Here is an 82,265-nt window from a genome sequence, read left to right on the forward strand (position 1 = left end):
GGCTTCCCCGCGCTCGACGGGATCGTGATGAGTCCGCTAGCCCTGACCGCCGACGATGTGCGCGACCGGCCGAGCGTTCCTCCGCTCGTGCTGATCGGAGAGCAGGCCGAAGAGCTCGTGAACCCTTCGGTGCATCACGTCGGCATCGACAACGTCTCGGCGGCGGCAGCAGCCACCACGCAGCTCATCGAGCAGGGGCGACGTCGCATCGCCGCGGTAGGCGTGCAGGAAGCCGGGCCCACTGCCACCTCTCGACTCCGATTCGAGGGGTACCGGCGAGCGCTGGCCGCAGCGGGCATCGCCGACGACCCGGCGCTGTACGCCTCGGTCGATCAGTTCAACCGCGCCGAAGGATCGACGGCAGTCGCACGCCTTCTCGCGAGCGGAACCGATGTCGATGCGTTGTTCTGCTTCAGCGACAGCCTCGCCCTCGGCGCGCTGTACACCCTCGGCACCCACGGCATCTCCGTGCCGGACCGCGTGCAGGTCATGGGCTTCGACGACATCGAAGAGGGGCGCTTCCACATCCCCGCGTTCTCGACCGTCGACCACGGTGTCGAGCAGGCGGCGGCGTCGATCCTCGACATCCTGAGCGACGCGACCACGCAGGCCGGCGTGCACCATCAAGTGCCGTACCGCGTGATCACCCGCTGATCCCCCACCGAGGTCCCACTTCGGCCGGGAATTCCGGCTCGGTAACCGGCCCAACCGGGACCTCGGATGCGAAGGATGCAGGGGGCCCGGCGGATGCAGCGAGGGTCAGGGCGCGGCGGCGAGGATGCGTTGCGCAGCCTTGACCATCGCGATGTCGATGAAGGTGCCGTCGTCGAGCACGAACGCGCCCGTGCCGTCGGCGGCCGCCGTGCGCACCCGCTCGACGATGCGCCGCGCGCGCTCCACCTCGTCGGCGTCGGGGGTGAAGACCCGCCGGATCACCTCGATCTGCCGCGGATGGATGGCCGTCCGCCCCGCGTAGCCGAGCGCACGACCGACCCGGCAGCTCGCCTCCAGGCCCTCGAGGTCGGCGACGTCCGCCCACACCGCCATGAGCGGCAGCGGCAGACCGGCCGCCGCCACGGCGTTCACGACCCGCGCGCGCGACCACGCGAGCCCGGGCTCCCCCTCACGCCCGGCGGGCACGCCGATCTCCGCGCGCAGGTCGGCCTCGCCCACCGCGACCGACGCGACCCCGGCCTGCGTGATCTCGAACGCCCGCTCGATCGCGAGCGCCGACTCGAGCAGGGCATGGATCTCGCGCCCGGGTGCGGCGGCTCGGACCGCCGCGACGTCATCCGCCGACTGCGTCTTCGGAAGGCGGATGCCGAACACCGCGGGCAGATCCGCGACAGCAGCGACGTCCTCGTCGTGCGTCCGTGCGCCCCGAGCGTTCACCCTGACCTGCACTGCCGGCGCGGCAGCCCCTCGCGACGCCCACGCCGCGGTGAAGTCGGCGAGCGCAGCCCGCGCCGATGCCTTGCGCGAGGGTGCCACGGCGTCCTCGAGGTCGACGATGACGGCATCCGCTCCGGCATCCAGCGCCTTCTCGAAGCGCTCGGGGCGGTCGGCGGGCGCATACAACGCGACCACGATCGGGCGGGTCATGCGACCGATCCCTCGGCACGCATGCGGGCGATGTCGTCGTCGGTGTAGCCGAGCGAGGCGAGCACCTCGGCGGTGTCGGCGCCGTGAGCCCGACCGGTGAACGCGATCGTCGACTCGTCGCGCGACATCCGGAACAGCGGTCCCTGCATCGCCATCTCGCCGAGATCGGGGTCGTGGATGCGGTGGACCGTGCCCAACGCCTGGAACTGCGGGTCCGCGACGATGTCGGAGGGGTCGTACACCGGGGCGACGGCGGCCTGCGCCGCTTCGAACGCCCCGATCACCTCGTCGCGCGTGCGCTGCGCGATCCAGCTGCCGACGGCCTCGTCGAGCTCGTCGGCGTGCTGGGCCCGGCTCGACCCGCTGGCGAACCACGGCTCGGCGGCGAGGTCGGGACGGCCGACGAGGGTCACGACCCGTTCGGCGATCGACTGCGCGCTCGTCGACACGGCGACCCACGAACCGTCGGCCGTGCGATACGTATTGCGCGGCGCGTTGTTCGCCGATCGATTGCCGGTGCGGGGCTGCACGGTCGCGAGCTGATCCCAGCGCGTGATCTGCGGGCCGAGCATCGCGAGGATCGGCTCGATGATCGCGACATCCACCTCCTGCCCGCGGCCGTCGCGGTCGCGGGCGTGCAGCGCGGTCATGATCGCGTAGGCGGTCGCGAGTGAAGCGATGCCGTCGGCGAGGCCGAACGGCGGAAGGGTCGGCGGCCCGTCGGGCTCGCCCGTCGCGGCGGCGAACCCGCTCATCGCCTCGGCGAGCGTGCCGAATCCGGGGCGACTGCGGTACGGCCCGATCTGCCCGAATCCGGTGACGCGGGCGAGTACGAGGCCGGGATTCTCGGCAGACAGCTCGTCGTACCCGAGTCCCCAGCGCTCGAGGGTTCCGGGGCGGAAGTTCTCGACGACGACGTCCGCGGTGCGGGCCAGGCGCAGGAACGCCTCGCGCCCGTCGGCGGTGTGCAGGTCGATCGCGACGGTCCGTTTGTTGCGGCCGAGCGTCTTCCACCACAGGTTCTGGCCGTCCTTGCTCGGACCGTGACCACGTGCCGGGTCGGGCTTGGTCGGATGCTCGACCTTGACGACCTCGGCTCCCATGTCGCCGAGGTGCATCGCCGCCATCGGGCCGGCGAAGAGGGTCGAGGCGTCGATGACGCGCAGTCCGTCGAGCGGGGTCACGAGCGGTCCTCCCAGCAGACGCGGAATCCGATCGAGGGCGACGCGTCCTGGCCGAGTCCCGGCAGGAGAAGCTTGGCCGAGAACTCCGGCGTCTGCACGCCGCCGTCGAAGTACCAGTCCGAGCCCTCGCTGCGGTGGGCGCTGCCGCCCTTGAGCATGACGAAGCGGGTGCGGCCGTCGGAGTGCTCCGACTCGGTCCAGTTCCACACCTCCGGCGTGCGCCGCCGGAACGACGGATCGGATGCCGCGAGCTGCCACTCGTCCTCGGTGGGGAGACGTCCGCCGACCCATGCGGCGTACTCCCGGGCCCGCGCGAAGGTCACCCGCGTCGCCGGACGCTCGGGGTCACGGGCCTCCGCGTCTTCGCCGATCGCGTCGAGGAACCGCGCGTACTCGGCCTCGGTCACCTCGGCCGCCCCGACGCGCACGGGATGCCGCACCTCGACGATGCGTTCGAGCGTCCGCTGATCGTGCAGGCGGGGCGGCAGCGGCTTCCACTCGTCGACGTAGGGTGCGCCCTCGTACATCCCGGTCTCGCGCGCACGGAACCGCACCGTGAGCAGGTGCGTTCCGGGCGTCACGGTCACTGTCTGGACCTCATCCCGCACGCCGGTGTCGCGCATCGGCCCGGCCCACGCCGGAGCGGTGAGGCGCCGAGCTCGGCGGTGCGGGAACGACCCGTCCGCCACCGGCGGCTCATCGCGCAGCGCGGCCTTTACCTCCGCGACGACCGGCGGCACGTCGGCGTCCGCCGTGTCCGCGGCATCCCCGGCCATTCGGACTGCGGCGGCGACGCCACCGGCCGGCACCGTCACCGACGACACCCGATCGCCGGGCTCGTGCAGCGGCACCCACCGGCCCCCCGACTCGAGCTCGAACTCGACGTCGGCGCCCGACGTGTTGACGAGGCACAGCAGCGTCACCCCGTCGAGCTCGAACGCCGACCCGAATACCGGCGCGTCGTGCACGGCAAGAGGCGTCCACTCCCCCTCGACCAGCCAGCGGTGCATGCCGCGCTGCACGGGCAGCATCCGTCGAAGGGTCGCGGCGTCGCGGTCGCTCCACCCGACCCAGACGCCGAAGACGACCTCCCACACCATCACGCCGACGCCGTTGAGCCATGCCGAGCGCAGCTCTTCTGCGTGGTCGCGGTGCCACCGGCGGATGTGGTGCTGCATGTGTCGGCGCTCGAACCACCGGGCGCGCAGCACGCCGGGCACCTCCGAGTCGGCGAACCACTGCGCCCACGACAGGGTGTGGTCGGCGATGCGCTCGGTCGCGAGCTTCGACTCGCCCTCCAAGCCGATGCCCGGGCGCGCAGCGTCCAGGGCCGCGACGAGATCGGGGTCGGCCTTCCGCAGCGTGTCGAGGAAGACGCCGTCTGCGCCGAGGCGCCGCACCGTCGCGGCGAGCTCCGCGGCGTCGCCTCCCGAGCGCCGCGTGCCGACGTCCCACGGGTTGTAGTCGACGAACACGGCCACACCGGCAGCGCGCAGCGCCTCGGCGGCTTCGACGAGCCCCGGCACGGCGTAGAAGTCCCACTGGTTGCGGTCGTCGATGCCGATGACGGGGTAGGCGTGCCACAGCACGATCCCGTCGAGACCGCCGAACCGGCGCTGCGCGTCGGCGATGAAGCGTTCCGGCGTGAAGCGCTGCTCGTCGAAGTCGAAGAACAGCTCGTCCCAGAGCCAGACCTGGGCGACCGTGAAGCACCGGCTCGCCCACGCGGACTCGGGCTGTTCGTAGCGGGTCGGCACGCCGTGCCGTTCGCGAGCGCCTTCGCGCCACGTCGTCAGCTGGGCACGCCATGCACCGAGGTCGGCCGGATCCGTCGGCGCGACGAAGATCTTCGCGTCGTCGAGCACGACCGCGGCGTCGCCCGAGCGCACGTCGGCATCGAGCGGCACCGGCGTCGGGCGGTCGATCTCGCGCGGGACCAGGGGATCGAATCCACCGCTCACGGTCGGTTCTCCTTCCGGAAGGCGGCGACCTCGTCGGCTGTGGGCACCGCGTCCTGCGCACCGGGGCGCGTGACGGCAAGGGCGGATGCCGCAGCACCGGCGCGCGCGGCATCCGCGAGCAGACGGAGATCGACGGCGTCGGGGCGGCGTCCGGAGGCGGCGAGCGCGGCGGCCAGCACACCGCAGAAGGTGTCGCCGGCGCCCGTCGTGTCGACCGGCGTCACGACATGGGCCGGCACCTCGGTGCGCTCGTCACCGCAGACGACCAGGCAGCCGCGAGAACCGAGCGTGACGACGAGTCCGCGCACCGTGCGGGCGAGGTCGGCGATGGCCTCGTCGAGGTCTCCGACGCCCGCCGCCTCGAGGGCCTCGTGCTCGTTCACGACCAGCACGTCGGTGGCCGCGAGCAGTTCGTCGCGGCGGGCGGCGAAGGGTGCGGACGGCGCAGCGTTCAGCACGTGCCAGGCTCCCTCGCCCCGGGTCGCTGCGGCGTCGCGTACCAGAGCCACCGGAATCTCGAGCTGCGTGAGCAGAACCGAGGCTGAGGCGACGACGGCGCGTTGCGCGTCGCTCAGGGAATCGCGCGCGGCGTTGGCGCCGGCGGCGACGACGATGGCGTTCTCGCCCGATGCATCGACCGAGATGAGCGCTGTTCCGGTCACCTCGTCGACCTGCACCACTCCCGAGACGTCGATGCCGTCGGCCTCGAGCGCCGTGCGCAGCGCCTCGCCCACGGCATCCGTTCCCACCGCGCCCACGAAGGCGACCTCCGCTCCCCCGGCACGCCGGGCGGCGACGGCCTGGTTCGCACCCTTCCCCCCGCCGGTCCGGACGAGCGACGATGCGAGCAGCGTCTCGCCGGGAGCGGGGATGCGGGCGACGCGGGCGACGACGTCCTGGTTGATGCTGCCGACGACGACGACGCTCACGAGGTTCCCTCCGCGAGCGCGACCGTCCGCTCGGCGAGCTCGCGGATCGATCGCTGCGGTCCGCCGGGCATCGAGGTCGCGATGCTGTCGTTCAGCGGCGCGGTCCAGGCAGGCCCGACGCCGTCCGCTCCGAGCAGGCCGCCGAGCACCGAGCCGACCGTGGCGCCGACCGAGTCGGTGTCCCAGCCGCCGGCGACGGCGAGCGCGACGGCGGCACCGAAGTCGCGATCGTGGGCCTGCAGCGCACAGGCGGTGAGCGCGGCGTTGTTCAGCGTGTGCACCCAGTGCATCCCGGCGAACTCGCCGTGCAGGGCGTCGAGCGCACCCGCCGTCGTGAGCTCGCGCGTGGCGAGCGCTCGGCCGGTCTCGCGTCCGAACCGTACGGCCGCGGCCAGGCGGGAGGCGGGCGGCACGACGGTGTCGGCGGCATCCAGCACGGCATCCGTCGAGTCGGCGACGAGGGATGCCGCGCAGAGAGCGGCCGCCCACATGGCGCCGTACAGGCCGTTGCGGGTGTGGCTGAGCCGCGCATCGATCCACGCCGAGTGGGCCGCGGCCCGGACATCGCCGGGGTGCGCCCACCCGTGCACGTCGGCGCGGATGAGGGCGCCGATCCACTCGCGGAACGGGTTGCGGTGGGTCGCGGTCTCGGGCACCGGCCGGGCGTCGAGGATGTTGCGGTACGCAGCGCGTTCGGCGGTGAACACCCGCCCCGCCGGCAGGGCCGCGAGCCAGGCCTCGGCGACATCATCGGTCGTCAGCGCGGAGCCGTGCCGCTCGAGCAGGTCGAGGGCGAGGAGCGGGAAGTTCAGGTCATCGTCCTCGGGCATCCCGGCGATGTTCTCGACGAGCGAGGTCGGGGCGGAGCGGCGGTTCCAGGGCCAGCGCTCCGCGACATCGGCGGGCAGGCCGCGCGCGGTGAAGTAGCCGCTGATCGGCCAGTTCCCCGTGGCACGCGCGATCTGCTCGATGCCTTCGCGCGGGATCTTCTCGACCGGCTTGCCGAGCAGGCACCCCGCCGATCGGCCCAGCCACGCGCCGTGTACGCGGTCGAACGCAGCGCCGCGGTCAGCGCTCGGCTCGGGTTGTGCGGGAAGCAGTGCTTCGATCGCTTCCCACTCATCGGGTTCGTCAGCGCTCGGGCGCTGCAGTGCCTGCAACTCATCGAGCACGCGACGCGCCGCCGCGCGCAGTTCGGCGGATGCCGGTGTCGCGCTGGCTCCGGAGGGAGCGAGGACCGTCGCTCCGCCGGCATCCGCCCAGCGCCGTTCGATCGCCGACAGCTCGTCGTCGGGCACCCCCTGCTCGCGCAGCGCCGCGAGTTCCGCCGGCACCAGGTCTTCGGGCTGAGCCCACGTCAGTCTCACGCCTCTGCCCCCACCGACAGCAAAGACGTCAGCGACTCTGCACGCGCGGCAGCCCGCTCGGCATCGGCACGGGCGACGTCGCGCACGACCTCGACCATCGTGGTGACGACGCCATCGAGGTCGAGGCGGCTCGCGGTCACGACCTCGCGCACCCACTCCTCGGGAACGGCGGCGCTGCCGTGGAGCCCACCGCAGATCGCGCCCGCCATCGTGGCGATCGAGTCGGCGTCGCGGCCGTAGTTCACCGCGTCCAGCACGGCGGCACGCAGGTCGCCGTCGTGGGCGACGACGAAGCCGAGCGCGACGGGGAGCTCCTCGATGGCCTTCGTCCGCGAGGGAAGACGCGCGTCCATGGCCGGTGACCGGTAGGCCTCGCCCACGGTGTCGAAGGGCCGCACCGCGTCGCGGATGATGCGACCGAGCTCACGCGGATCGTCGGATCCGCCGGCGGCGCGGAAGGCGTCGACGGCCTCGAACACGGCGCGGATGGCGGCGGCGGTGCCGTCGTGCGCGACATCCATCACCGCCCGTCGAACATCGTCGACCGTTGCTCCCGGAGTGGCGGATGCGGCGACGGCGGCCGCGAACACGCCAGCGGCCTCGCGACCGTACGACCATTGGTGCGCGCCGGTGATGTCGACGGCCTCGGCATACGCGCCGCGCGGGTCGCCGATGTGCACGAGGCCGACGGGGGCCATGTACATCGTCGCGCCGCAGTTGACGACGTTGCCGACGCCCGCCTCACGGGGGTCGGCGTGGCCGTAGTGCAGCTTCATGACGAGCCACTTCTCGGCGAGGAACACGCGCTGCAGGATGAGCGCTTCGTCTTCGAGCTCAGGGATCCAGCGGCGCTCGCCCATCATGAGGGGCACGAGGTCGCTCGCGACGTCGTACGCGTCGAGGTGCCGGCGCTGCTTGGCGTACACCTCGATGAGCGCGTGGGTCATGAGGGTGTCGTCTGTGACGTGTCCGTCGCCCTTGTGGTACGGCGCGATGGGGCGAGCCGTGCGCCAGTCGGGCAGGAAGGGACCGACGATCCCCTCGACACGTCCGCCGTGCCGCTCCTCGATCTGCTCCGGGGTCCAGCCCTCCGTCGCACCGCCGAGCGCATCGCCCACGGCGGCTCCCGCCAGTACTGCTGCCACCCGATCGTGCAACACGTCCATTACGTCCCTCTCTTCGTTCGAGCGTGTGAGGCGGGGGCGGATCGGATCGACCCGCCCCCGCGGATCGTCAACCGGCGACGTCGGTCCAGCCGTCGCTGAGCTGCGCGGCGAGCTGGTCGCGGTCGATCTGGTTCGCCAGGTACTGCTGGAACGCCGGCGTCGCGATCGTGTCCTTCCACTCGGTGTACTTCGACACCTTCAGGAACGGCGGACCTTCCAGGCCCTCGCCCGACGCCAGCACCTGCTTCCAGGCAGCGTCGTCGCCGGCGAGCTCGGCGACCTGCGTGCGCGCGGCACCCGACGAGGGGATGAGCGCATCGGCGTAGGCGATCTTCGCGAGGTTCTCGCCGTCCATGAAGAAGTTCAGGAACTCCGCCGACTCCTCCACGTGCTCCGAGTCGATGTTCACCGAGTACGTCTGCGGGTTCGCGGCCTGGATGGCACCGGCCGATCCTTCGAGCGGCGGAAGCGCGACCCAGTTGAGGCCCTCGGGAGCGTCCGCTGCGATGTTGGTCGCCTGGAACGAGCCCTGCACCGTCAACGCGACCTTGCCGCCGTAGAACGACGGGAGCACGTCCGAACCCGACTGCGTGAGCGAGGTCGGGTCGATCGACCGGTCGGTGTAGGCCATCTCGTGGATGCGCTCGGGCACGGCGAGCTCGTCGTCGCCGACCTCGATCGTCACGTCGTCGCCCTCGCCGTCGAAGTAGCCGCCGTCGAAGCCCATCGACAGGCTCATCATCGTCGCGGTGGGCGAACCGAGACCCCAGCCGAGGCCGTAGTGGTCTGCCGTCGTCGTCGCCTTCGCGATCTCCTGGAGCTGATCCCAGGTCATCGTGTCGCCCGTGGGTACCTCGACCCCGGCCTCGGCCAGCAGGTCGGCGTTCGCGAACGCCATGTACGACTGGAGCGTCGAGGGGTACGCGACGATCTGACCGTCGTGGGTCACCGACTCCCAGATGCCGTCGGAGATGTCCGACTTCAGCTCGGGGTCGATGAGGTCGGTCAGGTCGGCGAGGTAGCCGTCGGCCGCGAACGACACGATCGAGCTCGCCTCGAAGTGGATGATGTCGGGCGCGGTGCCGCCCGAGAACTGGGTGATCAGCTTGTCGTAGGTGCCGTCCCAGCCGGCCTGGATGATCTTGACCTGGACGTCGTCGTGCTCGGCGTTCCAGGCGTCGACGATCTCGCTGATGGCTGCCTGAGTCGCGGGCTGGTCCGAGAGCGACTGGAACTGGAGGGTGACGACGTCGCCGTCTCCCCCGCTGTCGTTCGCGCTGCCCTGCTGGCATCCTGCGAGCGCGACGGCTGCGATGCCCACGAATGCGACGGCGCCGATGCCGCGGATTCTTCTCATGGTGTGGCCTTTCTGGTTTTCGGGTTTCGTCGTCACGGGGAGGTCAGCCCTTGACGGCACCGGCGAGCATGCCGCCGGTGAGCTTCTTCTGCAGGATCCCGAAGATGATGAGCGACGGGATCGTGGCGAGGATGGCGCCGGCGGCCAGCGGCCCCAGCTGGGTCTGCCCCTCGGCGCCGAGGAACGAGCGCAGCGCGATGGGCAGCGTGTACAGCTCCGGGCTCTGGATGAGTACGAGCGCGAGGAAGAACTCGTTCCAGGCCGAGACGAAGGTGAACATAGCCGTGGCGACCAGGCCCGGCATCAGCAGAGGCAGGATCACGGTGCGAAGGATCGTGAACCGGCCGGCGCCGTCCATCTCGGCCGCTTCCTCGAGCTCCGGTGGGATCGCCGCGACGTACCCCTGCAGCATCCAGAGCGTGAACGGCATCGTGAAGGTGACGTAGACGAGGATGAGGCCGAAGAGGGTGTCGTTCAGCTGCAGGCTCCGCAGCACGAGGAACAGCGGGATGATGATGAGGATCGTCGGGAACACCTGGCTCACGAGGATCCACACCGTGCCGGCCGCGCGCAGCCGGCCCTTCAGCCGGGCGAGCGCGTAGGCCATCGGCATCGACAGCAGCACCGCGACGATCATCGTGACGATCGAGACGAGCACCGAGTTGCCGGCCGCGGTGATGAGGTTCTGCCGCTCGAGCGCGGCGATGTAGTTGCCGAAGTCCCACTGCTGCGGGATGAGGTTCACCGCGAGCGAGTTCAGCTCGCGTGTCGACTTGAACGACGCCGACAGCAGCCACAGCAGCGGAAAGCCCAGGAAGATCAGGTAGCCCGCGAGCGCCAGGTACATCAGGACGGTCGCGTACAGGGGGCGCTTGGTGGTCACTTGCGGGCCCCCTTGTTCTGCCGGAACTGGTTGATCAGGTACAGCGAGAGGATCACCAGGATCGCGACGACGAGGACGTTGCCCATCGCCGACGCGTACCCGATCTCGCGGTTGCGGAACGCCTCGAGGTAGGTGAACAGCGGCGGGATCATCGTGCGGCCGCCCGGGCCGCCCTCGGTCAGCACGTAGATCAGCCCGAACGAGTTGAACTGCCAGATGAAGTCGAGCGCGGTGACCGCGATGATGACGGGCCGCAAGGCGGGCAGCGTGACGTGCCAGAACCGGCGGACGACTCCCGCGCCATCGACGGCCGCAGCCTCGTGCTGCTCGGGGGCGATCGACTGCATGCCCGCGAGGAGCAGCACGGTCGTCTGCGGGATGCCTGCCCAGACGCCGACGACGATCACGGCCGGGAGAGCGGTCGAGAAGTCGCCGAGCCAGTTCACTCCCGGGATGCCGAGCCAGCCGAGCACGCCGTTGAGCGGGCCCGAGTTGGGGTTGTAGATCATCCGCCAGACGATCGCGATGACTACCGGCGGCATCGCCCAGGGGATGAGTGCGAGAACGCGGGTCAGGCCCTTCAGCCGCAGGTTGCTGTTGAGCAGCAGAGCAAGGCCCATCGCGCTCACCAGGGTGAGGAGGGCGACCGACCCCGCCCACACGATGCCGATGCCGAACGACTGCCAGAACCGACGGTCGCCGGCGAGCTCGATGAAGTTGTCGAGCCCGATGAACGAGATCTCGGCGTTGCGCGCGAGCGTGGCATCCGTGAATCCGAGGAGCACTCCGCTGACGAGCGGGATGACCGAGAAGATGATGATCGGCAGGAGCGCGGGGGCGACGAGGGCGATCGCCTCTTTGCGCTGCGCGCGGGCGCGCGGTCCGATCTGCCGGACGCGGGGTGGGCGCGAGGACGTCTTCGTCTCTGCGAGCGCGGTCATCCGTGTGCCCTCTCCTCATCGATGGGCTCGGGGCGCTGGAGCGCCGCGGGGACGGACGCCGACGTCGACCCGCGCACGACCAGCGCGGGCGGAACCGTGACGGTGCGGGCCGGCCGGGTGTCGTCGGCGATCCGGGCGAGGAGCATCTCGGCAGCGGCGCGACCGCGCTCCTTGGCGCCGAGGTCGACGCTCGTGAGCCCGGGGCGGACGACCTCGGCGAGCTCGGTGTTGTCGAGGCCGGTGACGGCGAGATCGGCCGGGACCCGCAGGCCGAGGTCTTCGGCGGCACGCAGGACTCCGACGCCGATCAGGTCGTTCGCCGCGACCACCGCTGTCGGCCGGTCGGGCCGGTCGAGAAGCGGGAGCGCCCCGTCGTAGCCCGCGGCGATCGTGAAGTCGGCGGCGTCGACGTGCCGCGTCCGCAGGTCGTCGTACCGGTCCACCGCCGCGATGAAACCGTCGCGGCGCATGACGCCCGGGGTGGTGTCGGTCGGGCCGTTGATGAACGCGATGTCGCGACGCCCGTGGGCGACGAGGTGGTCGACGACGAGCCGCATCGCCGTCGGAGAGTCGGCGCGCACGGTGTCGAAGTCGGCCGAGGCGGGCAGCCGGCCGAGGACGACGAACGGGATCGGAGCGGCGGCGAGTGCGGTGAGCAGCTGATCGGTGACGCGCAGGGGCGACAGGATCAGCCCGTCGACATAGCCGCGACCGAGGTCGCGGACGACATCCACCGAAGACGACGACGTGCCGGTCGACGACAGCAGCAGGCGGTATCCGGATGCGGAGACCACCTGTTCAACCGCGGCCATCATCTCGACGTAGACCGGGTTGCCGATGTCGGCGACGGCGAAGCCCAGCTGCAACGTGCGGCCCCGCTTCAGCGATTGCGCCGTGGCATCGGCGACGTAGCCGAGTTCACGCGCAGCATCCCGGACCTTCGCCGCGGTCTCGGGACTCGCGACGAGTCCGTTCAGCGCTCGCGACGCACTCGCGACGGAGACGCCGGCGCGGGCGGCGACCTGCGTGATCGTGACGCGGACCATGGCTCTCCCTCGAGCGGTTGTAAACGTTTCCAACGCTGGACGTTGTAAACGTTCTCACCCCCGACCCTCGCCTGTCAAGCATTCGGACCATCAGACCCTGGATCCGAGCCTGAGGTCGCGGCCGGCTCGCGCCGCGGGAGAGAACGCTGGCACGGGGATGGGAACAGCCCGGAGATCTATAGCCCTGGGGGGGTATACGGGGACCACGACGACGCGTCCTACGTAACCCGAGGGGCACGCGACGCCCGCTCGCACTGACCGCGGCCCGAATGACGCGAACGCTGGGGCGCATCCGGCCAGGCGGTTCCGATAGGACAGCGCGACGAACACAGCCATCACGCCGCGGACGAGACCACGGCGATGCGCTCACCACGGCACATGACCACGCGACGATGAGCCACGATCACGTCGGACACGGCGATCATGTGGGCCAGTTCCGGCAGTCGTTCCGGATCATACTGATCCTCGCGGGGATGTCGTGGTGGTGCGCCCCGGCGGACGCGTTCCCGCGGATGGGCGCATCGTGCAGGGCTCGGCCAGCATGGACGAGTCGATGATCACCGGGCAGGCCCGATCGGTGCGTCGCAGCGACGGCGACCCGCCGATCGCCGGCACCTCCGACCGAACCCAGGCCACCGTGGGTGACCTGATGCTCGTCGACCGCCGTCGTTACCTGAGCGCGAGGCTCACCCGCAGAGGCAAAGACACCCGATGTGGTGTTCGTCGACGAGTTCGCCCAGCCCACATCGACGAACAGCGACTCCGGCGATATCGCCGCATCGATGTCCGAAACTGCCCGGTCGGCGGGCCTCGGACTATGACTTGCCACTCAGTCCGTCGCCGGCTCGCAAGCGGCGCTGCCCTGATCGTGGGCCGTTCAAAGCCCCCGAGGACATTGTGACCTTCGCCGGCACGGCGATGCGGCGCGAGTCGTCGGGCGCGGCCACCGGCGAGGAGCTGCGATCGGCGCGAGCTCAACGCACCTACGGCATCCCACCCGACGACGTACGTCGCGCAGCCGTGGGCAATTCTATAGATCGTCCAGGGCGGCGCAATTGCACCATTCCGGAATTAGCGACCCTGTGTTGCGGCGGTGTCGTTTCAGGGCACCGCCGCAACCTCGTCTATGTCACCATGAAGCGCGAACAATACGTATTGCGTCGTCCAACGAAATATCGCTTCTTTTGCTTGCCGCGATGAGGTTACGAGCTGCTTTGACTACCACGATCGGCGGTGCGGGTGCGGCTTCAGAGACACGAGTCCCCGAACCGACACGGGTTTCGATGAGCCCCTCTCCCTCTAGAGTGCGATAGGCCTTCGCGACTGTGGCTGGTGATACAGCAAGGTCGCGTGCCAGCTGACGGACCGTGGGCAGTGATTCTCCGGCTGCAAGCTGGCCTGAGACGATGAGGCCACGGATCTGACTTCGAATCTGCTCGGACGGCGATCCTTCGCCTGAGGTGATCCCGATTCTCATGGCTGCGCGGCCGGTCGGCTCGTAACTAACATGCCCCTTACGGCCACGTACATCCAGCAAGCTAGCCCGGCTGTGGTAGCTGCCAGCCCCATGAACGCGAGAGCTTCGGCCAGCGCAGCGAACGTAGTCCCCGTCGAGAGGTTGGTATCCCCCTCAATTTCGACCCGTACAGATGAAGTGGCGCTAAGCGACTGGAAGACGAAACCAAGATGTAGCAGCAGGGCGCCGCTGGCGATAAGAACGGCGTTCCGACCCCGACCGAATCTAGCGGTTTGATCTGCGTCTCGGTCAGATCCCCAGGCTGGTCGAGCGATGCGGCGCATGTAGACATATAGTCCGGCGACCATGAAAAGAGCAAGGGCAAGCGCTGGCACCGAGTAGTGCCAACCGTAGATCTCAACCCGCGTCGTCGCCTCGCCGAACGACACATTGAAAACGCGGTACGCGCCCGCCTCATCGGGCTCCGAGACACCGCCGGCGGTAAGGGCAAGCACGACCATCAGCGTGAGAGCTGCGCCAAGACCGATGAACGCACTACGTGGGGCGAAGGTCCACACATGCCTCGGAGTGAGGTCGACGGTTGCACCAGGTGAGGCGCCTCGGTAGGAGACAAGCAAGACGACTACGGCGACGACTCCGCACATGATCGGATAGCCGAATCGTGCTTCCCATAGTGCGTCCGACAATCCGCGATGCGCGGCCATCGCGCCCATCCACAGCGCAACCAGTGCCAACGCCGCCACTGCGATGACGCTATCTACGCGTGACGCCGCCGTGGGCTTGTGTGGTCCAGATCGACGGGATCCGGCTACGAGCACGCTCACCAGCAGGGCCGCCAGGATCCAGGGGAGCCAGAGCCGGATGAAGATGAGCCAATCCATGGCTTCAGTGTACTAGGCATGCCGTACAAAGTGTACTAGCTGCTTAGAACAATAACTCCGGCGAGCTTCAGACTCGAGATTGATCGGCTGTCGCGGTCGAGCTGTCGGCACACCCGTCGACGCGCTGCCGCCGCCGCACAAGAATCTTGATCGTCAGACCGTGCCGGCATCCATTCTCTGAGGCCCTTCGTGAGGAGCGAGAGGATGGGCTGCATGGCGGTGGGCGACTTCGATCTGACGGTGGACGAGCTGCGAGCGGTTGTTGGATTCGCAGCTGCGTGCGCTACGCGCGTTTTACCGGAGTTTGCAGCAGCCGCGCCTGATGACTCTCGTCCGCAGGAAGCTCTGGACGCGGCGCACGTGTTCATTGCGGGCAGCCCGCGGTCGAACCTGCAACGGGTCTCGGCTTTCGCAGCGCACCGGGCCGCGAAAGAAGTCGAAGGCGAGGCGGCACAGCTCGCCGCGCTCGCCTGCGGCGATGCCGCCGCGTATCTTCACCCCATCGCGACGGCAACCCAGGTCGGCCACATCCTTCGAGCTGCCGCGTGCGCCGCACGAGTTTCCGAGTTGCGAACCGGCGCAGCCGACATCGGCTCTTTGGCTGGTGTGGTCAGCGAGCCGGTGCCGGCTATCCTCCGCCGGTACCCGGCGGCTCCAAGCGGGTCTTCCCGGCTCTCGCGGCTCATGGCCGAGCTCGACGTCGCGATCCGAGGCCAGGCCTGAGGCGCAATCACCGCCCTACGACGACGGCGATGCCGGCGCCAGCCCGAACGCCACCAGCTCGGCGTGGTCGAGCATGCGGGAGCGGATGATGAACCGCATCCCGGTCGGCCCTTCCACGCTGAAACCGGCACCGCGACCCGGCACCGCGTCGATCGTGATGTGCGTGTACTTCCAGTACTCGAACTGCGCGAGCGAGATGAACACCTCGATCGGGTCGTCGAGGCCGACATCCAGCTCACCGAGCTTCACATCGGCGGGGCCGGTCAGGAACATCCCGACCGGATAGCACATGGGGGCGGAGCCGTCGCAGCATCCGCCCGACTGATGGAACATCAGCGGCCCGTGCTGGGCGGTGAGGTCGCGCAGCAGGGCCGCGGCGGCGTCGGTCACCGCGACCCTGCTGTACGTGTCGTTCGACATGTCGATGAGTGGATGCGGCTCAGAAGAAGCCCATCGCGCCTTCGGCGTACGACACGAGGAGGTTCTTCGTCTGCTGGTAGTGGTCGAGCATCTTGAGGTGGTTCTCGCGACCGATGCCCGACTGCTTGTACCCGCCGAAAGCGGCGTGCGCGGGGTACTGGTGGTAGGTGTTCGTCCACACGCGCCCCGCCTCGATCGCCCGGCCGGCCCGGTAGGCGGTGTCGCCCGAGCGGCTCCAGACGCCGGCGCCGAGTCCGTAGAGGGTGTCGTTCGCGATGCCGATCGCGTCGTCGAAGTCGTCGAAGCTCGTCACCGAGACGACCGGGCCGAAGATCTCCTCCTGGAAGATGCGCATGTCGTTCGTGCCCTCGAAGACCGTCGGGGCGACGTAGTACCCGCCGCTCAGCTCGCCGCCGAGGTCGACCCGATCGCCGCCGGCGAGCAGCTTCGCTCCCCCGGCCTTGCCGATGTCGATGTACGACAGGATCTTCTCGAGCTGATCATTGGATGCCTGCGCACCGATCATCGTCGCCGGGTCGAGCGGGTTGCCCTGCACGATCTTGCCGACGCGGTCGAGGCCGTCGCCGAGGAACGAGTCGTACACCGACCGCTGGATGAGCGCCCGCGACGGGCACGTGCACACCTCGCCCTGGTTGAGCGCGAAGAACGTGAACCCCTCGAGGGCCTTGTCGTAGTAGTCGTCGCGCTCGCGCGCGACATCCTCGAAGAACACGTTGGCGCTCTTGCCGCCGAGTTCGAGCGTGACGGGGATGAGGTTCTGCGAGGCGTACTGCATGATCAATCGCCCCGTCGTCGTCTCGCCCGTGAACGCGACCTTGCGGATGCGGCGGTGCTGCGCGAGCGGCGCGCCCGCCTCGATGCCGAAACCGTTGACGATGTTCACGACGCCGGCGGGCAGCAGGTCGCCGATCAGTTCGAAGAGGAACAGGATCGACGCGGGCGTCTGCTCGGCGGGCTTCAGCACGACGCAGTTGCCGGCGGCGAGCGCGGGCGCGAGCTTCCACGTCGCCATGAGGATCGGGAAGTTCCACGGGATGATCTGCCCCACCACGCCGAGCGGCTCGTGGAAGTGATAGGCGACGGTGTCTTCGTCGATCTGGCTGAGCGAGCCCTCCTGGGCGCGCAGAACCCCCGCGAAGTAGCGGAAGTGGTCGATCGCGAGGGGGATGTCGGCGGCGAGCGTCTCGCGGACGGGCTTGCCGTTCTCCCATGTCTCGGCCACCGCGATCTTCTCGAGGTGCTGCTCCATGCGGTCGGCGATCTTGTTCAGGATGACGGCGCGCTCGGCCGGCGTGGTCTTCTTCCACGACGCGAACGCCTGCCAGGCGACATCGACGGCGCGGTCGATGTCTTCGACGGTGCCGCGACCCACCTCGCAGAACGGTTTTCCGGTGACGGGCGTGATGTTCTCGAAGTACTGCCCCTTGACGGGTTCGACGAACTCGCCGCCGATGTAGTGCCCGTAGCGGGCTCGATACTCTGCGACGGCTCCACGCTGACCGGGAGCGGCGTAGACGCTCGAGACGCCCTCTTCGACGATGGTCATGTCATCTCCTCGACTCCCCGCAGCGCCGGTGCTGCGGTGGTGTCGGGCACGCTACGCCGCGCCACGTTGCAACGCGTTGCACGGCTCGTCCGGCAACGGCGAGGAGGCGCATCCGCACGGTTCTGGGGGGTCAACACCCTGCAGATGCGCGTCCTCGGCGTCGGCAGGGCCGGATGCCGCGCACTGGCGCTGCGGCAATTGTGAGCGCTAACATTTCAGCGTCGTCAGAGCTGACGGCCGTGCAACGTCGCATACGAGAGGTTCCCCCGTGCCCGCATCCACTCGCCCGGCGCCCTGGCGCCGACACCATCCCTGGACGCTCGCTGTCCCGCTCGTCGCTGCACTCGTGGCCGCGCCGCTCGTCGTTCCCGCCGCAGCTCAGGCTGCCGGACCACTTCAGCATTCCGGGCAGGTCGCGCTCGTCGATACCCCCGACGATCAGGTCGCGCAGGCCGCCCTCGACGCCCTCACCGTCACGAACATCGACGACGTGCGCGGCAACCTCACGCTGCCGACGACGTCGCGGGGACTCGACGTGACCTGGTCGTCGGCCGACACGAGTGTCATCACCGCTGACGGCATCGTCACGCGTCCCGGGGAAGACACCACCGTCGCGCTGACGGCATCCGTGACGAAGGGCGCGTCGACGCTCACCCGCTCCTTCCCGGCCGCGGTGCGCAAGGCCGCGAACATCGGAGCCTTCGAGGGCTACACCTTCGCCTACTTCACGGGAAACTCCGTGGCGGGCGAGAACATCTACTTCGCCGCCAGCAACGGCAACGACGCGCTGTCGTGGACCGAGCTCAACGGTGGCCAGCCGACGCTCACCTCCACGGAGGGCGAGCGGGGCCTGCGCGACCCGTTCCTCATCCGCTCGCCCGAGGGCGACACGTTCTACCTCATCGCCACCGACCTCTCCATCGGGCGGAACGGCGACTGGGGCCGAGCGCAGACGCAGGGTTCGAAGTACCTCGAGGTGTGGGAGTCGCACGACCTCGTCACCTGGAGCGAGCAGCGCCACGTCCGCGTCGCCCCCGACAACGCGGGCAACACCTGGGCGCCCGAGGCGTACTACGACGAGGCACTCGGCGAGTACGTCGTGTTCTGGGCATCGTCGCTCTTCGGCGAGGACGACCCGAACCACACGGGCAGCTTCTACCAGACCATGATGTTCGCGACCACGCGCGACTTCACGACGTTCAGCGAGCCGAAGGTCTGGCAGGACTTCGGAGCATCGCGCATCGACTCCACGGTGCTCGAGGACAACGGCACGTACTACCGGTTCACGAAGGATGAAGCCAGCACGACCGGATGCCGCGACATCATCCAGGAGTCCTCGTCCAGCCTGACCGCCGTCGACGATCGCAACGCTCCCGGCTGGAACGCCGCCGACCCCGCCTGGAAGCTGATCGACAGCTGCATCGGTCGCGATGCCGGCCTCGGCGCCGTCGAAGGTCCCACCATCTTCGCGGCGAACCCCGGCGACACGTCGGGCTCTAACTACTACCTCTTCGTCGACGAGTACGGCGGACGCGGCTACATCCCGCTGGGAACGGACGACCTCGACGCGCCGGACTGGCAGGTGCCGGCGAGCTACCGCCTTCCGGCGAGCCCGCGCCACGGCACGGTCATGCCCGTGACCGCCGCCGAGCTCGAGGCGCTGCGTGCCGACCTGCCGCAGCCCCTCGCGGCCAACGAGAAGGGCGAGCTGCTGCGCTACGACTTCACGGATGCCGCAGGCACCGTGCTGCACGACCGTTCCGGCGCCGGGCGTGACGCTCAGGTGCGCGGCGGAGCGACGTTCGCCGACGGCGCGCTCGCCTTCGACGGCACCGACGACTACGTCGACCTGCCCGACAACGTCCTCGTCGGCGTCGACGACATCACGGTCGAGGCGGAACTGCGGATCGACCCGGCCCAGCGCACTCCGTACTTCCTCTACGGCTTCGGCAACACCGGCGGCGACGGTGCCGGCAACGGCTACCTGTTCTCGACGGGCGACCAGTACCGCGCGGCACTGACCACCGGCAACTGGAGCGGCGAGCAGAACGTCACGTCAGGCGCGGCCCTTCCGCGCGACCGCTGGGTGCACCTCACCTACACGCTGAGCGGGAACACGGCACGGCTGTACCTCGACGGTCAGCCGGTCGCCGAGAAGACCGACGTGACGGTGCGCCCCGGGGACATCGGCGGCGGCAGCACGCTCGCGAACTACCTGGGCAAGTCGGTCTACGACGCCGACAACCTCTTCCGCGGGCAGATGCGCGAGTTCGCGCTGTACAACCGCGCTCTGAGCGCCGAAGAGATCGTGCAGAACTCCGGCAACACCTCAGCGCTCGGGGCCGTCAGCCTGCAGGATGCCGGTGCCCTCAAGGTCGCACCGCTGGTCGACACCGACGCCCGCACGGTCATGTTCCCGGTAAACCGCGGCACGGATCTCACGCAGCTGCGCCCCGTGTTCACCACAGCATCCGGCACCACCGCCACACCCGCGTCGGGCACCGTGCACGACCTGAGCACACCCGCCACGGTCACGCTCACCACACCGGGACAGCCCGACGTCGTCTGGACGCTCGAGGCTGTGGAGATGAAGAGCCCGGTGCTGCCGGGGCTGTACGCCGATCCGAACATCGCCGTGTTCGCTGACACCTATTACATCTACGCGACCACCGACGGCACCCCTGGGTGGGGCGGCAACACGTTCTACGTCTGGACGTCGAAGAACCTGATCGACTGGACACGGTCGGCCGAGCCCATCCTGACGCTCGACGGCGCGAACGGGAACGTGCCGTGGGCCACGGGAAACGCCTGGGCTCCGACGATCATCGAGAAGGGCGGGAAGTGCTACTTCTACTTCAGCGGGCATGAGCCGAACGCGAACCGCAAGATGATCGGCGTCGCCGTCGCCGACAGTCCCGAAGGACCGTTCACCGCGCAGCCGGAGCCGATGATCACCAACGCCGAGGCCGTCAACAGCGGTCAGGCGATCGATCCGGCCGCGTTCACCGACCCCGAGACCGGCAAGTCGTACCTCCTCTGGGGCAACGGACGACCCGTCTACGGCGAGCTGTCAGACGACATGCTGAGCGTCGAGGAGGGGACGATCCGGCCCATCGACGGATTGCCCGACTTCCGCGAGGGACTCTTCCTGAACTACCGCGACGGGACGTACCACCTGACGTACTCGATCGACGACACCGGTTCGGAGAACTACCGCGTCGGCTACGCGACGTCGACGAGCATCGACGGGCCGTGGACCTACCGCGGCATCCTCTTGCAGAAGGACCCGTCGCAGGGCATCCTCGGCACCGGCCACAGCTCGATCGTCAACGTCCCGGGAACGGACGAGTGGTACATCGCCTACCACCGGTTCGCGATCCCCGGCGGCAACGGCACCAACCGCGAGACGACGATCGATCGCCTCGAGATCGGTGAGGACGGACTGTTCCAGACGGTGACGCCGACGCTCGCGAGCGTCGACCCCCGCGAGGTGCCCGGCACGACCGAGCCCAACCCGACCGAGCCCAACCCGACCGAGCCCAACCCGACCGAGCCCGGCACCACGGCGCCGGTCGTCTCGGTCTCGGCGACGACGGTCGAGCGCGGGCAGTCCGTGCGGGTGACGGTGACCGGACTCGACTCCGGCGAACAGGTGGCCGCTGAACTGCGGAGCGACCCGATCCGGGTCACCGGCATCCCCACCGCCGATGCGAACGGGCGCGTCGCGTTCGACGTCCGCATCCCTGCCGATCTGGCTACGGGCAGTCACACGATCGTGGTCTTCGGCGCCGACGGTCAGGTGATCGGCAGCGTGCCGATCACCGTGACCGCCTCCGGACAGCTGGCCGTCACCGGCGCTCAGGCGCCGCTCGGCGCCGCGTTGCTGGCTGCGCTCCTGCTCGTCGCGGGAGGCGTCCTGTGGTCGATCCGACCCGCACGCCGGGCCGGCATCGCCTGACACCGGCGCACGCCGTCGTGAACGGGCGGCGGCCTTCTCTCCCGAAGGTCGCCGCCCGTTTCACCAGCGCTCAGCGCCGGCTGCGTCGCGTGACGAAGCCCTCCGCCTGCTTCGACTCGTGAGCCACGCGCACGCCGTAGCGGTAGGCGAGCTTGCCGCCGAGCCATCCCGACGCGCTGAGGATCAGCAGGCTCACGGCGCTGAAGATCACCCCGGCGATGGGGATGTCGTCGGTGGAGGTCCGCAGGAAGAGCTGGAACAGATACGCACCGCACACCACGAAGTTGAGTCCCATGTGGATCGTGGCGGTGCTCGACGAGCGCGTCCGATCGGGGATGCGGAGGTAGTCGAAGATGCCGAGCACGATGGCGACGAGGCTGCCGACGAGACCGATCCCGATGAGGACGCGCGAACCCACGGCGTACGGGGTGGGGTCGGCGACGATGAGGCCGATGATGTCGAAGACGAAGCTCGCGATCCACGCCCCGATCGGAATCGTGACGGCGATCGGGTGGAACGGGTGTCCGTAGGGACCTGCCAGGGGGTTCGCAGGCCGCTTGTCGGGACGGGTGTCCAGGTCGGTCATCATCTCTCCTCGGTCAGGGCAGCGGTTCCAGGCCCTCGGCCTGGGTCGTCTCGGTCGCGACGCGGACGCCGAAGGTGTGGGCGAGCTTGCCGCCGAGCCACCCCGACACCGACAGCAGGGCGAGTCCGGCGAAGCTCGCGATCATCGCGAGGGTCGGAACCGTCTCTTCGTCGACGCGCAGGGCGAGGCTGCCGGCGAACACCGCCATCGCGATGAGGTTCAGGATCATGTGGGTCAGCCCCGTGGCCCGCGCGGGGGTGTCTCTGGGGATGCTGCTCCAGTCGATCAGCCCCAGCACAGCGGCCACGACGGCACCCAGAAGACCGATCGCGATGAGGATGCGGGCGCCGAGGGCGAAGACGGCGGCATCCGGACTCGCGACGGCGATGACGTCGAAGACGGATGCCGACACCCAGGCGCCGATCGGCAGGATGATCGCGATCGCATGGAACGGGTGCCCGTAGGGCCCCGCGATGAGCGACCGCGGGTACTTCGCCCGCGTGAGGGGTGCGGTGTCGACCATGGCGTCTCCTCTCGTTCGACGCCCTGACCGTACGGGCGATGCCCGGTGTCGCACGTACCGGGTTGACAAGCCCGGCGCACGACCTCTACGAGACGGAGCGCAGCGCCCGCTCCACGGCGTCGACCAACGAGCGATATCGCGGAAGCGACGCGAGCTCGTCGAGCATCACCGCCCGCCCGGCAGCATCCGCCAATGGCACCTGCCAGTTGGGATACTCGTCGTCGGTTCCCGGCTGATTCTGCACGCGCTTCTCGCCGACGGCGTCGACGAGCGAGACGCCGAGCAGCCGCGAGGGCGATGCGGCGAGGAAGACGTGGAGCGCCTCGACGACCTCCTGCTCGCTCGCGCCATCGGAGATCAGTCCGCGCGAGCGCAGCTCCGCCAGCATCCGGTCGCGCTCGCGCTCGAAATCCGCGAGCTCGTCGTCGACCGACCGCGTGAGCAGACCGAGCCGTGCGCGCAGCGCGACATGTTCGCCGTCGAGATATCCGGCCGTGGGCGGCAGATCATGCGTGTTGACGGTGGCGAGCACGTCGGTGCGGTACCGCTCGGGAGCGAGTGGCCCGCCGTCGTCATCGGTCTCGAACCACAGGACCGACGTTCCGAGGATGCCGCGCTCCGCGAGATAGTCGCGCACCCACGGCTCCACGAGACCGAGGTCCTCGCCGATGACGAGTGCTCCGGCCCGGTGCGCTTCGAGAGCGAGAACGCCGATCATCGCCTCGTGGTCGTATCGGACGTAGGTGCCCTCCCCCGGGCCGAGCCCCTCGGGGATCCACCACAGGCGGAAGAAGCCGAGGATGTGGTCGATGCGCAGGGCGCCCGCATGGCGCAGAAGCGACCGGAGCATGTCGCGCAGGGGCGCGTAGGCGTGCTCGCCGAGGGCTTGCGGCAGCCACGGCGGCTGATTCCAGTTCTGACCCTGCTGGTTGTACATGTCGGGGGGTGCGCCCACGACGACGCCCGGGGCGTAGAGGTCGCGCAGCGACCATGCGTCGGACCCGGCCGTCGAGACGCCCACCGCGAGGTCGTGCATGATCCCGATCCGCATTCCGGATGCTGATGCCGCCGCGGCGGCATCCGAGAGCTGCTCGTCGACGACCCATTGCAGCCACACGTGGAACGCGATGCGGTCCGACAGTCTGTCACGCAGCTCCAGCACCGCGGGATCGTCGATCGCGATGCCCTCCGGCAGCCGGTCGCCGGTCGCCGCCTCGTGCTCGCGGACCGCGCACCACAGCGCGAAGTCGGCGAGGGCGGCGCCCTGGGAGCGAGCGAAAGCATCGTGTCGAGCGCGTCGCGCCGGCGAGAGGGGTACGTCATGGATGAGCCCGAGCGCCTCGCGCTTGGCGGTCCAGACGAGGTCGCGGTCGATGCGCTCGGGATCTCCGTCGGTCGAGCTGGCGGTCCGGTTCAGCTGCATGAACCGTTCCCGTGCCCGATTCGAGAGGTATGCCGATTCGGGAATGAGCTCGGGGCGGATGTAGAGCGGAGCGAGGAACCGCCGCGACGACGGCAGGTACGGTGACGGCTCGATCGGTGTGGTCACCTCCGCGGCGTGCACCGGGTTGATCAGGAGGTAGTCGGCACCGGATTCCCCCGCGATAGCGGCGAGGTCGGCCAGGTCGGCGAAGTCCCCCATCCCCCACGACCGATGCGAACGCACCGAGTAGAGCTGAGCCATCAGGCCCCACGAGCGGCGTCCCGACTCGGCCGGGGGCGGTGTCAATCGCGGTGGCGTGACGATGAGCGTGCCGCTCGCGAGGAGCTCATCTGCTCCGCCGTACTGCCGCGCCTGCACCGTGTGCCACCCCAGCGGGACGTCGGCGGGCACGGCGACCCGCACCCGCCAGCGCGTCCGGCCGTCGACGCTGCGGGCGACCGGTTGCTGCTCGGCTATCGGCAGGGGACGGATCGAACCGTCCTCCAGCACGAGCACGACCTCGACGTCGGAGCCGTCGGCGACGTGCAGCTCGATCGACCCGGTGCCCTGACGCACGACCGTCGACGCCGCCACGAGTCGTCGCCATGGTTCCGCCGCGCGCTCGGCGAGGGCGCGCTCGACGGCCTCGTCGTCGTCCGCCACGACGCCCATCGCGGCGAGCACCGCGCGCAGGGTCGTGCCGGGCACGTGGACCTGCTCGCCGGAGAACGACCAGTACTCCGTCGCGATCCCGTAGGCCTCGGCCAGTGAGACGAGCGCCTCGCCGGGGGCGTCGTCGGCAGTGGGCGCGTCGCTCATCGTCATGTCCTCGTCTCCTCGCTCTGTGCGGCTCTCACGAACCCGTCACCCGCTCGAACAGGCCGGGGTAGCTGAGCACGAATCCGTCCGCGTCGACAGTGAGCGTGCGTCGGAACTCGCGGTCGCGAGACTCGAAGCAGTATGCGCGCGGGCCGACGCGGGTGTAGCGCTGCCGCCCGAGCCGCACCTCGAGCGACGGAACCTGCACCCAGGCCACCTCGATGTCGGCGCGGCTCCCGACGGCGAGTCCGAGGCGCCGGATCGGGAGCGCATTGGTGGCGGGGGTCGCGGTGATGTCGACGTCGGTCGCGCCGGCGAGGTCGGGTCGCTCCTCACCGTCGACCGTCCAAGCGCCGTCGACATGCTCGATCTGCGTCGTGCGGTCGCCCGATGCGATCGTCGCGTGGCGGAGGGTGCCGTCGGGCGCGAGACTGACGGCATACCGACACGGCTCGTCGCCGCCGTCGACCTCTCCGATGATGCGGATGCCGTCATCGGAATATTCCGTGGTGCATCGCTCGATCGTCTCGACGGACCCGATGCCGGTCCATGAGATCCGTGTCGTTCTCACGCGTGCCTCCTCCCGATGTTTCACGTGCAACATCGCGTCGCCATCCTGTCAGCGGCTCGGCGGCGACGGAACGGTCACTCGTCGGGGTTGCCGAGCGCGGTCAGCCGTGCGACGATGCCCGCCCGCTTCGGCGACCGCGCCGGCAGCAGTCGCAGGCATAGCTGCAGAATCTCCGCGTCGTCGGTGGCCTCGTCCGTCTCGAGGTATGCCAGGAGAACGTCCACCGATGCTTCGGCCATCAGCGCTTCGCGGAGCGACGCCCGGAGGCGGTTGCGCACCTCCTCGGTTCCGGGAGCGCACGAGTCGGGCAGGACGGGGCCCGGATACGCCGCGAGCGCGACGCGGTGCGCACCACGGTCGAGCAGCGACGCCACCTGCTGCGCATCGGTCTCGAGGTCAGCGGGCAGACGGTAGGGCCGCGACAGCGGTACGAGATGCGGCGCAGCTCGTTCGAGCACCCGCCGCAGCCGCACCATCTCAGGGCGGAGGGTGTCGGTGGCGTCGGGACCGTAGACGAGCTCGGCGAGCCGCTCCGCCGACAGGCCCTGCCGGTGCGTCGCGAGCATGAGCAGGATGTCGGCGTGCCGGGACGACACCTCGACGGCCCGCTCACCGCCGACGCCGGCGATCTCGAGGAGCGCACGGTCCCTGCCGAGAACGCGGAGAGTCGACGCCGTCGGCACCGAACCCACGCGACTCCGGGATCGCGTGAAGCCGCGCGGACGCTCTGCACGAGAGCGCAGCCGGGCGACGAGAACCTCGCTCTCGATCGCACGTGCCGTCGCGTCGACGAGCAGCCGTGCCTGCGGACTCGCGGCCTCTGCACGGCCGGTCACGTCGATGACCCCGAGCAGTCGGCGGGTCTCCGGGTCGTGCACGGGAGCGGCCGTGCAGGACCAGGGCTGCACGAGACGGTTGAAGTGCTCGGCGCCCCGGATCTGCACCGATCGGTCGAGCTGCAGGGCCGTCCCCGGTGCCGAGGTGCCCACGGCGGACTCCGACCAGTTGGCCCCCGCGACGAAGCCCATGTCGCCCGTCAGGGTTCGGACGCTCGTATCGCCCTCGACCCAGAGCAGTCGGCCGGCGGCATCCCCGACGGCGACGACGACCCCGGAGTCCGGGCTCGGGACGAGCAGCGCACGGACCATGTCCATGACACCGGCGAGCGGGTGGGCGCTGCGGTAGGCGGCGAGGGCGCGCTCGTCGAACTCGAGCGGGGGCAGCGCCTCGGCACCGACGAGGTTCGCCATCGACCGGCGCCACGAATCGCGGACGAGCGACCGCACGTCCTGCAGACGGCGCTCGGCATCGGTTCCGGCCAACAGCTCGTCGTGCGCGCGCTCGATCAGCAGACGGGACGACTCGGGTGCGACATCCCACTGCGCGGACCACGACGAGGACACGGGCGACTCCGATCGGCGGTGAAGGAGCGCCCTCAGCCTAAGCCGGACGGGCTCGTCGCGGTAGGGCTCGTCGACTCGTCACGCGTCGGAGCGCACGGTCCACCACTCCCGCAGGCGACGCTCCGCGGCATCCTCACCGATCATGCCCTCGTCGAGCCGGATGTCGAGCAGGAACCGGTACGCCTCGCCCACCTCGCGGCCGGGGCCGATGCCGAGGATCGCCTGGATGCGGTTGCCGTCGAGTTCCGGGCGCATGGCGCCGAGCTCTTCCGCGGCCGCCAGCTCGTCGATGCGTCGCTCGATGTCGTCGTACGCCGACTTCAGGCGAGCGGCCTTGCGCTTGTTCCGCGTCGTGACGTCGGCGCGCGTGAGGATGTGCAGTCGCTCGAGTTCGTCACCCGCGTCTCGGACGTAGCGCCTGACGGCCGAATCCGTCCAGGCGCCTTCCGAGTAACCGAAGAACCGCAGGTGCAGTTCGACGAGGCGACTCACCGACGAGATCGTGTCGGAGTCGAAGCGCAGGGCCTGCAGGCGCTTGCGCGCCATCCGGGACCCCTTGATGTCGTGGTGGTGGAAGCTCACTCCCCCGCCGGGCTCGAGCTTGCGCGTCGCGGGCTTGCCGATGTCGTGGAGGAGCGCCGCGAGGCGCAGCACCACGTCGGGCTCCGCGCCGGGGTTACGCTCGTGCTCGAGCTCGATCGCCTGGCGCAGCACCGTCAGCGAGTGCTCGTAGACGTCCTTGTGGTGATGGTGCTCGTCGATCTCGAGGCGCAGCGCCGGCACCTCGGGCAGCACGAGCTGCATGAGGCCGGTGTCGACGAGCAGCCGGATGCCGCGTGCGGGGTCGTCGGTGCGCAGCAGCTTCACCAGCTCGCCCTGCACCCGCTCGGGGCTCACGATCGAGAGCGTCTCACGCAGCTCGGTCATCGCCTGCTCTGTGGCGGGATCGAGCGAGAAGCCGAGCTGAGAAGCGAAGCGGGCGGCACGCAGCATCCGCAGCGGGTCGTCGCCGAAGCTCACGGCGGGATCGCTCGGCGTCCGCAGCGTCGTCGCGACGAGATCCTCGACCCCGCCCGTCGGGTCGACGAGCGAGGGTCCCGGAACACGCAGCGCCATGGCGTTGACGGTGAAATCCCGGCGCGCGAGATCCTGCTCGAGCGTGTCACCGAACTCGACGGTCGGCTTTCGGGTCACGCCGTCGTAGCTGTCCGCTCGGTAGGTCGTGATCTCGATCTGCTCGCCGCGCACCTTCGCACCGATCGTGCCGAAGGCGCGGCCGATGTCCCACGTCGCGGTCGCCAGGGGCTCGACGATGCGCAGGATGTCGTCGGGTCGGGCGTTCGTCGTGAAGTCGAGGTCGTTGGTCGCGCGCCCCAGCAACGCATCTCGTACGGGACCGCCGACGATCGCCAGCTCGAAGCCCGCACGCTCGAAAGCGCCGGCGAGTGTTGAGACGACCGGAGATGCTGCCAGGGCGCCCAGGCGCGCGACACCCTCGGCCATGTTCAGCATGCGTCCGAGCCTACCGGGCTCGTCCGCCCCTCCCCCAGCCCGGGATCAGCCGGCGAAGTGCAGGAAGCCCGTGAACAGCAGCTCGCGCACGCGCGGCAGCAGGTCGGCGCGGAGCGCTGCCGCATCCACCTCGAGCAGGTCGGCGATCGCGGCGACGAGCACGCCGACGGGCAGGTCGCCGTCACTGGCCCCGACGAGCGCGGCGAGGGCCGGATCGACATCGAGCACGCGCCCGAATCCCGCGCCCTGACGCAGCTCGATGACCTGGGGGTCCTCCACGCCCGGAGTGTGATGGCGTGCCTCGGTCACATCGGGGGCGACCCGCAGCACCGCGGCATCCAGGTCGGCGTCGGTCATGCTCGAGAGGCGCTGCCAGGCGTCGAGCGACTCGCCGATGTGGGGGCCGAGGCCGCCGGGAATGCTTCCGACGATGCGTTCGTAGCGGGCGAGCGTCGGGATGACGGCCGGGCGGTGCAGCGTGATGTAGCCGAATCCGACCGCGGTGACCCCGCGAGCGGCGAAGTCGTCGAGCCACGCCTGCACGAGCGGCGCGTAGGCGGGCGAGCCGGGCGCGGTGCCGCCGTCGCGGACCCACAGCTCGGCGTAGGCGAGCGGATCGAGCTGCTCGCGCTCCACGACCCACGCATCGAGGGCGACGGACGACTCCGATACCCACGAGCGCACCCGGTCCAGCCCGTCCTCGCCGGCGCGGTACTCCCAGTTGCCGAGCAGCTGGGCGACGCCGCCCGGAGCCAGCACCGAGCCGACCTCGCGCACGAAGGCGGCGACGAGGTCGTCGCCCGACATGCCACCGTCGCGGTATTCGTATGCCGGTACGCCCTGGACCCGGGGAGTGATCACGAACGGCGGGTTGGACACGACCCGCTCGAACTGCTCGCCGGCGACCGGCTCGAACAGGCTGCCGAACCGTGTCTCGATTCCATCGACGTCGTTGAGAAGGGCATTCAGGCGCGTGAAAGCGAGGGCGCGTTCCGAGACGTCCGTCGCCACGACGCGGTCCCCCGCGCGCCGCGCACGGAGAGCCTGGATGCCGCATCCCGTGCCGATGTCGAGAACGCGTCCCACCTGCGACGTCAACTGCAGCCCCGCGAGCGTCAGCGACGCGCCGCCGACCCCCAGGACATGCCCTGTGGGCAGTGGTCCGCCCACCGCGGCCTCGTCGAGGTCGCTCGCGATCCACCAGTGGCCCTCGCCTGCGGCATCCGAGATGTCCTGCGGTCGCACGAGGGCGTCGGGCACGACGAGGTCGCCGTCGAGGTGGGCCAGCCCCAGCTCCGTGAGGCCCGCAGCGCCGAGCGAGGGAAGCGCGGCGTCCACCGAGGCGCGGGGAGCCGGCCCTCCCAGGAACAGCAGGCCCGCCAGCACGGCCAGCGCGTCGGTGCGTCCGGCCAGCACGCGCCGCGCGGGTTCGATGAGGCCGTGACCCACCGCGGTGTCGACCATCCCGCCCCAGAGCGCACGCACGGCGTCGGCGCGGTAGCCCGCGGCATCCAGATCGGTACGGAGCGCCGCGCAGCGGCCGGCGTCGGGATGCAGGGTCACTCCCCCATTCAACCGTGCGGGCCACCGAATAGCCGCATGGCCCGGCCCGCCTCGGATGACGCACAGCGGGCCCGCCCTAGACTCTGTGCGACCCTGCGGTCGGGTATCGCAGCGGGTCGAGAACCGCCATGACCGACATTTCCCCTGCCACCGCCCGCGCCCGTCGCGGCCGTCGCGGTGCCCGCGTGCTGAGCTGGCTCGCGGCCGCAGCGATCGTCGTGGCACCGCTGGCGTCTCCCGCGTCCGCTCTCGCCGAGACGTCGCCGAGCTCCAGCTCGACGCCGGACGTCAGCCCGACGCCGGGGACCCCGGGGATCGCCTCGCTCATCGCCGCGCCGGCCAACGGCGGAACCGTCGCGACCGGCACCGACGCGCTCATCTCGGTGGATCAGCGGAACGGGTCGCCGCGCCCCCTTCCCGCCGGCACCGTCTCGGTCTCGCTGTCACGGTCAGCCCTGGCGTCGCAGCAGGCGGTCGTCGACTGGCTCCGCCCCGGCGACGACGCGGAAGAGGCGCTTCCGGTCTTCGAGGAGGTCGCGCGCGCCGATGTCGCCGAGCTCGCGGCAGGTGACGAACGCGCCACGAACGTGTCGATCTCCGCGACGGAGAAGGACCTCGTCGGCCTCGCCCCCGGGGTCTACCCGGTCGCCGTGTCCGGTCCGGGTGGTTCATCGCGGACGGTCATCACGGTGCCCCGTACCGACGCCCCGCCGCGCTCGACCACCGTCATCGTCCCGATCACCGCGGGAGCCCGCACCTCGGGACTGCTCACGGCGACGGAGCTCACGGAGCTCACGGCCGAGAACGGAGCCCTCAGCGCGACGCTCAACGCTGTCACGGGCACCCCGGCGGTGCTCGCGGTCGACCCCGCGATCGTCGCCTCGATCCGCGTCCTGGGCTCGAGCGCACCGGCCACCGCCACGGGCTGGCTCGCGAGCCTCATGGCTCTGCCCAATGAGCGCTTCGCCCTGCAGTTCGGCGACGCCGACCTCGCGACGCAGGTGCACGCCGGTCTGATGGCGCCGCTCGAGCCCACGACCCTCGCCCCGTACGCCGATCCGGCGAACTTCAGCGCCGCCGGTTCCACCACTGCCGAGGGCGTACCCGATCTGCGGCAGCTGCTGGCCGTGGGCACGGCGGCGAACACCGTCCGCGACATCTTCTGGCCCGCCGGCGGCACCGCGGGACCCGACGTCGTCGCGGCCATCGACGCGCAGGCCGGGGCGGACGCCGATGCGCTCACCCTCGTCCCGTCCGACACCGTCTCCGGCGGTGACGGCGGCGTCCGCGCCGCCACGGGCGACGCGGATCTCCTCGTGTACGACGACCTGGTCTCCGCCGAGCTCGCACGCGTTGCGGCCGCCTCCGACGACGCGCCGGTCCGCAGCGCGGAACTCGCCGCCGCCACGGCGCAGGTCGCCCTGAGCGGCGAGGGCCCCCTCGTCGCAACGATCGATCGTCCCGCGACGACCTCGCGCGCCGGTGTGAGGACGGCCATCACCGCGATCACGGGCGCTGCGGGCGCCGCGCCGACGTCGCTGCAGGATCTGCGTGCCGCCGCGCCCGGGCAGGTCGCCGTCGCCGACATCCCCGCCGATGCCGACCGCGTCGCGGCCCTGCAGCGTTTCCTCGCCGACGAAGAGCGCCTGGCGACCTTCGCGACCGCCCTGGTCGAACCCACCCAGCTGACGGCACGCGAACGCACCGCCATCCTGCAGCTGATCGGCGACGCGTGGCTGACCGAGCCGACCGCGTGGGCAGCTGCCGTCGCGCAGCACGAGGAGAACACCGAGAGCACGCTGGATGCCGTCGGCATCGCGAACCCCGGCACCATCAACTTCCTCGCCACGAGCGCCCCGATTCCCGTCACGGTCCGCAACGACCTGCCCTGGCCGGTCTCCCTCGTGCTGTTCGCCGAGACCGGGGACCCCCGCCTGATCGTGCAGAAGGCGACGGTCGTCGAAGCGGGCGCGCAGCAGAACACGCGTGTCGACGTGCCGGTCGAGGCACGCGTCGGAAGCGGCGAGACGACACTCAGCCTGCAGCTGCGGAGCACCTCGGCAGTGCCGATCGGCGCACCCGAGGCCATCGGCCTCACGGTGCGCGCGGAGTGGGAGTCGGTCGGGATCACAGCGATCATCGTGATCGTCGTCGTCCTCATCGCGGGCGGCGTGATCCGAACGATTCTGAAGCTGCGGCGTCGGCGGAGCGAGACCGCCTCCGAACAGAACGACATCCCCGAACAGCAGGAGAGCATCGAGTGAGCGGAATCGGCCGGGCAGGAGCGGTCGTCGCCGCGGGAACACTCGTCTCCCGGGTCACGGGCCTCGTGCGCAACATCGTGCTCGCGGCGGCACTGGGTACCGTGGGCGCCGGCGCGGCGGACGCCTTCACGCTCGCCACGCAGCTGCCCAACAACATCTATGCGATCATCTCCTCCGGCCTCCTGGCCGGCGTGATCGTCCCCCAGATCATCCAGGCGGCCAAGCACCGCGACGGCGGCAGTGCCTTCGTGTCCAAGCTGCTGACCCTCGGGGTGATCGCCTTGGCGGTGACGACGGCGCTGGCGGTCATCGCCGCCCCGTTGCTCGTGGTCGCGTACGGCGACAAACTCGCGCCCGAGACGCAGGCGCTGGCGCTGGCATTCGCCTACTGGTGTCTCCCCCAGCTGCTCTTCTACGGCTTGTACGCGCTGCTCGGCGAGATCCTGAACGCCCGTCGGGTCTTCGGGCCGTTCGCGTGGTCACCGATCATCAACAACGTCGTCTCGATCGTGGGCTTCCTGGTGTTCATCTGGATGTTCGGCGTCCGTGAGGATGCCGCGGGCTGGACCCCGACGATGGTCGCGATCATGGGTGGCACCGCGACGCTCGGCATCGTGTTCCAGGCCCTCGTCCTGCTGCTCTTCTGGCGTCGTGCCGGACTGCGCGTTCGGCCGGACTTCCAGTGGCGCGGCATCGGACTCCGGCACATAGGACGATTGGCCGGATGGACGTTCCTCATGGTCGTCGTCGGTCAGATCGCGGGGCTCATCCAGACCAACATCGTCGGCTCGGCGTCATCGAGCGGTCCGTCGATCGCCGTCCTGTCATACGCCTGGCTCGTCTTCATGCTCCCCTTCTCGGTGATCGTGCTGTCGATCGGCACGCCATACTTCACGCGCCTCAGCGAACACGTCTCCGCGAACCGGCCTGACGCACTGCGGGCCGACCTGGATTCGGCGACCCGCACCATCGGGATCTTCATGGTCGGTGCCCTCGCGGCAATCGTGGCCGCGATCGTTCCGATCTCCCGCGTCTTCACGAAGACCCCGGATGCCGCCCAGGCGTTCGCCTGGGTGCTCGCGGCGTACCTGGTGGCCCTCCTGCCCCTGTCGTTCCAGTTCGTGCTCCAGCGGACGTTCTACGCCCACCAGGACACCCGCACCCCGTTCTTCTTCACCCTCGCCCAAGCGGTGCTCGTCGTCGTCACCGCCCTCATCGCCGCCGCGATGCTGCCCCTCGAGCACCTCGCTGTCGGCATCGCCCTCGGTCAGTCGCTCGCGAACGTCGTGCAGCTCGCTCTCGCCGTCATCCTGCTGCGACGCAAGATCGGCCCACTCGGCCTCGGCGGAGCCGTCCGCGCGGTCGTCCGCTTCATCGTCGCCGGCATCCCGGCCGCCGCCGTCGGCTGGCTCGTCTTCGCCCTTCTCGGCGGCAGTGCGGGCTGGGTCACCGGCGGCTACCTCGGAGCCCTGTTCGGCGGCGCCGTCATCGGCCTGGCGACCCTCGCCGTCTACGTCATCCTCCTCGCGCTCCTCCGCGCGCCGGAGCTCGGCACAGCCGTTCGCACGGTGCGCCGCATCCTCGGCCGCTGACACCTCTCCCTCACGGCCGCCGGGGAATGCCCCGCGGCTACCATGGGTTGGACGTGTCGGGGTATCCGCGACGCGGATTCCAGACCCCAGAAAGGGATGTCGACGTGCGACAGGTCATCATCATCGGATCCGGCCCGGCCGGCTACACGGCTGCGATCTACGCGGCACGCGCGAACCTGAAGCCGCTGCTGATCGCGAGCTCGGTCGAAGCGGGCGGCGAGCTGATGAACACCACCGAGGTCGAGAACTTCCCCGGCTTCCCCGAGGGCATCATGGGGCCCGACCTCATGACCAAGATGCAGGAGCAGGCCGAGAAGTTCGGCACCGAGGTCCTCTACGACGACGTCGTCGAGCTCGACATCGACGGCCCCGTCAAGAAGGTCACCCTCGGCAGCGGCGCCACCCACGAGGCCGACAGTCTCGTCTTCGCGACCGGTTCGGCCCCGCGCAAGATCGGCATCGAGGGCGAGAGCCGCCTCTCCGGACGCGGGGTGTCGTACTGCGCCACCTGCGACGGCTTCTTCTTCCGCGAGCGCACGATCGCCGTCGTCGGCGGTGGCGACTCGGCCATGGAGGAGGCGACCTTCCTGACGAAGTTCGCCTCGAAGGTGTATGTCATCCACCGCCGGGACGAGCTGCGCGCCTCGAAGATCATGCAGAACCGCGCGATGAACAACGACAAGATCGAGTTCATCTGGAACAGCGAGGTCGCCGACATTCTGGGTGAGGATGCCGTCACGGGCGTCGTCCTCCGCGACACGGTCGACGGCTCGACCCGCGAGCTCGCGCTCGACGGCATCTTCGTCGCCATCGGGTACGACCCGCGCACGCACCTCGTGCACGGTTCGCTCGACCTGACCGAGCACGGCACCGTGTGGGTCGACGGTCGTTCGTCGCGCACGTCGGTCCCCGGTGTCTTCGCGGCCGGCGACGTCATCGACCCGACCTACCGTCAGGCGGTCACCGCTGCCGGAAGCGGCACGGTCGCAGCCCTCGACGTCGAGCACTACCTCGCCGCCCTGGGTGAGGCATCCGAGCCCGCCGCTGACAGCTCGCCGCTGCGCGGCCGCCCCGACGAAGGACTCGAGTCGCTCGTCGCCGAGACCGAGACGGCCTGACGGAACAATTCCCACGCCCGCGTCGTTGACGTAGGCGACACCCTTTCGAAGGAGATCACCATGACCGCCAAGGCCACGACCGAGAGCACCTGGCAGCAGGACGTCCTCGACGCCGATGGACCCGTCCTCGTCGACTTCTGGGCCGCGTGGTGCGGTCCCTGCCGCATGGTCGGACCCATCCTCGACGAGATCGCTACCGAGCACCCCGAGAAGATCACCGTGCTCAAGCTGAACGTCGACGAGAACCCCAACCTTGCCATGCAGTACCAGATCACCTCCATCCCCGCGATGAAGGTCTTCAACAAGGGCGAGGTCGAGAAGACGATCATCGGTGCCAAGCCGAAGTTCGCTCTCGAGCAGGACCTCGCTTCGTACATCGGCTGACATCCAGACGAAACAAGCCCCGGTCAGATCATTGATCTGACCGGGGCTTTTTCTATCAGCGCAAGTTCGCTGTGCGGCTCAGGATGCGTCGGCTGTCGTCGCAGCATCCCACCGGCGGTGCGGTTCGCTGCCGAGCAGACGCCACACGGCACGGGTCAACTCGGGGTGATCCATCGCGATCTGTCGCAGCACGCGGTAGTTGCGAGCCGCGCTGGGACGCCCACCGCCGTAGGCGGCGATGTTCTCGGCCCGCAGCATGAGGACGACGAGCTCGTCGACCGACGGCAGCTCCTCCATGAACTCCCACGGGTCTTCACCCGCACGAAGACGCTCCTCGACGAGCACCGACAACTCGTCGGCGGCCTCAGCGCGCAGCAGCTCGACGCTGGCTCGCTTGGGGTTCTGCTCGTCGTTCACCGAACAAGCCTACGTCGCGCCACCGACACCGGCGTCAGCGTGCGCCGTACGCGTTCTCGCCCAGCTCCGCGAGGATCCGGTTCAGGTCCTGGATCGTCGCGAAGTCGACGACGATCTGGCCCTTCCGCGCACCGAGCGAGATCTTCACCTTGGTGTCGAGACGATCGCCGAGGCGTCCCGCCACTTCGTCGAGGTGCGCCCGAACTCCCCCCGCCTTGGGGGTGGGGCGTCGGGTGCCGGCTGCCTCGATGGTCTTGGCGGCGGCCTCGGCGGCCCGAACCGAGAGGTCTTCGTTGACGATCTTGTCCGCCAGGCGCTGCATCGCATCGGCGCCGTCGACAGAGAGGATCGCGCGGGCGTGACCCGCACTGAGAACACCCGCCGCGACACGTTGCTGAACCGGCACCGGCAGCCGCAGCAGGCGAATGGTGTTGCTGATCTGCGGGCGCGACCGTCCGATCCGGGTCGCGAGCTCCTCCTGCGTGATCCCGAAGTCCTCGAGCAGCTGCTGGTACGCGGATGCCTCTTCCAGCGGGTTCAGCTGGGAGCGGTGCAGGTTCTCGAGCAGCGCGTCGCGGAGGAGATTCTCGTCCGACGTGTCGCGCAGGACGGCCGGGATCGCCGTCAGACCGGCCTCGCGAGCGGCGCGGGTGCGGCGCTCACCCATGATCAGCTCGTACTTGCCGTCCTCGTTCGTGCGGACGACGACCGGCTGGAGGACGCCGAACTCTCGCACACTGTGGACCAGTTCGGCGAGGTCGTCACTGTCGAAGTGGGTGCGCGGCTGCCGCGGGTTGGGCACGATCTCGTTCGGATCGACCTGGATGAGGGCGGTTCCGGGGATCGAGACGAGCTCGGGAGCATCGTCTTTCGCCGCGTCAGGGGATGCCGGGGGCTCGACGGTGGTCGTCGCACCCTTGGCACCGGGGAAGAAGACGTCGACGGGGCGCGCCTCCGTCGCCTCCGACGTGGGGATGAGTGCGCCGATTCCTCGGCCCAATCCGGTGCGCTTGGCCATCAGGCTTCTCCCTTGTTTCCTCGTGCTGCGGCAGTCGCTCGCTGAGCGATCTCGACGGCTGCCTCGCGATACGCCACCGCGCCGGCCGACTGCCCATCGTAAGCGATCACGGTCTGACCGAAGCTCGGTGCTTCCGAGACACGCACCGATCGCGGGATCACCGTACGAAGCACCTCCTTCGGGAAGTGCGAGCGCACCTCCTCCGCCACCTGCTGCGCCAGACGCGTGCGCCCGTCGTACATCGTCAGGAGGATCGTCGAGAGGTGAAGCCGGCTGTTCAGATGCTTCTGAATCATCGAGACACTGCCGAGGAGCTGGCTCAGGCCTTCCAGCGCGTAGTACTCGCACTGGATCGGGATCAGCAGTTCGTGCGCGGCGGTGAAAGCGTTGATAGTCAGAAGCCCGAGAGAAGGCGGGCAGTCGATGATGACGAAGTCGATGCGCTCCTCGGTAGACGCGAGATAGTCCTCGACGGCCGTGCGGAGGCGATGCTCCCGCGCAACCTGCGAGACCAGTTCGATCTCGGCGCCGGCCAGATGGATCGTGCTCGGCGCGCAGAGGAGATTGGGTGACTCCGGACTCACCTGGACGATGTCCGACAGGGGGAACTGATCGATCAACACGTCATACACGCTGGGGATATCGGCACTGTGCGGGACCCCGAGTGCCGTCGAAGCATTCCCCTGGGGATCGAGATCGATAACGAGGACGCGAGCGCCGAGCGAAGCGAGAGAAGCCGAGAGATTGACTGCCGTCGTCGTCTTGCCCACGCCACCCTTCTGATTCGACACGGTGATGACACGCGTATCGCCGGAAAAATCGATCGATACGGCATCCAACGCGCGCCGGCGCGACGACAGATCGGCCAGTTCACGCGCCAGGGGAGAATCGAACGTCAGCGACGCGCGGCCCGATTCCGGTTCTGCCATTCGTTCAACTCCTCAGTTCCTGATCTCACTCTACGGATGCCCTGCGACGTTTCACGTGAAACGGGGCGGCGACGTTTCAGGTGAAACGCGGGTGGTGATGTTTCACGTGAAACGTGGGAGGGTCTGGCCGACGTTTCACGTGAAACATCACCTCACGGTCGCGCGAATGACGCGCGTGGGTTCCGTGAGTACCGACTCCCCCACGGTCTCGACGCGAACATCCTGGAGCCGGAACCGACGAATCGCCTTCTCGGCGGCAGCAATCTCCGCCTCGGCATTGGCACCCTTCAACAGGATGAGCTCGCCACCGTCACGCACAAGCGGAGCGGTGATCGGAACGAGCGTGCGCAGCGCACTGACCGCGCGCGCGGTCACAGCGTCCAGGGCGCCGGCGTCGCTCCATTCCTCGGCTCGCGTGCGAACGATCTCAACGTTCTTCAGTCCGAGGGCGGAAACCTGCTCCGTAAGCCACGCGACGCGACGCTCCATGGTCTCGATGAGAACCCATTCGACGTCCGGTCTTGCGATGGCCAGGACGAGGCCCGGAAGACCGGCGCCCGAGCCGACATCTCCGACGCGTCCGCTGAAGAGGGGCGCTGCGGCCGCGCAGTTCAGAACGTGCCGCGTCCAAAGTCGCGGGAGCTCGAGTGGACCGATGAGCCCGCGTTCCTCACCGTGCTCCGCAAGAGATGCGGTGTAGCGCCGCGCGAGGTCGGCGTGCGACCCGAAGAGCACCTCGACCGCAGCGGTGGGCTCTTGCTCGATCACGGGTGTTTCACGTGAAACGTCAGCCATGACGGATGACGGTGTGGCGATCCGCGCCCTCGCCGTACGACTCGGAGACGACCCCACGCTCGGAGGCGATGTCGTGCACCAGCTTGCGCTCGTAGCTCGACATCGCGGGCAGCGACGCCTGCGATGCGCCATCGTTGAGACGCTCGACCGCACGGTCGACCAGACGCTCGAGTTCGCGCCGGCGGGCGTCGCGCGACCCTCCGATATCGAGGATGAGGCGCGAGAAGCGTCCTGTCTTCGTCTGAACGGCGATCCGAGTCAGCTCCTGCACCGCTTGCACGACATCCGGATCCGACAGCACGCGGAGCGAGTTCGGGTCGTCGGCTTCCACCGACACGTAGGCACGGCCGGCTCGCACATCGAGATCGAGGTCACCATCGATGTCGGCGATGTCGAGCAGACCCTCGAGGTAGTCAGCAGCGATGTCGCCTTCGCGCTCGAGCTCTTCGACCGTGGCGTCGGGGCGTTCGGTCGTCGGGGACTCGGTGGGGTTCGTCATGATTCCTCGCGTGGTTGGATCTGTGCGATGCGGATGCCGGCAGGGTCAGCCCTGCGAGCCGTCCTTGTTCGACTGCTTCTTCGCGCGCTGCTTGCTCAGCGGCTGCTGACGCTTCGGCTGAGCCGCGCGGGCACGCTCGGCCTCTTCGAGGAGCCGCTGCTGCTCGGCTTCGTACTTCTCCATCGACACGACGCGGCCCTTGGAATCGAGGGCCTTGCCCTTGCGCGCGAGCCGCTCCTCGCGGGCCTTCGCCGCCTCCGAACCGGGGGTCGGAAGGTTGCGGATGACGATGAACTGCTGGGCCATGGTCCAGATGTTCGAGGTGAACCAGTACATGACGACGCCGAGCGGGAAGAAGACGCCCGAGAAGATGAACGCCAGCGGAAGGACGTAGAGCATGATCTTCTGCATCTGGTACGCCTGACCGGTCTTGGCCTCGGGCGACAGGTTCTTCGAGATGATCTGCAGCTGGGTGATGAACTGCGACGCGATCATCAGCACGACCAGGATCACGAGGATCGTCACGGTGGCCGTCTGCCCGAGGTTGATCGCCTCGATCATGTTCGTGTGAAGCGGCGCCACATCGAACAGCTGCGCATCGTAGAACTGCTTCGTCAGGTCGACGTTGAGCAGACCCACGCCGCCCACGCCCCACTCCGCGTGCTTCTTGACGTCGCTGAGCGTGTAGAACATGCCCAGGAGGATGGGCATCTGCACGAGGAGCGGCAGACAGCTCGACACCGGCGTCGTTCCGTGCTTCTTGTACAGCGCCATCGTCTCGCGGCTCATGGCCTCTCGAGACAGCTGGTCGCGCTTGCCGCGGTACTTCTCCTGGATCTTGCGCATCTCGGGCGCGAGCTCCATCATCTTCCGCTGGCTCTTGATCTGCCGCACGAACAGCGGGATCAGCGCCGAGCGCACGACGATGACCAGGCCGATGATCGACATGACCCAGGTGGCGCCTGCCGCGGCCGGCATCCCGAGAGCCGTCAGGACCCAGTGCCAGAACACCAGGATCGCCTCGACCAGGAACTTGAACGGCCACATGATCGTGCTGAAGAAGTCAGCACCGCCGGGAGGAGGAGTCGTCGGGGTCGGCACGACGGGAGTCGGCGTGGCGAGGAAGAGATCCAGCACGGGATCAGTCCTTTCTCGGCGGCACGACGAAGCCGTGCCTGGTCAGGGTGTGGCGGAAGTCCCGGTGGGTGGGAACGTCGTCGACGCCCCCCGCTGCCCACGGGTGGCATCGGGCGAGCCGAGCGGCGGCGAGGGCGGAGCCCTTCGCGAGACCGTGCTGCTGCACGGCTCCCACCGCATACGCGGAACAGCTCGGGTAGTACTTGCAGACGTCGCCGTACAGCGGCGATACGACGGACCGGTATGCGTGGAGCAGCGCGATCCCCGCGTTGCGAGGAGCGAGGGGGATGGCGCGGAGAACGGATGCCGCGGTCAGGTGTCCATCGCCGACGGAGGCCGTCGGGAGCGTCGACCAGCTCATACCGCCGCACGTCGTCGCAGACACCGCTCCACCTCGTCTCTCAGATCCGCGAAATCCGAGCGCGCCGCAGAGGGGAGCGCTCGGATGACGATGTCGGCGCCCTCGCGGACGTCGGGAAGGGCCTGCGCGCAAACGGCCTTCAGCCGTCGGCGCACTGTATTGCGCACGACGGCTGATCCGACTTGCTTGCTGACGATGAAACCGAAGCGGGGAGCTCGGCTCGCACCGGTGGACACCACGTAGGTCACGGTGTGCGCACCGGCACAGCGAGCACCCCCGCGGACGACGGCCTTGTAATCCGCCCCGCGCGTGATCCGGTTTCCGCGCGCCAGCACAGAAGAGGCTGTGTCAGGCCGACAGCTCGGTGCGGCCCTTGCCGCGGCGAGCCGACAGGATGGCGCGACCGGCGCGGGTGCGCATGCGGGCGCGGAAGCCGTGCTTCTTGGCGCGGCGGCGGTTGTTGGGCTGGAACGTGCGCTTGCTCATAGGGATCACTCCGGATCGGCGGTCACCGGAACGCTTCAGACCGGGGACACGGGGGTACAGGACTGCCCTCGCGGGCATAAGTCAACCGACTAAGGGTACGTCGCGTTCTCCTGTAACTCAAACCGGAGCGATGGGAACCCGCAATTATCCACCGCTGTGCACAGGCCCTGGCGGCGACACGCGGGCCGGAACTACAGTGGATTTGGCGCTCCCGACACCGCATGACTAGCGTGTCACGGGCAGTTATCCACAGCTATCCCCAGTTTGGCGCGTAGCTGTGTGGACAAGCATCGATCATCCGCGGGGGAACTCTTGGCTCAGCACGATCTCCCGGACGTCCCGGTGTGGAACGCGGTCCTCGACCTGCTCGCCGACGATGACCGGGTGACCCCCCAGATGCAGGGGTTCCTGAGTCTCGCCGTCGCACAGGGTGTCATGGGAGGAACGCTCTACCTCGACGTTCCGAACGACCTCACCGCCGCTCAGCTCAACAAGCGACTGCGTCAGCCCATCATGGAGGCCCTCGCGCACGTGCACGTCGAGCCGGGCGCCTCGAGCTACCGCGTCGTCGTGAATCCCGAGCTCGCCGACGCCCACCTGACGGCCCCGATCCCGGTCCAGTCCGCGGCCGCGCCCGCGCCGCTGCGGCCGGCCGGCGAAGAGTACGTCGAGGCCCCCGTCTCGACCTCCCGCCACGACACCCGGCTCAACCCGAAGTACACGTTCGACAACTTCGTCATCGGCCAGTCCAACCGCTTCGCCCACGCGGCCGCCGTCGCCGTCGCCGAGGCTCCGGCCAAGGCGTACAACCCGCTGTTCATCTACGGCGACTCGGGGCTCGGCAAGACGCACCTGCTCCACGCGATCGGCGACTACGCGCTCAACCTGTACACCGGCATCCGCGTGCGGTACGTCTCGAGCGAAGAGTTCACCAACGACTTCATCAACTCGATCGCCAACAACCGCGGATCGGCCTTCCAGGCGCGCTACCGCGAGGTCGACATCCTGCTCATTGACGACATCCAGTTCCTGCAGGGTCGCGCCGAGACCCAGGAAGCATTCTTCCACACCTTCAACACGCTCCACGACCACGACAAGCAGGTCGTGATCACGAGCGACGTGCCCCCTCGCCACCTGACCGGCTTCGAAGACCGCATGCGCAGCCGCTTCGAGTGGGGCCTGATCACCGATGTCCAGGCGCCCGACCTCGAGACCCGTATCGCGATCCTGCGGAAGAAGGCGCAGTCCGAGCGTCTCCTCGTCCCCGACGACGTCCTGGAATACATCGCCACGAAGGTCTCGTCGAACATCCGCGAGCTCGAGGGCGCCCTCATCCGGGTGTCGGCGTTCGCGAGCCTCAACCGCTCGAACCTCGACATCTCCCTCGCGCAGACCGTGCTGCGCGACATCGTGGATCAGGATGACGCGAACGTCATCTCCCCCACCGACATCATCAACGCGACCGCGCAGTACTTCCGCCTTTCCGTCGACGACCTCTACGGCTCGAGCCGATCGCAGGCCGTGGCGACCGCCCGGCAGATCGCGATGTACCTCTGCCGCGAGCGCACGAGCCTGTCGCTGCCGAAGATCGGTCAGCTCTTCGGCAACCGCGACCACACGACCGTGATGTACGCCTACAAGAAGATCAGCGAGCTCATGAAGGAGCGCCGCTCGATATACAACCAGGTCTCCGAGATCACCTCGCAGCTCGGCCGTCGCTGAGCTCAGCTTGACAGGGGTCGCACGACGGCCCATCATGCGGTTCTGCACAGTGTGGAAAACCTGTGGATAACTTCGATTCGTCGTCGAAGAGTTGTGAACGAATCACACATCTCCTGTGGATCGCCGCTCGAGCCGCATCCGTCGGCGCTCGACGTCATCCCACGCTCATCCGCAGCCGGCTCACAAGTTACAAACGTGTGGTTCCCCTCTCTCGACTGGGATCGAGCGAGTTGTCCACAGTTTCCACAGCGGAGATGAAGAAGACAGTTACATCTAGAGATTTTGCGATTCGATCACCTCGACGGCGGTGAGGCCGGTCGCAACGGTGCTTCAGGAACCGCTCGGGATGGGCACTAGCATGGGAGAGCTTTCATCCACGACAAGGGAGCGCCAGTGAAGTTCCAGGTCAATCGCGACGTCTTCAGCGAGGCTGTGTCGTTCGTCGTGAAGCTCCTCCCCCAGCGCAACCCGCAGCCGATCCTCGCGGGTGTGCTCATCGAAGCCACCGACACCGGTCTCTCGCTGTCGGCTTTCGACTACGAGGCGTCCGCACGCACGACCATCGAGGCCACGGTCGACGAACCCGGCACGATCCTCGTGCACGGCCGTCTGCTGTCGGAGATCGCCAGCCGTCTGCCGAACGCGCCGATCCAGATCGCCGTCGACGACGACGGGATCCTGCTCACATGCGGCTCGGCGCGCTTCACGCTCGCGTCGATGCCGGTGCAGGAATATCCCGCGATCCCCGAGGTCTCGGGCGAATCCGGTGTCGTGCCCGCCGAGGACTTCGCCACGGCGATCTCGCAGGTCGCCTTCGCGGCATCGCGCGACGACGTGACTCCCGTTCTGACCGGTGTCCAGCTCGAGGTGACCGGAACGCAGCTCAGCCTCGTCGCCACCGACCGCTACCGCGTCGCGCTCCGCGACATCCCGTTCGACAGCGGGATCGTCGCCGACGAGAACACGACCACGGCTCTCGTCCCGGCGCGCACCCTGACCGAGGTGGGCAAGACGTTCGCCCACTCGGGTGACATCACCGTCTCGTTCTCGGGATCGGGAGACCGCGAGATCATCGCCTTCACGGCCGGCAACAAGACGGTCACGTCGCTGCTGATCAAGGGCAACTTCCCGCCGGTTCGGCGCCTGTTCCCCGAGGCGACCGATCACCACGCGGTCGTCAACACGGGTGAGCTCATCGAGGCCGTGCGCCGCGTGGCCCTGGTGCTCGATCGCTCCGCTCCGCTGCGTTTCACGTTCGGTGCCGACGGGGTATCGATGGATGCATCCGGTACCGAGCAGGCGCGCGCGACCGAATCGGTCGACGCGACGCTGACCGGCGAGGAGGTCGTGATCGGCCTCAACCCGCAGTACCTGCTCGAGGCGCTCGCGGCGGTCAAGAGCGAGTTCACGCGTGTCACGTTCACGTCGAGCGAGAACGCGAACAAGCTCAGCCCGATCCTCATCACGCCCCAGACGTCGGGCGGCGTCGAGTCGTTCAAGTACCTCCTGCAGCCCAACCTGCTCCTGCGCTGATCGTCCGGGGCAGGGCCCACCGCGGTGGGCTGTCGGAGACGCGAACTAGGGTGATCTGATGATCGTGGAGCAGTTGAGCCTGGTGGACTTCCGCAACTACGCGGCCGCCGAGCTCTCTCTCGCTCCCGGGGCGAACGTGTTCGTCGGCCGTAACGGTCAGGGCAAGACCAACCTCGCCGAGGCGATCGGGTATTTCGCGACGCTCGGTTCGCACCGGGTCTCGCAGGACGCGCCGATGGTGCGCGACGGCGCGGATGCCGCCTTCGTCCGGGCCCGGCTCGCCCACGGACAGCGTCGGGTGCAGCTCGAAGCGCAGCTCAATCGCGCCGGGTCGAACAAGGCCCGCGTCAACGGATCACCGGTGCGCACCGCTGAGCTCCCCCGATACGCGCAGGTCGTGCTCTTCGCGCCCGAAGACCTGCAGATCGTCCGAGGCGATCCCTCGGCTCGTCGTCGCTTCGCCGATCAGCTCCTCATCCAGCGCGCACCGCGTCTGGCGGGTGTGCTCGCCGACTACGACCGGGTCCTGAAACAGCGCAACGCACTGCTGAAGTCGGCCCGCGCGCGCGGCATCCGGGGCGACGGCCTCTCGACGCTCGAGGTGTGGGACGACAAGCTCGTCACCCTCGGCACCGACGTCATCCGCGCCCGCCTGCGGCTGGCGGCCGAACTCACCGGCCCCGTCGCTCGCGCCTACGCCGCCATCGCCGGTGCCGATCACCGCCCCCAGCTGCAGTGGGCACTGTCGGTGGGCGGCGCCGACCCGGAAGAGGACGACTCCCCCGCCGAATCCGGTGTCGCCGACGCCGCGGCGATCGAGCAGCTCTTCCGTGCCGCCCTCGCCGATCGTCGCAGCACCGAGCTCGAGCGCGGCATCACGCTCGTCGGCCCGCATCGCGACGATCTGATCCTGCGCATCCGCGATCTGCCGGTGAAGGGCTACGCGTCACACGGCGAATCGTGGTCCGTCGCGCTGTCGCTGCGGCTCGCATCGGCCGAGCTGCTGCGCGCCGAGTCCACGCTGGGTGATCCGATCGTCATCCTCGACGACGTCTTCGCCGAGCTCGACGCCGATCGTCGCTCGCGGCTGGCGGGCATCGTGGCCGACTACGAGCAGGTCATCGTCACGGCGGCGGTCGCCGAAGACGTTCCCCTCGGTCTGCGGGCCCGCACCGTCCGGGTCGAGGCGGGCACGCTGCATGAGGATTCCGATGCTGCCGTCTGACGAGGCTCCCGAGACCATCTCCACCTATCTCCGCCTCCGCGGGCTCGAACCGTCGGGGCGGTGGAAGAAACGCAGGCGGCAGCGGACCGACGACGACGAGAACCAGCCCTTCACCTCCGGGCGCGATCCGAAGGGGCTCGGTGACGTGATCGCCGACCTCACTCGTCAGGCCGGATGGGACGCGCAGCTCTCGCGCGAAGACCTCGTGCTGCGGTGGGCGGAGGTCGCCGGCGAGGAGACCGCGCGGCACGCCTCGCCGGTTGCGCTCTCCGACGGCGTTCTGACCGTGCAGTGCGACTCGACGGCGTGGGCGAAGAACCTTCACCTCATGCGGACCGTCATCACGACGCAGCTCGTGAAAGCGTTCCCACAGTCGGGCGTGCAGTCGGTGCGTTTCGTAGGCCCGGACGTCCCCTCCTGGAAATGGGGCCCCAGAGCCGTTCCAGGCCGTGGCCCTCGCGATACCTACGGTTGAGCCACGTCCCCAGTCGTCGAATCCGACTTTCGTTCGCCATACGGGCGCTGAGCGCCGCGTGAGAGCGCCTGAAAGGGTAGACTGGACGGGACTGACCGAACCGATGTGGAGCGCTCGAAACCTATGACGTCTCAGAATCCCGACAGCGTTCCCGAAGACCCCGAAACCCCCGACGCGGCCGAGGCGACCTCGGCCAAGGTCCCGAACGAGTACGGCGCTGACGCGATCCAGGTGCTCGAGGGCCTCGAGGCGGTCCGGAAGCGTCCGGGAATGTACATCGGATCCACCGGTGAGCGTGGCCTGCACCACCTCGTCTACGAGATCGTCGACAACGCCGTCGATGAGGCGCTGGCCGGCTACTGCGACACGATCCACGTGACGATCCTCGAAGACGGTGGTCTTCGCGTCGTCGACAACGGCCGCGGCATCCCGGTCGATCCGCACGCCTCCGACCCGACGAAGTCGACCGTCGAGGTCGTGCTGACCGTGCTGCACGCCGGTGGAAAGTTCGGCGGCGGCGGGTACGCCGTCTCCGGTGGGCTCCACGGCGTCGGATCGTCGGTCGTCAACGCGCTTTCGACGCGCTTCGAGGTCGAGATCAAGCGTCAGGGCTCGGTGTGGCGTCAGACCTTCGCCGACGGCGGCAAGCCGCAGGCTCCCCTCGCCAAGGGCGAGGACAGCGAAGAGACCGGAACGACGGTCACCTTCTGGCCCGACGGTGACATCTTCGAGACGATCGCCTTCGACTACGACACGCTTCGCACGCGCTTCCAGCAGACGGCGTTCCTGAACAAGGGGCTGCGCATCACGCTGACCGACGAGCGCCCCGAGGCGGCCGTCGTCGTCGACCTCGAGGAAGGCGGATCCGAGTCGCAGCAGCGTCACGACGACTTCCACTACGAGCGGGGCCTCGTCGACTACGTCGAGTACCTCAACAAGCTGCGCAAGAGCGAGGTCGTCAACGACGAGATCATCGAGATCGAGTCCGAGGACACGGTGCGTCACATCTCGCTCGAGCTCGCGATGCAGTGGACCACGAGCTACACCGAGAACGTGTTCACCTTTGCGAACACGATCAACACCCACGAGGGCGGCACGCACGAAGAGGGTTTCCGGGCCGCGCTGACCACGCGCGTCAACGCCTACGCCCGCGAGAAGGGCCTGCTCAAGGAGAAGGACGACAACCTCACGGGTGACGACATCCGCGAGGGTCTGACCGCCGTCATCTCCGTCAAGCTCTCCGAGCCGCAGTTCGAGGGCCAGACCAAGACGAAGCTCGGCAACACCGAGGCGAAGGCATTCGTCCAGAAGATCGTCGGCGACCAGCTCACCGACTGGCTCGACCGGAACCCCGCTCAGGCCAAGCGCGTCATCATGAAGGCCGTGGATGCCGCGACCGCGCGCCTCGCGGCTCGCAAGGCGCGTGAGACCGCCCGCCGCAAGAGCGTCTTCGAGTCGGCGTCGATGCCCGACAAGCTCAAGGACTGCACGAGCAAGGACCCGTCGATCTCCGAGATCTTCCTCGTCGAGGGCGACTCGGCCGGCGGTTCGGCCGTGCGCGGCCGCGATCCCGAGACCCAGGCGATCCTCTCGCTCCGCGGCAAGGTGCTCAACGTCGAGAAGGCGCGGCTCGACCGCGCCCTCGGCAACAACGAGATCCAGGCGATCATCTCGGCGTTCGGCACCGGCATCGGCGAGGACTTCGCCGTCGAGAAGGCGCGCTATCACAAGATCGTGCTGATGGCCGATGCCGACGTCGACGGGCAGCACATCACGACGCTGCTCCTGACGCTCCTGTTCCGTTACATGCGCGGGCTCATCGAAGCGGGCTACGTCTACCTCGCGATGCCGCCGCTGTACCGGCTCAAGTGGACCAACGCCGATCACGAGTACGTGTTCAGCGACAAGGAGCGCGACGCGCTCCTGGCCGACGGGCTCGCCAACGGCAAGCGCATCCCGAAGGAGTCGGGCATCCAGCGCTACAAGGGTCTCGGCGAGATGAACCCGAAGGAGCTGTGGGAGACCACGATGGACCACAGCACGCGCACCCTGCGCCAGGTGACGATCGACGACGCGGCTGCCGCCGACGAGATCTTCTCGGTGCTCATGGGCGAGGACGTCGAGTCCCGCCGCACCTTCATCCAGCGCAACGCCAAGGACGTCCGCTTCCTCGACATCTGATCGAGCCGAGCGACATCGAGAAACTGAGAACGTATGTCTGACGAAGAACGTCCCGACCTCACTCCTGCCCACAACCACGGCAACATCGACCAGGTCGACCTCCAGGTCGAGATGCAGCGGAGCTACCTCGACTACGCGATGAGCGTCATCGTGGGACGAGCGCTCCCCCGCGTCGAGGACGGCCTCAAGCCCGTGCACCGACGTGTCATCTACGGCATGTACGACGGCGGATACCGCCCCGACAAGAGCTACTCGAAGTGCGCCCGCGTCGTCGGCGAGGTCATGGGTCAGTACCACCCGCACGGCGACAGCGCGATCTACGACGCGCTCGTCCGCCTCGTGCAGCCGTGGTCGCTGCGCTACCCGCTTGCAGACGGGCAGGGCAACTTCGGGTCGCCGGGCAACCAGGGCGCCGCGGCCCCCCGGTACACCGAGACCAAGATGGCGGCTCTCGCCATGGAGATGGTCCGCGACATCGACGAGGACACCGTCGACTTCGAGGACAACTACGACGGCAAGACGCAGGAGCCTGTCGTCCTGCCCTCGCGCTTCCCGAACCTGCTCGTCAACGGTTCGGTCGGTATCGCCGTCGGCATGGCCACGAACATCCCGCCCCACAACCTGCGCGAGGTCGCCGAGGGCGCGCTGTGGTCGCTCGAGAACCCGGACGCGTCGCGTGAGGAGCTCCTCGAAGCGCTGATGTCGCGGATCCACGGTCCCGACTTCCCCACCGGGGCACAGATCCTCGGCACGAAGGGGATCCGCGAGGCGTACCGGACCGGTCGAGGCTCGATCACGATGCGCGCCGTCATCGAGGTCGAAGAGATCCAGGGTCGCACGTGCCTCGTGATCACCGAGCTGCCGTACCAGGTGAACCCCGACAACGTCGCGCTGAAGATCCGCGACCTCGCGCGTGACGGGAAGATCACCGGCATCGCCGACATCCGCGACGAGACCAGCGACCGCACGGGCCAGCGTCTCGTGGTCGTGCTCAAGCGCGACGCCGTCGCGAAGGTCGTGCTCAACAACCTGTACAAGCACACGCAGCTGCAGGAGAACTTCGGCGCCAACATGCTGGCGATCGTCGACGGCGTGCCCCGCACCCTCCCGCTCGACGGCTTCATCTCCCACTGGATCACCCACCAGATCGAGGTCATCGTCCGTCGCACGCGCTACCGCCTCAACGAGGCCGAGAAGCGCATGCACATCCTGCGCGGATACCTCAAGGCGCTCGACGCACTCGACGAGGTCATCGCGCTCATCCGCCGCTCCCCCACGGTCGAGGAGGCGCGAGAGGGACTGAAGACCCTTCTCGACATCGACGACCTGCAGGCCGACGCGATCCTGTCGATGCAGCTGCGCCGCCTCGCCGCGCTCGAGCGTCAGAAGATCATCGACGAGGCGACCGAGCTCGAGCTGAAGATCGCCGACCTCAACGACATCCTCGCCACCCCCGCACGCCAGCGCTCGATCATCGGCGAGGAGCTGACCGCGATCGTCGACAAGTACGGCGACGAGCGGCGCACGCACATCCTCCACGGGTTCGACGGCGACATGTCGATGGAAGACCTCATCCCCGAAGAGGAGATGGTGGTCACGGTGACACGTGACGGCTACATCAAGCGCACGCGGAGCGACAACTACCGTTCGCAGCACCGCGGCGGCAAGGGCGTCAAGGGTGCCCAGCTGCGCGCGGATGACGTCGTCGAGCACTTCTTCGTCACGACGACGCACCACTGGCTGCTGTTCTTCACGACGAAGGGCCGCGTCTATCGCACCAAGGCGTACGAGCTTCCCGAGGCCGGTCGCGATGCGAAGGGCCAGCATGTCGCGAACCTCCTCGCCCTCCAGCCCGGTGAGGAGATCGCGCAGATCCTCGACATCCGCGACTACGCCGCTGCGCAGTACCTGGTGCTCGCGACCCGTGACGGCAAGGTCAAGAAGACCGCGCTGACCGAGTACGACACCAACCGCCAGGGCGGTGTCATCGCGATCCGCCTGCGCGGTCAGGACGACGAGACCGGCGGCGACGAGCTCGTCAGCGCTCTGCTCGTCGACGAAGGCGACGACATCCTGCTCATCACACGCAAGGGGATGTCGCTGCGCTTCGCGGCCACTGACGACGCGCTGCGTCCGATGGGCCGATCGACCGAGGGTGTGAAGGGCATCTCGTTCCGCGAGGACGACAGCCTGCTGTCGGCATCGGTCGTGCGCGACGAGGGCTACGTGTTCGTCGTCACCGACGGTGGCTATGCCAAGCGCACCTCGGTCGACCAGTACCGCACCCAGAGCCGAGGCGGCCTGGGCATCAAGGTGGCCAAGCTGAACGACGATCGAGGCGTGCTGGCGGGCGGTCTCATCGTGTCGGAGACCGACGAGGTCCTCGTGGTTCTTGCCAGCGGCAAGGTGGTACGCTCCTCCGTGGCCGAGGTCCCGGCCAAGGGTCGCGACACCATGGGCGTCGTCTTCGCCCGGTTCGGTGACGACGACCGCATCCTCGCCATCGCCCGGAACGGCGAGCGTGGACTGACCGAAGACGCGGCATCCGAGGATGCCACCGCCCCGGATGCACCCCCGTCCGCGGATACCGAAGAGAGTGGTTCTGACGCATGAGCACGGTCGCCGACAAACTCGCCAAGAAATCCACGAGCAAGACCAGCGCCAAGCAGGTCCGCCTGCGCCTCGTCTACGTCGATTTCTGGTCTGCCGTGAAGCTGTCGTTCCTGGCGGCCGTGGCCCTGGCGATCGTCACGGTCGTCGCGACCTTCCTCGTCTTCATGGTGCTCAGCACCACCGGTCTCATCGACCGGGTGGACGAGCTCTTCGTGGCGTTCTCGAACGGCGACTTCTCGATCAAGCAGTTCCTGAACCTGCCGCAGGTCATGGCGTTCGCGGCGGTCGTGGCCATCCTCAACCTCATCGTCATCACCGTGCTCGGCGCTGTCGTCGCGGGCATCTACAACGTGATGGTCAAGGTCACCGGCGGCCTGCTCGTCGGCTTCACCTCCAATTAGTAGATTCCCGGATCATCGGGTAAAGTCTTGGAGGTTGCCGGCGCGTGAAGCGCGTCGGTACGGGGCTATAGCTCAGGCGGTTAGAGCGCTTCACTGATAATGAAGAGGTCCCAGGTTCAAGTCCTGGTAGCCCCACCCCGAACCCCCTCGGGGCCTTAGCTCAGCTGGTAGAGCGCCTGCTTTGCAAGCAGGATGTCAGGAGTTCGAATCTCCTAGGCTCCACAGATAAGACGCCGGGTATCCGTTCCAACGGATACCCGGCGTCACTGTTTCGCCGGCGCGTACGTCAGCGCGTGAGCAGCCTCAGACCGTACGCCTGCAGGATCTCGTTCACCGGCTGGAAGTACGTCGTGCCGCCGGTGCTGCAGTTGCCCGATCCACCGGAGGTGACGCCCTGCGCCTGGTTCCCGGCGAGCAGCGAACCGCCGGAGTCTCCGCGCTCGGCGCAGACCGACGTGCGGATGAGGCCCGAGACGATGCCCTCCGCGTAGCGGACGCTGCTGTTGTAGGCCTGCACCTGACCGCAGTGCCAGCCGGTCGTGGATCCGGAGCGGCATACGGTCGCGCCGACGGCTGCGGGCGTCGATCCGGCGACGGCGACGGCGCCGCCCGCGTAGTCGGAGACGGTCGCGACGGGGGTGTGCGACGGCGTCGCGACCCAGGCGTAGTCATCGCCCGGGAAGCTCGAGCCGCGGAACGTCCCGTAGTTCGTCGACGCCCCCGCCCGGCCGCAGTGGCCGGCGGTCACGAACCCGCCCTCGACGGCGAAGCCGACCGAGCAGCGCGAGGTGCCGTTGATCGTGTAGGCGATCCCGCCCTGGATGGTCGCGAACGTCTCGGGCGCCTCGGCCGTGGTCTCCACGCGCACCGCGTCCGCGGGGGCTCCGATCTGCGACGCGACCTCGGATGCCGCCGCATCCCCGAGAGTCTCGACGACCACCTGATTGGTGGTCACGTCGATCCACCACGACGTCACGTCGCCGACGGGTCCGCCTTCTGACAGGCGGGCGGAGATCGCTTCGAGATCGTCGATCGAGTATGTGACCTCGACGGGGACGGCGCCCGCATTCTCGGCTGCCTGCCGCGCGTCAGCGGTCGTCACCGCCGTATAGACGGTGCGGGTCGACTCGTCGAGCCACGAGCCCGCATACGCGGCCCCCGTCTCATCGGCGAGTGTGGCGGTCGTTGCGTTCGCGGTGTCCTGAAACGCGAGGACGTCGAGGGCGCCGGCGGTGTCCGTGCCGAGTTCTTCTGCCATCGCGGAGAGCAGGCCAGGATCGACGCCGCCAGAACCATCGTCGGGCCCGGGTGTCTGAGCCGACGCCGGAGCCGTCATGATGCTCGTGAATGCCAGGCTCAGGGCGGCGATGCCCAGAGCCGAACGGGTCGTTGATTTCACGGGATGTCCTTCCATCGGGGGGAATGAATGGTGGGTACCCACTGGCATCAAAGCATCCTGAGAGCGTTTTGCGAAGGGCCTGCTCGGAAACTTGGACGGAATGTAACAACCCGCGCAACAATCGCGGAAAGTCAGGAGTGCGCGTGGTTCTCCGCGCCCGTGCTGAGGGCGATCCCGTCCATGACCACGGCCACCACCTCTTCGGCCAGCGTCGGCGTCACCGGCAGGTGCCCGAACAGCATCCGGTAGTAGACGGGCGCGGCGAGCATGTCGAGGATCAGCGGGATGTCGACATCGGGGCGGATGTCGCCGCGCTCGATGCCTCGTCGCAGCGCCGCTTCGCTGGAGGCGCGGCGGGGATGGAACAGTCGGTCGAAGAACTGCGTCTCGAGCTCCGGGTCGTGCGCGAGGTCCGCTACGAGCGCCGGAAGGACCGAGCGACCCATCTCCGCGTCGAAGGACGGGCTGAGAGAGCCGATTCCCTCGATGAGGTCGCACCGGGTGCATCCCGTGTCGGGTGTCGGTGCCGCGCCCAGCCGGTCCAAGAGCGCGCTGACGATGAGGTGCTGTCGCGATCGCCACCGGCGGCGAAGCGCCGGGGTGTTCGTCCCCGCCCGCGCGGCGACGTCTTCGAGCGTCAGGCCGCTGTAACCGCGCTCGGCGAGAACCTCGAGCGTCGCACGCCGGATCGCCTCGTCGATGCGCGGATCTCGAGGCCGGCCGCGGCTGGGGCGGACGTCGCGAGCATCGGAAGCGGAGGAAGCCACGGTCACACGATAGTCGTTTATATTGTGTTCTGACATTAAACATAAATCGGTCGAGGGGTTCAGAGATGCCGGAACATCGGGGAAGCGCGTCGTCGCCGTCGTCCACTGCGCGGAGCGGGGTCTTCGATGCCCGCCACCGCGGGCTCACCGCGGGCATCCTGCTCTCCGTGGGGATGGTCGCTTTCGAGTCGCTCGGTGTCGCGACCGTGCTGCCCGTGATCGCCCGCGACCTCGACGGGCTCGGCGCCTACGGGTGGGGGCTGTCGGCGCTGATGCTCGCGAACATCGTGGGAACCGTGACCGCGGGCCACATGGCCGATCGGCGGGGAGCGGCGCGTCCGCTGGCGCTCGGCATGCTGGTCTTCCTGACGGGGTGCATGATCGCCGGTGTCTCGGGCTCGTGGTCGCTCTTCCTGCTCGGGCGGGTGGTCCAGGGAATCGGCGTCGGGGCGGTGATGGCTGCGAGCTACACCGCGATCGGGCGCGCATATCCGGAGTCGCTCCGAGCGCAGATGTTCGCGTTGCTGTCGTCGGCGTGGACCATTCCCTCACTCGTCGGGCCGCTCCTGGCGGGGATAGCCGCCGACCTCGTGGGCTGGCGGTGGGTGTTCGTCGCGATGGTCCCGTTGATCATCGCGGCCATGGCGCTCACGCTCCCGCGACTGCGCCGGGTGGCGGACGCCGGCCCGGCTCACGCGCAGAAGACGACCGCCCGTGGAGCGCGGTGGTGGCGTGGGCCCCTCGCCAGCTCGCTCCTGCTCACCCTCGGAACGGCGCTGCTGCTCCAGGCTCTGCTGCTCGCAGACCTCGTGCTGATGGCGGTCGGTGCGATCCTGGGGCTCGGCGTCGCGCTCGTCGCGTTCCGCCGGGTGACGCCGGAGGGAACGCTGTCCGCCCGCGCCGGTCTCGGAGCCGGCGTGATCGTTCGCCTGCTCCTCAGTGGCGCCTACTTCGGCAGCGAGGCGTTCCTCCCGCTCGCGTTCCAGGAACTGCGCGGGCAGACTCCGGCAGCGGCGGGCCTGGCGCTCTCAGCGGGCGCCCTGACCTGGGTGGCCGGTTCGCTGCTCCAGGCCCGGTGGGACCGTCGCCATCACGGGCGCCGTTCGCGCGCGGTTGCCGGGGGAGCGGCTGTTCTCCTCCTCGGCACAGTCGCTATCGCCGTCACCGCTCTGGTGGACGCGGTTCCCGGGTGGTGCGCGATCGGTGGCTGGGCCATCGGGGGACTGGGCATGGGCATCGCCTTCAATGCGTCGACCACGGACACGATGGAACAGGCCCCCGACGGACAGCAGGGCCAGGTCAGCAGTGCGCTGCAACTGGCTCAGACGCTCGCCACCGCTGTCATCGCGGGCGTGGGCGGAGCGATCGTCGCGTCAGCGGCCGGCGCGGCCGAGAGCCTTCACGCAGCGATCGCGACCGTCTTCGCCGTGACCGCCGCGCTCGCTGCACTCGCGCTCGCACTGTCGGGGCGACTGCGATCTGCGGCGGGGCGATCCGACACAGTCAGCGCGAACGCTGCTCGGTGATGTCGGCGACAGTCGCGCCGTAGGCGGCGATGAGAGCATCGGCGTCGACGAACAGGCTGTACCCGTGCGCGCCGGCACCCATCGCGATGCGTCGGCCCGCGATGGACGAATCGGCGAAGACCGGCCAGTCGTGAGTGCTGCCGATGGGCACGATCGTGCCGCGTTCGTAACCCGTGGCCGCCAGGGCGAGCTCAGGCTCGGGCAGGCGCAGCTTGTTGACTCCCACGAGCGCCCGGAGCTTCGGCCAAGAGATCACCCGGTCGCCCGGGACGAGCGCGAACAGGTAGGTGTCGTCGCTGCGCTTGACCACGAGAGTCTTCACGATGTCGTCGGGCTCGAGTCCGAGGAGCGCTGCGGCCTCATCGAGGCTGGAAGCGTCCGGACGCGGTCGCACGACGACATCGAGCCCACGCTCGGCCGCAGCGAGGCGGACCCGAGACGTGGGCTCGATGTCGTCGGTCATCCGATTCAGGCGTCGGGAGCGCGCAGCGGGTCGTCGGCAACCCACAGCTCGTCGTCGGCGCGGAGCGTCTGCCATGCGGCGTAGAGCACGCCGGCGGCGGCAGCGACACCGAGGACCAGGGCGATGACGCCACCGGCGCCACGCTTCTTCTTCGGCTCGGGCAGTGCGGCACGCGACTGGAACTTCTTCGTCGCCTTCTTGCCGTACTTGGCGGCCTTCTTCTTGACCGACGTCAGGTCGAGGTCGACGCCGCGGCCGTGGGCGAGGCGCTCACGCGTGTCGTTCGCGGCATCCCACACCGAGAGGGCGCCGCCCACGACGGCACCAGCGGCGGGGATGAGGGCGCCGTTGTACACCTTGCGGGTGGCGCGGACGCTCTTGTCGACGTACGGCGCCGCGTACTGCTCGTAGGTGTTCTGAACGGCGGGCTTGACGTGCTCGCGGTTGTAGTTGCCCAGCTGGTGGCCGGCGTCGCGTGCGACTTTGGCGGCCTCTCCCATCAGGACCTGCTGCGACTCCCACAGGGTGTTCGCCTGCTTCTGGAGCTTGCGGAGTTGCTTCTTGCGCTTGCGGCTGAGGCTCACGTGGGCCCTCCCTGCATCGTGGGACGTTTTCCCTCATCTTGCCAGAGAGCGCTCCAGCCAGCAGGGCATTGACAGGTGCGAGAATGGCACACATGCCTCAGCACACCGCAGTAGCGACGATCCACACCAACCACGGCGACATCGTCGTCAACCTTTTCGGCGACCAGGCCCCCCGTACGGTGAAGAACTTCATCGGCCTCGCCGACGGTTCGCAGGAGTGGACCGACCCCGCCACGGGCAAGCCCGGCGAGGGCGCGCTCTACACCGACGTCATCTTCCACCGCATCATCCCGAACTTCATGATCCAGGGCGGCGACCCGCTCGGCCAGGGCATCGGCGGCCCCGGCTACAACTTCGACGATGAGATCAGCCCCGAGCTGGACTTCCAGAAGCCCTACATCCTCGCCATGGCCAACGCCGGACTGCGCCGCAACGCGATCACCGGCAAGGCCGAGGGCACGAACGGCTCGCAGTTCTTCATCACCACCGACCCGACCCCCTGGCTGCAGGGCAAGCACACCATCTTCGGCGAGGTCGCGGATGACGCGTCGCGTCAGGTCGTCGACACGATCGCCTCGGTGAAGACCGGCGCGCAGGACCGTCCGGTCGACCCGGTGGTCATCTCGTCGATCGACGTCGTCACGGTCTGAGGCGGTACGTGAGCGCGTCCGAGCTGCGGAGCAACCCCGACAACTTCTGTTACCGGCATCCCGATCGACAGAGCTTCGTGCTCTGCCAGCGGTGCCTGCGCACCATCTGCGCGGAATGCCAGACGCAGATGCCCGTCGGTGTGATCTGCCCCGAATGTCTGCGTGATCAGCAGAAGAGCTCGGGCGCGCCGCGTCCCCGCCGTGCACCGCGCATCCTGCGTGCGGTGCGCTCCGACGATTCCCGGCCGTTGGTCACGTACGGGATCATCGGCGTGACGTTCTTCGCCTTCGTCGTGGGACTCATTCCCGGCGCGGGCGCGGCGGTGCAGTCGCTTCTGGCGCTGTACCCGCCGCTGCTCTACCCGCAGTTCAGCGGGACCTTCCAGCCATGGCGGCTGTTCACGGTGCTGTTCGTGCACAGCGGCTTCTGGCACGTCGGGCTCAACATGCTCGCGCTGTGGATGCTGGGGCGCAGCCTCGAACCGATGCTCGGACGCAGTCGTTTCCTGTGGCTCTACGTGCTCAGTGGCCTCGGGGGATCCGTCGCGGTCGTCCTGTTCGGCTTCACGTCCGCGGTCGTCGGAGCATCGGGCGCGATCTTCGGACTCTTCGGCGCCTTGCTCGTGATCGGCCGTCACATCGGCGCGAACATCACAGGCATCGCCGTCGTCCTCGGGATCAACCTCGTCATCACGTTCCTGCCCCTGCTCACGAGCGGGCTCGGCGGCGGGGGCGGCGTCCAGATCTCGTGGCAGGCGCATGTGGGCGGACTGGCTGCGGGCGCTCTGGTCGGACTGATCTACGCGCGCACCCGGACGATCCGGCGCCGGAAGCTCCAGATCTGGTTGCTCGGCGCCACCGCGGCGGCCTTGGTCGCCCTGCTCGCCGTGCCCCTCGCGCTGTACTGACGAAAGTTATCCACAGGTCTATCCCCAGGTGGGGATGGAATCACACCGGTGTGATTCACCCGATGTGGAGAACTGGTCAGCGCCACCGCGTGGTCATGAGGAAGCCCACGAAGGCGATTCCGAAACCGATCACCAGGTTCCAGCCGCCGATGCCGGGAACGGGGAGGGTGGAGTTGCTCAGGTAGAAGACGAGCACCCACACGAGTCCGATGAGCATCAGTCCCAGCATGATCGGCTTGAACCAGACCGGGTTAGGTGCGTCATCTGCGGGGCGTCGCTCCACGGTCGGGTCGTCGTGGTCGCTCGAAGATGCCATGGGAGAATCCTAGCCGTCGGACCTCGAAGCGCCCGGGCTCACCCGTCAGGACTCCCACAGGCCCGCCGTGAGAAAGTAGGGGAGTGCTCCGCCTCGGTGACGGCATGCCGAATCGAGAGGGGCCGATATGCCCGCATGGTGGGAACAGATCGTCCACGCAGTAACCGGTCGCGTCAGCCGGCACGATGACCTGCCGGATCTTCGGCAACTGCCGTCGCGGGCGGTGAGACTGGAACGTACCCACTATCTGGTCAACGACCGCGAGCGACAGAGCCGTCATCCGCGTGCCTATGTCCTGCGTACCGAGGTGGACGCATCCCGGGGCAGCGGCAACGTCGCCGCCTTCTCGAACGGCCGTGGCGTCGGATACCTGCCGCAGTCGATCGCGGCCGAAATGCATCCGCTGCTCGATGACCTCGGAGGAGCCGCCGTCGTGAACGGCGCAGGTGCCAGAACCGGCAGCATCCGGCTCTGGATCGACGTGCCGACGCCCGGTTCGGTCCGTGGGCTCGTCGCCACAGTGAGATCTTCCAGGGCCGAGGGATAAACTCTGCGACTGTGCAGAGCACCCGTACGCCGACCCTACGCTCACGTCGGTCGCAGGTGCGTCCGCGGCGACGCGCGAGTGTGATCAGCGTGTTCGGCGAGCTCCTCCTCACCGCCGGTGTCGTGATGCTGCTCTTCGTGAGCTGGCAGATGTGGTTCGGCGACATGATCATCGGATCGCAGAAGCAAGCCGAGGCCGCCGCGCTGGCGCAGCAGTGGCAGACGCAGGCGCAAGAGGCTCCGACGCCCACCGGAGAATCCGGGCCGGCAGACCCTGCGGCGATTCCCGTGATGGCCGAGCCCGAACCGGGCGCCGAGTTCGGCATCATGTATGTCCCGCGCTTCGGTCCCGACTGGCAGTTCACGATCGCCAACGGCACGGGCAAGAAGGCGATCCTCGACCAGGGGCGCATCGGTCACTACGAGGGATCGGCGATGCCGGGCGCCGACGGCAACATGGCGGTCGCCGCGCACCGCTGGACTTCCGGTGCGCCCTTCGACCCGGTCGACCGGCTCGTCGTCGGCGACGCGATCGTCATTCAGACCCAGGACGGCTGGTACACCTACCGCTTCCGGAACGTCGAGTACGTGCAGGACACCGCCATCGAGGTGCTCAACCCGGTTCCGCAGCAGGTGGATGTCAGTGCCAACGGCAAGTACCTCACCCTCACGAGCTGCGCGCCGAAGCTCAACATGCTCGAGCGCATCATCTCGTATGCGGTCTTCGAAGAGTTCACCCCGACCTCGGCGGGACCGCCGGCGTCGCTGACAGAGGGAGTCTCCGCCTGATGTACGGAGCGCTGTGGCGAGTTCTCCCCGGGCCGTGGTGGCTCCGGGTGGTCTTCCTGCTCATCCTCGCGGCCGCGGCCGTCTACGCACTCTTCTTCTGGGTGTTCCCCGCCGTCGCGCCGTTCTTCGCCCCCGGCGAGGAGTCGACGGTAGGGTGACCGCCGTCCTCGTGATCGACAATCACGACAGCTTCATCCACACCCTCGTCGGCTATCTGCGTGAACTCGGCGCCGAGACCGAGATGGTGGAGTCGGATGCCGTCCTCGACCCCTCACGCGTCCTGACAGGCTACGACGGCGTCCTCGTCTCGCCCGGGCCCGGGACTCCCGAGGACGCGGGTGCATCGATCGCCGTCGTACGGGCGGCCGCGGCATCCGCGGTTCCCCTGCTCGGGGTGTGTCTCGGTCATCAGGCGATCGCCGTCGCCTTCGGTGCCACCGTGGGCGAGGCGCCGGAGCTCATGCACGGGATGACCTCGGACGTGCGGCACGACGGGTCGTTCCTCTTCGACGGACTGCCCGACACCTTCACGGCGGGCAGGTACCACTCCCTCGCCGTCGACCCAGCGACGCTGCCGGCCGAGCTGCGGGTGACCGCGCTGGCCCCGGGCGGCACCGTCATGGCGATCGCCCACCGAGTCGCACCCATCGTCGGCGTCCAGTTCCACCCTGAGTCCGTGCTGACTCAGGGCGGATACCGGATGCTGGGAAACTGGCTGGGCTCGCTCGGGCTGATCACCGCGCGGGAGCGTGGCGCCCGGCTGCATCCGCATCGACGGGATGTCGGCGCTGCCTGATCGGACGAGGCGCTGCTCTCAGCTGCCGGTGCAGACCCGGAGGGTGACCGTCGATCCGATCGGCACCTCGCCCGGTGCAAGCGACTGCGACGAGACCGTGCGTCCGCCGGCATCCGCGGCACAGCCCGGATCCTCGACCACCTCGGGGATCAGCTGACGCGACTCCTGCTGGAGCTCGCGCTCGGCTGCCTCGACGGTGTACCCGGTGAGGTCGACCAGGGTCACGGTGCCGCTCGCGACCACGAGGTTCACCGACGATCCCATCGCGAGCGCTGAGCCCTCGGGAGCGGAGGCCTCGATGACCGTGCCGGCGGGCAGGGTCGGATCGTTGCGGGATCGCACGGTTCCCAGTTGCAGTCCGGCGCGCTGCAGCGCCTCGGTCGCTTCGGTGCGTGAGAGGTTCTGCAGCGTCGGGACGGTGGCCATCTCCTGGCCGGTCGAGACGTAGACGGTGACGCGCTGTCCGGGGGACAGGGTGATACCCGCGGCCGGTTCGGTGCCGATGACGTCGCCTGCCGGCACCGCGTCGTCGCTGCGGTCGGAGCGGACGGGATCGAGCTCCGCCTCTTCGATCAGGTTCTCCGCGAGGTCCCAGGACTTCCCGGAGACCTCGGGGACGGTGCGCGAGGTGCTGGGAACGGTCGTCCCGGTGTCGCGGAAGGCGAGCACCCAGATGAGCACCGCGATCAGCAGCGCCGCCAGTACTGCAACGCCGGCCCAGATCCAGCTCACGGGCGGGCCGGACTGCGTACGGCGCATGGTGTTGTCGGTGCTGAGCTGACGCAGCGACCGCGCCGTCTCGGCCGCGTGACGCGGATCCGGTCCGTACAGCTCGCTCGCAAGAGCGCCCATCTGACGCTTCGTCGGCTGCTTGCCGCCGACCGCCTGGTCGAGCGCGGCCCGGAACTCCGTGGCGTCCTGGAATCGCTGGAACGGACTCTTCGCGAGGGCACGCAGCACGACCGCATCGAGCGCCCGCGGTACCTCGTCGACGATCTCCGACGGCGGCAGCGGCGCCTCGCTGACGTGCTGGTAGGCGACCGCCACCGGCGTCTCGCCCCGGAAGGGCGCGCGGCCGGTGAGCAGCTCGTAGAGCACGACACCCGTCGAGTAGAGGTCGGCGCGCGCGTCGACGGGCTCGCCCTTGGCCTGCTCGGGGGAGAAGTAGGCGGCCGTGCCGATGATCGCGGTCGTCTCGGCGACCGTGGACGACGAGTCCGAAACTGCACGGGCGATGCCGAAGTCCATCACCTTGACGTTCCCGGCGTCGGTGATCATGACGTTCCCGGGCTTGATGTCGCGGTGCACGACCCCGGCGCGGTGCGAGTACTCGAGGGCCTCGAGGATGCCGTCGACGTAGCGCACGGCATCCTCCTCGGAGAGCGGTCCGGCTTCGACCATGTCCTTGAGCAGGCGGCCCGTCACGAGCTCCATGACGATGTACGGCACGGAGTGCTCGCTGCCGTCGGGGTCGATCTCGGTATCCTCCCCGGCGTCGAACACGCGCACGATCGACGGGTGGGCCATCCGCGATGCCGCTTGGGCCTCCAGACGGAACCGCATGCGGAAACCGGGGTCGTCCGCGAGCTCGCGCTTGAGCACCTTGATGGCCACGTCGCGCCCGAGGGTCACGTCGTATCCCCGATACACGCTCGCCATTCCGCCGCGCCCGATGGGCTCGTCGATGCGGTAGCGCCCTGACAGCACACGTTGCTCTGCCGACACGTCACTCCCTGCGTTCGACTCGTACTCGGATGTGGGACTCATGGTCGAACCGGGTCAGTCGTCGTTTCCGCCGTTGCCGTTTCCGCCACCGTTGTTGCCGCCGTTGCCGTTCTGGCTGGGGGTCGGAGAAGGCGCCGTTTGAATCGTGGCGGCCGCCTCGGGGGAGGCGGGCGACGTGCGGTCGCCGCTCTCACCCGCACAGGTCACGGTGTAGGTGACGGAGAGCGCGCCGGAGTCTCCGACCGTGACCGGCGCGGGACGCTGGTTCAGGCTGAAGCTCGAGGTGGTCTGGCCGTTGCCGAACGTGCCGCCCGAGACCGTGAAGCGGTACTCCGAAGGCGTGAGACCTGCCGGGCAGGAGTAGCTCGACCACATCACCTGCACGGTGGAGCCGGCGGTGACGCTGGTGGCGGTCTGACCGTTGGACTGGATCGTCGGAGCGGAGGGTGCGCCGAGCGGGCTCTGCTCCGCGTAAGAGGTCAGGGTCACCGAATCGGTGGCCTTGACGTTGCCGAGCGGGACGACGTCGTAGACCTGTCCGACCTGGTCCTCGCTCGGAGCGGGGTTCCCGGGTGCGCAGGTGACGTTCTCGAGGCCCGCGCGAGCGGCGACCGCGAGGGCGTCCTCGCACGAACGCCCCGTCAGCCCCAGCCCGTCGACGTTGATCGTCGTTGCCGCGCTCGGACTCGCCGGGGTCGACGGCGTGTTGGCCGGGGTCGAGGGCGCCGACTCGGTCGGCGTCGTGGGAGCGGGCTCGGGGTCGCCGTTGCCGGACAGCAGGGCGAACAGGGTGCCGCCGAGCACGATGACGAGCAGGGCGATGAGAGCGACGAGGGGCCACGTCCACCGGCTGCGCTTGCGCTTGGGGGTCTCGGTCAGGTTGTCGTCCACGGCGGCCGCTTCGGACGCGGCGCCCGCCGAACCCGCGGCCGCGAGCCCGGCACCGGCCGCGGCGGCCCCGGCCGGGAGCAGCAGCGTCGCGGTGTCGCCTCCTTCGGCGGGGAGCAGCTGCGTGACATCGCTCGTGCCGGCACCGGCCACGATCGCCGGGACAGCGGCGTGGGCGGCGGCCAGATCGCCGCGGCGGAGAGCGGATGCCGCGCGCGCGACGGCCGACGCGGAGGCCGGACGGTCGTCGGGCTTCTTGGCGATCATCGCGAGGATGAGCCTCTGCACCGGGTCGGAGACGGTGGCGGGAAGCGGCGGGGGCTGCTCGTTGATCTGCGCCATGGCGATCGCGACCTGCGACTCGCCCGTGAACGGGCGCTTGCCCGCGACGGACTCGTACGCGACGATGCCGAGCGAGTAGATGTCGGTCGCCGGGGATGCTGGGTGCCCCGAGGCCTGCTCGGGGGAGAGGTACTGCACCGTGCCCATGACCTGACCGGTCGCAGTCAGCGGCACCTGGTCGGCGATGCGCGCGATGCCGAAGTCGGTGATCTTCACGCGACCGTCGGGCGTGATGAGCAGGTTGCCCGGCTTGATATCGCGGTGCACGAGGCCCGCCGCGTGAGCGGCCTGCAGGGCCGACGCGGTCTGGGCGACGATGTCGAGCGTCTTGTCCGACGACAGCGAGCCTTCACGCTCGAGGATCGTGGACAGTGCCTCACCGGGAACGAGCTCCATCACGAGGAACGCGCTGCCGTTCTCCTCGCCGTAGTCGAAGACGCTCGCGATGCCCTCGTGGTTCACGAGTGCGGCGTGGCGGGCCTCGGCGCGGAAGCGCTCGAGGAACCCGGGGTCGCCCATGTACTCGTCTTTGAGGATCTTGATCGCGACGGTGCGGCCGATGACGTGGTCAGTGGCTTCCCACACCTCGCCCATACCGCCGATCGCGATCCGCGAATCCAGTTCGTAACGCCCGCCGAAGCTCACGCCTTGCATGGGTCTCATCTGTTCAGCACCGCCTCGATAACCTTCTTCGCAATGGGGGCTGCGATCCCGCTGCTCGTCCCGGCCTGCCCCTGGCCGCCCCCGTTCTCGACCATCACTGTGACGGCCACCTGGGGGTTGTCCGCCGGCGCGAAGCCGGTGAACCACAACGTGTACGGATCGCCTGGACCGTGCTCCGCAGTGCCCGTTTTTCCGGCGACATCGACGCCGTCTATTCTTGCACCGCTCGCCGCACCGTCACGGACATTGGCGACCATGAGCGTGCGCATCTGCTCCGCGACATCCGTGCTGAGAGCGCGTTGGAACTCGCTCGGCTCGAACTTCTCCTGCACGGTCAGATCGGGTGCGACGACGGAGTCGAGCAACTGCGGCTTCATCACCATCCCGCCGTTCGCGATGCCTGCCGAGACCTGGTTGATCTGCAGCGGTGTCGCGGTGACGTCGCCCTGCCCGAAGCCGGAGAGCGCCGTGCGGGCGTCGTTCAGTCCGCGGGGGTACTCGGATGCGGCGGCCGGGAGCGGGATCTCCATCTCGCTGTTGAAGCCGAACTTCTCGGCCTCTTCGCGGATGGCGTCGTCTCCGAGCTCGACGGCGAGCTCGGCCATCGGGATGTTGCAGCTGAGCCGCAGCGCGGTTGCGAGCGTCACGGTCTCGCCCGGACCGCACGTGCCCAGGTCGAAGTTGTGGAGCGTGTTGCTCGTTCCCGGAATGGTCCAGGTTGCGGGATTCGGGAACGTCGACTCGGGCGTGTACTTGCCCGAAGAGAGTGCAGCCGAGGTCACCACCAGCTTGAAGGTCGATCCCGGCGGATTGAGGTCGCCGCCGATCGCGCGGTTGAACAGCGGCTTCAGCGGGTCCGCCGCGAGCTCGTCGTACGCGGCGTTGACGCCGGCCGAGTCGTGCGACGCGAGAAGGTTGGTGTCGAAGCTCGGGCTCGTCACCATCGCGAGGATGCGTCCGGTGGACGGGTCGCTCGCGATGACGGCGCCTTCGTACCCCTGCAGGGCGTCGAACGCGGCCTGCTGGATCTGGGGGTCGATCGTGAGCAGCACGTTCGACCCGCGCGCGGGTGCACCCGAGATGATCTGCTCGAGGCGGGCGAGGAACTGCGTGTCATCGGTGCCCGAGAGCGACTGGTTCATGATCTGCTCGATCCCTGATGCAGGTGAGCCGAGCACGGGGTTGATCCAGCCCGTGATCGGCGCCCACATGGCGGCATCCGTGTACTGGCGCTGCCATGAGTAGATATCGCCGCTCGGCACGGATGCCGCCACGACCGAGCCGCCCGCGATGATCGACCCGCGCTGCACCTCGAAAGAGTCGTACAGCGTTCGCCGGTTGCCCGGGTTCTCGTTCAGCGCCTGGGCCTGGATCACCTGGATCCAGCTGGTCGAGATGAACAGCGCGAGGAACATCGCCAGCATCACGAAGCTGAGTCGCCGCAGTTCCTTGGTCATCCGATCACCACCCGGGGTCGAGAGCGAACCGCATCCGAGATGCGGAGGAGGAGGGCCACGATGATCCAGTTCGCCACGAGCGACGATCCGCCGGCAGCCAGGAACGGCGTCGTCAGCCCCGTGAGCGGGATGACGCGGGTGACGCCGCCGACCATGATGAAGACCTGCAGCGCGATCGTGAACGACAGGCCGGTCGCGAGGAGCTTGCCGAAGTCGTCCTGACCGGCCAGGCCGATGCGGACGCCGCGGCTCGTGAAGACCATGTAGAGGCACAGCAGGGCGAAGAGGCCGATGAGGCCCAGCTCCTCACCGAGGCTGGGGAAGATGTAGTCGCTCTGCGAGAGTGGCGTCATCCACGGGCGGCCCTGGCCGAGTCCCGTGCCGATGAAGCCGCCCTTCGCGAGACCGTAGAGGCCGTTCACGAGCTGGAAGCTACCGCCGGCCGCGTCGATGTTCGCCGGGTCGAACGGGTTCAGCCAGTTCTGGAATCGCCCCTTGACGTAGGGGAGCACCTGCGAGGCGATCGCACCGCCGGCCACCACGAGGCTCAGGCCGATCATCACCCAGCTCGTCTTGCCGGTCGCGACGTAGAGCATCGCGATGAACATGCCGAAGATCAGGGTTCCGGTACCGAGGTCGCGCTGGAGCACGATGATCCCGAGGGAGATCACCCAGATGACCAGCACCGGGCCGAGCTCGCGAGCGCGCGGCCACGTGATACCGAGGAAACGGGTGCCGACCGATGTGAGCGATTCGCGCGTGCGCACGAGGTAACCCGCGAAGAAGATCGCCAGGGCGATCTTCGCCAGCTCTCCCGGCTGGAACGAGACGATTCCGCCGATGGACACCCAGACGTCGGCGCCGGCCTCGACACCCAGGCCGGGGATGAACGGCAGGAGCAGCAGGGCGATGCCGGCGAACCCGAAGACGTAGGTGTACCGGAACAGCACGCGGTAGTTGCGCAGGGCGATGACCACGATGAGAGCGGCCACCAGGGCGATCGCGCACCAGACGATCTGGCGCACGGCAAGCATGTCCCAGCCCGCGGAGGTGCCCTCGAGGTCGATCCGGTAGATCATGGCGATGCCGATGCCCGACAGCAGCGTCGCGATCGGAACGACGAAGGGATCTGCGTCGCGTGCGCGCAGGCGCAGCACCACGTGGATCGCCAGCGCGACCGCGTCGAGCACGGCGCAGTAGATCAGGAACGAGGAGTCGATCGCGTCGTTCTTGCCGAGCTGCACGAGGGCGAGCGCGGCGGCGTTGATGACGAACGCGAAGAGCAGCAAGCCGAGCTCGCGGTTGCGCTGCGTCTGCGGCATCCGCAGTTTGCGCAGCGCCTTGATGACCGAGGTGTCGGCCGAGACGGCGGTGCCGGTCACGATGATCCTCCGTCCACGCGCAGGTTCTCGACGATGGCTCGTGCATCCGCGAGGGAGTCGGCCGTGATCGTCTGCTTGACCAGGTCCAACTGGTACGGAGCCAGGTCGGCGAGGGCGATCCCGGTGTCCTCTTCGGGCGAGGAGAGCGAGATCGGTCCGATGCTCGGCGGGATGCCGCGGTAGATCACGACCGTGTCCTCGTCGACGCCCACGAAGAAGCGGGTCTGCGTCCAGCTGTAGGCGCCGAACAGCACGACGCCGATCGCCGCGAGGATGACGATGAAGCCCGCGAACCAGGTGAGCCGGCGCCGGCGTGCGCGGCGGCGGTCCTCCTCGATCAGTTCCTCGAGGAACTCGGCGGCCGGTTCGAAGTGCGTGGGCTCGTTCGCGGCCTGCCGGGCAGGATGCAGCCAGCTGCTGCGCTGCGGACGCGCTGCGGGCACCTCGATGCCGAGCGGGTGCGACGCCGAGCCGACGACGGTCGGCGGTCCGCTGAAGAGGGGGTGCTGACCTCCGACGTCGACGATGACGATCGTGACGTTATCGGGCGCTCCGCCGTCGAGGGCCTGCTTGAGGAGGCTGTCGGCGGTGCGACCGGGGGCCCAGCCCTGCCCGAGCGCCTTCGCGGTGTGCGCGTCGTCGACGACGCCCGACAGTCCGTCGGAGCACAGCAGCCATCGGTCGCCGGGCTGCGTGGGCATGATGAACGTGTCGATCTCGGGATCGGGGTCCATGTCGCCGAGCACGCGCATCAGCACCGAACGGCGCGGGTGATACCGGGCCTCCTCCGGGGTGATGCGACCCGAGTCGACCAGGCGCTGCACGAAGGTGTGGTCCGTCGTGATCTGGGTGAGCGTCCCGTCGCGGAAGAGGTAGAGGCGCGAATCGCCGATGTGGGCGATCACGGCGTATTCGTCGACCATGACGAGCGCGCTGACGGTGGTTCCCATGCCGGCGAGCTCGGGGCGCACCTTGACGGTGCTGATCAGCTCCGCGGCCGTGTCGGCCAGCGCCTCGCGCAGCGCGGCCTCTGCCTCGGTCGTCGACGAGAAGGCGTGGTCGAGACTCTCGAGCCGTCGGACCGCCAGGCTCGACGCGACGTCACCGCCGGCGTGCCCGCCCATGCCGTCGGCGACGACGAACAGGTTCGAGCCGCAGAAGCCCGAGTCCTGGTTGTTCGAGCGCACCTTCCCGGTATGCGAGATGGCGGCGCTGGAGCCCTGGAAAACCATGCGTGCGGGCTACTTCCGCAGTTCGAACGTCGTCGCGCCGACCTTGATCGGCGCTCCCACGACGACCGGAACCGGAGAAGCGACGCGCTCGCCGTCGTGCCACGTGCCGTTGGTCGAATCGAGGTCCTGGATCATCCACTGGTTGCCCCACAGCACCAGGCGCGCGTGGTGGCTCGACGTGTAGTCGTCGCGGATGACGAGACCCGACTCGCTCGAGCGGCCGATGGTCAGCGGCTCGGAGCCGAGCGGAAGCTCGAGGCCCGCCTTGGGGCCGCTCGTGATGACGATGCGCGACACGGCGTCGGTCGTCGCCTTTCCGCCCTTGCCCGCCGGCGCGGGCGTGCCGACGGCGCCGACTGCGGCGGTCGCGGCATCCGGAGACGACGTGGGCGGACGGGTGACCGCGGGGCTCGCCGCGGGCGCGGCACCGGCGGCGGCCGGCTCGGGGAGCTTGCGCACCTTGACGCCGAACAGGTCGGCGCGCAGCGAGTACACGACGGCGAAGACGAAGAACCACAGCAGTACCAGGAAGCCGATCTGCAGCAGCAGGAGGGTCAGCGGACTCATCGGACGTCACCTCGGGTGTCGTACATGCGGGTCGCGTCGGCCGCCGACATCCGCGGACGTGCGGGAGCCTGAGCCTGCGGGACGACGCGGAAGACGATGTCGGTGCGACCGATCCGCACGACGCCGTCCGACGGCAGAGCGGCCTCGCTGACGCGCGAGCCGTTGAGCTGGGTGCCGTTGGTGGAACCGAGGTCGCGCACCATGGCGCGCTCGCCGTCCCAGAGGATCTCGACGTGCTTCCGGCTGGTTCCGGCATCCGGAATGGTGATGTCGGCGTCGCTGCCGCGCCCGATGACGGTGCGGGCCGCGACGATCGGATGCCGCGTCCCGTCGATGTCGAGCACGGCCTGCCACGACACGCGGGCGCCCGCGTCCGAGTTGGAGTCGACGCGGACGGTGCCGGTCGACAGCTGCGGGTCGGCCTGGAGCGTCACGGTCACGGCGCCCGAGAACGAGTAGCCCTGCGCCTTCGCGTGCTTCTCGACCATTCCGCGCAGCTCGTCGAGAAGAGCGGGCCCGATGGCGTTCATGCGCTCGGCGTCGTTGTCGGAGAGGCGCACCGTGAAGGCGTTCGGAACGAGGATGCGGTCGCGGCTGACGACCGCGGCCTTCTTGTCGAGTTCGCTGCGGAGGGCCGAGGCGATCTCCACCGGCTGGACGCCGCTGCGGAAGGTCTTGGCGAAGGCGCCGTTGACGGCACGCTCGAGACCCTTCTCGAAGCTGTCAAGTAGTCCCACTGGGCTCCTCAGGCAGGCGGATGGTTGCTTCATCGTAGTCAGCGAGGCTGAACGGACCATGCATTGGGCCTCGGATCGCGGCTCAGGAGCCGCCGTCGGCGTGATATCCTCGGGAAGTTGAGTTCGTGGAAACACGTTCTCGCGCGAGTGGCGGAATAGGTAGACGCGCTAGCTTGAGGTGCTAGTGCCCGCAAGGGCGTGGGGGTTCAAGTCCCCCCTCGCGCACAGTGAGACGAAGGCCTCCGACCGGGAAACCGGCGGAGGCCTTCGGCGTTCGTATGGGTCTGGCGGGCTTGACCGGACTCGATGTCGATGAGCCCGCTCGATGCGGGGGAGGGCGACCGAGGGCTCGTAGCATCACCCCATGGGCATGCAGAGGACGATCGTCGATCCGCAGACGTGGCTGGAAGTCATCGTGCCCGACTTCGCGACCGATCAGGAAGCTCTCGATCGCTCGCGTCGCCGAGAAGCTGGCGGGGTACCGGCGGTCAAATGGAGCCCGACTACGGCTGTATCTTGTCGCTCTGGCCGGAGAGCAGCGGTGCCGTGGAAGACATCGCTCGTCGCCTCCCCGAGGACGTGGTCCGAGACCTCATGCTTTGGCAGGAACGGTTCGAGGTGGGTTACGTCTTCCCGACAGCGTGGCGTTCCGACGAGCACCGCAGCGAGTGGCTGGAGCAGGGCGAGCGACTGTTCACAGTCGTAGAGAAGGCCCTCTGGTCAGACTTCGACGTCATCCCGAGCTTTCGGCGAGCGACGGGGGAGAGCGATCGCATATAGACACGGGTCGTCTGATCCGCATGCCCGGGACTGCGCGCCGTCAGGACGCCGGGGCCTCCAGGGCGACCTTCGGCTTAGCCCAGGAGCGACCGCGCGTGTCCTTGAGGATGTCGTACTCGACGTCGACGTGCGGTTCGATCGCGCTGTACTTGTCGTTCGGCGCGCCGATCACGAGCTGGAAGCCGAGTCCGCGCCATGCTCCGATCGCACGCTTGGTGAAGTGCGCATCGGCCTTGATGAGGGCTTCGTCCATGAACACGGGCGCGTAGCGAGGTCGTTCGGCGCTGGCGTCGCCGAGCTGGTAGCGCAGGGCCGCGCCGACGATGAACGCGATGAGCTCCTGCGACTCGCCGCCGGACTTCTCGCCGATGTGGTCGTACAGCGCGACGTGCTCCTTCGTCACGGCATCCACCCGCTCGGCGCTCACGCGAACGTGGTTGCGGACGTCGATGAGGTCGCCGAAATCGGGTGCCGACCGCCGCATGTGCCCGATGAGGCGCGACATCCGGCGGTAGGCGTGCTCGCGCTCATCATCCGTCGTGGCGTTCTCGATCAGCCCGCGCACCTCGCGCAGCTCGCGCCGGAAGCGCCGGCGAGGCTCGGACTGGTTCTCGCGCGTGGTGATCTGCAGGCGGTGGTCGTCGTCGTAGAACGGGAGGTCCTGCATGATGCGGTTGATCGGGTCGATGCGATCACGGATCTCGCGGATCGACCGGCTGAGCGTCGAGTCGAGGTTCGTGAGGTCGTTGCCCGATAGCTTGAGCAGGCTGTCGCGCCACTCCGCCTCCAGCTCATGCAGCCCACTGGTCTCGAGGGCCTGGAGAGCGCGTTCGAAGTCGTCGATCGAGGTGTCGGGGTCGGGCAGCAGGTTCGGATTCGGCCACCGCTCGAGGAAGCTCGCCATGATGCGTCGCAGGCCCTCACGGCTCTCGTCGAGGGCATCGACGGCCGCCCGCCGGTCCTCTGCGAGGCGCTGCGCAGCCGTCGCGAGGGCGGCGGAGAAGCGGTTCAGCGCCTCGGACGGGCTGGCGTCCGAGGTCGGCCCATCGAGATGGAATCGCTCGTCGAGGAACGCGGACTGTGCGGCGGTGAGAGTGCGCTCCGCCCGCTCGGCGTCGTCGAGCACGGACTGATCCGAATCGACGTCGTCGATCACCTCGGCCCACTGCGCCTCGATCTGATCACGCTCGATCGACACGCGGGCGATCTCGTCGCGCAGGTGTGAGATCCGGTCCTTGATGTCGGAGATCCGTCGCTGCACATCGGCGATCTCGGGGTTGGCGGCCGTGACGTCGCTCTGCACGCCGATCCAGCGCTCTCGTTCCGCGGTGACCGCCTCGACGTCGACCTCTTCCCAGGTCAGGTCAGTGATCTTGGCGTACACAGCAAGGCGCGAGTCGACCGTGTCGAGCTCGGTCTCGGCGACCTTCCGCTCCCGCAGGGCGTCGTCGAGACGGCGGCGAGCGTCGTCGATGAGACGCGCCACGTCGTGCCGGCGTCGCTCGTTCGAGAACCCGAGGACGTTCTCGCGACCGTGGCCACCGTGCGCGCCGCGGTTGCCCTGCGCGACCTGTCCGGTGATCGTGAGCGCCATGCGATGCTTCGGCAGCTCGGCGCTGGAATCGACGCAGACGTATCCGTGACGGGTTTCGAGCCGCTCCTGCAGCCAACCGGTGAACGGCGAGCTCTGGTAGTCGAGGCGCCCGGGCAGGGTCTGCGGGTCGAGGTTGGCGACCGGCTCCATGCCTGCGTGCACGCCCTCGAAGCGCAACCGCACGGGGGTGTGGACCGATTCGATCGCCGCCCGGAAGCGCCCCAGGTGAGCGGTGTCGATCAGCACCGTGGTCGCGAAGCCGCCGAGCGCGAGGTTGAACGCCTCTCGCCACGGCTCGAACTCGGTGCGCACTTCGACGAGCTCGCCGACGAAGGGAAGGTCGGCTGTCGTGAGCCCGGCGGCCTCCGCGAGCCGCTCGCGCGACTCGTGCAGAGCGGGTGGGATGTTGCCGTGGCGAGAGGCCACGCGCTGAGCCTCCGCCTCCAGTTCTGCGACGTCGATCCGCGCGGCTTTCGCCGCCGACGCGGCTTCAGCGAAGGCGGAGCGAGCACGCGCTTTCGCATCGGAGTCGGCGAGTTCGGCCCGCGCGCGGGAGATGAACGCTGTGAACTCGTCGCGGTTCGAGATCTCGACGCCCAGACCGCGGAGGGCGGCGTCGAGCACCTCGCGGTGTCGCCGGACGTCGGTGAGGCGCCGCTCCACCTCGCGCAGTTCGCGCTGCGCCGTGGCCAGCCGATCCCCGCCGGAGAGCCGGAGCACGTCGATCAGGCCATCGCGCTCCGCCTCGGCGCCATCTGCGAGGGCACGCTTCTCGCGCAGCGTGACCTCGGCCGCGGTCTTGCGCTCGCGCAGCTCGGTCTCGACGTCGCGCAGCATCCCGAGGCGTCTGTCCGCTCGCCAGAGCGTGGCGAGCGACCCGGCATCCGAGAAGGAGCCGACCTCGTCGATCAGGTTCACCCGCTCGGCGGCGGCGGCCATCTTGGCGCGCAGCTGCGGGATAGGCGTGAGCGCGGTGACCTGCTGCCGAGCCGTCAGCATGCGCATGCGCGTGCTCTCGAGTCCGTCGAAGTGCGCGACGACGGCGTCGGCGGTCTCCATCGTCTCGGGCTCTTCGAGCACGAGACGCTTGTAGAGGTCGTCGACGGTCGTGATCTGCTGGCCCGCCTGGATGCGCGCGAGCAGGCTCATCGCCTTGGCCCCGGCCCCTGCTGCCCCGATGCCCAGGACGGCGTGCAGGCGGGCCGAGAACTCGCGGTCCGTTCCGACGGGCTCCAGACCGGCGTCGCGCACGGCGGAATCGGAAAGCCGCTGCGCGGCGGCCGGTTCGAGCGAGCGGAGGTCGAAGGCCCGATCGGTCGTCGCCCGCACGCGCACGGTGTCTTCGAGCACGCGCGCGCTGGCCGGGATGTACCAGGCTCGCACCGCTGTGAACTGCGACCCGTCGTGATCGATCCACGTCATCGAGACGGCGGTCCAGGTGTCTTCGCCGTCGCCTCGGAGGACGGTCATCTTCGTGCCGTCCTCGGTGCGCGACTCGTCGATCTTGCCGCGACCGTAGGAGAGGATGTTGCGCTGCTCGGAGCCGCGAGGACGCCCGGTGACGCCACCGTTCGAGGCGCCGTTGAAGGGAGTGGTGTGGGGCATCATGAGCGCGATGTAGGCGTCCATCAGCGTCGACTTGCCCGACCCCGAGCCGCCGCACAGAAGAGTGGCACCGAGGGAGAAGCGCACGCGATGGGCGCCCTCGTAGCCGCCCCAGTTGATGAGCTGAAGGTCTTCGGCGAGCCACTGCTGGCCGCGGGATGCCGCCGGGATGAGCCCGAACAGCGTCTCGAGCATCGTCACAGCTCCTCCTCCTGAGGCTCGTCGTCGCCTTCTTCGTCTTCGTCTTCGCCGGCCGCGATGCCACCCGTGTCGTCCGCCCCCGACCGGTCGCGTAGCCAATCGCGCAGTTCCCGCAGCTTCTCGGCGCTGAGGACGATCTCGACGAGCGGACTGATGCGGAAGCGGCCTGTCGTCTCCTCGTCGACGATGCCGTCGCGGGCGAGCCGGTCCATCGCTTTGCGGATGAGGCGCTGCCGCTTCGCGGTGTCGCCGTCGGCATCCGCGAAGTAGCTCATCACGGTCTGCTCGACGTCTTCGATGTCGACCCGGGCAGCCGGCTCACCGGCCGCCGATTCCCGCTGGTACACCGTGCGCAGGTGCACGAGGACGAGGGTCTCGGAGCGCGTGTATGCGGCATCCCGAAGCAGGATCGGAACATCGAGCTCGTCCGAGCGCACCTGCTGCTTGTACGCGACCCCGCGGTCGTGGTCGATCACGAGCCGCACGAAAAGGTCGTTGAGGCGCGATTCGACGAGCTGCTGATTGTCGAGGAGGGCTGTCCACTCCTCGCGGTTGCGGTCGGCGAGCACGAACCGCCGCTGCAGCAGGTGGACGAGCACGCGGCGCACCGCGGGATCGAGAACTCCGCGATCGCCGGGGAAGAGCTCGCCGAGATCGTCCTCCATCGCGGCGGGCTCGACGAATGCGCCGTCGCCCGGGGCCTCGTCTTGGGCTGCGCCGAGGGTGGCGGTGTCAGTCATCGTCGGACTCCTTCGAGGTGCGGGCGGTCACGGATCCGAAGGCGAAGCGCCGGGTGGTTCCGTCGGGGCGACGCGCCTCGACCACCGAAAGGTCTTCGCCCTGGCGCATGCCGTTGCGGTGGGCGATCTCGAGAAGGCCCACCAGGTCGACCGGGCGGCGGACGTCGTCGTCCGCGGCGAGGAAGGCCTCACCCAAGTCGAACTCCTCGCCGAGTCCGGCGACGAGAGCCTCGAGCTCCGCATAGCGCGGACCGCCCCAGGCCCGCGTATCGGCATCCAGCATCTCCGGGTCTTCGTCGGATGCCGTCAGCGGTGCCGGCGCACGCGGCGGGCGGATGTCGGTCGTCGACTGCCGCAGGTGGCGGATGTCGGCCGTCGGCAGGCTGCGGATCATCTCGACGGTTGCCTCGGATGACGTGCTGTGCGTCCAGGCCTGGAGGCCGGCCATGACATCGCGCAACAGATCGTCGACGTGGCGATCGCGGATGGGGTCGTGCGTGCGCACCTGCGCGGTGATGACCCGCGACGCACGGCGCTGCGCGGTCAGCACCTCTTCGACGCCGAGCTCCACGCGCCTCGAGATCGCATCGAGCTCGGCGCGCTGCTCGGCGTCCATCAGGCGCGCGAAGGGCTGCGCGACCAGGGCGTGCAGCTGATCGGTGAGGCTGTCGATCCGCTCGGGGTCGCCGATCAGCCGCAGCGCGCCGGCGAACGCCCGGCCCTCGGGGGTCGACTGCATGACGTGCTGCCCGCGCTGCAGGTACTCGCGCAGCACCTCTCCGGTGGGCCGAACATCGCGCCGGAGGTCGGCGACGACATCGCGCTGCATGGCCTTGATCGACTCCGCGACGCGCGTGAAGTCGGCGGGCAGCTCACGCGCCAGGTGCAGCACGTTCTCGGCCTCTTCGAGGAGCTGCTCGTCATCGATCGGCTCGGACTCACCGACCTGGAGGCGCGCGATCTCGGCGTCGAGCGCGTCGCGTTCGCGGATGAGGCGAGCCAACCGCACCTCCGGGTCGGTCTCGGCGTGGTCGGAGAGTCGTTCGACCGCTTCGAGGAGGGTGCGGACACGCGAGTTGGAGACCCGGGTGCGTCCGCCGGTGGTGCGTCCGGTGATCTCAAGCGCGCCCACCGCGTGGGCCGTCAGCCGGTAGACCTCGACGTCGCCGTCGATCTGGGGGACGAGCCATCCCACCCGCACCCAGTAGCGACAGATCTCACGGGCTGTGCCGGCCGGGAGCGCGCGGTCGTCCTCGTCGTATCCGGCCCCCCGCAGCTCGTCGAGGATCTCGGCGACCTCGGCATGCGCGTCCGAGATCTCGACCGACGGCCGGTCGACGGAGAAGACGAGCGAGAGCGTCGCGACCACGAACGGCGCATAGCGGCCGTGGAGCAGATCGAGCGTGGGGGTACGGAACGCCGACAACGCACGCAGATATGCGGCCTCAGCCCGAGTACTTCCCATCCATGCAACAGTATCCGGCGCGCCGACACCGAACTGTCGCGTCAGATCCCGTCGAGCGCCGGTGAATCTCGCCATCCGCGCGTTCGGCGACCGGACGCAAAACACCGGTGGGTGCCCGAGCCTACGTGCCGGCTGGGGCGTTGTCGTATCGGAGTATGTCGCCGGGCTGGCAGCCTAGCGCCTCACAGAGCGCAGAGAGCGTGGAGAAGCGGACGGCCTTCGCACGACCGTTCTTGAGCACGGCAAGGTTCGCTGGCGTGATTCCTATCGCCGCGGACAACTCAGCGACGGTCATGCCGCGTTCGTCCATGAGCCGGTCGATGTCGACGACGATCGGCATCAGATGACCTCCGCAAGGTCGTATCGCATGGAGGCGGACTGCCGAAGCAGCGTGAACAGCACGGCCAGGATCAATGTCGCCGCGGCACTGACTCCGATCGCGGACAGCATGCCGAGCATGAGCGCCGGCGGCGTGACGTGCGCGGCGTTGAGCACCACGAACATCGCGAGGGTGCTGAGCCCAATCGCGGCGGGGCACCACGTCAGCGCGCGCACCCACGTGAAGGCGTCGGTCGTGAAGATGCTGTCGTCGCGCACAAGATCGAGCAAGCGCCACGTGACGACGACCGCTGCCTGACCGCAGGCGATGACGAAGGCTCCCCACCCGATGATGACGGGCTCGATGCTGGCGACCTCCGCGTAGTCGCTGGCGAGGCCGGCGACGTTCGCGGGGATGATGAAGAGCTGGAGCGCGAGCCCGATGAGGGCAAGTACGGCGAAGACGATCTTGGCGGTGGCGATCAGGGTCCGGTTCATATCGCGCTCCTTCACTAGGTATCGAGAAACGATCGATTGTTTCTCGATAGGCGTCTACCCCCTGGACGCGTAGCGGCCGGGATGCCGGCCGGGTCAGCGGGCTCCACAGCGCGAACCAAGTACCTGGCGATGGCCGGCCATAAACGATCGTTTCCGGTGGGCTCGTCGGCATCGATGAGCAGCTGCGCGATACGCCGAGGCTCGATCTCATCGAAGAAGCGATCCTCGCGCCCTGGGGCCATGGACCCGCAGTCCCCGGCGGTCATCGTCCAGATGAATGAAGAAGCCCGAACTCCTGAGCTGCAGTTAGTAGCTCGCGACGGCGGCACCGCCTTGAGGGGGGGTTTCGGTGGAACCCGGCTGATGGCAGAGTCCTATGCGGCAGGGGGGCTCCACCTAAAGAACGGACAGAAAATGCGGAACGCGAAAATGCTCGGCCTCGTCGTCGCGTCGGCGCTTGCCATGATGCTGGCGGTCCCGGGGGCTGCTAGCGCGGCGCAGGTTGAACCGGCACCACCGGCTGATGTGGCGGCTCAGATCGCGAGCGATCCCGAGCTGCGGTACGTCACGGTAGCGGAAGCGGAAGCACTTTATGGTTTCGACGCTGATGCTGAAGATGTCCCGGAGCCAGCCGCAACCGAGCCCGTCGTCACCCCTCTGTGGTCTTGGTGGGGCTGCGACTGGCGCGGAAAAGCCGATTACCCGCACGTGACGAAAAACGAAGCCTCTGTACATGGGTACTGGGTCAAGGATGGTGGCGACTGCCCAGCGACGGGAACGGTCACTGTTGAACTGCAAGCTCTGGGCTGCAGCCAGTTCGGTTGTACATGGATCACCCAGGCGACAGACGTCGCCCCGGGTGTGAAGCCAGGATCGGGAACGGGGCGGTGGGCCACTCCGCACAAGGCGTGCGCGAACAACAACCTCACCGGTTGGCGCGGCCGTGTCGACACGGCGCTCACTGATTTCTACGATCCGTTTGGTTGGGACGATGGGCCGGCCAAGGATCTGAGCTGCTCGCCGGCATGAGTGAGGACGACGAGCAGATCCGGTACGTCCCTCTGCGCCCAGCCGACGAGTACCATCGCGCACCTCAACGCCGAGCCTTCGTGTTGTCAGAGCTTTCTGTCACGCGACTGGTCATCATCTGCGAACTCGACCAGCCCCTTACCGGTAGATCTCGGCCCACCATGAGCATGAAGATCACGCAGTACTTGCGGATGTCGGACGACTCGATGGTGCGCCTCGACATGGATCGCGGGGTGAGCTCGTTCAAACACGGGTGGGAGAGGCCCGTGAGCTGGAAGAGCGCCGCGCAGGACGTGATCGATGAAGTTCTCGACCTCGTTCGGGCTGACGGAGTGGACGGCGAGTCATTTCCGTGGGAGGAGTACGCGGAAGCCGCGCGAGTGCGCGGTATCGAGGTGGGTCCAGACGAACTGAAGGACCTCCCCCACACCGTGCTCATATCGGACGAGCTGACGAAGGTCTTCGAGTTCTGACTTCCGGGACCCGTATCACTTGTGGCCCCGGCGTGAGTATCACCCGGGGCCACAAGTATTGCCCGCACGGTTCGCCTTCGTGGTCTCATCCGCGCCGTTCTTGCTCAGGCGGTTCTGGATGGCGCATCAGCCGACGAGATAGCCGAGACTGCAGGCCTCCTACAAGCGCAGGCCAACGAGATCATGTCGGGTCACACAAGCTTCTCGAAGCTGCTCTTCGAAGCTGCCGCCGCCGACTCGCTGCCCACAACACGAGAGCAGCAGGCGAGAACTTCAGCGTCCTTCTCGAAGTCCAGCCGGGCTGGTGGCCTGTAGCGAAGTTCGGTCAGATCCCGTCGAGCGTGGGCGGGAGGGCGAACACGAGTTCGTCGATCTCGGCGCCACGCGCGGGGGCGTAGGCGCGCTGCCGCCGGATCTCGCTGAAGCCGTTCTTGGTGAGGACGGCGATGGATGCCGCGTTGTCGGCGGCGACCCGCGCGTAGAGCGGACGCTCGGCCTCGCGGGCGACAAGAAGTCGCAGCGCGGCGGAGGCGACACCGCGGCCCTGCGCATGGCGGGTGATCCAGAAGGTGACCTCGCGGTCTCCGTCCACGGTGAAGGCCGCGGCGGTGCCGGCGAAGCCGCCGTCATCGGTCACGACGAACATCGAGACCCGGTCGTCGGCGCGGTGGCGCTCGAGCCAGGCGTCGAACGCTGCCCGGTCGGAGGGGTCGTCGGCGGTGAACGCGGCCTGGGCGACGGCATCCGGGTCGCGCATCATCTCGAAGACGGCATCCGCGTCGTCATCGTCGAAGGGGCGGAGATCCACATGAGTCACACCGGCACGCTACGCGGATGAAATCCGTCTCATTTATGGGTATCGGTGCGCGGCGAAGATCAGTACGCTTATCCCGTCACGCATCGCGTGACGTATCCGGGGGGATCCGTCGACGCCCGGGCGCTGCATTTCTGGCACGCAGCCCGGGCGTCGAATGGGGGAGTGCCCCGACGCTCAGCCGGCAGGGAGCAGCTGCGTACGCAGCTCGTCGATGTCGGCCGCCACGGCGATCGCGCCGTTCGCCTCGTCGGGGGTGCTGAAGCCCCACGACACGAAGATGACGGGCACGTCGTTCGCGGCGCCGCCCTCGACGTCGTGGTGGCGATCTCCGATGAGAACGGGTCGCGACACGTCGATGCCGTCGGCCGCCAGGCGTCGGAGAGCCTCCGCCACGATGTCCGACTTCGAGCTGAGCGTCTTCTCGTCGCTCGTGGCCCCGACGATCTCGCGCAGCCGCGGAGCGAGGCCGAAGTGCTCCATGAGCGCCCGCACCTGGATCTCGGGCTTCGAGCTCGCCGTCGACTGCGGCACGCCGGCCTCATCCAGCTCGACCATGAGGTCGGCGACGCCGGGATAGAGGCGAGCACCGGTCGTGTAACCGTCGGCCTTGCCGAGCACGCGGTAGAACGACACCGCCTCGGTCGCCTTCTCGGGCGTCATCCCGAGGTTCGTCTGGAACGACTCGTGCATCGGCGGACCGATCCAGTGGATGAGCTCCTCACGCGTCGGCGCGGGGTGGCCGAAGTGCTCGAGCGTGATGGTGAGGCGGCGGAGGATGCCTTCGGACGCATCGACGACTGTGCCGTCGATGTCCCACAGCACGCAGGAGAACGGCGATCGGGTCATAGGTCCCACCCTATGTGCGCGATGACACGGAGTACGGCGTGAGGGCGCCGTCGGCCATCTCCAGCACGCGGTCGCAGTGTCTTGCCGACAGGCTGTCACCTACGAGGGACAAGTTCACATGCGCCGTGCACGCCTCCATCGAGAACCCCGATGACGCCAGCGATCACGTCGTCGGCGTCGACCCCGTGCTCCACGAGCTGCATGCCGGCGGTGATGACGCCCTGAACGAGGGCCGCACGGGTTGCGGCATCCGGGATTCCCAGCTCCTCGAGGAGGTGACGCAACGGCGCCGTGAGTGCGTCGTGCATCGCCATGATCGCCTCGACGTTCTTCGGCGAGATATCGGTCTGCTGGAGCCCCGTTGCGAGCGTGTGCTTGCCGTCGGCCGTCATCCGGATCGTCGCGGTGACGTAGGCGTGCAAGCGATCACGCCCCGGCCCGGCGGCATCCATCGCGGCCTCGAGCTCCGCCCCCCACTCCTCGAACGCCTGCATCGCGATCGCGGCGAGGAGGTCGTCCTTGGAGGGGAAGTACTCGTAGAAGCTCGACCGGGACAGGCCTGCTCTCTCGCAGACCGAACGCGGGGTGATGGCGGCGACGCCGGCCTCGGCGATGATCGCCTTCGCCGAGGCGAGGAGGGCTCCGTGTTGAGCGACGCGGTGTTCTGCGACGGTCGCAGCGGTGATCTTCGGCACCGCCCCATTATGGGTCTCGCTCATGAGGCCCGGCGGGGTGGCTATGCGGGTGGCGGGAATGTCTCGCGGCTCCCGCGCGCTGACATCCTCATGACGACATCCAGCACGTCCTCAGCCCACGCTTCCGGCACCTTCCGCATCGGCGGCGACCTCGAGGTCAACCGCCTCGGCTACGGCACGATGCAGCTCACCGGCCCCGGCGTCTGGGGTCCGCCGAAGGATCACGACGAGGCGATCCGCGTGCTCAAGCGCGCCGTCGAGCTCGGCGTGAACTTCTTCGACACCGCCGACTCGTACGGACCCTACGTCGCCGAGGAGCTCCTCAAGGAGGCGCTGCACCCCTACGGCGACGACGTCGTGATCGCGACGAAGGCCGGACTCACGCGCACTGGGCCCAACGAGTGGCCGCCGCTCGGGCGCCCCGAGTACCTGCGCCAGGAGGCCGAGATGAGCCTCCGCCGCCTCGGACTCGACCGCATCGACCTCTTCCAGCTGCACCGCATCGACCCGCAGGTTCCCCTCGAGGACCAGGTCGGCGAGCTGAAGAAGCTGCAGGACGAGGGCAAGATCCGCCACATCGGACTCTCCGAGGTCACCGTCGACGAGGTCAAGGCCGCCCAGCAGATCGCGACGATCGTGTCGGTGCAGAACCTCTACAACCTTCAGAAGCGGGATGCCGAGGAGCTGCTCGACTGGTCGACGGAGCAGGGCATCGGCTTCATCCCGTGGTTCCCGCTCGCGACCGGCGGCCTGACCGGTGCCGACTCGCCGCTCAGCGAGCTCGCTGAGCGCAAGCAGGCATCCCCCGCCCAGATCGCGCTCGCGTGGCTGCTCAAGCGCTCGCCGGTCATGCTGCCGATCCCGGGCACCTCGAGCGTCGCGCACCTCGAGGACAACCTCCGCGGCGCCGAGATCGAGCTGACCGACGACGAGTTCGAGGAGCTGTCGAAGCTCGGTTCCTGACGGGTTCGTGGTCGCGGGCGCGCCGCGTCAGAACAGGCGCGGTGCGCCCGACTCGATGCCCTTCATGGCGTCGTAGTCGAGCGTGACACAGCGGATGCCGCGGTCTGTAGCGAGCACTTTCGCCTGCGGCTTGATCTCCTGTGCGGCGAACACACCCGACACGGGCGCGAGGTGCGGGTCACGGCCGAGCAGCTCGAGGTAGCGCGTGAGCTGCTCGACGCCGTCGATGTCGCCGCGGCGCTTGACCTCGACGGCGATCGTGCCGCCCGCGGGATCGCGCAGCAGCAAGTCGACCGGGCCGATCGCGGTCGGGAACTCGCGTCGGACGAGCGTCAGGTCCTCGCCGATGACCTCGACCTGCTCGGCCAGCAGCCGCTGCAAGTCGGCCTCGACGCCGTCCTTGATGAGACCGGGGTCGACGCCGAGCTCGTGCGACGAGTCGTGGATCATCTCGTAGATGCGCACGACGAGGGTGTCGCCCGACTTCGCGTGGGTCACCCGCCACTGCTCGACGACCTGCTCCTCGACATCCGGGTCGTCCTCGGGCGTCTCGACCGTGAGCGTGCACGGCGGACTCATCCAGTTGAGTGGCTTGTACGACCCGCCGTCGGAGTGCACGAGCAAACTTCCGTCGCCTTTGTGCACCAGCAGCCGAGTAGCCAGCGGAAGGTGAGCATTGAGGCGCCCCGTGTACTGAACGGAGCAGCGGGCGATGACCAGACGCACCCGTCGAGCCTAAGCGCTATCGCTGGGCGGCGTCGGTGTCGGTGTCGGTGTCGGCATCGGCGTCGGTGTCGGCATCGGCGACGGAGAGCTCGTAGATGATCTCCCGGCCGTCCTCGTCATCCCACTGCTCGCCGCGCTCGACGAACCCGTAACCGTCGATGAGCGCTCGTGACGCGACGTTGTCAGGGCTGATCGTCGCGCGCACCGTGCGCACATCGGGGTGGGTGCGGGCGACGTCCAGGAGTATCTCGAGAGCCTGCCGCGCATATCCGCGGCGTCGCAGCTCGGGGTCTACGCGGTAGCCGACCTCGACCATTCCGCCCTCATCAGGCGGGCCGTGGAAGCCGGCCACTCCGACGGCGACGTCGCGCTGGGGATCGATGATGAGCCGGGTGATCCACGGAGCGTCACCAGGCGCGTTCCCGACCTGTGCGCTGCGGTGCCGCCAGAGCCAGTCACATTCCGGGCCTGTGAGGAACGGATTGGCGTAGATCGGGTCGAGGTTCGCCGTGTCACCTGCCCCGAGGGCATGGAGAACCTGCTCGGGGATCATGTCGAGGTGGACGCCGGTGTCGGATGCCGGGAGATGCCAGGGCTGTGTGGAGATCGTCATCGCGGATGATCCTGGCAGAGTGTCGGCGCGGGCGCGCGCCCGCGTGTTCAGCCGATATGCGCGGCGACGGTCGGGATGAGGATGGGTGCGTTCACGGCTGCGTGGAGCACCATGCAGGCGACGAGGCTACGGCGCCAGAGGTACAGCACGTAG

Annotated in this window: 77 protein-coding genes, 3 tRNA genes and 1 pseudogene (1 of these 81 cut by a window edge); 29 read left to right on the top strand and 52 right to left on the bottom strand. The window is 68.6% G+C overall.

What is annotated here, in order from left to right:
- Window positions 1–654, top strand: partial view of a LacI family DNA-binding transcriptional regulator gene (locus CBF90_RS17370; RefSeq protein ID WP_071918861.1) — the 3' portion only. It extends 339 nt beyond the left edge of the window; the window shows 654 of its 993 coding nt (coding positions 340–993); its start codon lies off the left edge, out of view; the stop codon is at window positions 652–654.
- 105 nt (window positions 655–759) lie between these two features.
- Here the strand turns inward: CBF90_RS17370 and CBF90_RS17375 are convergent, their stop codons facing one another.
- The 10 genes from CBF90_RS17375 to CBF90_RS17420 form a co-directional block, all read right to left on the bottom strand.
- A complete protein-coding gene (locus CBF90_RS17375) occupies window positions 760–1,602 on the bottom strand; it encodes a CoA ester lyase (RefSeq protein ID WP_088379756.1) in 843 nt (280 codons plus the stop codon).
- A complete protein-coding gene (locus tag CBF90_RS17380; protein WP_172407766.1) occupies window positions 1,599–2,786 on the bottom strand; it encodes a CaiB/BaiF CoA-transferase family protein in 1,188 nt (395 codons plus the stop codon). The genes CBF90_RS17375 and CBF90_RS17380 overlap by 4 nt, the downstream gene beginning before the upstream one ends.
- Window positions 2,783–4,747: an SUMF1/EgtB/PvdO family nonheme iron enzyme gene (locus tag CBF90_RS17385; RefSeq protein ID WP_088379755.1), complete on the bottom strand. Its 1,965-nt coding sequence runs from the start codon at window positions 4,745–4,747 to the stop codon at window positions 2,783–2,785. Before CBF90_RS17385 ends, CBF90_RS17380 begins: the two co-directional genes overlap by 4 nt.
- A complete protein-coding gene (locus tag CBF90_RS17390; protein WP_088379754.1) occupies window positions 4,744–5,676 on the bottom strand; it encodes a ribokinase in 933 nt (310 codons plus the stop codon). The genes CBF90_RS17385 and CBF90_RS17390 overlap by 4 nt, the downstream gene beginning before the upstream one ends.
- Complete coding sequence (locus CBF90_RS17395; RefSeq protein ID WP_088379753.1) at window positions 5,673–7,043, bottom strand: ADP-ribosylglycohydrolase family protein; 1,371 nt, start codon at window positions 7,041–7,043, stop codon at window positions 5,673–5,675. The genes CBF90_RS17390 and CBF90_RS17395 overlap by 4 nt, the downstream gene beginning before the upstream one ends.
- A complete protein-coding gene (locus tag CBF90_RS17400; protein WP_088379752.1) occupies window positions 7,040–8,209 on the bottom strand; it encodes an ADP-ribosylglycohydrolase family protein in 1,170 nt (389 codons plus the stop codon). Before CBF90_RS17400 ends, CBF90_RS17395 begins: the two co-directional genes overlap by 4 nt.
- A gap of 67 nt (window positions 8,210–8,276) precedes the next feature.
- The gene (locus CBF90_RS17405; protein ID WP_088379751.1) at window positions 8,277–9,566 is read right to left on the bottom strand and encodes an ABC transporter substrate-binding protein; all 1,290 of its coding nucleotides are present in this window, start codon (window positions 9,564–9,566) and stop codon (window positions 8,277–8,279) included.
- A 43-nt stretch (window positions 9,567–9,609) separates the two neighbouring features.
- The gene (locus CBF90_RS17410) at window positions 9,610–10,413 is read right to left on the bottom strand and encodes a carbohydrate ABC transporter permease (RefSeq protein WP_036305458.1); all 804 of its coding nucleotides are present in this window, start codon (window positions 10,411–10,413) and stop codon (window positions 9,610–9,612) included.
- Between the two features lie 32 nt (window positions 10,414–10,445).
- Window positions 10,446–11,390, bottom strand: a complete 945-nt coding sequence (locus CBF90_RS17415; protein WP_088379750.1) for a carbohydrate ABC transporter permease — start codon at window positions 11,388–11,390, stop codon at window positions 10,446–10,448.
- Window positions 11,387–12,436, bottom strand: coding sequence for a LacI family DNA-binding transcriptional regulator (locus CBF90_RS17420; protein WP_088379749.1), 1,050 nt, complete (start codon window positions 12,434–12,436; stop codon window positions 11,387–11,389). The genes CBF90_RS17415 and CBF90_RS17420 overlap by 4 nt, the downstream gene beginning before the upstream one ends.
- Window positions 12,437–12,905: 469 nt before the next feature.
- On the opposite strand from CBF90_RS17420, the pseudogene CBF90_RS17425 reads away from it, so the two are divergent.
- A pseudogene (locus CBF90_RS17425) lies at window positions 12,906–13,052 on the top strand (hypothetical protein); the annotation flags it as partial.
- Between the two features lie 513 nt (window positions 13,053–13,565).
- Here the strand turns inward: CBF90_RS17425 and CBF90_RS17435 are convergent.
- Both CBF90_RS17435 and CBF90_RS18320 read right to left on the bottom strand, forming a co-directional pair.
- Window positions 13,566–13,913: a GntR family transcriptional regulator gene (locus CBF90_RS17435; protein WP_083990461.1), complete on the bottom strand. Its 348-nt coding sequence runs from the start codon at window positions 13,911–13,913 to the stop codon at window positions 13,566–13,568.
- Window positions 13,910–14,794, bottom strand: coding sequence for a hypothetical protein (locus tag CBF90_RS18320; RefSeq protein ID WP_141097113.1), 885 nt, complete (start codon window positions 14,792–14,794; stop codon window positions 13,910–13,912). The genes CBF90_RS17435 and CBF90_RS18320 overlap by 4 nt, the downstream gene beginning before the upstream one ends.
- A gap of 213 nt (window positions 14,795–15,007) precedes the next feature.
- On the opposite strand from CBF90_RS18320, the gene CBF90_RS17440 reads away from it, so the two are divergent.
- A complete protein-coding gene (locus tag CBF90_RS17440; RefSeq protein ID WP_088379889.1) occupies window positions 15,008–15,517 on the top strand; it encodes a putative immunity protein in 510 nt (169 codons plus the stop codon).
- Window positions 15,518–15,532: 15 nt separating this feature from the next.
- Here CBF90_RS17440 and CBF90_RS17445 read toward each other — a convergent pair whose 3' ends face one another.
- Window positions 15,533–15,937, bottom strand: coding sequence for a DUF779 domain-containing protein (locus tag CBF90_RS17445; protein WP_088379748.1), 405 nt, complete (start codon window positions 15,935–15,937; stop codon window positions 15,533–15,535).
- A 19-nt stretch (window positions 15,938–15,956) separates the two neighbouring features.
- Window positions 15,957–17,504 carry an aldehyde dehydrogenase family protein gene (locus CBF90_RS17450; RefSeq protein WP_023953468.1) on the bottom strand — a complete coding sequence of 516 codons (1,548 nt, stop codon included), beginning with the start codon at window positions 17,502–17,504 and terminating at the stop codon, window positions 15,957–15,959.
- A 268-nt stretch (window positions 17,505–17,772) separates the two neighbouring features.
- Between CBF90_RS17450 and CBF90_RS17455 the strand changes: the two genes are divergently transcribed.
- On the top strand, window positions 17,773–21,462 hold the full coding sequence (locus tag CBF90_RS17455) for a family 43 glycosylhydrolase (protein WP_088379747.1): 3,690 nt from the start codon (window positions 17,773–17,775) through the stop codon (window positions 21,460–21,462).
- 70 nt (window positions 21,463–21,532) lie between these two features.
- On the opposite strand, the gene CBF90_RS17460 is transcribed toward CBF90_RS17455, so the two are convergent.
- The 7 genes from CBF90_RS17460 to CBF90_RS17490 form a co-directional block, all read right to left on the bottom strand.
- Window positions 21,533–22,048: a DUF2231 domain-containing protein gene (locus tag CBF90_RS17460; protein WP_023953464.1), complete on the bottom strand. Its 516-nt coding sequence runs from the start codon at window positions 22,046–22,048 to the stop codon at window positions 21,533–21,535.
- A gap of 13 nt (window positions 22,049–22,061) precedes the next feature.
- Complete coding sequence (locus tag CBF90_RS17465; RefSeq protein ID WP_023953462.1) at window positions 22,062–22,571, bottom strand: DUF2231 domain-containing protein; 510 nt, start codon at window positions 22,569–22,571, stop codon at window positions 22,062–22,064.
- Window positions 22,572–22,656: 85 nt separating this feature from the next.
- Window positions 22,657–24,813 carry a 4-alpha-glucanotransferase gene (malQ, locus tag CBF90_RS17470; RefSeq protein WP_088379888.1) on the bottom strand — a complete coding sequence of 719 codons (2,157 nt, stop codon included), beginning with the start codon at window positions 24,811–24,813 and terminating at the stop codon, window positions 22,657–22,659.
- Between the two features lie 34 nt (window positions 24,814–24,847).
- Window positions 24,848–25,384: a putative glycolipid-binding domain-containing protein gene (locus CBF90_RS17475; protein ID WP_197690551.1), complete on the bottom strand. Its 537-nt coding sequence runs from the start codon at window positions 25,382–25,384 to the stop codon at window positions 24,848–24,850.
- Between the two features lie 74 nt (window positions 25,385–25,458).
- On the bottom strand, window positions 25,459–26,787 hold the full coding sequence (locus CBF90_RS17480; RefSeq protein ID WP_088379744.1) for a GAF domain-containing protein: 1,329 nt from the start codon (window positions 26,785–26,787) through the stop codon (window positions 25,459–25,461).
- A 78-nt stretch (window positions 26,788–26,865) separates the two neighbouring features.
- On the bottom strand, window positions 26,866–28,299 hold the full coding sequence (locus tag CBF90_RS17485; RefSeq protein ID WP_088379743.1) for a CCA tRNA nucleotidyltransferase: 1,434 nt from the start codon (window positions 28,297–28,299) through the stop codon (window positions 26,866–26,868).
- Window positions 28,300–28,344: 45 nt separating this feature from the next.
- The gene (locus tag CBF90_RS17490) at window positions 28,345–29,862 is read right to left on the bottom strand and encodes a methyltransferase (RefSeq protein WP_242435564.1); all 1,518 of its coding nucleotides are present in this window, start codon (window positions 29,860–29,862) and stop codon (window positions 28,345–28,347) included.
- Window positions 29,863–29,990: 128 nt separating this feature from the next.
- Here CBF90_RS17490 and CBF90_RS17495 point away from each other — a divergent pair, with 128 nt between their 5' ends.
- The 4 genes from CBF90_RS17495 to trxA all read left to right on the top strand — a co-directional run bounded on the left by CBF90_RS17495 (window position 29,991) and on the right by trxA (window position 35,220).
- Window positions 29,991–32,126 (top strand): DUF6049 family protein, encoded by a 2,136-nt coding sequence (locus CBF90_RS17495; protein ID WP_088379742.1) that lies wholly within the window; start codon window positions 29,991–29,993, stop codon window positions 32,124–32,126.
- Window positions 32,123–33,718: a murein biosynthesis integral membrane protein MurJ gene (murJ, locus tag CBF90_RS17500; RefSeq protein ID WP_088379741.1), complete on the top strand. Its 1,596-nt coding sequence runs from the start codon at window positions 32,123–32,125 to the stop codon at window positions 33,716–33,718. The genes CBF90_RS17495 and murJ overlap by 4 nt, the downstream gene beginning before the upstream one ends.
- A 104-nt stretch (window positions 33,719–33,822) precedes the next feature.
- Window positions 33,823–34,836: a thioredoxin-disulfide reductase gene (gene trxB / locus CBF90_RS17505; RefSeq protein ID WP_064955292.1), complete on the top strand. Its 1,014-nt coding sequence runs from the start codon at window positions 33,823–33,825 to the stop codon at window positions 34,834–34,836.
- Window positions 34,837–34,896: 60 nt separating this feature from the next.
- On the top strand, window positions 34,897–35,220 hold the full coding sequence (gene trxA, locus CBF90_RS17510; protein ID WP_023953450.1) for a thioredoxin: 324 nt from the start codon (window positions 34,897–34,899) through the stop codon (window positions 35,218–35,220).
- A gap of 78 nt (window positions 35,221–35,298) precedes the next feature.
- On the opposite strand, the gene CBF90_RS17515 is transcribed toward trxA, so the two are convergent.
- The 9 genes from CBF90_RS17515 to rpmH all read right to left on the bottom strand — a co-directional run bounded on the left by CBF90_RS17515 (window position 35,299) and on the right by rpmH (window position 40,862).
- Window positions 35,299–35,637 carry a hypothetical protein gene (locus CBF90_RS17515; RefSeq protein ID WP_023953449.1) on the bottom strand — a complete coding sequence of 113 codons (339 nt, stop codon included), beginning with the start codon at window positions 35,635–35,637 and terminating at the stop codon, window positions 35,299–35,301.
- 34 nt (window positions 35,638–35,671) lie between these two features.
- Window positions 35,672–36,655, bottom strand: coding sequence for a ParB/RepB/Spo0J family partition protein (locus CBF90_RS17520; protein WP_071918842.1), 984 nt, complete (start codon window positions 36,653–36,655; stop codon window positions 35,672–35,674).
- On the bottom strand, window positions 36,655–37,584 hold the full coding sequence (locus tag CBF90_RS17525; RefSeq protein ID WP_023953447.1) for a ParA family protein: 930 nt from the start codon (window positions 37,582–37,584) through the stop codon (window positions 36,655–36,657). The genes CBF90_RS17520 and CBF90_RS17525 overlap by 1 nt, the downstream gene beginning before the upstream one ends.
- A gap of 147 nt (window positions 37,585–37,731) precedes the next feature.
- Window positions 37,732–38,379 carry a 16S rRNA (guanine(527)-N(7))-methyltransferase RsmG gene (rsmG, locus tag CBF90_RS17530; RefSeq protein ID WP_088379740.1) on the bottom strand — a complete coding sequence of 216 codons (648 nt, stop codon included), beginning with the start codon at window positions 38,377–38,379 and terminating at the stop codon, window positions 37,732–37,734.
- Complete coding sequence (locus CBF90_RS17535) at window positions 38,372–38,878, bottom strand: R3H domain-containing nucleic acid-binding protein (protein ID WP_023953444.1); 507 nt, start codon at window positions 38,876–38,878, stop codon at window positions 38,372–38,374. The genes rsmG and CBF90_RS17535 overlap by 8 nt, the downstream gene beginning before the upstream one ends.
- Before the next feature lie 45 nt (window positions 38,879–38,923).
- A complete protein-coding gene (gene yidC / locus CBF90_RS17540) occupies window positions 38,924–40,012 on the bottom strand; it encodes a membrane protein insertase YidC (RefSeq protein WP_036305434.1) in 1,089 nt (362 codons plus the stop codon).
- Between the two features lie 7 nt (window positions 40,013–40,019).
- A complete protein-coding gene (gene yidD / locus CBF90_RS17545; protein WP_023953440.1) occupies window positions 40,020–40,376 on the bottom strand; it encodes a membrane protein insertion efficiency factor YidD in 357 nt (118 codons plus the stop codon).
- Window positions 40,373–40,711 carry a ribonuclease P protein component gene (gene rnpA / locus CBF90_RS17550; RefSeq protein WP_023953438.1) on the bottom strand — a complete coding sequence of 113 codons (339 nt, stop codon included), beginning with the start codon at window positions 40,709–40,711 and terminating at the stop codon, window positions 40,373–40,375. The genes yidD and rnpA overlap by 4 nt, the downstream gene beginning before the upstream one ends.
- Before the next feature lie 13 nt (window positions 40,712–40,724).
- Window positions 40,725–40,862 carry a 50S ribosomal protein L34 gene (gene rpmH / locus CBF90_RS17555; protein WP_036304730.1) on the bottom strand — a complete coding sequence of 46 codons (138 nt, stop codon included), beginning with the start codon at window positions 40,860–40,862 and terminating at the stop codon, window positions 40,725–40,727.
- A 342-nt stretch (window positions 40,863–41,204) separates the two neighbouring features.
- Between rpmH and dnaA the strand changes: the two genes are divergently transcribed.
- From dnaA to CBF90_RS17600, 9 genes are all read left to right on the top strand, one after another.
- Entirely contained in the window at window positions 41,205–42,584 is a 1,380-nt protein-coding gene (gene dnaA / locus CBF90_RS17560; protein WP_023953434.1) for a chromosomal replication initiator protein DnaA, read from the top strand.
- Between the two features lie 393 nt (window positions 42,585–42,977).
- A complete protein-coding gene (gene dnaN / locus CBF90_RS17565; protein ID WP_023953432.1) occupies window positions 42,978–44,117 on the top strand; it encodes a DNA polymerase III subunit beta in 1,140 nt (379 codons plus the stop codon).
- A gap of 58 nt (window positions 44,118–44,175) precedes the next feature.
- Window positions 44,176–45,342 (top strand): DNA replication/repair protein RecF, encoded by a 1,167-nt coding sequence (recF, locus tag CBF90_RS17570; RefSeq protein WP_023953431.1) that lies wholly within the window; start codon window positions 44,176–44,178, stop codon window positions 45,340–45,342.
- Window positions 45,329–45,817 carry a DUF721 domain-containing protein gene (locus CBF90_RS17575; RefSeq protein ID WP_023953430.1) on the top strand — a complete coding sequence of 163 codons (489 nt, stop codon included), beginning with the start codon at window positions 45,329–45,331 and terminating at the stop codon, window positions 45,815–45,817. Before recF ends, CBF90_RS17575 begins: the two co-directional genes overlap by 14 nt.
- A gap of 123 nt (window positions 45,818–45,940) precedes the next feature.
- Window positions 45,941–47,998 (top strand): DNA topoisomerase (ATP-hydrolyzing) subunit B, encoded by a 2,058-nt coding sequence (gene gyrB / locus CBF90_RS17580; RefSeq protein ID WP_023953429.1) that lies wholly within the window; start codon window positions 45,941–45,943, stop codon window positions 47,996–47,998.
- 33 nt (window positions 47,999–48,031) lie between these two features.
- Window positions 48,032–50,611, top strand: a complete 2,580-nt coding sequence (gene gyrA / locus CBF90_RS17585; protein ID WP_023953428.1) for a DNA gyrase subunit A — start codon at window positions 48,032–48,034, stop codon at window positions 50,609–50,611.
- Window positions 50,608–51,012: a DUF3566 domain-containing protein gene (locus tag CBF90_RS17590; RefSeq protein WP_023953427.1), complete on the top strand. Its 405-nt coding sequence runs from the start codon at window positions 50,608–50,610 to the stop codon at window positions 51,010–51,012. Before gyrA ends, CBF90_RS17590 begins: the two co-directional genes overlap by 4 nt.
- A 61-nt stretch (window positions 51,013–51,073) precedes the next feature.
- Window positions 51,074–51,147, top strand: a tRNA-Ile gene (locus tag CBF90_RS17595).
- A 14-nt stretch (window positions 51,148–51,161) separates the two neighbouring features.
- Window positions 51,162–51,234, top strand: a tRNA-Ala gene (locus CBF90_RS17600).
- Window positions 51,235–51,298: 64 nt separating this feature from the next.
- On the opposite strand, the gene CBF90_RS17605 is transcribed toward CBF90_RS17600, so the two are convergent.
- The gene (locus CBF90_RS17605) at window positions 51,299–52,411 is read right to left on the bottom strand and encodes a S1 family peptidase (RefSeq protein WP_242435563.1); all 1,113 of its coding nucleotides are present in this window, start codon (window positions 52,409–52,411) and stop codon (window positions 51,299–51,301) included.
- A 131-nt stretch (window positions 52,412–52,542) separates the two neighbouring features.
- A complete protein-coding gene (locus tag CBF90_RS17610; RefSeq protein ID WP_197690550.1) occupies window positions 52,543–53,178 on the bottom strand; it encodes a TetR/AcrR family transcriptional regulator in 636 nt (211 codons plus the stop codon).
- A gap of 65 nt (window positions 53,179–53,243) precedes the next feature.
- Between CBF90_RS17610 and CBF90_RS17615 the strand changes: the two genes are divergently transcribed.
- On the top strand, window positions 53,244–54,704 hold the full coding sequence (locus CBF90_RS17615; RefSeq protein ID WP_088379738.1) for an MFS transporter: 1,461 nt from the start codon (window positions 53,244–53,246) through the stop codon (window positions 54,702–54,704).
- Here the strand turns inward: CBF90_RS17615 and CBF90_RS17620 are convergent.
- Window positions 54,682–55,167, bottom strand: coding sequence for an aminoacyl-tRNA deacylase (locus CBF90_RS17620; RefSeq protein ID WP_023953421.1), 486 nt, complete (start codon window positions 55,165–55,167; stop codon window positions 54,682–54,684). The genes CBF90_RS17615 and CBF90_RS17620 overlap by 23 nt on opposite strands.
- Window positions 55,168–55,172: 5 nt before the next feature.
- A complete protein-coding gene (locus CBF90_RS17625; protein WP_023953420.1) occupies window positions 55,173–55,751 on the bottom strand; it encodes a hypothetical protein in 579 nt (192 codons plus the stop codon).
- A 92-nt stretch (window positions 55,752–55,843) separates the two neighbouring features.
- On the opposite strand from CBF90_RS17625, the gene CBF90_RS17630 reads away from it, so the two are divergent.
- Entirely contained in the window at window positions 55,844–56,401 is a 558-nt protein-coding gene (locus CBF90_RS17630) for a peptidylprolyl isomerase (protein ID WP_036304728.1), read from the top strand.
- A gap of 8 nt (window positions 56,402–56,409) precedes the next feature.
- On the top strand, window positions 56,410–57,309 hold the full coding sequence (locus CBF90_RS17635; RefSeq protein WP_023953416.1) for a rhomboid family intramembrane serine protease: 900 nt from the start codon (window positions 56,410–56,412) through the stop codon (window positions 57,307–57,309).
- A 76-nt stretch (window positions 57,310–57,385) separates the two neighbouring features.
- On the opposite strand, the gene CBF90_RS17640 is transcribed toward CBF90_RS17635, so the two are convergent.
- Complete coding sequence (locus CBF90_RS17640; protein ID WP_023953414.1) at window positions 57,386–57,625, bottom strand: cell division protein CrgA; 240 nt, start codon at window positions 57,623–57,625, stop codon at window positions 57,386–57,388.
- A 127-nt stretch (window positions 57,626–57,752) separates the two neighbouring features.
- Between CBF90_RS17640 and CBF90_RS17645 the strand changes: the two genes are divergently transcribed.
- The 4 genes from CBF90_RS17645 (at window position 57,753) to CBF90_RS17655 (ending at window position 59,756) form a co-directional block, all read left to right on the top strand.
- Window positions 57,753–58,172, top strand: coding sequence for a hypothetical protein (locus tag CBF90_RS17645; RefSeq protein WP_088379737.1), 420 nt, complete (start codon window positions 57,753–57,755; stop codon window positions 58,170–58,172).
- Between the two features lie 80 nt (window positions 58,173–58,252).
- Complete coding sequence (locus tag CBF90_RS17650; RefSeq protein WP_306460392.1) at window positions 58,253–58,960, top strand: class E sortase; 708 nt, start codon at window positions 58,253–58,255, stop codon at window positions 58,958–58,960.
- Window positions 58,960–59,118, top strand: a complete 159-nt coding sequence (locus tag CBF90_RS18325; RefSeq protein WP_023953408.1) for a hypothetical protein — start codon at window positions 58,960–58,962, stop codon at window positions 59,116–59,118. Before CBF90_RS17650 ends, CBF90_RS18325 begins: the two co-directional genes overlap by 1 nt.
- Window positions 59,115–59,756 (top strand): aminodeoxychorismate/anthranilate synthase component II, encoded by a 642-nt coding sequence (locus CBF90_RS17655; protein WP_023953406.1) that lies wholly within the window; start codon window positions 59,115–59,117, stop codon window positions 59,754–59,756. Before CBF90_RS18325 ends, CBF90_RS17655 begins: the two co-directional genes overlap by 4 nt.
- Window positions 59,757–59,774: 18 nt before the next feature.
- On the opposite strand, the gene pknB is transcribed toward CBF90_RS17655, so the two are convergent.
- Genes pknB through CBF90_RS17690 form a run of 7 tightly spaced genes read right to left on the bottom strand, consistent with a single transcriptional unit; the run spans window position 59,775 to window position 68,749 of the window.
- On the bottom strand, window positions 59,775–61,523 hold the full coding sequence (pknB, locus tag CBF90_RS17660) for a Stk1 family PASTA domain-containing Ser/Thr kinase (protein ID WP_172407765.1): 1,749 nt from the start codon (window positions 61,521–61,523) through the stop codon (window positions 59,775–59,777).
- 12 nt (window positions 61,524–61,535) lie between these two features.
- Entirely contained in the window at window positions 61,536–63,374 is a 1,839-nt protein-coding gene (locus CBF90_RS17665; protein ID WP_071918825.1) for a serine/threonine-protein kinase, read from the bottom strand.
- On the bottom strand, window positions 63,371–64,831 hold the full coding sequence (locus CBF90_RS17670; RefSeq protein WP_088379736.1) for a penicillin-binding protein 2: 1,461 nt from the start codon (window positions 64,829–64,831) through the stop codon (window positions 63,371–63,373). The genes CBF90_RS17665 and CBF90_RS17670 overlap by 4 nt, the downstream gene beginning before the upstream one ends.
- Window positions 64,828–66,153, bottom strand: a complete 1,326-nt coding sequence (locus tag CBF90_RS17675) for an FtsW/RodA/SpoVE family cell cycle protein (RefSeq protein ID WP_088379883.1) — start codon at window positions 66,151–66,153, stop codon at window positions 64,828–64,830. Before CBF90_RS17675 ends, CBF90_RS17670 begins: the two co-directional genes overlap by 4 nt.
- 56 nt (window positions 66,154–66,209) lie before the next feature.
- A complete protein-coding gene (locus CBF90_RS17680; RefSeq protein ID WP_088379735.1) occupies window positions 66,210–67,445 on the bottom strand; it encodes a PP2C family serine/threonine-protein phosphatase in 1,236 nt (411 codons plus the stop codon).
- A gap of 9 nt (window positions 67,446–67,454) precedes the next feature.
- Window positions 67,455–68,012 (bottom strand): FHA domain-containing protein, encoded by a 558-nt coding sequence (locus CBF90_RS17685; protein ID WP_064955281.1) that lies wholly within the window; start codon window positions 68,010–68,012, stop codon window positions 67,455–67,457.
- On the bottom strand, window positions 68,009–68,749 hold the full coding sequence (locus CBF90_RS17690; protein WP_088379734.1) for a DUF3662 and FHA domain-containing protein: 741 nt from the start codon (window positions 68,747–68,749) through the stop codon (window positions 68,009–68,011). Before CBF90_RS17690 ends, CBF90_RS17685 begins: the two co-directional genes overlap by 4 nt.
- Before the next feature lie 141 nt (window positions 68,750–68,890).
- Here CBF90_RS17690 and CBF90_RS17695 point away from each other — a divergent pair.
- Together CBF90_RS17695 and CBF90_RS17700 are read left to right on the top strand one after the other, a co-directional pair.
- A tRNA-Leu gene (locus tag CBF90_RS17695) sits at window positions 68,891–68,974 on the top strand.
- A gap of 267 nt (window positions 68,975–69,241) precedes the next feature.
- Entirely contained in the window at window positions 69,242–69,529 is a 288-nt protein-coding gene (locus CBF90_RS17700; protein ID WP_088379733.1) for a hypothetical protein, read from the top strand.
- A gap of 40 nt (window positions 69,530–69,569) precedes the next feature.
- Here CBF90_RS17700 and CBF90_RS17705 read toward each other — a convergent pair whose 3' ends face one another.
- The 5 genes from CBF90_RS17705 to CBF90_RS17725 form a co-directional block, all read right to left on the bottom strand.
- Complete coding sequence (locus CBF90_RS17705; RefSeq protein ID WP_088379732.1) at window positions 69,570–72,929, bottom strand: ATP-binding protein; 3,360 nt, start codon at window positions 72,927–72,929, stop codon at window positions 69,570–69,572.
- Window positions 72,926–73,669, bottom strand: coding sequence for a DUF4194 domain-containing protein (locus CBF90_RS17710; RefSeq protein ID WP_023953396.1), 744 nt, complete (start codon window positions 73,667–73,669; stop codon window positions 72,926–72,928). Before CBF90_RS17710 ends, CBF90_RS17705 begins: the two co-directional genes overlap by 4 nt.
- Window positions 73,662–75,134: a DUF3375 domain-containing protein gene (locus CBF90_RS17715; RefSeq protein WP_088379731.1), complete on the bottom strand. Its 1,473-nt coding sequence runs from the start codon at window positions 75,132–75,134 to the stop codon at window positions 73,662–73,664. The genes CBF90_RS17710 and CBF90_RS17715 overlap by 8 nt, the downstream gene beginning before the upstream one ends.
- A 121-nt stretch (window positions 75,135–75,255) precedes the next feature.
- Window positions 75,256–75,474, bottom strand: coding sequence for a helix-turn-helix transcriptional regulator (locus CBF90_RS17720; protein ID WP_071918818.1), 219 nt, complete (start codon window positions 75,472–75,474; stop codon window positions 75,256–75,258).
- Entirely contained in the window at window positions 75,474–75,950 is a 477-nt protein-coding gene (locus CBF90_RS17725; protein ID WP_141097111.1) for a DUF2975 domain-containing protein, read from the bottom strand. The genes CBF90_RS17720 and CBF90_RS17725 overlap by 1 nt, the downstream gene beginning before the upstream one ends.
- 240 nt (window positions 75,951–76,190) lie before the next feature.
- Between CBF90_RS17725 and CBF90_RS18330 the strand changes: the two genes are divergently transcribed.
- Window positions 76,191–76,979 (top strand): hypothetical protein, encoded by a 789-nt coding sequence (locus CBF90_RS18330; protein ID WP_137749715.1) that lies wholly within the window; start codon window positions 76,191–76,193, stop codon window positions 76,977–76,979.
- A complete protein-coding gene (locus tag CBF90_RS17730; RefSeq protein ID WP_023953388.1) occupies window positions 76,976–77,452 on the top strand; it encodes a peptide ABC transporter permease in 477 nt (158 codons plus the stop codon). The genes CBF90_RS18330 and CBF90_RS17730 overlap by 4 nt, the downstream gene beginning before the upstream one ends.
- Before the next feature lie 325 nt (window positions 77,453–77,777).
- Here the strand turns inward: CBF90_RS17730 and CBF90_RS17735 are convergent, their stop codons facing one another.
- The 3 genes from CBF90_RS17735 to CBF90_RS17745 form a co-directional block, all read right to left on the bottom strand.
- Window positions 77,778–78,269 (bottom strand): GNAT family N-acetyltransferase, encoded by a 492-nt coding sequence (locus CBF90_RS17735; RefSeq protein WP_083990456.1) that lies wholly within the window; start codon window positions 78,267–78,269, stop codon window positions 77,778–77,780.
- 174 nt (window positions 78,270–78,443) lie between these two features.
- Complete coding sequence (locus tag CBF90_RS17740; RefSeq protein ID WP_064955275.1) at window positions 78,444–79,115, bottom strand: HAD hydrolase-like protein; 672 nt, start codon at window positions 79,113–79,115, stop codon at window positions 78,444–78,446.
- Between the two features lie 95 nt (window positions 79,116–79,210).
- Window positions 79,211–79,810 carry a TetR/AcrR family transcriptional regulator gene (locus tag CBF90_RS17745; RefSeq protein ID WP_064955274.1) on the bottom strand — a complete coding sequence of 200 codons (600 nt, stop codon included), beginning with the start codon at window positions 79,808–79,810 and terminating at the stop codon, window positions 79,211–79,213.
- 90 nt (window positions 79,811–79,900) lie between these two features.
- Between CBF90_RS17745 and CBF90_RS17750 the strand changes: the two genes are divergently transcribed.
- Complete coding sequence (locus CBF90_RS17750; RefSeq protein ID WP_023953381.1) at window positions 79,901–80,773, top strand: aldo/keto reductase; 873 nt, start codon at window positions 79,901–79,903, stop codon at window positions 80,771–80,773.
- Window positions 80,774–80,800: 27 nt separating this feature from the next.
- Here the strand turns inward: CBF90_RS17750 and nucS are convergent, their stop codons facing one another.
- Together nucS and CBF90_RS17760 are read right to left on the bottom strand one after the other, a co-directional pair.
- A complete protein-coding gene (gene nucS, locus CBF90_RS17755; RefSeq protein ID WP_064955272.1) occupies window positions 80,801–81,499 on the bottom strand; it encodes an endonuclease NucS in 699 nt (232 codons plus the stop codon).
- 16 nt (window positions 81,500–81,515) lie between these two features.
- A complete protein-coding gene (locus CBF90_RS17760; protein WP_088379730.1) occupies window positions 81,516–82,112 on the bottom strand; it encodes a GNAT family N-acetyltransferase in 597 nt (198 codons plus the stop codon).
- Window positions 82,113–82,265: the final 153 nt, after the last annotated feature.

The sequence above is a fragment of the Microbacterium sp. AISO3 genome (assembly GCF_002204305.1).
Classification (GTDB): domain Bacteria; phylum Actinomycetota; class Actinomycetes; order Actinomycetales; family Microbacteriaceae; genus Microbacterium; species Microbacterium arborescens.

What these genes read in the sequence shown, in the direction of transcription:
- CBF90_RS17375 (WP_088379756.1), bottom strand. Translation starts at nt 1,602, where the DNA reads ATGACCCGCCCGATCGTGGTCGCGTTGTATGCGCCCGCCGACCGCCCC.
- CBF90_RS17400 (WP_088379752.1), bottom strand. Translation starts at nt 8,209, where the DNA reads ATGGACGTGTTGCACGATCGGGTGGCAGCAGTACTGGCGGGAGCCGCC.
- CBF90_RS17405 (WP_088379751.1), bottom strand. Translation starts at nt 9,566, where the DNA reads ATGAGAAGAATCCGCGGCATCGGCGCCGTCGCATTCGTGGGCATCGCA.
- CBF90_RS17410 (WP_036305458.1), bottom strand. Translation starts at nt 10,413, where the DNA reads ATGTACCTGGCGCTCGCGGGCTACCTGATCTTCCTGGGCTTTCCGCTG.
- CBF90_RS17415 (WP_088379750.1), bottom strand. Translation starts at nt 11,390, where the DNA reads ATGACCGCGCTCGCAGAGACGAAGACGTCCTCGCGCCCACCCCGCGTC.
- CBF90_RS17420 (WP_088379749.1), bottom strand. Translation starts at nt 12,436, where the DNA reads ATGGTCCGCGTCACGATCACGCAGGTCGCCGCCCGCGCCGGCGTCTCC.
- CBF90_RS17435 (WP_083990461.1), bottom strand. Translation starts at nt 13,913, where the DNA reads ATGAGAATCGGGATCACCTCAGGCGAAGGATCGCCGTCCGAGCAGATT.
- CBF90_RS18320 (WP_141097113.1), bottom strand. Translation starts at nt 14,794, where the DNA reads ATGGATTGGCTCATCTTCATCCGGCTCTGGCTCCCCTGGATCCTGGCG.
- CBF90_RS17440 (WP_088379889.1), top strand. Translation starts at nt 15,008, where the DNA reads ATGGCGGTGGGCGACTTCGATCTGACGGTGGACGAGCTGCGAGCGGTT.
- CBF90_RS17445 (WP_088379748.1), bottom strand. Translation starts at nt 15,937, where the DNA reads ATGTCGAACGACACGTACAGCAGGGTCGCGGTGACCGACGCCGCCGCG.
- CBF90_RS17450 (WP_023953468.1), bottom strand. Translation starts at nt 17,504, where the DNA reads ATGACCATCGTCGAAGAGGGCGTCTCGAGCGTCTACGCCGCTCCCGGT.
- CBF90_RS17460 (WP_023953464.1), bottom strand. Translation starts at nt 22,048, where the DNA reads ATGACCGACCTGGACACCCGTCCCGACAAGCGGCCTGCGAACCCCCTG.
- CBF90_RS17465 (WP_023953462.1), bottom strand. Translation starts at nt 22,571, where the DNA reads ATGGTCGACACCGCACCCCTCACGCGGGCGAAGTACCCGCGGTCGCTC.
- malQ (WP_088379888.1), bottom strand. Translation starts at nt 24,813, where the DNA reads ATGAGCGACGCGCCCACTGCCGACGACGCCCCCGGCGAGGCGCTCGTC.
- CBF90_RS17485 (WP_088379743.1), bottom strand. Translation starts at nt 28,299, where the DNA reads ATGCTGAACATGGCCGAGGGTGTCGCGCGCCTGGGCGCCCTGGCAGCA.
- CBF90_RS17495 (WP_088379742.1), top strand. Translation starts at nt 29,991, where the DNA reads ATGACCGACATTTCCCCTGCCACCGCCCGCGCCCGTCGCGGCCGTCGC.
- trxA (WP_023953450.1), top strand. Translation starts at nt 34,897, where the DNA reads ATGACCGCCAAGGCCACGACCGAGAGCACCTGGCAGCAGGACGTCCTC.
- CBF90_RS17520 (WP_071918842.1), bottom strand. Translation starts at nt 36,655, where the DNA reads ATGGCCAAGCGCACCGGATTGGGCCGAGGAATCGGCGCACTCATCCCC.
- CBF90_RS17525 (WP_023953447.1), bottom strand. Translation starts at nt 37,584, where the DNA reads ATGGCAGAACCGGAATCGGGCCGCGCGTCGCTGACGTTCGATTCTCCC.
- rsmG (WP_088379740.1), bottom strand. Translation starts at nt 38,379, where the DNA reads ATGGCTGACGTTTCACGTGAAACACCCGTGATCGAGCAAGAGCCCACC.
- CBF90_RS17535 (WP_023953444.1), bottom strand. Translation starts at nt 38,878, where the DNA reads ATGACGAACCCCACCGAGTCCCCGACGACCGAACGCCCCGACGCCACG.
- yidD (WP_023953440.1), bottom strand. Translation starts at nt 40,376, where the DNA reads ATGAGCTGGTCGACGCTCCCGACGGCCTCCGTCGGCGATGGACACCTG.
- rpmH (WP_036304730.1), bottom strand. Translation starts at nt 40,862, where the DNA reads ATGAGCAAGCGCACGTTCCAGCCCAACAACCGCCGCCGCGCCAAGAAG.
- recF (WP_023953431.1), top strand. Translation starts at nt 44,176, where the DNA reads ATGATCGTGGAGCAGTTGAGCCTGGTGGACTTCCGCAACTACGCGGCC.
- CBF90_RS17575 (WP_023953430.1), top strand. Translation starts at nt 45,329, where the DNA reads ATGCTGCCGTCTGACGAGGCTCCCGAGACCATCTCCACCTATCTCCGC.
- gyrB (WP_023953429.1), top strand. Translation starts at nt 45,941, where the DNA reads ATGACGTCTCAGAATCCCGACAGCGTTCCCGAAGACCCCGAAACCCCC.
- gyrA (WP_023953428.1), top strand. Translation starts at nt 48,032, where the DNA reads ATGTCTGACGAAGAACGTCCCGACCTCACTCCTGCCCACAACCACGGC.
- CBF90_RS17590 (WP_023953427.1), top strand. Translation starts at nt 50,608, where the DNA reads ATGAGCACGGTCGCCGACAAACTCGCCAAGAAATCCACGAGCAAGACC.
- CBF90_RS17615 (WP_088379738.1), top strand. Translation starts at nt 53,244, where the DNA reads ATGCCGGAACATCGGGGAAGCGCGTCGTCGCCGTCGTCCACTGCGCGG.
- CBF90_RS17620 (WP_023953421.1), bottom strand. Translation starts at nt 55,167, where the DNA reads ATGACCGACGACATCGAGCCCACGTCTCGGGTCCGCCTCGCTGCGGCC.
- CBF90_RS17630 (WP_036304728.1), top strand. Translation starts at nt 55,844, where the DNA reads ATGCCTCAGCACACCGCAGTAGCGACGATCCACACCAACCACGGCGAC.
- CBF90_RS17640 (WP_023953414.1), bottom strand. Translation starts at nt 57,625, where the DNA reads ATGGCATCTTCGAGCGACCACGACGACCCGACCGTGGAGCGACGCCCC.
- CBF90_RS17645 (WP_088379737.1), top strand. Translation starts at nt 57,753, where the DNA reads ATGCCCGCATGGTGGGAACAGATCGTCCACGCAGTAACCGGTCGCGTC.
- CBF90_RS18325 (WP_023953408.1), top strand. Translation starts at nt 58,960, where the DNA reads ATGTACGGAGCGCTGTGGCGAGTTCTCCCCGGGCCGTGGTGGCTCCGG.
- pknB (WP_172407765.1), bottom strand. Translation starts at nt 61,523, where the DNA reads ATGAGTCCCACATCCGAGTACGAGTCGAACGCAGGGAGTGACGTGTCG.
- CBF90_RS17665 (WP_071918825.1), bottom strand. Translation starts at nt 63,374, where the DNA reads ATGAGACCCATGCAAGGCGTGAGCTTCGGCGGGCGTTACGAACTGGAT.
- CBF90_RS17670 (WP_088379736.1), bottom strand. Translation starts at nt 64,831, where the DNA reads ATGACCAAGGAACTGCGGCGACTCAGCTTCGTGATGCTGGCGATGTTC.
- CBF90_RS17675 (WP_088379883.1), bottom strand. Translation starts at nt 66,153, where the DNA reads ATGCCGCAGACGCAGCGCAACCGCGAGCTCGGCTTGCTGCTCTTCGCG.
- CBF90_RS17680 (WP_088379735.1), bottom strand. Translation starts at nt 67,445, where the DNA reads ATGGTTTTCCAGGGCTCCAGCGCCGCCATCTCGCATACCGGGAAGGTG.
- CBF90_RS17685 (WP_064955281.1), bottom strand. Translation starts at nt 68,012, where the DNA reads ATGAGTCCGCTGACCCTCCTGCTGCTGCAGATCGGCTTCCTGGTACTG.
- CBF90_RS17700 (WP_088379733.1), top strand. Translation starts at nt 69,242, where the DNA reads ATGGAGCCCGACTACGGCTGTATCTTGTCGCTCTGGCCGGAGAGCAGC.
- CBF90_RS17710 (WP_023953396.1), bottom strand. Translation starts at nt 73,669, where the DNA reads ATGACTGACACCGCCACCCTCGGCGCAGCCCAAGACGAGGCCCCGGGC.
- CBF90_RS17715 (WP_088379731.1), bottom strand. Translation starts at nt 75,134, where the DNA reads ATGGGAAGTACTCGGGCTGAGGCCGCATATCTGCGTGCGTTGTCGGCG.
- CBF90_RS17720 (WP_071918818.1), bottom strand. Translation starts at nt 75,474, where the DNA reads ATGCCGATCGTCGTCGACATCGACCGGCTCATGGACGAACGCGGCATG.
- CBF90_RS17725 (WP_141097111.1), bottom strand. Translation starts at nt 75,950, where the DNA reads ATGAACCGGACCCTGATCGCCACCGCCAAGATCGTCTTCGCCGTACTT.
- CBF90_RS18330 (WP_137749715.1), top strand. Translation starts at nt 76,191, where the DNA reads ATGGACCCGCAGTCCCCGGCGGTCATCGTCCAGATGAATGAAGAAGCC.
- CBF90_RS17730 (WP_023953388.1), top strand. Translation starts at nt 76,976, where the DNA reads ATGAGTGAGGACGACGAGCAGATCCGGTACGTCCCTCTGCGCCCAGCC.
- CBF90_RS17740 (WP_064955275.1), bottom strand. Translation starts at nt 79,115, where the DNA reads ATGACCCGATCGCCGTTCTCCTGCGTGCTGTGGGACATCGACGGCACA.
- CBF90_RS17750 (WP_023953381.1), top strand. Translation starts at nt 79,901, where the DNA reads ATGACGACATCCAGCACGTCCTCAGCCCACGCTTCCGGCACCTTCCGC.
- CBF90_RS17760 (WP_088379730.1), bottom strand. Translation starts at nt 82,112, where the DNA reads ATGACGATCTCCACACAGCCCTGGCATCTCCCGGCATCCGACACCGGC.